Annotated in this window: 99 protein-coding genes and 1 pseudogene; 55 read left to right on the forward strand and 45 right to left on the reverse strand. The window is 70.6% G+C overall.

Translation table 11 applies throughout. From position 1 onward, the window contains the following. Nucleotides 1–145 precede the first annotated feature (145 nt). On the reverse strand, nt 146–454 hold the full coding sequence (locus tag ABZ880_RS44945) for a hypothetical protein (protein WP_361276325.1): 309 nt from the start codon (nt 452–454) through the stop codon (nt 146–148). Nucleotides 455–605: 151 nt separating this feature from the next. Between ABZ880_RS44945 and ABZ880_RS44950 the strand changes: the two genes are divergently transcribed. Together ABZ880_RS44950 and ABZ880_RS44955 are read left to right on the forward strand one after the other, a co-directional pair. After that, entirely contained in the window at nt 606–965 is a 360-nt protein-coding gene (locus ABZ880_RS44950) for an arsenate reductase family protein (protein WP_361276328.1), read from the forward strand. Between the two features lie 107 nt (nt 966–1,072). Further along, a complete protein-coding gene (locus ABZ880_RS44955) occupies nt 1,073–1,789 on the forward strand; it encodes a hypothetical protein (protein ID WP_361276330.1) in 717 nt (238 codons plus the stop codon). A gap of 3 nt (nt 1,790–1,792) precedes the next feature. Here the strand turns inward: ABZ880_RS44955 and ABZ880_RS44960 are convergent, their stop codons facing one another. Beyond that, nucleotides 1,793–2,659, reverse strand: a complete 867-nt coding sequence (locus tag ABZ880_RS44960) for an alpha/beta hydrolase (RefSeq protein WP_361276333.1) — start codon at nt 2,657–2,659, stop codon at nt 1,793–1,795. Between the two features lie 90 nt (nt 2,660–2,749). Between ABZ880_RS44960 and ABZ880_RS44965 the strand changes: the two genes are divergently transcribed. The 10 genes and pseudogenes from ABZ880_RS44965 (at nt 2,750) to ABZ880_RS45010 (ending at nt 12,427) form a co-directional block, all read left to right on the forward strand. Beyond that, nucleotides 2,750–3,178: a helix-turn-helix domain-containing protein gene (locus ABZ880_RS44965; RefSeq protein WP_361276594.1), complete on the forward strand. Its 429-nt coding sequence runs from the start codon at nt 2,750–2,752 to the stop codon at nt 3,176–3,178. Between the two features lie 299 nt (nt 3,179–3,477). Then, nucleotides 3,478–4,509, forward strand: coding sequence for a glutamine synthetase (gene glnII / locus ABZ880_RS44970; protein WP_361276336.1), 1,032 nt, complete (start codon nt 3,478–3,480; stop codon nt 4,507–4,509). 270 nt (nt 4,510–4,779) lie between these two features. Then, the gene (locus tag ABZ880_RS44975) at nt 4,780–6,408 is read left to right on the forward strand and encodes an IS200/IS605 family accessory protein TnpB-related protein (protein ID WP_361276338.1); all 1,629 of its coding nucleotides are present in this window, start codon (nt 4,780–4,782) and stop codon (nt 6,406–6,408) included. A gap of 6 nt (nt 6,409–6,414) precedes the next feature. Further along, nucleotides 6,415–6,636, forward strand: a pseudogene (locus ABZ880_RS44980) (hypothetical protein); the annotation flags it as partial. 88 nt (nt 6,637–6,724) lie between these two features. Next, entirely contained in the window at nt 6,725–6,847 is a 123-nt protein-coding gene (locus tag ABZ880_RS44985; RefSeq protein ID WP_099928360.1) for a hypothetical protein, read from the forward strand. A gap of 119 nt (nt 6,848–6,966) precedes the next feature. Beyond that, nucleotides 6,967–7,557 (forward strand): winged helix-turn-helix domain-containing protein, encoded by a 591-nt coding sequence (locus ABZ880_RS44990; RefSeq protein ID WP_361276342.1) that lies wholly within the window; start codon nt 6,967–6,969, stop codon nt 7,555–7,557. A 78-nt stretch (nt 7,558–7,635) separates the two neighbouring features. After that, nucleotides 7,636–8,628: an SDR family oxidoreductase gene (locus ABZ880_RS44995; RefSeq protein WP_361276345.1), complete on the forward strand. Its 993-nt coding sequence runs from the start codon at nt 7,636–7,638 to the stop codon at nt 8,626–8,628. A gap of 146 nt (nt 8,629–8,774) precedes the next feature. Further along, on the forward strand, nt 8,775–10,055 hold the full coding sequence (locus ABZ880_RS45000; protein WP_361276348.1) for a sensor domain-containing protein: 1,281 nt from the start codon (nt 8,775–8,777) through the stop codon (nt 10,053–10,055). After that, the gene (locus ABZ880_RS45005; protein ID WP_361276351.1) at nt 10,040–10,693 is read left to right on the forward strand and encodes a response regulator transcription factor; all 654 of its coding nucleotides are present in this window, start codon (nt 10,040–10,042) and stop codon (nt 10,691–10,693) included. Before ABZ880_RS45000 ends, ABZ880_RS45005 begins: the two co-directional genes overlap by 16 nt. Before the next feature lie 189 nt (nt 10,694–10,882). Continuing rightward, nucleotides 10,883–12,427: a DUF1996 domain-containing protein gene (locus tag ABZ880_RS45010; RefSeq protein WP_361276354.1), complete on the forward strand. Its 1,545-nt coding sequence runs from the start codon at nt 10,883–10,885 to the stop codon at nt 12,425–12,427. 77 nt (nt 12,428–12,504) lie between these two features. On the opposite strand, the gene ABZ880_RS45015 is transcribed toward ABZ880_RS45010, so the two are convergent. Beyond that, nucleotides 12,505–12,939 carry a hypothetical protein gene (locus ABZ880_RS45015; RefSeq protein WP_361276357.1) on the reverse strand — a complete coding sequence of 145 codons (435 nt, stop codon included), beginning with the start codon at nt 12,937–12,939 and terminating at the stop codon, nt 12,505–12,507. Nucleotides 12,940–13,118: 179 nt separating this feature from the next. On the opposite strand from ABZ880_RS45015, the gene ABZ880_RS45020 reads away from it, so the two are divergent. The 5 genes from ABZ880_RS45020 (at nt 13,119) to ABZ880_RS45040 (ending at nt 18,331) form a co-directional block, all read left to right on the forward strand. Continuing rightward, nucleotides 13,119–13,634: a tetratricopeptide repeat protein gene (locus ABZ880_RS45020; protein WP_361276360.1), complete on the forward strand. Its 516-nt coding sequence runs from the start codon at nt 13,119–13,121 to the stop codon at nt 13,632–13,634. Nucleotides 13,635–13,683: 49 nt separating this feature from the next. Beyond that, nucleotides 13,684–15,603 carry a hypothetical protein gene (locus ABZ880_RS45025; RefSeq protein WP_361276363.1) on the forward strand — a complete coding sequence of 640 codons (1,920 nt, stop codon included), beginning with the start codon at nt 13,684–13,686 and terminating at the stop codon, nt 15,601–15,603. Between the two features lie 99 nt (nt 15,604–15,702). Next, on the forward strand, nt 15,703–16,569 hold the full coding sequence (locus ABZ880_RS45030) for a metal-dependent hydrolase (RefSeq protein ID WP_361276366.1): 867 nt from the start codon (nt 15,703–15,705) through the stop codon (nt 16,567–16,569). Beyond that, nucleotides 16,569–17,585, forward strand: coding sequence for a PDR/VanB family oxidoreductase (locus tag ABZ880_RS45035; RefSeq protein ID WP_361276369.1), 1,017 nt, complete (start codon nt 16,569–16,571; stop codon nt 17,583–17,585). Before ABZ880_RS45030 ends, ABZ880_RS45035 begins: the two co-directional genes overlap by 1 nt. 56 nt (nt 17,586–17,641) lie before the next feature. Continuing rightward, nucleotides 17,642–18,331: a TetR/AcrR family transcriptional regulator gene (locus ABZ880_RS45040; protein WP_361276372.1), complete on the forward strand. Its 690-nt coding sequence runs from the start codon at nt 17,642–17,644 to the stop codon at nt 18,329–18,331. A gap of 6 nt (nt 18,332–18,337) precedes the next feature. On the opposite strand, the gene ABZ880_RS45045 is transcribed toward ABZ880_RS45040, so the two are convergent. From ABZ880_RS45045 to pulA, 3 genes are all read right to left on the reverse strand, one after another. Beyond that, nucleotides 18,338–18,697, reverse strand: coding sequence for an isomerase (locus ABZ880_RS45045; RefSeq protein WP_361276375.1), 360 nt, complete (start codon nt 18,695–18,697; stop codon nt 18,338–18,340). A 35-nt stretch (nt 18,698–18,732) separates the two neighbouring features. Next, nucleotides 18,733–20,364, reverse strand: coding sequence for a fused response regulator/phosphatase (locus ABZ880_RS45050; RefSeq protein ID WP_361276377.1), 1,632 nt, complete (start codon nt 20,362–20,364; stop codon nt 18,733–18,735). Nucleotides 20,365–20,456: 92 nt separating this feature from the next. Then, complete coding sequence (pulA, locus tag ABZ880_RS45055) at nt 20,457–25,868, reverse strand: pullulanase-type alpha-1,6-glucosidase (RefSeq protein WP_361276380.1); 5,412 nt, start codon at nt 25,866–25,868, stop codon at nt 20,457–20,459. Between the two features lie 199 nt (nt 25,869–26,067). Between pulA and ABZ880_RS45060 the strand changes: the two genes are divergently transcribed. Next, complete coding sequence (locus tag ABZ880_RS45060; protein WP_361276382.1) at nt 26,068–28,140, forward strand: carbohydrate-binding module family 20 domain-containing protein; 2,073 nt, start codon at nt 26,068–26,070, stop codon at nt 28,138–28,140. 117 nt (nt 28,141–28,257) lie between these two features. Here ABZ880_RS45060 and ABZ880_RS45065 read toward each other — a convergent pair whose 3' ends face one another. The 7 genes from ABZ880_RS45065 to ABZ880_RS45095 form a co-directional block, all read right to left on the reverse strand. Further along, complete coding sequence (locus ABZ880_RS45065) at nt 28,258–28,452, reverse strand: glycoside hydrolase family 30 beta sandwich domain-containing protein (RefSeq protein WP_361276386.1); 195 nt, start codon at nt 28,450–28,452, stop codon at nt 28,258–28,260. Nucleotides 28,453–28,559: 107 nt separating this feature from the next. Continuing rightward, nucleotides 28,560–29,855 (reverse strand): RNA-guided endonuclease TnpB family protein, encoded by a 1,296-nt coding sequence (locus ABZ880_RS45070; RefSeq protein ID WP_361276388.1) that lies wholly within the window; start codon nt 29,853–29,855, stop codon nt 28,560–28,562. A 294-nt stretch (nt 29,856–30,149) separates the two neighbouring features. Then, the gene (locus tag ABZ880_RS45075; RefSeq protein ID WP_361276391.1) at nt 30,150–31,523 is read right to left on the reverse strand and encodes an alpha-amylase family protein; all 1,374 of its coding nucleotides are present in this window, start codon (nt 31,521–31,523) and stop codon (nt 30,150–30,152) included. A gap of 155 nt (nt 31,524–31,678) precedes the next feature. Then, the gene (locus tag ABZ880_RS45080) at nt 31,679–33,355 is read right to left on the reverse strand and encodes a glycoside hydrolase family 13 protein (RefSeq protein WP_361276394.1); all 1,677 of its coding nucleotides are present in this window, start codon (nt 33,353–33,355) and stop codon (nt 31,679–31,681) included. A gap of 187 nt (nt 33,356–33,542) precedes the next feature. Continuing rightward, on the reverse strand, nt 33,543–34,454 hold the full coding sequence (locus tag ABZ880_RS45085; RefSeq protein ID WP_361276397.1) for an ABC transporter permease subunit: 912 nt from the start codon (nt 34,452–34,454) through the stop codon (nt 33,543–33,545). A 13-nt stretch (nt 34,455–34,467) separates the two neighbouring features. Continuing rightward, nucleotides 34,468–35,472: a sugar ABC transporter permease gene (locus ABZ880_RS45090; RefSeq protein ID WP_361276400.1), complete on the reverse strand. Its 1,005-nt coding sequence runs from the start codon at nt 35,470–35,472 to the stop codon at nt 34,468–34,470. Between the two features lie 109 nt (nt 35,473–35,581). Then, a complete protein-coding gene (locus ABZ880_RS45095) occupies nt 35,582–36,853 on the reverse strand; it encodes an extracellular solute-binding protein (RefSeq protein WP_361276403.1) in 1,272 nt (423 codons plus the stop codon). Between the two features lie 395 nt (nt 36,854–37,248). Between ABZ880_RS45095 and ABZ880_RS45100 the strand changes: the two genes are divergently transcribed. Both ABZ880_RS45100 and ABZ880_RS45105 read left to right on the forward strand, forming a co-directional pair. Continuing rightward, on the forward strand, nt 37,249–38,283 hold the full coding sequence (locus ABZ880_RS45100; protein WP_361276406.1) for a LacI family DNA-binding transcriptional regulator: 1,035 nt from the start codon (nt 37,249–37,251) through the stop codon (nt 38,281–38,283). 142 nt (nt 38,284–38,425) lie between these two features. Next, entirely contained in the window at nt 38,426–39,289 is an 864-nt protein-coding gene (locus ABZ880_RS45105; protein ID WP_361276409.1) for a phosphatase PAP2 family protein, read from the forward strand. Nucleotides 39,290–39,295: 6 nt separating this feature from the next. Here ABZ880_RS45105 and ABZ880_RS45110 read toward each other — a convergent pair whose 3' ends face one another. Both ABZ880_RS45110 and ABZ880_RS45115 read right to left on the reverse strand, forming a co-directional pair. Then, nucleotides 39,296–40,867 (reverse strand): amidohydrolase family protein, encoded by a 1,572-nt coding sequence (locus tag ABZ880_RS45110; RefSeq protein ID WP_361276411.1) that lies wholly within the window; start codon nt 40,865–40,867, stop codon nt 39,296–39,298. Between the two features lie 29 nt (nt 40,868–40,896). Next, nucleotides 40,897–42,357: an APC family permease gene (locus ABZ880_RS45115; RefSeq protein WP_361276415.1), complete on the reverse strand. Its 1,461-nt coding sequence runs from the start codon at nt 42,355–42,357 to the stop codon at nt 40,897–40,899. Between the two features lie 198 nt (nt 42,358–42,555). On the opposite strand from ABZ880_RS45115, the gene ABZ880_RS45120 reads away from it, so the two are divergent. Continuing rightward, nucleotides 42,556–43,161, forward strand: a complete 606-nt coding sequence (locus ABZ880_RS45120; protein ID WP_361276418.1) for a TetR/AcrR family transcriptional regulator C-terminal domain-containing protein — start codon at nt 42,556–42,558, stop codon at nt 43,159–43,161. A gap of 24 nt (nt 43,162–43,185) precedes the next feature. Here the strand turns inward: ABZ880_RS45120 and ABZ880_RS45125 are convergent, their stop codons facing one another. Further along, a complete protein-coding gene (locus ABZ880_RS45125) occupies nt 43,186–46,182 on the reverse strand; it encodes a bifunctional [glutamine synthetase] adenylyltransferase/[glutamine synthetase]-adenylyl-L-tyrosine phosphorylase (protein ID WP_361276420.1) in 2,997 nt (998 codons plus the stop codon). A gap of 616 nt (nt 46,183–46,798) precedes the next feature. Then, nucleotides 46,799–47,077, reverse strand: a complete 279-nt coding sequence (locus tag ABZ880_RS45130; RefSeq protein WP_361276422.1) for a hypothetical protein — start codon at nt 47,075–47,077, stop codon at nt 46,799–46,801. Nucleotides 47,078–47,426: 349 nt separating this feature from the next. On the opposite strand from ABZ880_RS45130, the gene ABZ880_RS45135 reads away from it, so the two are divergent. The 7 genes from ABZ880_RS45135 to ABZ880_RS45165 all read left to right on the forward strand — a co-directional run bounded on the left by ABZ880_RS45135 (nt 47,427) and on the right by ABZ880_RS45165 (nt 53,575). After that, nucleotides 47,427–48,167, forward strand: coding sequence for a LuxR C-terminal-related transcriptional regulator (locus ABZ880_RS45135; protein WP_361276424.1), 741 nt, complete (start codon nt 47,427–47,429; stop codon nt 48,165–48,167). Between the two features lie 111 nt (nt 48,168–48,278). After that, on the forward strand, nt 48,279–48,791 hold the full coding sequence (locus ABZ880_RS45140) for a pyridoxamine 5'-phosphate oxidase family protein (protein ID WP_361276426.1): 513 nt from the start codon (nt 48,279–48,281) through the stop codon (nt 48,789–48,791). A gap of 75 nt (nt 48,792–48,866) precedes the next feature. After that, nucleotides 48,867–49,307, forward strand: a complete 441-nt coding sequence (locus ABZ880_RS45145; protein WP_361276428.1) for a VOC family protein — start codon at nt 48,867–48,869, stop codon at nt 49,305–49,307. 141 nt (nt 49,308–49,448) lie between these two features. Next, a complete protein-coding gene (locus ABZ880_RS45150; protein WP_361276431.1) occupies nt 49,449–50,342 on the forward strand; it encodes an alkaline phosphatase family protein in 894 nt (297 codons plus the stop codon). A 1-nt stretch (nt 50,343) separates the two neighbouring features. After that, nucleotides 50,344–51,636 (forward strand): MFS transporter, encoded by a 1,293-nt coding sequence (locus ABZ880_RS45155; RefSeq protein WP_361276434.1) that lies wholly within the window; start codon nt 50,344–50,346, stop codon nt 51,634–51,636. Then, complete coding sequence (locus ABZ880_RS45160) at nt 51,633–52,655, forward strand: TolB-like translocation protein (protein WP_361276437.1); 1,023 nt, start codon at nt 51,633–51,635, stop codon at nt 52,653–52,655. The genes ABZ880_RS45155 and ABZ880_RS45160 overlap by 4 nt, the downstream gene beginning before the upstream one ends. 80 nt (nt 52,656–52,735) lie before the next feature. After that, nucleotides 52,736–53,575 carry a hypothetical protein gene (locus tag ABZ880_RS45165; RefSeq protein WP_361276440.1) on the forward strand — a complete coding sequence of 280 codons (840 nt, stop codon included), beginning with the start codon at nt 52,736–52,738 and terminating at the stop codon, nt 53,573–53,575. 9 nt (nt 53,576–53,584) lie between these two features. Here the strand turns inward: ABZ880_RS45165 and ABZ880_RS45170 are convergent, their stop codons facing one another. Continuing rightward, a complete protein-coding gene (locus ABZ880_RS45170) occupies nt 53,585–54,946 on the reverse strand; it encodes a glutamine synthetase family protein (RefSeq protein WP_361276442.1) in 1,362 nt (453 codons plus the stop codon). 327 nt (nt 54,947–55,273) lie between these two features. On the opposite strand from ABZ880_RS45170, the gene ABZ880_RS45175 reads away from it, so the two are divergent. Further along, nucleotides 55,274–56,464 (forward strand): globin domain-containing protein, encoded by a 1,191-nt coding sequence (locus ABZ880_RS45175; RefSeq protein WP_361276445.1) that lies wholly within the window; start codon nt 55,274–55,276, stop codon nt 56,462–56,464. Here ABZ880_RS45175 and ABZ880_RS45180 read toward each other — a convergent pair. After that, nucleotides 56,461–56,904, reverse strand: a complete 444-nt coding sequence (locus tag ABZ880_RS45180) for an Rrf2 family transcriptional regulator (protein ID WP_361276448.1) — start codon at nt 56,902–56,904, stop codon at nt 56,461–56,463. The two genes, ABZ880_RS45175 and ABZ880_RS45180, sit on opposite strands and share 4 nt — an antisense overlap. A 146-nt stretch (nt 56,905–57,050) precedes the next feature. Here ABZ880_RS45180 and ABZ880_RS45185 point away from each other — a divergent pair, with 146 nt between their 5' ends. From ABZ880_RS45185 to ABZ880_RS45200, 4 genes are all read left to right on the forward strand, one after another. Then, complete coding sequence (locus tag ABZ880_RS45185; protein ID WP_361276451.1) at nt 57,051–57,728, forward strand: DUF3105 domain-containing protein; 678 nt, start codon at nt 57,051–57,053, stop codon at nt 57,726–57,728. Between the two features lies 1 nt (nt 57,729). Then, nucleotides 57,730–58,356, forward strand: coding sequence for a DUF305 domain-containing protein (locus ABZ880_RS45190; protein WP_361276453.1), 627 nt, complete (start codon nt 57,730–57,732; stop codon nt 58,354–58,356). 225 nt (nt 58,357–58,581) lie between these two features. Continuing rightward, on the forward strand, nt 58,582–60,525 hold the full coding sequence (locus ABZ880_RS45195) for a S53 family peptidase (RefSeq protein WP_361276456.1): 1,944 nt from the start codon (nt 58,582–58,584) through the stop codon (nt 60,523–60,525). Nucleotides 60,526–60,651: 126 nt separating this feature from the next. Further along, nucleotides 60,652–62,688 (forward strand): NAD(+) synthase, encoded by a 2,037-nt coding sequence (locus ABZ880_RS45200; protein ID WP_361276459.1) that lies wholly within the window; start codon nt 60,652–60,654, stop codon nt 62,686–62,688. A gap of 317 nt (nt 62,689–63,005) precedes the next feature. On the opposite strand, the gene ABZ880_RS45205 is transcribed toward ABZ880_RS45200, so the two are convergent. The 4 genes from ABZ880_RS45205 to ABZ880_RS45220 form a co-directional block, all read right to left on the reverse strand. Beyond that, nucleotides 63,006–64,226, reverse strand: a complete 1,221-nt coding sequence (locus ABZ880_RS45205) for an MFS transporter (protein WP_361276462.1) — start codon at nt 64,224–64,226, stop codon at nt 63,006–63,008. Between the two features lie 98 nt (nt 64,227–64,324). Continuing rightward, nucleotides 64,325–65,374, reverse strand: coding sequence for an endonuclease/exonuclease/phosphatase family protein (locus ABZ880_RS45210; RefSeq protein WP_361276465.1), 1,050 nt, complete (start codon nt 65,372–65,374; stop codon nt 64,325–64,327). Nucleotides 65,375–65,570: 196 nt separating this feature from the next. Next, nucleotides 65,571–66,212 carry a TetR/AcrR family transcriptional regulator gene (locus tag ABZ880_RS45215; RefSeq protein ID WP_361276468.1) on the reverse strand — a complete coding sequence of 214 codons (642 nt, stop codon included), beginning with the start codon at nt 66,210–66,212 and terminating at the stop codon, nt 65,571–65,573. A 63-nt stretch (nt 66,213–66,275) separates the two neighbouring features. After that, nucleotides 66,276–67,865 (reverse strand): MFS transporter, encoded by a 1,590-nt coding sequence (locus tag ABZ880_RS45220; RefSeq protein WP_361276472.1) that lies wholly within the window; start codon nt 67,863–67,865, stop codon nt 66,276–66,278. Nucleotides 67,866–68,063: 198 nt separating this feature from the next. Between ABZ880_RS45220 and panB the strand changes: the two genes are divergently transcribed. From panB to ABZ880_RS45235, 3 genes are all read left to right on the forward strand, one after another. After that, the gene (gene panB, locus ABZ880_RS45225) at nt 68,064–68,939 is read left to right on the forward strand and encodes a 3-methyl-2-oxobutanoate hydroxymethyltransferase (RefSeq protein ID WP_361276475.1); all 876 of its coding nucleotides are present in this window, start codon (nt 68,064–68,066) and stop codon (nt 68,937–68,939) included. Between the two features lie 149 nt (nt 68,940–69,088). Then, a complete protein-coding gene (locus ABZ880_RS45230) occupies nt 69,089–70,114 on the forward strand; it encodes an ATP-binding cassette domain-containing protein (RefSeq protein WP_361276478.1) in 1,026 nt (341 codons plus the stop codon). Beyond that, nucleotides 70,111–70,926: an ABC transporter permease gene (locus ABZ880_RS45235; protein ID WP_361276481.1), complete on the forward strand. Its 816-nt coding sequence runs from the start codon at nt 70,111–70,113 to the stop codon at nt 70,924–70,926. The genes ABZ880_RS45230 and ABZ880_RS45235 overlap by 4 nt, the downstream gene beginning before the upstream one ends. 20 nt (nt 70,927–70,946) lie before the next feature. On the opposite strand, the gene ABZ880_RS45240 is transcribed toward ABZ880_RS45235, so the two are convergent. Both ABZ880_RS45240 and ABZ880_RS45245 read right to left on the reverse strand, forming a co-directional pair. After that, nucleotides 70,947–74,432, reverse strand: coding sequence for a BTAD domain-containing putative transcriptional regulator (locus tag ABZ880_RS45240; RefSeq protein WP_361276484.1), 3,486 nt, complete (start codon nt 74,430–74,432; stop codon nt 70,947–70,949). Nucleotides 74,433–74,658: 226 nt separating this feature from the next. Then, nucleotides 74,659–75,237 (reverse strand): DUF6578 domain-containing protein, encoded by a 579-nt coding sequence (locus tag ABZ880_RS45245; RefSeq protein ID WP_361276486.1) that lies wholly within the window; start codon nt 75,235–75,237, stop codon nt 74,659–74,661. 107 nt (nt 75,238–75,344) lie between these two features. Between ABZ880_RS45245 and ABZ880_RS45250 the strand changes: the two genes are divergently transcribed. Next, nucleotides 75,345–76,145, forward strand: coding sequence for a site-2 protease family protein (locus tag ABZ880_RS45250; RefSeq protein WP_361276488.1), 801 nt, complete (start codon nt 75,345–75,347; stop codon nt 76,143–76,145). On the opposite strand, the gene ABZ880_RS45255 is transcribed toward ABZ880_RS45250, so the two are convergent. The 3 genes from ABZ880_RS45255 to ABZ880_RS45265 are packed head-to-tail and all read right to left on the reverse strand — an operon-like array spanning nt 76,135 to nt 78,215. Further along, nucleotides 76,135–76,383, reverse strand: coding sequence for a hypothetical protein (locus ABZ880_RS45255; protein ID WP_361276491.1), 249 nt, complete (start codon nt 76,381–76,383; stop codon nt 76,135–76,137). The genes ABZ880_RS45250 and ABZ880_RS45255 overlap by 11 nt on opposite strands. A 4-nt stretch (nt 76,384–76,387) precedes the next feature. Beyond that, a complete protein-coding gene (gene npdG / locus ABZ880_RS45260; protein WP_361276494.1) occupies nt 76,388–77,104 on the reverse strand; it encodes an NADPH-dependent F420 reductase in 717 nt (238 codons plus the stop codon). Between the two features lie 37 nt (nt 77,105–77,141). Next, the gene (locus tag ABZ880_RS45265) at nt 77,142–78,215 is read right to left on the reverse strand and encodes a sialidase family protein (protein WP_361276496.1); all 1,074 of its coding nucleotides are present in this window, start codon (nt 78,213–78,215) and stop codon (nt 77,142–77,144) included. Between the two features lie 79 nt (nt 78,216–78,294). Here ABZ880_RS45265 and ABZ880_RS45270 point away from each other — a divergent pair, with 79 nt between their 5' ends. Both ABZ880_RS45270 and ABZ880_RS45275 read left to right on the forward strand, forming a co-directional pair. After that, a complete protein-coding gene (locus ABZ880_RS45270; protein WP_361276499.1) occupies nt 78,295–78,897 on the forward strand; it encodes a hypothetical protein in 603 nt (200 codons plus the stop codon). A 65-nt stretch (nt 78,898–78,962) separates the two neighbouring features. Further along, nucleotides 78,963–80,288, forward strand: a complete 1,326-nt coding sequence (locus ABZ880_RS45275) for an MFS transporter (protein ID WP_361276502.1) — start codon at nt 78,963–78,965, stop codon at nt 80,286–80,288. A gap of 1 nt (nt 80,289) precedes the next feature. On the opposite strand, the gene ABZ880_RS45280 is transcribed toward ABZ880_RS45275, so the two are convergent. Then, entirely contained in the window at nt 80,290–80,523 is a 234-nt protein-coding gene (locus ABZ880_RS45280) for a hypothetical protein (protein WP_361276505.1), read from the reverse strand. Between the two features lie 58 nt (nt 80,524–80,581). Between ABZ880_RS45280 and map the strand changes: the two genes are divergently transcribed. Both map and ABZ880_RS45290 read left to right on the forward strand, forming a co-directional pair. Beyond that, nucleotides 80,582–81,439 carry a type I methionyl aminopeptidase gene (gene map / locus ABZ880_RS45285; protein ID WP_361276508.1) on the forward strand — a complete coding sequence of 286 codons (858 nt, stop codon included), beginning with the start codon at nt 80,582–80,584 and terminating at the stop codon, nt 81,437–81,439. Nucleotides 81,440–81,594: 155 nt separating this feature from the next. After that, nucleotides 81,595–82,242, forward strand: a complete 648-nt coding sequence (locus ABZ880_RS45290; protein WP_361276511.1) for a biliverdin-producing heme oxygenase — start codon at nt 81,595–81,597, stop codon at nt 82,240–82,242. An 18-nt stretch (nt 82,243–82,260) separates the two neighbouring features. Here the strand turns inward: ABZ880_RS45290 and ABZ880_RS45295 are convergent, their stop codons facing one another. The 4 genes from ABZ880_RS45295 to ABZ880_RS45310 form a co-directional block, all read right to left on the reverse strand. Beyond that, nucleotides 82,261–82,917 carry a PhzF family phenazine biosynthesis protein gene (locus tag ABZ880_RS45295; RefSeq protein ID WP_361276514.1) on the reverse strand — a complete coding sequence of 219 codons (657 nt, stop codon included), beginning with the start codon at nt 82,915–82,917 and terminating at the stop codon, nt 82,261–82,263. After that, nucleotides 82,910–83,797, reverse strand: coding sequence for a hypothetical protein (locus tag ABZ880_RS45300; protein ID WP_361276517.1), 888 nt, complete (start codon nt 83,795–83,797; stop codon nt 82,910–82,912). Before ABZ880_RS45300 ends, ABZ880_RS45295 begins: the two co-directional genes overlap by 8 nt. 351 nt (nt 83,798–84,148) lie before the next feature. Then, nucleotides 84,149–85,594, reverse strand: coding sequence for an HtaA domain-containing protein (locus ABZ880_RS45305; protein WP_361276520.1), 1,446 nt, complete (start codon nt 85,592–85,594; stop codon nt 84,149–84,151). Nucleotides 85,595–85,654: 60 nt separating this feature from the next. Next, nucleotides 85,655–87,055 carry an HtaA domain-containing protein gene (locus ABZ880_RS45310; protein WP_361276523.1) on the reverse strand — a complete coding sequence of 467 codons (1,401 nt, stop codon included), beginning with the start codon at nt 87,053–87,055 and terminating at the stop codon, nt 85,655–85,657. 102 nt (nt 87,056–87,157) lie between these two features. Between ABZ880_RS45310 and ABZ880_RS45315 the strand changes: the two genes are divergently transcribed. The 7 genes from ABZ880_RS45315 (at nt 87,158) to ABZ880_RS45345 (ending at nt 94,673) form a co-directional block, all read left to right on the forward strand. Beyond that, a complete protein-coding gene (locus ABZ880_RS45315; RefSeq protein ID WP_361276526.1) occupies nt 87,158–88,171 on the forward strand; it encodes an ABC transporter substrate-binding protein in 1,014 nt (337 codons plus the stop codon). Further along, complete coding sequence (locus tag ABZ880_RS45320; protein WP_361276528.1) at nt 88,168–89,250, forward strand: iron ABC transporter permease; 1,083 nt, start codon at nt 88,168–88,170, stop codon at nt 89,248–89,250. The genes ABZ880_RS45315 and ABZ880_RS45320 overlap by 4 nt, the downstream gene beginning before the upstream one ends. Nucleotides 89,251–89,396: 146 nt before the next feature. Further along, nucleotides 89,397–90,215: a heme ABC transporter ATP-binding protein gene (locus ABZ880_RS45325; RefSeq protein WP_361276531.1), complete on the forward strand. Its 819-nt coding sequence runs from the start codon at nt 89,397–89,399 to the stop codon at nt 90,213–90,215. A gap of 189 nt (nt 90,216–90,404) precedes the next feature. Further along, nucleotides 90,405–91,544 carry an iron uptake system protein EfeO gene (efeO, locus tag ABZ880_RS45330; RefSeq protein ID WP_361276533.1) on the forward strand — a complete coding sequence of 380 codons (1,140 nt, stop codon included), beginning with the start codon at nt 90,405–90,407 and terminating at the stop codon, nt 91,542–91,544. An 11-nt stretch (nt 91,545–91,555) separates the two neighbouring features. Then, a complete protein-coding gene (efeB, locus tag ABZ880_RS45335) occupies nt 91,556–92,836 on the forward strand; it encodes an iron uptake transporter deferrochelatase/peroxidase subunit (protein WP_361276536.1) in 1,281 nt (426 codons plus the stop codon). A gap of 3 nt (nt 92,837–92,839) precedes the next feature. Then, nucleotides 92,840–93,712: an iron uptake transporter permease EfeU gene (gene efeU / locus ABZ880_RS45340; protein WP_361276539.1), complete on the forward strand. Its 873-nt coding sequence runs from the start codon at nt 92,840–92,842 to the stop codon at nt 93,710–93,712. Further along, nucleotides 93,672–94,673, forward strand: coding sequence for a hypothetical protein (locus ABZ880_RS45345; RefSeq protein WP_361276542.1), 1,002 nt, complete (start codon nt 93,672–93,674; stop codon nt 94,671–94,673). Before efeU ends, ABZ880_RS45345 begins: the two co-directional genes overlap by 41 nt. Before the next feature lie 7 nt (nt 94,674–94,680). On the opposite strand, the gene ABZ880_RS45350 is transcribed toward ABZ880_RS45345, so the two are convergent. From ABZ880_RS45350 to ABZ880_RS45370, 5 genes are all read right to left on the reverse strand, one after another. After that, nucleotides 94,681–95,418, reverse strand: a complete 738-nt coding sequence (locus tag ABZ880_RS45350) for a bifunctional DNA primase/polymerase (RefSeq protein ID WP_361276544.1) — start codon at nt 95,416–95,418, stop codon at nt 94,681–94,683. 38 nt (nt 95,419–95,456) lie between these two features. Continuing rightward, on the reverse strand, nt 95,457–96,137 hold the full coding sequence (locus tag ABZ880_RS45355) for a TetR/AcrR family transcriptional regulator (RefSeq protein WP_361276546.1): 681 nt from the start codon (nt 96,135–96,137) through the stop codon (nt 95,457–95,459). Between the two features lie 25 nt (nt 96,138–96,162). Beyond that, the gene (locus tag ABZ880_RS45360; RefSeq protein WP_361276548.1) at nt 96,163–97,158 is read right to left on the reverse strand and encodes a small ribosomal subunit Rsm22 family protein; all 996 of its coding nucleotides are present in this window, start codon (nt 97,156–97,158) and stop codon (nt 96,163–96,165) included. Between the two features lie 382 nt (nt 97,159–97,540). After that, on the reverse strand, nt 97,541–98,731 hold the full coding sequence (locus ABZ880_RS45365) for a serine hydrolase domain-containing protein (protein WP_361276551.1): 1,191 nt from the start codon (nt 98,729–98,731) through the stop codon (nt 97,541–97,543). Next, on the reverse strand, nt 98,683–99,981 hold the full coding sequence (locus ABZ880_RS45370; protein WP_361276554.1) for a multidrug effflux MFS transporter: 1,299 nt from the start codon (nt 99,979–99,981) through the stop codon (nt 98,683–98,685). Before ABZ880_RS45370 ends, ABZ880_RS45365 begins: the two co-directional genes overlap by 49 nt. 116 nt (nt 99,982–100,097) lie before the next feature. Here ABZ880_RS45370 and ABZ880_RS45375 point away from each other — a divergent pair, with 116 nt between their 5' ends. Further along, nucleotides 100,098–101,144 carry a Gfo/Idh/MocA family oxidoreductase gene (locus ABZ880_RS45375; RefSeq protein WP_361276557.1) on the forward strand — a complete coding sequence of 349 codons (1,047 nt, stop codon included), beginning with the start codon at nt 100,098–100,100 and terminating at the stop codon, nt 101,142–101,144. Here the strand turns inward: ABZ880_RS45375 and ABZ880_RS45380 are convergent. Continuing rightward, complete coding sequence (locus ABZ880_RS45380; protein WP_361276559.1) at nt 101,131–102,774, reverse strand: alkaline phosphatase D family protein; 1,644 nt, start codon at nt 102,772–102,774, stop codon at nt 101,131–101,133. The two genes, ABZ880_RS45375 and ABZ880_RS45380, sit on opposite strands and share 14 nt — an antisense overlap. Nucleotides 102,775–102,905: 131 nt before the next feature. Between ABZ880_RS45380 and ABZ880_RS45385 the strand changes: the two genes are divergently transcribed. Then, the gene (locus ABZ880_RS45385) at nt 102,906–103,676 is read left to right on the forward strand and encodes an SDR family oxidoreductase (RefSeq protein WP_361276562.1); all 771 of its coding nucleotides are present in this window, start codon (nt 102,906–102,908) and stop codon (nt 103,674–103,676) included. Nucleotides 103,677–103,916: 240 nt separating this feature from the next. Here ABZ880_RS45385 and ABZ880_RS45390 read toward each other — a convergent pair whose 3' ends face one another. Beyond that, nucleotides 103,917–105,065 carry a serine hydrolase gene (locus tag ABZ880_RS45390; RefSeq protein WP_361276565.1) on the reverse strand — a complete coding sequence of 383 codons (1,149 nt, stop codon included), beginning with the start codon at nt 105,063–105,065 and terminating at the stop codon, nt 103,917–103,919. A gap of 200 nt (nt 105,066–105,265) precedes the next feature. Between ABZ880_RS45390 and ABZ880_RS45395 the strand changes: the two genes are divergently transcribed. Then, nucleotides 105,266–106,735, forward strand: coding sequence for an ABC transporter permease (locus ABZ880_RS45395; protein WP_361276568.1), 1,470 nt, complete (start codon nt 105,266–105,268; stop codon nt 106,733–106,735). Nucleotides 106,736–106,815: 80 nt separating this feature from the next. Further along, on the forward strand, nt 106,816–107,532 hold the full coding sequence (locus ABZ880_RS45400) for an ABC transporter ATP-binding protein (protein WP_361276571.1): 717 nt from the start codon (nt 106,816–106,818) through the stop codon (nt 107,530–107,532). 28 nt (nt 107,533–107,560) lie between these two features. Here ABZ880_RS45400 and ABZ880_RS45405 read toward each other — a convergent pair whose 3' ends face one another. Together ABZ880_RS45405 and ABZ880_RS45410 are read right to left on the reverse strand one after the other, a co-directional pair. Beyond that, nucleotides 107,561–108,541 (reverse strand): aldo/keto reductase, encoded by a 981-nt coding sequence (locus ABZ880_RS45405; RefSeq protein ID WP_361276574.1) that lies wholly within the window; start codon nt 108,539–108,541, stop codon nt 107,561–107,563. A 45-nt stretch (nt 108,542–108,586) separates the two neighbouring features. Beyond that, nucleotides 108,587–108,913, reverse strand: coding sequence for a nuclear transport factor 2 family protein (locus ABZ880_RS45410; RefSeq protein WP_361276577.1), 327 nt, complete (start codon nt 108,911–108,913; stop codon nt 108,587–108,589). Between the two features lie 131 nt (nt 108,914–109,044). Here ABZ880_RS45410 and ABZ880_RS45415 point away from each other — a divergent pair, with 131 nt between their 5' ends. Together ABZ880_RS45415 and ABZ880_RS45420 are read left to right on the forward strand one after the other, a co-directional pair. After that, nucleotides 109,045–109,623, forward strand: a complete 579-nt coding sequence (locus ABZ880_RS45415; RefSeq protein WP_361276580.1) for a DoxX family membrane protein — start codon at nt 109,045–109,047, stop codon at nt 109,621–109,623. Nucleotides 109,624–109,762: 139 nt separating this feature from the next. Then, the gene (locus tag ABZ880_RS45420; RefSeq protein ID WP_361276582.1) at nt 109,763–110,146 is read left to right on the forward strand and encodes a MazG-like family protein; all 384 of its coding nucleotides are present in this window, start codon (nt 109,763–109,765) and stop codon (nt 110,144–110,146) included. On the opposite strand, the gene ABZ880_RS45425 is transcribed toward ABZ880_RS45420, so the two are convergent. After that, a complete protein-coding gene (locus tag ABZ880_RS45425) occupies nt 110,127–110,528 on the reverse strand; it encodes a DUF2867 domain-containing protein (protein ID WP_361276585.1) in 402 nt (133 codons plus the stop codon). The genes ABZ880_RS45420 and ABZ880_RS45425 overlap by 20 nt on opposite strands. Nucleotides 110,529–110,573: 45 nt before the next feature. Between ABZ880_RS45425 and ABZ880_RS45430 the strand changes: the two genes are divergently transcribed. Next, nucleotides 110,574–111,182, forward strand: a complete 609-nt coding sequence (locus tag ABZ880_RS45430) for a TetR/AcrR family transcriptional regulator (protein ID WP_361276587.1) — start codon at nt 110,574–110,576, stop codon at nt 111,180–111,182. A 4-nt stretch (nt 111,183–111,186) separates the two neighbouring features. Here the strand turns inward: ABZ880_RS45430 and ABZ880_RS45435 are convergent, their stop codons facing one another. Together ABZ880_RS45435 and ABZ880_RS45440 are read right to left on the reverse strand one after the other, a co-directional pair. Continuing rightward, nucleotides 111,187–111,954: a LuxR C-terminal-related transcriptional regulator gene (locus ABZ880_RS45435; protein ID WP_361276590.1), complete on the reverse strand. Its 768-nt coding sequence runs from the start codon at nt 111,952–111,954 to the stop codon at nt 111,187–111,189. A gap of 67 nt (nt 111,955–112,021) precedes the next feature. Continuing rightward, the coding region (locus ABZ880_RS45440) for a biotin/lipoyl-containing protein (RefSeq protein WP_361276592.1) at nt 112,022–112,624 on the reverse strand (603 nt) is incomplete at its 5' end.

Consider the following 112,624-nt stretch of genomic DNA (forward strand, 5'->3'; position numbering starts at 1 on the left):
CCCTCGTAGCGGAGCTACTAGGGCTTTTGACCGGTGCGGCGAGAGGGCGTGCCGGGCGTCGCGACGCCGCGGAGATCCATCAGAAGAGCCCTAGCAGTTGGAGCGCGCCGGGTACCCCACACGCAGGGGGTACCCGGCGCCACGCTCACCGCGTGTACCGCATCAGCGCCCGCACCATGTGGCACGTCGTGTCCGACGGCGGGTGTACGCCGATCACTTCGGCCGTGGTCCGTATCGTCTCGTTGCGGGCCTGGTTCGGCATGTACACCCCCGAGTCGAGCAGCGCGATGGCGAGCCGCATCGCCTTGAGGCGGCGGTTGTGGCTGACATACCACTCGCGCGGCCGGCCCGGCGGCAGCGGACGCTTCTCCACGGGGTCGTACGGCAGGTCGAGCAGGACGGGGTGCTTGGCGGTGGACTGGGTCGGCTTCGGCTTCAGTGCGGCAGCGGGCACAGGCATCCTCCTGTCGCGGTGAGGGCGTTGGAACGGGGGCTTCGGCAACCCCCCAACACCCTCGAACACTTCTTCTAGTGTACTGCCCGGCACTGACAATCGCCCCTGGCCACAAGGCCCTTCGGGGACTCCCAGGGGTACCGTGGGCCCCATGGAGATCTGGATCAACCCCGCCTGCTCGAAGTGCCGCAGCGCCATCAGCCTGCTCGACGCCGAGGGCGCCGACTACACCGTCCGCCGCTACCTGGAGGACGTGCCGACCGAGGACGAGATCAGGGCCGTACTCGACCGTCTCGGTCTCGAGCCGTGGGACATCACGCGCACCCAGGAGGCGGCGGCGAAGGAGCTCGGCCTCAAGGAGTGGGCACGGGACGAGAGTTCGCGCGACCGGTGGATCAAGGCGCTGTCCGAACACCCCAAGCTGATCCAGCGCCCGATCATCACGGCGGACGACGGCACGGCGGTGGTCGGACGGTCGGAGGAGGCCGTGCGGGATGCCCTCTCCCGTTAACACCCGTGTGACGTACGTTACTTCAGCGACTTCTGCAACCGCTGAGTAACCTCGTTCGGTATCTCGTACATAGCGGCGTACGCTCCCCTACCTCTCAGGAGGCGCGCATGTCGCGTAGGAGAAGTCTCGGTACGAAGAAGAAGATCGCGCTGCTGGTGAGCGCGGCGGCGGTGGCGGGAGGCGGGGCCTTCGTCATGGCGAGCACCTCGAACGCCGCGCAGAGTCCGGGGCCCAAGACCCTGTCCGCCGCGGACTCGAACGTGTGCCAGGGGCTCGCCACCGCCCTCGGCAACAACCAGAAGTTCATCGACGGGCAGAAGGCGAATCCGGACGCCCAGTCCGCGGCCCGGATCGCCAACCGCGAGGCCGTCATCGCCCAGATCAAGGTCCAGCAGAAGGCGTCCGGTTGCGCCGTTGGGGAGTCGGCTCAGGACTCCCAGGCGACGCAGCCGGCGCAGAACGGGGCCGGACAGCAGGCGGGCGGTGCGCAGCAGTCCGCGCAGCCCTCGCAGACGGCCTCGGCCGGAGGCGCGGCGGGAAACGCGAACGGGAACGCCGGTGGCGCTGCCGCCTCGGGGCAGCAGGTGTGCAACGGCTCCACCGTCACACTCTCCGGCGAGGGCGGCGCACCTGCCGCCTCCAGCAACCAGTTCCCGGTGGGGACGACGCTGAAGGTCACCAACCTGGACAACAACAAGTCCACGACGGTGAAGGTGACTTCGGTCTCCGGCAGCTGCGCCCTGCTCAACAACGCGGCCTTCGAACAGGTCCGGGAGCCCGGCAAGTTCCTCATCCGCCGTGCGCTGATCGAGAAGGTGGGGTGAGACTCAAGGACTCAGGAACTCCGTGAGGCGGCGGGCCAGTTCGGGGGGTGCGGCCTGCGGCAGCGCGTGGTGTGAGACGTCGGGGACCACGTCCACCTCCGTGCGCGGCAGCAGCGCACCCGCTCGTGCCGCCACCTCGTACGTGTCATGTGTCCTGCTGTTCCCGGCCAGGAGCAGCAGGACCGGCATGTTCAGCCCGCGCAGTGCGTCCGGCGCCGGGCGCGGACCGGTCACCGGCTTCGACACGGAGGGGAAGCCGGCGGCCGCCTCCTGCAGGCGGAGCCAGTCGGGGTCGAGGGGGGCTCCCCCGCTCTCCCACTCCAGGAAGGCACGGACGCGGTGCGGCGCGGGCCGCAGCAGCATCGGCAGGGCGTGCAGGAGATACGCCGGCCGGTAGCCGGCGAAGCACTGGGTGGGGTCCAGCAGGAAAAGACGGCGTACGCGCGCGCGTGCCCGCAGCGCGTGGTGCAGGGCGATCCAGGCGCCGTACGAGTGCCCGCCCAGGTCCGTCTCCGCAAGGCCGAGGTCGTCGAGGACCGCGTCCAGCCAGACCACCAGGTCGGCGACCGTACGGGGGTGACGGTCGCCGGCCTCGGTACTGCGGCCCGGGGCGCCGATCAGGTCGACGGCGAAGACGCGGTGGGTTCGGGCGAGTTCGGCCGCTTGGGCGTACCAGGACGCGGAGGTGGCTCCTCCGCCGCCGGGCAGGAGGACGACCGGGGGGCCGTGGAGCGGACCGCAGGCGTTGACGTGCGTCGCGCCGAAGGGCGTCGGCACGGTCACGGCCTCGCGCTCGGCGGGCCACCTGGCCATGACCTTGTCGTACGCGGCCAGGAAGCCGTCCATGTCGTAGGAGCTACGCGCACTCACCGGAACCTCCTCTATTATCTCGCTGAGCGAGATACTTGTTGAGCGAGATAATAGGCGGAGGCCGATGTGCGCAGCCCCCAGGGGCCCGAGATGGAGGTCGTGCACCTGCTCCGTGCGGTGACCGTCGAACTCGGCCTGCACAGCGCCCGGTTCGCGAACCGCAACGGCATGCACCCCACCGACGTACGCGCTCTGATCGCCCTCATGGACGCCTCGCGCGCGGGCGAGGAGATGACGGCCGGGCGGCTCGGGGCGGTGCTCGGGCTGAACTCGGCCGGGACCACGGCGCTGGTGGACCGGCTGGAGCGGGCCGGGCATGTGCGGCGGGTGCGCGGGGAGGCGGACCGGCGGCGGGTCGTGATCGAGGTGGACGAGAAGGCGGTCGAGCTCGGGTGGGCCTTTTTCGGGCCGTTGATCGGGCGCTCCGTGGAGCTGCTGCGGGGGTACGACGAGCGCGAACTGGCCGCGATCAAGGGGTTCCTGGAGGGAGTGCGGGAGGCGGCCGCCGAGGAGGGGTGAGCGGCCAGCGCCGGAGCACGGCTCGCTCATTCCCATCGCATACGAGCCGTCGTACGCCCGTCCCGTCTGCGCCTGCGAACGGCCATCCGCGGGTGTCTCCCTGTCGACTTGCTGTCCCCTGCCCGCCCTCACAGCGTGAATCGCGCCACACCAACGCCAGGTAACACGGGGTTCACATTTGAGCAATCGACGGGAAATCGCCTGTTGACAGGCTCGCGAGCAACAAGAGCGGCGCCCCAGTGCCGCAGCGCCGCAGCACCCGCAAGTGCGATCAGACACACCCCCGAAGGAAGTGGCTCGTGACCTTCAAGGCTGAGTACATCTGGATCGACGGCACCCAGCCGACGGCCAAGCTCCGTTCCAAGACGAAGATCATCGCGGGCGAGCCCGCCGGTCTGGACGCGCTGCCGATCTGGGGCTTCGACGGCTCCTCCACGAACCAGGCCGAGGGCCACTCCTCCGACCGTGTCCTCAAGCCGGTTGCGGTCTTCCCGGACCCGATCCGCGGCGGCAACGACATCCTCGTCATGACCGAGGTCCTGAACATCGACTACACGCCGCACGAGTCCAACACCCGTGCCGCACTGACCGAGGTCGCCGAGAAGTTCGCCGCGCAGGAGCCGATCTTCGGCATCGAGCAGGAGTACACGTTCTTCAAGGACGGCTACCCGCTGGGCTTCCCCAAGGGCGGCTTCCCGGCCCCGCAGGGCGGCTACTACTGCGGCGTCGGCGCGGACGAGATCTTCGGCCGTGACGTCGTCGAGGCGCACCTGGACAACTGCCTCAAGGCGGGTCTGGGCATCTCCGGCATCAACGCCGAGGTCATGCCCGGCCAGTGGGAGTTCCAGGTCGGCCCGCTGGCCCCGCTCGAGGTCGCGGACCAGCTGTGGGTGGCCCGCTGGCTGCTCTACCGCACCGCCGAGGACTTCGGCATCTCCGCCACCCTGGACCCGAAGCCGGTCAAGGGCGACTGGAACGGCGCCGGTGCGCACACCAACTTCTCCACCAAGGCGATGCGCGAGGGCTACGACGCGATCATCACCGCGTGCGAGTCGCTCGGTGAGGGCTCCAAGCCGCTCGACCACGTCAAGAACTACGGCGCCGGCATCGACGACCGTCTGACCGGTCTGCACGAGACCGCCCCGTGGAACGAGTACTCCTACGGTGTCTCCAACCGTGGCGCCTCGGTCCGTATCCCGTGGCAGGTCGAGGTGGACGGCAAGGGCTACATCGAGGACCGCCGTCCGAACGCCAACGTGGACCCGTACCTGGTGACGCGCCTGATCGTCGACACCTGCTGCTCCGCGCTGGAGAAGGCCGGCCAGGTCTGATCCGACTCGGCTTCCCGGAAGGGGCGTTCACCGTTCGCGGTGGGCGCCCCTTTCGCGTGGTGCCAGGGGCGTTGTCAGTGGGGCGCGCGAGGGTTGGGAACTGTTGCCCGCTGACTGTGTACGAGTGTGCTCTGGCATGCCTGAGTGAGTGTCTCGACCACGGAACTTGCGAGCCCCGTATGGAGACTGGTGTTCTTCCGTCGAATGCGTGACCTTGGCGGGCGTTGGTCGTTGGGCGTGTGGGAAAGCGCTTCGAGGTCGGGGGACGGGGTGGGTGGACTGCAGGAGTTGGCGGCGTCGTTCGTGGTGCCCGGCCCGTCCGGGGTGGCGATCCGCGACCGGCTGAAGGGTCTGACGGGCGAGGACGAGAAGGTGCTGCGGCTGGTTGGTGATCTCCTCAGCACGCTCGCCTCCCGTGACCTGAGGGCGCGGTGCGCGGCCGGACTGGAGCACGACAGCGAACGGTGGGCCGAGCGCAAGCGCACCCTCACTGAGCAGTCCTCCTCACGCTGGGCCGGGTCGATCACGAAGGCCACCCACGATCAGTGGGCGCTGGCCCGGCGCGGCCAGCTCGCCCACATCCACAGCCTGCAGGCCGGGATCGCGACGATCACGCACCGACTGTCCCGGCCCGTGGGCGAGAAGGGCACCAAGCAGGCGCCGGGCGGCTACCACAGCCGGCAGGAGTGGTTCACCAAGTCCCGCCGCCTGCACGTGCTCGAAGACCGGCTCCAGGAAGCCCGGGCACACCGGGAGGCCGGCATCGTGCACGTGGTCCGCGGCGGGAAACAGCTGCTGAACACCCGACACCATCTGCAGACCGCCGGGCTGGTCCAGGAGCAATGGCGTGCCCGGTGGGAGGCCGGGCGGCGGTTCCTGCAGGCGGACGGCGAGGCGGGCAAGCGGTTCGGCAACGAGACCATCCGCGTCACTCCCGACGGCGAGGTCTCCCTCAGGCTGCCGGCGCCGATGGTGCGCCTGGCCAACGCGCCGCACGGCCGCTACGTGCTCACCGCCCGGGTGAGCTTCCCGCACCGGGGCGAGCAGTGGCGCGACCGCGTCAGCGCCAACCGGGCCGTCGCCTACCGCATCCATGAAGACCCCGTGCGGGGCCGCTGGTATCTGACCGCGTCGTGGACGATGGCGCCGGTGCAGAGCGTGCCGCTGGAGGCGGTCCGCGCGGGCGGCCTGGTCGGCGTGGACACCAACGCCGACCACTTGGCCGCCTGGCGCCTGGACACCCACGGCAACCCCGTCGGCCAGCCGCTGCGGTTCGGCTATGACCTGTCCGGCACCGCCGCCCACCGCGACGCCCAGGTCAGGCACGCGCTGATCCGCCTGCTGCACTGGGCGAAACGCCACCACCTCGCGGTCGCGGTCGAAGACCTCGACTTCCAAGCGGAGAAAACCCGCGAGAAGCACGGCCGCAAGAAGCGCTTCCGCAAACTCATCTCCGGCCTGCCCACGTCCAGGCTGCGCGCCCGGCTGGTGTCCATGGCGGCCGAGCTCGGCATCCCCGTCGTCGCCGTCGACCCCGCCTACACCAGCAAGTGGGGCGCCCAGCACTGGCAGAAACCCCTCACTGGTAACAACCGCAAGACCTCTCGCCACGACGCTGCCGCCGTGGCGATCGGCAGGCGCGCCCTGGGGCACCCGATCCGGCGACGGACGGCACCGCCCCGTACCCACCGGAGCGATGGGTACGGGCATCGGACCGTCCAGGCCGTACCGGTGGCCCCGGGGCGTGAGGGAAACCGCCCCCGCCTCCCCGGACCACGGACACGATCCGTGCCGCCCGGCTGCGGAGCGAACGCGGTGGACCAGAACGCCCAACACCGCTCGGGGCGTTCGGCTGAGCATGGGTCCTGGGAGCAGGACTCACTCCCGCTCAGCCTCTAGGAACGGTTCGTCTTCTTCCACCACCAGGGCACCCGCAGCGCGGCAGAAGGCCACGGACTGACCCTCTACTACGGCGGGTTCGACGAGTCGGCCGATACCACCACCGCCGTCGGACACTCCGTCGTCGCCGCGCTCGCCTCCGCGGGGCTGTCCGCGATGTGGGACGGCAATCCGGACAAGGCGATCGAGGTCACGCCCCTGAGCTGGCGCAAACGCCTGGTGGGGTGATGTACGCAACGCCGGGTTCGCATCAAAGTTGCGTCCAAGCAGTGAGAGGAGGGTCCTGTTGCGGGCAGGTGTCTGCTTCAATGGGCGCATGGCCAGCTTCCAGAACCACACCGCGACGGGTCGCCACGACCTCGAGCCGTTCTGGCCTTCCCGTCAGCACCACGACTTCGACCGGGTGTGTTGCCGCGCGATGAACGCGCCGGCCCTCTAACGCCGTACACCCCGGCCTTCGGCCAGCGCGAAACGACGTACGTCCCTCGACGAGCCCGACCACGAATCGCGGCCGTCGTCCTCCCAGACGAACTTCTCGCGCGAAAGAGCTGACCTCTCATGGCGACCACTCGTTCTTTCTCCACCGCCACCCTCACCACCGCCCCGTCCCAGAACGCCGGCGCACGGCACCGACTGCGCGCCGTCGACCGGGACGAGGTCGTCGACGTCGCGGACTTCCTGCCGCCGGGTGCGACCTGGCTGCCGGCTCCGCAGCACACCCTGCCCACCCTGCCGGGCCAGCCGCCGATGATCGGCTACCTGGTGCTCGTGCCGGCCGACCAGCAGCCGCCGTTCCTGCCGGTGGCGGTGCCCGACCGCATCGACACCGGCGCCGACACCCTGGCCGACGGTGCCGACCCGCTCGTCCGCATCGACTCCGTGCAGCGCACCGCCGAGGTGGACGGCCGTGAACTCGACCTCACCTACCTGGAGTTCGAGCTGCTCGCCCACCTCGTGGCGCACCCGCACCGGGTGCACACCCGCGACCAGCTGGTCACCACGGTGTGGGGCTACGGCCATGTGGGCGACGGCCGCACCGTCGACGTCCACATCGCCCGGCTGCGCCGCAAGCTGGGCACCGAGCACCGCAACACCATCCAGACGGTACGGCGGGTCGGGTACAAGTACGCGCCGCCGACCGGCCGTTGAGCCCTCCCCCACGGCCGATCCTCTGCTGACGGCAGATTGCCGTTCCGTCCCGCGGGCCGACCGGGCAGAGTCACCGGCATGAGACTTCTGGTGCTGGGTGGTACGGAGTTCGCGGGACGGGCCGTCGTCGAGGCGGCCCTCGGGCGCGGCTGGGACGTGACCGTCTTCAACCGAGGACGGCACGAACTTCCCTCCGGTGTGCGGGCGTTGCAGGGTGACCGCACCGCGCCCGACGGGCTCGCCGCCCTCGCGGAGGGCACCTGGGACGTCGTCGTCGACACCTGGTCGTCGGCGCCCCGGGCGGTGCACGCGTCGGCGCGGCTGCTGCGGGGCCGCGCCGGGCGGTACATCTATGTGTCGAGCCGCTCGGTGTACGCGTGGGCGCCGCCCGCCGGGCACACCGAGGACGCGCAGCTGGTCGAGGGCGCCGAACCCGACGCCGACAACACCGACTACGCGCGCGACAAGCGGGGCGCCGAGATCGCCGCGGTCGACGCCTTCGGCGCGGACCGCTCCCTTCTCGTACGGGCCGGGCTGATCCTCGGCCCGTACGAGAACGTCGGACGGCTGCCGTGGTGGCTGGGCCGGATCGCGCGCGGCGGGCCCGTGCTGGCGCCGGGGCCGCGGGATCTTCCGCTGCAGTACATCGACGTGCGGGACATGGCCGAGTGGATTCTCGGCGCGGCGGAGCGGGAGCTGAGCGGGCCGTTCAACATGACCGGCCCCCAAGGGCACGCCACGATGGGCGAGTTGCTCGAGGCGTGTGTGCGGGCCACGGGTGCGACGGCCGAACTGCGCTGGACGGAGCCGGAGGTGATCCTCGACGCGGGGATCCAGCCGTGGACGCAGTTGCCGGTGTGGGTGCCGCCGGGCAGCGACATGCACGACGCGCTGCACGCCTCGGACGTCTCGCGGGCGGTGGCGACGGGGCTTGTCTGTCGTCCTGTGGAGGAGACGGTTTCCGACACCTGGGCATGGCTGCAGGGCATCGGCGGGACGGCACCGCAGCGGCCGGACCGGACGGTCAAGGGACTGGATCCGGTGGTGGAGGCGAAGGTGTTGGGGTTGTGATCTGGCTGCGGGCCGGTGGGGGCTGGTCGCGCAGTTCTCCGCGTCCCTGAAAGGGCGCTGCAGCCCCCGGGGTGTATCTGGCACCACCCTCTGGCACGGGGGCTCAGCCCCGTGACCCCCCGTGCCCGCTCGGCCAGACTGCTGCCATGAACACCAACACGAAGAACGGCTCTCTTTCCACGAGGGCCCGGGCCGTCGCGCTGGCGGCGGGGCGGGGGTTCGTGCTGGCCCTGGTGAGTCTTCCCGGAGCACTGCTCGGCTTCACGTTGTCCCTCGTGTCCATCGCGCTCGTCCCGATCGGCGTCGGGCTGGTGACGACGCCGTGGGTGTTGACGGGGGTGCGGGCGTTCGCCGACTGGCGGCGGGTGCTCGCGGCCGAGTGGGCCGGGGTGCGGATCCCGTCGGCGTACCGGCCGATAGCGGGGGACGCCAAGCCCTGGACGCGGACGTACGCGATGCTGCGCGACCCGGCGACCTGGCGGGATCTGCGGTGGCTGCAGGTGGACATGACGGCGGGGTACATCACCGCGCTGCTGCCGGCGGTGCTGCTCTTCTACCCGCTGGAGGGGTTCGCGGTCGCGGCCGGGCTGTGGCGGCCGCTGTCGGAGTTCGGCGGGTACTGGTACGGCTTCGTGCACGTCACCGACCAGGCCTCCGCGCTCGGCGCCGGTGTCCTGGCCGCCGCGCTCCTCGCTCTGGCCTTTCCCCTCGCGCCGCGTCTGCTGGCCGCCCACTTCCGGCTCACCAAGGCCGTGCTCGGCGCCAGCCAGGGCGAACTGGCCGAGCGGGTGCGGGTGTTGACCGAGACCCGGCGGGACGCCGTCGACACCTCCGCCGCCGAACTGCGCCGTATCGAGCGGGATCTGCACGACGGGGCGCAGGCGCGGCTGGTGGCCATGGGCATGGACCTGGGCACCATCGAGATGCTCCTCGACAAGGACCCCGCGAAGGCCAAGCAGTTGCTCGCGCAGACCCGGCAGTCCTCGGTGGACGCGCTCGCCGAGCTGCGCGACCTGGTGCGCGGCATCCACCCGCCGGTGCTGGCCGAACGCGGACTCGGCGACGCGGTAAGGGCCTTGTCGCTGCGGATGCCGCTGCCCACCGAGGTGAACGTGGAGCTGGCGGGCCGGGCGGACGCGCCGGTCGAGTCGGCCGCGTACTTCGCGATCAGCGAGGTGCTCACCAACGCGGTCAAGCACTCCGGCGCCGACCGCATCTGGATCGACCTGCACCACGTGGAAGAGGGTGCCGGGATGCTGCGCGTCACCGTCACCGACAACGGCAGGGGCGGCGCGGTGATCGGGGCCGGTTCGGGCCTGGCCGGGGTCGAGCGGCGACTGGGTACATTCGACGGCGTCCTGGCCGTCAGCAGCCCCGCGGGCGGTCCCACCATGGTCACCATGGAGATCCCTTGCGCGTTGTCCTAGCCGAAGACCTCTTCCTGCTGCGCGACGGCCTGGTCCGGCTGCTGGAGGCCCACGACTTCGAGATCGCCGCGGCGGTCGAGTCCGGCCCCGAGCTCACCCGGGCGCTGGCCGAGCTGGAGCCGGACGTCGCCGTGGTCGACGTACGCCTGCCGCCGACGCACACCGACGAGGGGCTGCAGTGCGCGCTGCAGGCCCGCCGGGACAGACCCGGGCTTCCCGTGCTGGTGCTCTCGCAGCACGTGGAGCAGCTGTACGCGCGCGAGCTGCTCGCCGACGGCAGCGGCGGGGTGGGGTATCTGCTGAAGGACCGGGTGTTCGACGCGGAGCAGTTCGTGGACGCCGTACGAAGGGTGGCGGCGGGCGGTACGGCCATGGACCCGCAGGTGATCCAGCAGCTGCTGTCCCGGCGGGCCGCCGACGACCGGCCGCTGGGGCGGCTGACACCCCGTGAGCTGGAGGTCATGGAGCTGATGGCGCAGGGGCGCTCCAATGCGGCGATCGCCGCTCAGTTGGTGGTGACAGAACGGGCGATCGCCAAGCACACCTCCAACATCTTCGCCAAACTGGACCTGGAGGTGTCGGACGACGACAATCGTCGCGTTCTGGCCGTCCTCGCGTATCTGGACCAGGGACGGTAAGCGCTTGTTGATTTTCCGTAACCTCCGCTGCTCAGGCGGCTGTTGAGGCCTGTCGGCCGAGTAATCCTCTGATTTGTTTGTGGGGCTGCTGAACACCCCTGGGACCGCGTCCGTATGAGATGGAGCCGCTTCACTCCTGTCGGGCGCCTCGATGCCCCGCCAAGCCCGCAAGGAAGTCAGAGGAGTTCCATGGGACGCAACACACGAAAACGCCGTACGCCGCTGGCCACCAAGGCCATAGCCGCATCGGCGGCCCTAGCGCTCGGTGGGGGCGGGCTGATCTGGGCGAACTTCTACGCCTCGGCGCACGAGTCGAACAACTCGGGGCAGAACCAGACCAAGGCCGCCACCGGTCAGGTGGCCACGATCGCCTGCCCGGATGTCCAGCAGAAGCTGACGAACGTGCCCGAGAAGGCCCGTCAGGGCGTGGCGACGGAGCTGGCGAACCTCGACAAGCAGATCACCGAGGCCTACGCCCGGCTCGCCTCCACGCGCCAGGCGCAGACGCAGGACGCCAACTTCGTGCAGAACGCGATCGTCGGCCCCCTCAAGGAGAAGCGGTCCGCGACCCTCGACCGGATCCGGATCGACATCCAGCGAGTGGGCGGCCAGGTCGACGCGGCCGGGCTGAGCGCGCTCGCCGCCTGTACGACGCAGGCCGCCAACCAGACCAACGCCGGTGGCCAGAACAACCAGAACGGCGGCCAGCAGCAGAACGGCGGTCAGCAGCAGGGCGGCCAGAACAACGGCGGCCAGGCCTCTGCCAGCCCGAGCGCCGGCGCCGGCGCCGGTCAGAACGTCGGCGGTCAGGCCGGCAACGGCCCCGTTGCGGCCGACTTCGTGGACATCACGAAGGTCGCCGCCAACGTCCAGGCCAAGCCGCAGGCCTCCGGCAACGCCTCGAAGGGCACGTTCACCACCAGGTGCGGTGTGAACGCGAACAAGAACCACAACACCGACAACGTGATCGTGGCGCCCGGCGTGACCAACGGCGCGCACCACCTGCACGACTACGTCGGCAACTCGAAGGTCGACGCGTTCGCCACCAACAACACGCTGATCGCGAACCAGACCACCTGCCAGAACCAGAGCGACCTGTCGGCGTACTACTGGCCGGTCGTCCGTATCCAGGACGGCACGCAGGACTTCGACCAGAACGCTGACGGCGGCGGCAAGGAAGGCAACGTCGGCAAGATCCTGACGCCGGTCCAGGCGCAGATCAAGTACGTCGGCAACCCGCAGAGCAAGGTCGTCGCGATGCCGCAGTTCCTGCGCATCATCACCGGTGACGCCAAGACCACCACCAACGGTCTGGCGAACGCCAACGCGCACTGGAGCTGCACCGGCTTCGAGAACAAGGTCCAGCTGACGACGCAGTACCCGATCTGCCCGCAGGGCAGCAACGTGGTGCGCACGTTCGCCTTCCAGTCCTGCTGGGACGGTCAGAACATCGACAGCGCCAACCACCGCACGCACGTGGCCTTCGCCGACCCGGCGAGCGGCGCCTGCGGGAACGGCTTCAAGGCCATCCCGCAGCTGACGATGCGCCTCGTGTACAAGATCACCCCGCCGACCCTGCAGAACGGCCAGGTGAAGAACGCCTACGCGGTGGACGGCTTCCCGGAGCAGCTCCACAAGGCGGCCACGGACCACGACGACTTCATCGCGGTCTTCAAGAACAACCTGGCGAACAAGATCGCCAACTGTGTCAACAGCGGTCAGAAGTGCCAGTGACACACCACTAGGAAAGCGGGCGGTGGGAATCTCCCACCGCCCGCTTTTCGTATGTGCCGCGGTAAGTGCCGCGAAGGTCAGCCGCTGTGCGAGGAGCCGTGGGAAGAACCACCGTGCTCGCTGTGGTTGGTGCCGATCTCCTCCTCGCCGCCCAGCGTGCGCTGCAGCGCCTTGACGACCTTGTCCTCGCCGACGGCGACCCACTTGCGGCCGACGAGGTAGAAGCCGCCGTAGTCCTTCGCGTCGTTGATCCACTCGCGCTGGCCGCGGTCGGTGGCGAAGGTGGCGAAGACGTACTTGCCGTCGGAGGTCTTGCAGATGGCCTGGCGGACCTCGTCGGAGTCGATCTGCATGTCCGGCTTGCACTTCACCTTGGCCGCCAGGCTCTCCAGACTGCCGGTGGCGGTGGCGGGGATCTTGGCGGCCGCGTCACTGTCTCCGGATCCACAGCCCGCCAGCGCCAGTACGGCCGCGGCGCCGGCCACGGCGAGCATCGGTCGGGTCAACCTCATCTGTTCCTCCGGGTCGCTGTTTCTGGCCGGGCCTGCCTCGCCTGCAGATTCCCGTCGTCCGCCCAGAGGGCAGGCGGGGATTTGCCGGCCAGGCCCGAGGGCCCGTCCCCTTCGATACGGCTGTGAACTCCGGCATGCTCAAAAATACGGCCGTGACCCGTGCACGTGTGTGCGAAGGTATGGCCGTGAACCAAGACTGGGAAGATCGCGTGACCGCCGCCTGGGCCACTCTCGACGAGTTTCCGGAAGAGGAGGCGGGCGATTTCCGAGCCGTGATCGACGCACTCGTCGCCGAGCTGCCGGACGGCAGTCCGCTCGGCCCCTTCGAGCAGGCCAGTGCCTGGGACTCGACGGGTCACTCGGACCAGGCGGTTCCGCTGTACCGGGAGGCGCTGGCGCGCGGGCTGAGCGAGGCCAGTCAGTACAAGGGCCGCAGGGCCAAGATCCAGCTGTCCAGTTCACTCAGGAACACCGGGCAGGCCGAGGAGGGCGTCAAGCTGCTGACGCCCGAACTGGACGCACCGTCCGACGAGTTGGACGACGCGGTACGGGCCTGTCTGGCGCTGTGCCTGTCCAGCCTCGGCCGCGACCGCGAGGGCCTCTCCCTCGTCCTCGGCGCCCTGGCACCCCATCTGCCGCGCTATCAGCGGTCGATGGCGAACTACGCGCGGGCGCTGGTCGAACCCGAGGCGTAATTCACCCGGGTGGCGGTGACCAACCAACGATTCGCTCGTTCTGCTGAACGTGCAGTCACAGGATGTCGCCCCGAGCCCCGCGCCCTCCCCCGCCGACCCGGTCGTCGACGTCGAGCAGGCCGAGGCCGCGCTCGTCGAGCACTACCCGCGGCTGGTCCGGCTCGCCTACCTGGTGCTTCCGCCGGGCCTCGGCCGCAACCGGCGGGTGGTGACCGCACACTCCCTCACCCAGCGCGCCCTGCCCAGGGGCCGCGCCCAGGCTCCTGTGATCCCGGCCCAGTCGACGGGCCGGGACGGCGATCCCGGGTATGCCTTCGTCCGTCTCCAGGTGCTGCGCACGGCGCTGGAGGCGGGCCTGCCGCTGAGGCGGGCGGCGTGGCCCAGGCGGTCGCAACTGCCGCCGCTGCTGCCCCAGGTGTGGGGCCTGCGCCTCTTCCCGCGCTCGGGCGGCGCCGACGAACTCGCCCTCGACCAGCACCTGTCCGCCCTGTCGGGCCCCGCCCGCGCCGCCTACGTCCTGCGCGGCCTGGAGAAGCTCCCCGACTCCGACGTACGCCAAGTGCTGACCGCCGCGGGCTGCGAGGACCCGGACGAGGCGCTCACCGAGGCCGACGCCGTACCCGCGAAGTACGCCCTGCTCGACTCCCCCGAGTTCGACCCCTGCTCGCTGCAGGCGCGGCCCACCGATCTGATGCGGCGCAGACAGCACACCAGGGCCGCGCTCGCCGCCGCCGCGGCGCTCGCGGTGTGCGGGGCGCTGCTCGGTCTGCCCGGTGACGGCTGGGGCCCGGACGGCGCGGCCGCTCCCGCGTACGCGCAGAACCCGGCCGCCGAGGCCGCTCTCGACCCCGCCAGGCTGACCCGGGTGGCCGCCACCGCCTGGGAGGCGGCCACCCGCACCGACTTCTCCGTCTGGCCCGCCCGCGGCGGCCTCACCGGCGACACCGCGCTGCTGCGCCGCGCCCTCGCCGTCTGGGCCCGCCCCGGCGAGCGCGTCCAGGTCTCCGCGACCCCCGGCACCCCCTCCGGCGGTCCCGCCGGCCCGCCCCAGCTCCTGTACGCCGGGACCGTCGACGGCGCGCACGTCGTGCTCCTCTACGACGGTCTGCGCATCGCCCGGTACGCCGAGCCGACGGACGGCACCAAGGGCGCCGCCCTCGACTTCGCGCGGGTCGACGGCGCGGGCCGGGCCGAGGCGAGCGCGGTGGTGCTGGGCCGGGCCGACGGCAACGTCCGCTATCTGACGGCGCCCTGGGTGACCAGGGCCGCCGAGCGGGACCTGCTCAAGCCGGGCGCCGGCGCGATGGACCTGCACCTCTCCCACGGTGTCACCGCGCCGCTGGCCAGCCCGGCGGCGCAGACCGGCCCCTGCACGTCCTGGAACGCGCTGCAGCTGACGGACGCCACCGGTACGCGTCTGATGACCGACCTCGGCGAGCTCGTCCCCGCCCGTCTCACCACCGGACGGCCCGGCTCGGCGCGCGAGGCCTCCGGCGCCGAGGCGCTGCACACCTGGTCGCCGTACGCCTGCTCGCTGGCCTCGATGCGCTCGGCGGGCGTGCGCGGGGTGAACGCGTGGGCGTACGCCCGCCAGCCGCTGCCCGACGCGAGCGGTTCGGCGGACTGGGTGTGCACGCGGGCCGAGACCTGGCGGGGCGGCGGGACGCGGGTGCTGGCCGAGTTCCGCACGCCGGGCGGGACGTACGGGGCGGTCGCGGCGAAGGCCGAGAGCGTGCCGGCGTGCGGGGCGAAGGATCCGCATGTGCTGGCCGGGGTGCTGTGGAAGTCGGAGGCGGGCAACTGGTACCTGCTTGCGGCCGGCAGCAGGGGGACCGCGTCGATCGGTGCGACGGGCGGGGCGAGCGCCGATGCCGAGGGCGGCCTGCTGGCCGTGCAGGCCAAGCAGGGGACGCGGGCCCAGCTGACGGGCACGCTGGACGACGGCCGAGTGATCAGCGGGCTGCACTGACATCGGCAGTTCGCCGACCCCCACCGCTTGCTGACACTGGCGTCAACAAGTCGCCGCACAAGGGTTTCCCTGGGACCTACCCGTCAGTACATTGACGCCATGTCTAACACGCCGCTCAAGGCCCGGAAGGTGTCCTTCTCCTGGGAGGACACCCCGCTGCACTGGGTGCCCGGGGACCCGTTCACCACGCACACCATCAATGTGCTGCATCTGCTGCTGCCCGCCGGTGAGCGGTGGTTCGTGCACGTCTACAAGCAGGTGCTGCCGCACATCCGGGACGAGCGGCTGCGCGAGGACGTCATCGGGTTCATCGGCCAGGAGGCGATGCACTCGCAGGCCCACGACGAGGTCCTGCCGCACCTGAAGGAGCTCGGCCTCGATCCGACGCCGTACACCGCGCAGGTCGACTGGCTCTTCGAGAAGCTGCTGGGCGACCGTACGCTGCCGCCGGGCCGGGCGCGCAGGTGGTGGCTGATGGAGCGGGTAGCGATCATCGCGGCGATCGAGCACTACACCGCCTTCCTCGGCGACTGGGTGCTGAACGCCGAGGAGTTGGACCGGCGCGGCGCCGACCCGACCATGCTGGACCTGCTGCGCTGGCACGGCGCCGAGGAGGTCGAGCACCGGTCCGTCGCCTTCGACCTGTTCATGCACGTCGACGGCGGCTACCGGCGGCGGGTGCGCACCTGGGCCACGGCGTTCGCTGCGCTGGTGTTCCTGTGGCAGCGCGGGGCCCGCTTCTTCATGGAGAACGACCCGACGCTGACCGAAGGCCGGGCGAGCTTCAAGGACTTCTATGTGCGCGGCAGGCGGGGCACGCTGCCGGCGACCGGGGACATGCTCAGGTCCATTCCGCGCTATCTCAGCCGGGACTACCACCCCTCCCAGGAGGGCTGCACCGAGCAGGCCGTCGCCTACCTCGCCTCCTCCCCCGCCGCCGTCGCCGCGGAAAAGAGGGCCGCCTGATGCCGAAGCTGCGTACCGTCGCCGTCCTCGCCGGGGCCGCATTCCTCACCCGGCGCGCGCTGCGCCGCCGTGTGCAGGCCTCGCCGCTGTGGCCGATGCCGGCGCTGGACCCGCCGGTCTCCGGCCGGCCCCGGTCGCGGGCGCTGCGGCTGCTGGTCGCCTCGCACGAGACCGTCGCCCAGGGTGTTGTACAACTGCGCCTGGAAGGACGGGACTTGCCGCGCTGGGAGCCCGGTGCTCATCTCGACCTCGTGCTTCCGTCGGGGGTCGTGCGGCAGTACTCGCTGTGCGGGGACCCGGCGGACGGCTCGGCGTACACGGTCGCCACCCGGCTCGTCGAGGACGGGCGGGGCGGCTCCCGCGAGGTGCATGAGCGGGTGCAGGAAGGGATGGAACTGGAGGTGCGGGGGCCGCGCAATCGGTTCCCGCTCGTCGAGGCCCGGTCGTACGTCTTCATCGCGGGGGGAATCGGAATCACGCCGATTCTCCCCATGCTGCGGGCGCTTGGGGACGGTGTGGAGTGGCGGCTGCTGTACTGCGGGCGGTCGCGGGAGTCGATGCCGTTCCTGGAGGAGGTCGAGAAGCTCGGCCGACATCGCGTCACCGTGGTCACCGGGGCGCCGGATCTCGACGTGCTGGACGTGTCCGAGGAAGCCGCCGTCTACTGCTGCGGGCCGGAAGGGCTCATGGCGGCCGCACAGGAGCGGTTCCCGCAGGTGCACCTCGAACGATTCACGCCCCGTGCCGCTCACGGCACCGCCTTCGAGGTCGAACTCCGGCGCAGCGCACGGACGTTGACCGTGCCGGCCGACTCGACCGTGCTGGCCGCCGTGCGCGCCGAACTGCCGGGCACCGCCTACTCCTGCGAGCAGGGTTTCTGCGGAACCTGCCAACAGCGGGTCCTGGAGGGCGAGGTGGAGCACCGGGACGAGCTGCTGACGGACGCCGAGCGTGCCGATTCGATGTTGATCTGTGTCTCGCGGGCGCGAAGTGAGCGACTTGTGCTGGATATGTGAACACCCTTGGCCGGTCCGGCCCGTTCGGGGCCGGATCCGATCGGTAAGGTGTTCGCATGACTACCGGGGTACGCCGCAGAATGGGAGTCGACGAGCGGCGGCAGCAGTTGATCGGCGTCGCGCTCGAACTGTTCAGCCAACGCTCGCCGGACGACGTCTCCATCGACGAGATAGCGTCCGCCGCGGGCATCTCCCGCCCGCTGGTCTACCACTACTTCCCCGGCAAACTCAGCCTGTACGAGGCCGCGTTGAGGCGTGCCGCGCAGGATCTCGCGGGTCGCTTCGACGAGCCGCAGGAGGGTCCGCTCGGCGACCGGCTGCGCCGGGTGATGCGCCGCTTCTTCGACTTCGTCGACGACCACGGGCCCGGCTTCGCGGCGCTGATGCGCGGCGGCCCGGCGGTCGGCTCCTCGGCGACCAACGCGCTCATCGACTCCGTACGGCAGGCCGCGTACGAGCAGATCCTGTCGCATCTGGGCATCGAGGATCCGCCCGCGCGACTGGAACTGGTCGTACGCTCCTGGATCTCGCTCGCCGAGTCGACCGCGCTGATCTGGCTGGACGGCCGGCGCATCCCGCGCGCCGAACTGGAGTCCCAGCTGGTGCACGACTTCGCCGCGCTGGCCGCCGTGAGTGCCGCCTACGACGAGGAGATGGGTGCGCTGCTGCGCCGCATGCTCAAGCACGAGCCGCCGGACGGGCCCTTCGCGGACCTGGTGACCCGGCTGATCGCACTCGCCTCGTAGGACTGTCTAGCGCTCGAACTTCCGGTACGACGGGTCGAGGTCGCGCACCTCGGCGGAGGCGTGCAGGACCGTGGGGCCGTCGTCCTCCACGTGCTTCTTCAGCAGCTCGAGGACGGTTTCGGTCAGCTTCGCCTTCGTCTCCTCGGTGCGGCCGGCGAGCAGTCCGATCATGACGTGGACGACGGCGTGACCGAAGTCCCCGGGGTCCTCGTAGCCGAACGCGGTGACCTCGGACGCGCGGAACTGCGTCTTGCAGGCCTCCGGCTTGGCGGCCGCGATCTCGACGAGCGCGGTGTGCAGGTCGTGGGCGAAGGCCTCCCGGTCGAAGCTGATCGTCTTCGAGTGGTCGACGGTGATCTGCGGCATGGGCACTCCTGTTCTACGGCAGCGACAGGATCACCCTAGTTGCCCTCGTTCCTCAGCTGCAGGGCGAGCATCGCGATGTCGTCCTCGCGGTCGTGGCCGAAGCAGGCCAGGAGGGTGTCGCACAGGGCGTCCAGGCCGGGCAGGGCGCCGACGGCCGCCGAGCGGAGGTGTTCCATCGAGACCGTCAGGTCCGTGCCGCGGGTCTCGATCAGGCCGTCGGTGACCATGAGGAGCCGGTCGGTGGGCTCGAGGAACAGCTCGGTGGGCGGCGGGTGCGGCAGGCCGAGGCCGAGCAGCGGGCCGTCGGCCTTGGCGTACTCGGCGTCGCCGGTGCCGCGCAGGATCAGCGGCGGGATGTGACCGGCGTTGGCGATCCGGGTGCGCCCGGTCGCGGGGTCGATCAGGACGAGACAGACGGTGGCCGTGACCTCGGCGTGGTAGTGCTGCAGCATCCGGTCGAGGCGCTCGGCGAGCGCGGCCGGGTCGCTCTCCTCGACGCAGTAGGCGCGCAGCGCGTGCCGGATCTCGACCATGACGGTGGCCGCCTCCAGCGAGTGCCCGACCACGTCGCCGACCGCGGTGAGCACACCCTCGCCGGTGCGCAGCGCCGCGTAGAAGTCGCCGCCGATCTCGGTGTCCTGGGACGCGGGCACGTACCGGACCACCACGTCGATGCCCGGCAGCTCGGGCAGCCGGTGCGGCTGGGGCAGGAAGCTGTGCTGCAGGGTGAGGGCGACGTGCCGCTCGACCTGGTACATGAGCAGTGGTTCGGCGGTGAGCGCGGTGGCCTGGGCGAGCTGGGCCACCAGGGCCTCGTCCTCGGGGTTGACCCTGCGCATCCCGCGGGTGGGCGTGGCCAGGCACACCGGGGCCTTGCCGTCCTGGGTGAGGACCATCGCCAGCCGGGCGTCGTGCTGCACGCCGGGCCGGAAGAACCCGGCGGGCCACAGCGGCGCCGGCACCGTGGTGATCTGCACGCCGGCCTGCCCGCGGGTCAGGCGCCGCAGCAGCGCGCCCACCGCCCGGTGCGCGCCCCCGTCCGGCAGGGCGAGGGAGGTGCGGTCCCGGGACAGGCCCCGGTAGAGCTCGTCGTCCGGGCCGAGGACGAAGACGGCGGCGGGGCCGCCGGTCAGCCGCGAGGTGCCGTCGGCGGCGGCATCGGCGAGTTCCTGCAGGGAGCGCGCCGACTGGATGGTGACGATGGCCTGCGACAGCAGCGTCAGCCGCCGTACCAGCGCCTGGTCGTCGGCGCGCAGCCGGGCGTTGCACACCGCGGAACGGACCACCGCCTCGATCTCCTCGGGCTCGGCGGGCACCGTCATATAGGTCTCGGCGCCCGCGTCCAGCCCCTGGCAGCGGTCGCCCGGGGGCACGGCGGCCGCCGAGAAGTGCACGACGGGCAGGCCCGCCATGTGCGGGCGCTCCTTGAGCCGGCGGCACAGTTCGAAGCCGCTCATGTCCGGCAGGTCGACGTCGACGAGGGCCACGTCGGGCAGCATGCCCTTGCGCAGCCGTACGTCGAGTTCGACGAGCGCCTCGTTGCCGCTGGCGACCGGTACGACCTGGTGTCCGGCGCGGCGCAGCACGGTGCCCATGGCGTACCTGCTGGCCGCCACGTCGTCGACGACCAGCACGGTCGTGTCTGTCAGCTTGCCGCCCACGTCCATCTTCCAGCTCTCGGCCGACGCCGGTTCCCTTGGACAACACCGGTGGGGCAGACCTCGGTTCCGAGGTCTGCCCCACCAAAGGTATGCCCGTATCAGTAGATCCGGGAGAATATCGCAACAGTGCGCCCCGGAACGGCGAACGTGCCCGATTCCCGCTCATAGGAAGACGTCTTGACGATAGGGTCCGCGCCCGCCGACTGCACCGGGTGCAGCCGGTAGCCGGTTCCGGCGAGGGCGCCGATCCGCTGCTCCTGCTTCTGCGGGGTGGCGTTGAAGACGACGACGAGGTCACCGAGTTCCATGGTGATCACGCCGGGCGTCTCGTCCTTCCCGGACAGCGGGAAGGAGAGCTTCGACTGCACCTGGTCGGCCGTGCCGAGCGAGAAGACGCTGTCCGTCGTTCGGATCTTCAGGAGATCCTGGTACGCGGCCGAGGCGCCCTGGATCTGCGAGCAGCCCACCTTCACCGTGCTCAACAGGGGCTTCGCGTACGACCACTTGGACTCGTTGTCGGCCGCCATCGGCAGTCCGCGGCCGAAGCCGTTGCCGTCCGTGCAGGTCCAGTGGATCGCGTTGAACCAGTCGCCGCTGTCGAAGGAGTTGCGGTCCAGGGACTTGGAGCGGAGCAGGTCGGTGCCGGCCTGGGAGAGCGCCGGGCCCTGCGAGAGGGTGGCCGTCGCCATCGCCAGGACCTGCATCCGGGCCCGGTCGGCGGCGGAGGTGTCCTTGGGCAGCTTGTAGGTGAGGGCGTCGAACAGCGACTCGTTGTCGTGCGCGTCGACGTAGGCGAGGGCGTCGCCGGGTGCGTCCGCGTATCCGGCGGGCTGCCCGTTGTAGTCGACACCGGCGCCGGTGACCTCCTTGCCGTCGGTGTCGGTGAAGCGGTACTTGGCGAGGTTGCCGGACAGACCGACCTTGATGAGGTCCTGGTAGTGCAGGAGCCGGGCCTTCTGTTCGGCCGAAGTGCCGTTGGCGGTCGAGGAGTTGGGGTCGGTGTACAGGCCGGAGGCGAAGCCCTGGACGCCGGGGTCGGAGTCGAAGGGGCTGCCGCCGCGCACGGCGTCGCGGGCCCGGTCGGAGAAGGTGGCGATGCCGGTTCCGGCCATGTTCTTCTGCGTGGCCTGCACGAAGCGTGCGTCGTCGGCGACCTCGCCGAAGTTCCAGCCCTCCCCGTACATGATGATCTTCTTGCCGTCGACGCCGTCCTTCGCGAGGGTCAGTGCGTCGAGGGCCTTGCGGACGGCGAGGATGTTGGCCTTGGGCTGGTGTCCCATGAGGTCGAAGCGGAAGCCGTCGACCTTGTACTCCTTGGCCCAGGTGACCACGGAGTCGACGACCAGCTTGCCCATCATCGCGTTCTCGGTGGCCGTGTTGGCGCAGCAGGTGCTGTTGGCGACCGAGCCGTCCGCGAGCAGCCGCTGGTAGTAGCCGGGCACGACCTTGTCGAGGACGCTGGTGTCCGCCTGCCCGGCGGCTGCCGTGTGGTTGTAGACGACGTCCATGACGACCCGCAGGCCGTCCTCGTTCAGCGACTTGACCATCCTGCGGAACTCGACGGTACGGCCGGTGCCGTCCGGGTCGGTCGCGTAGGAGCCCTCGGGGACCGTGTAGTGGTACGGGTCGTAGCCCCAGTTGTAGGCGTCCTTCGCGGCGATCTTCCCGACGCACTCCTGCTGCTTGTCGGAATCCGCCGGGTAGGAGGCGAGGTCGCAGTCGGTGGTCGCCTGGTCCGCCTTCTTCTCGGGGATGGTGGCGATGTCGAACGCGGGCAGCAGATGGACGTACGACGTGCCGGACTCGGCGAGCGCACGCAGGTGCTTCGAGCCGTCGCTGCCCTTGTCGGTGAAGGCGAGGTAGGTGCCGCGGTGCGCGGCGGGGGTGCTCTTGTCCTCGACCGAGAAGTCCCGGACGTGCAGCTCCTGGATCTGCGCGTCCTTCAGCGGTACGGCCTTGGGCTTGGCGTAGCCCGACCAGCCGCTGGGGGCAAGGGACTTGTCGTTGAGGTCGACGACGAGACTGCGCTCGGAGTTCGCGGTGAGGGCGACCGAGTAGGGGTCGGTGACCTTGTTGGTGACGACCTTGCGGACGCTCGGCGCCCACACCTTGACGACGTACCGGTAGGGCTTGTTCTTCCAGGATCCGGGGCCGGTGACGGACCAGACGCCGGTGGCGTCGTTCCGGTGCATCGGCTTCACGGCATCGTCGAGTTCGAGCGACACGCTCTGCGCCGTGGGCGCCCAAACGGCCAGTGTGGGACGGCCGTTGTGGAACGTGGGGCCGAGTGCGGACTTGGTGGCGTCGGCGTACAGGTCGTCGAGCACGCCCGCGATCTGCACGCCGGTCGCCGCCAACACGGCCCCGTTCGCGGCTCGTTGGGAGGCGACGAGCTGGCCGTCGAGGGCCTCGCGCACACGGTCACGGTCGCGCGGGTCGACGGACCAGGCCGTGTAGTCCTTCAGATAGGGGAACTTGGCCTTCTGGGCGTCGGTGAGCGTCGCCTTGTCCAGCCGCAGCCAGCGCTCGTCGTCGCTGGTGAGCGTCCCGTCCTTCACGGCGATCGAGCCGTCGTGGGAGTAGAGCAGCTGGGTGGAGGCGGCGGCGTCGGAGCCGTTCCAGGCGACGGTGTCGCGGTCGATCCAGATCGCCTTGGAGGTGGTCAGGTCGAGCGCGGCGGCCGAGCCCGCGGGCTGGGGCAGCAGGTACTTCTCCTGGCCGTTCAACAGCCACACCTCGTAGCCGTCGGCCTTGAGATCGAGCGACTGGTCGGCCGGCAGGTCCTTCTCGTCGCCCTTGTGGATGATGTAGCTGAGGCTGGTGGCACCGTCGCCCAGCGGCACCTCGAAGACCGCGCCATAGGCGTCAGTCTTCACCGGCTTCAGCGGGTTCGACCAGTCGGTGGGGTTCGCGGCACCGGTCCAGACGTGCAGTCCCCAGCCGTCGTAGTTCCCGTCGGCACGGTGGTAGTGGATGACCGCCTTGGCCTTGTCCTGCGCCGGGTAGTCGGGCCGCGTGGTCTGTACGGCGTCCTTGCCCTGCTCGATCCAGACCTCGCCGGTCTTGGTGACGTCGATGGTGCGGTCGGCGGAGACGTCCTTGTTGCCGTCCTTGTCGACGACCAGGAAGCCGACGCTGGAGGCGCCCGGCTTCAGCTTGACGTAGGCGAAGGCGCCGTAGGCGTCACGGCCGGTGAAGGGGTGCCCGGCCGGCCAGGTGGTGGACTCGCCGTCGGCGAGGTCGCCCCAGGCGTACAGGCCCCACTTGTCGTAGTCGCCGTCGGTGCGCTTGTAGTGGACGATCGCGTAGTCGCGGGAGGAGGCGGTGGGGATCTCCTCGGCGGGCGGGGTGCCGGTGGTGCTCTGCGCGGTCGCGCTCGACGTGCGTCCGGCGGAGTCGATGACAACTGCCTTGTAGCGCAGGGCGGTTCCTGACGGCACGTCCTTGCCGATGGCCTGCGTGACCTTGTACGGGGCGTGGTCGGCGGAGCCGAGCGTCTTCCACTTGCCGCCTCCGACCTGGGCGGCGAAGACGACGCGGTTGAGCTGACCGCCGTCGACGTCGGCCGACAGCTCGACCGTGCCGGTGGCTCCCGCGTCGGGGGCCTTGAGGGTGAGCGTCGGTGCGGTGGCCGGCTTGGCGAGCCTGCCGGCCGCCTTGAGGACGACGGCGGACCCGGCCGGGACGGTGAGCGTGACCTTCTTGTCGGCGTCGGAGGTGACGTCGGCCGAAGTGCCGTAGATCCCGCGGAACTTCATGTTCGCGGAGCCGGTCGCGAAGGTGGCGGTCTTGTCGTCGCCGGCGTTGTTGAAGGCGACGACGTACTCCTGGCCGGTCTTGGCGTCGGTGCGCGAGAAGGCGTAGACGCCGGAGCCGTCGGCCGCGTACCGCTGCGTCTGCACCCCGTCCGTCAGGGCCGGGTTGTCCTTGCGCAGCTTGCCGAGAGCGGCGATCTGCTTGTAGAGCGGGGCAGTTGTGTCGTACGAGTCGCCGGCGTGCGTGCGGTCGGTGCCGATCTCGTCGTCGTCGAGGTAGTCGGCGACCTTCGAGGCGAACATCGTCTGGCGGGCGTCCTTGTCGCCGCCGGAGCCGGTGAAGCCCTGCTCGTCACCGTAGTAGACGACCGGGTTGCCGCGGCTGAGGAACATCAGCTCGTTGGCGAGTTCGTCCTTGGCCAGCAGCTCGGCGTCCGTGGCCTTGGGGTTGTCCTGCTTCAGGAAGTACCCGATGCGGCCCATGTCGTGGTTGCCGGTGAAGGTGACCTGCTCGTAGGCGTTGGCCTTGTCGGTCGTGTACTTGTAGTCGTCGCCGAAGACCGAGGCCAGCTTCTGTGCGCTGCCGCCCTGGGAGGCGTAGGTGCGGGCGGCGTCCTGGAAGGGGAAGTCGAGGGTGGCGTCGAGGCGGCCCTGGGTGACGTACGGCGAGGTGATGGACGTGTCTGCGGAGTAGACCTCGCCGAACATGAAGAAGTTCTTGCGCCCCTGCTTGGCCGCGTACGCGTCGAGGGCGGTCGCCCACTGGGTCCAGAAGTCCATGTCGACGTGTTTCACGGTGTCGATCCGGAAGCCGTCGATGCCGAAGTCGCGCACCCAGCGCTCGTAGATCTTCTGCATGCCGGTGACGACCTCGGGACGCTCGGTCCACAGGTCGTCCAGGCCGCCGAAGTCGCCGTAGGTGGAGTTCTCACCGGCGAAGGTGGAGTCGCCGCGGTTGTGGTACATCGTCGGGTCGTTGAGCCAGGCGGGGACCTTGGCGTTCTTGTCCGCGGCGGCGACGGTCGGGGTGCGCGGGAAGGAGTCGGCGTCGACGGCCGGGAACTTCTTGCCGCCGTCCGCGTAGTCCGCGTCGTCGAAGGGCTGCCCGTCCTTGGTCAGATACGGGAAGGCGCCCTTGGAGAGGTAGTCGTAGGACTTCTCCTCGTAGTCGACGACATCGGCGGTGTGGTTGGTGATGACGTCGAAGAAGACCTTCATGCCCTTGGCGTGCGCCTTGGAGATGAGGGTCTCGAGGTCCTTGTTCGTCCCGAAGTGCGGGTCGACCTGGGTGAAGTCCGTGATCCAGTAACCGTGGTAGCCGGCCGAGGCGTTGCTCCCCGTCCCCTGCACGGGACGGTTCTTGAAGATCGGGGCCATCCAGATGGCGGTGGTGCCCAGGCCCTTGATGTAGTCGAGCTTCTTCGTCAGGCCCTTGAGGTCGCCGCCCTGGTAGAAGCCCTTGTCGGTGGGGTCGTAGCCGGTGGACAGGCGTGAACCCGTCAGTCCGCCCTTGTCGTTGGCGGTGTCGCCGTTGGCGAAACGGTCCGGCATGACGAAGTAGAACTGATCGCGGGTGTCGTCGTGCCGCGCGGGCGCGGCGGCGAGTGTCGCGTCGGAGGGCGGCGCGGGCGGGGTGTCCGCGTGGGCCGCGAGCGGCTGCACGAGGGCTGCGGCGAGCGCGGCGACGGTGACGGCCGCGACCCGTCTGGCATGGGCGGTTCGGCGCGTCCGGGGCGCCGGCCATCTCGGTATCACAGGCGGGAACTCCTTGCGATTACGGCTCTCTGGGTCCGACCCCGCGCGACCGTATCGCTAACGCAAGGTTTACAGCAAGAGACTTGAAACTCATAGCAAGAACTTTCACGAGCAACCTTGACGCGCCTCCCCAACGGCCCCACTCTCACCACTGGTTGAGCACTGGTTGAAACCCAAACACCTTTCATCGGAGCCGCACATGATCAGACACCGACCCCCGGGTGCCCTCCGGCGCACGGCCGGCGCCGTGGCCGCCGGGGCATTGGCGCTCGCGGGCGCCGTGGCGCTGCCCGTCACCTCCGCGCACGCGGACACCACCGCCAAGGGCGATGTCATAGCCAACCTGTGGGAGTGGAACTGGGACTCCATCGCCTCTGAGTGCACCAATGTGCTGGGCCCGGCAGGCTACGGCGCCGTGCAGGTGGCGCCCCCCGCCGAGTCCCTCAAGCAGTCGTCGTACTACTGGTGGGACGTCTACCAGCCGTACTCCTACGACCTGAACAGCCGCTTCGGTACGGCGGCGAAGTTCGCGTCGATGATCACCAGCTGCCACAACGCTGGCGTCAAGGTCTACACGGACGCGGTGATCAACCACACCGCCGCGCAGACCGGCACCGGCTACAACGGCACGACGGTCACCAACAAGTACGACACCCCGGAGTGGGACCGCGCCGACTACCACGACTCGTCCTCCTGCCCCACCTCCGACCTGACCATCCAGGACTACTCGAACCTCACCCAGGTCCAGAACTGCGAACTCCTCGGCCTGCCCGACCTGAAGACCGGCTCGGACACGGTACGCGCGGGTATCGCGAACTTCCTGAACTCCCAACTCGCCCTCGGCGTGGACGGCTTCCGGGTCGACGCGGCCAAGCACATCCCCGAGACCGACCTCGCGGCGATCGAGTCGAAGCTGACGAACACGACGTCCGGGACGGCGCCGTACGTCTTCCAGGAGATCTACCCCGGCTCGACCCCGCAGCCGTCGGACTACTACTCCTCCGGCGACGTCCTCGACTTCACGTACGCGAGCAAGATGAAGTCGGCGTTCCAGGGGAACGTGAGCGACCTGGAGTCCCTGTCGTCGTCCGGCATCCTGCCGGCCGCCAACTCGGTGTCCTTCGTGACCAACCACGACACCGAACGCAACGGCCTGCACATGTCCTACAAGGACGGCGACACCTACAAGCTCGCCAACCTCTTCCAGCTCGCCTACAAGTGGGCGACGCCGACGGTCTACGCCAGCTGGGAGTGGACCCAGAGCGACCAGGCCCCGCCGAACTCCTCCGGCTTCGTGACGAACACGGACTGCTCCAGCGGCTCGTGGTACTGCCTGGACCGCGACACGGCGGTCGTCGGCATGGTGGCCTGGCACAACGCGGTCGACACGGCGGCGGTCTCCAACTGGCAGACCAAGTCGTCGAGCGTGATCGGCTTCGGGCGCTCGGGCGCGGGCTTCTTCGCGCTCAACAACGGCTCCTCGTCGGCGACTTACACCTTCACGACGGGCATGGCCGACGGCACGTACAGCAACGTGATCGACGGCGGCACTACGAAGGTCACCGTCTCCGGCGGCAGCGCGTCGATCACCATCCCGGCGAAGGGCGCGGTCGCCTTCTACAACTCGTCGTACACCTGCACGGTGGGCTGCGACGACACGGGCGGCGGCTCGTCCGGCTCGACGGTGAGCGCGACCTTCAACGAGTACGCGTCCACGACGAGCGGCACGAACGTGTACGTCGTCGGCTCGATCTCGGCGCTGGGCAGCTGGGACACGTCGAAGGCGATCCAGCTTTCGTCGTCCGGTTACCCGATCTGGTCGGGCGAGGTGAGCGTGCCGATCAACACGTCGTTCACCTACAAGTACGTCAAGAAGGACTCGTCCGGAAATGTCACCTGGGAGTCCAACGCCAACAGGTCGGCGACAACGACCACTTCGGCGATCTCCCTGAACAACTCCTGGAACGTGGCGAACGCGGACGCCACCGACGTCACCTTCAACGAATACGCGACGACCGACTGGGGCACCAACGTCTACGTCGTGGGCTCGATCGCCTCCCTCGGCTCCTGGAACACGAGCGACGCGATCCCGCTGTCGTCGGAGTCGTATCCGACGTGGAGCAAGGTGGTGATCGTCCCGAAGAGTACGGCCTTCACGTACAAGTACATCAAGAAGGACAGCTCCGGGAACGTGACCTGGGAGTCCGGGACGAACCGCTCGTACGCGACGGGCAGTTCGTCCGGATACTCAACGAGTGACACCTGGAAGTGAGCCGGCCCTATCGCCTGACCGTGTAGGTGACCAGAGACCGAGCCGGAGCCGTGGCGGTCAGCGAACCCCCGCCGACCGCCACGACCGGCTGTTGCGCCGTGCTGTGCGCGCCGCCCGTCAGATACGGGGCGCCGTCCCGTTGGTGATCCCCTTGTTCTGCAAGCTGAAGGTCACCGGGTTGGCGCTGGTGGACGCGTTGAGCGCTACGACGGTTACCGTGTCGTCAGGGTTGCGGAACGCGGACAGCTTGAGGTTCGAGTCACCCGTCGTGGTGCCGTGCGGGTGACGCCGGGGCGGATGAAGCGGCTGCAATTGGCCATCGCCCACAGGCGCTTGGAGACGTGGAAATCGTCGCCGTCCATCTGGGTCAGGCCTCGGGTCGCGATCGTCGAGGCGCCGTACCAGTACACTTGACGTCCTCACCCACGTGCCCGTGGGCAATTCCCGCCTGCCCCGCCGCGTGCAGCAACGGGACTTCGGGTGGGTTCCTGCTTCAGCGAGCGCTGCCTCGACATGCGAGGTCTGACGTGCTCTCCACAGGCGTTTTGGCGCTCCGCCTCATGCCGCATCTCAGCAACACGTTTCCGTCCAGCGGCGCGTAAGTTGGCTTCGGCGTTCTCGTCGCGGTCGTGCCGGGTTCCGCATTCCTTGCAGGTCCATACGCGAACGTACAGCTGCTCGCGGCCCTTGGGACCGGTAAGGCACCCGCACCCGGGATGGGAGCACAGCTGAGTGGAGGGGAACCACCGGTCGATCCTGACGAAGGTCCGTCCGTACCTGGCGCACTTGGCCTCCAAGGTGCGGACAAACCTGCCGAGGGATTGGTCATGGACGCTCTTACCGAGCCTGCCTCCGCGGGTGGCCATGCCCTTCACGTTCAGGTCCTCCACATAGACCGCTTGGCTCTCGCGGACAATGCGGGTTGTCTCCTGCTCGATGAAGTCGCGTCGCCGGTCAGCGATGCGGGCGTGGATCTTCGCGACGGTCTGCTTGGCCTTGCGTCGGTTGTTTGATCCTTTCTGCTTACGGGACACGGCCCGCTGAGCTCTTCTGAGCTTGCGCTCCTCGCGACGGAAAAACCTCGGGGAAGCGATCTTCCGGCCGCGCAGCACGGCATAGCAGGCCAGGCCCAGGTCGATCCCGGTGTCTGTCTCCTCCACGTCCAGCTCGGGCAGTGGCTTGTCCTCCACCTCCACCACGAACGAGGCGAAATACCGGCCGGCAGGATCCTTGATGATCGTCAACGACGACGGTGGTCCGGGCAGCTCGCGTGACCAGCGCACCTCGAGGTCGCCGATCTTCGGCAGCCGCAGCCTTCCGCTCTTCGTGATGGACCAACGGGCGTTCGCGGTGAACCGGATCGACTGTCGTGCGGTCTTCTTCTTCGCCTTCGGCGGCCCCGTCTTCGGGCCCTTGCGGGTGCCGTTCCTCGAAGCGAAGAAGTTGTTGTACGCGGTCTCCAGATCACGCAGCGACTGCTGGAGCACGACGGCGGACACCTCGCCGAGCCACGCCCGTTCCGGAGTCTTCTTAGCCTCGGTGATGACCTGCTTCGACAGCTCAGCCGCCGTCGGGCGCAGCAGTCCCTGCGCATAGGCATCACGACGGAGTCGAAGGGCGTCGTTCCACACGACGCGGGCACACCCGAACGCCCTCGCCAGAATGCCTCGCTGAGAAGCGCTCGGGTACACACGAACGTTGTACCGGAGCTTCATGTCGATCACCGTATGAGCCCGCGATCCGCCCCTAGCCCCAAAGATCACATCCAACCGAAACTGTGCACTCCATGAGCAAACGCGTTCGCAAACCTTGCGATCACACGACGGTTCGAATCCTCACGCCGCCTGGTTCCCTACCCCGCGCTCATACCGTCCCAGCAGGGGGAACCTTCTCGTTCTTTGCATACAGTCGCCCCTCGGAGTAACCGTGGGGCGACTTATTGAATGGCAGGAGGGAAAGACGGACAGCGTTCCGTAACCGTCAATCCCTCACGCACCGCAACAGACGACTTAGCAGCTCGACTTGCCCGCGTAGATCGCGAGCGCCGTATTGGAGCCGAGGGTGGCCGTGAACTGACCCAAACTGTTCACCGTCACGCTCGTGTTGTTCTGAACGTTGCAGTACGTCCCCGCGGGCAGCGAGGTCTGGTACGTCCGGCTCAGGCTGCTCGACTCGTGGTTGATGGCCACGTAGCCCTTGCTGCCGCGGCCGAAGCCGATGGCGTCGCCCCCGTTGTCCCACCAGTTGGTCACCGCCTCGCCGCGCGTGGCGTTGCGGAAGGCGACCATGCGGATGATCTCCGGCCAGGCGTGCTGGCACTTCCAGCCGTCCTGCCAACAGGCGGTCACGGAGCCGTTGTTGGGCGGTCCGGCGTCCGAGTCGGACCATTCGTAGCCGGAGTTGATGTCCGGGGCGCCGTAGGGGTAGGCGAGCATGAAGACGTTGGCGAGGGTGTAGTTCGCCCCGTCCTTGTAGTTGAGGGTGGAGCCGTTGCGCTCGGTGTCGTGGTTGTCGACGAAGACGCCGGCGACCGAGCTGCTCATGTAGCCCCAGCCCTCGCCGTAGTTCTTCAGGTAGGCGAGGTTCTCGTTGTTGAAGACGCGCTTGAGGTCGTAGGCGTAGCGGAACTCCTGGACGTCGCCGTTGCCCGTGTACTCGGTGGGCTGGACGGCCTCTCCGCTGCCGTAGATGACCTCCTGCTTCCAGTACACCGACGGGTTGCTCAGCCGGGACTTGATGTTGGCGAGGTCGGCGGTGTCGATGTGCTTGGCCGCGTCGATGCGGAAGCCGTCGACGCCGAGGGTGAGCAGGTCGTTCATGTACCCGGCGATGGTCTTGCGGACGTAGTCCTCGCCCGTGTCGAGGTCGGCGAGGCCGACCAGTTCGCAGTGCTGGACGTTCCAGCGGTCGCTGTAGTTGTTGACCAGGGACGTGCAGTCGTCGAAGTCGTAGGAGGAGTACAGGCCCGGGTAGTTGTACTTCGTGTACGACGATCCGCCGGTTCCGGTGCCGCTGCCCGCGGACATGTGGTTGACGACCGTGTCGACGACGACCTTCACTCCGGCCGCGTGGCAGGTGTTCACCATGTTCTGGAAGGCCGTACGGTCGCCGAGCCGGCCCGCGATCTTGTAGCTCACCGGCTGGTACGAGGTCCACCACTGCGAGCCCTGTATGTGCTCGGCGGGTGGGCTGACCTGGACGTAGCCGTAGCCGGCGGGGCCGAGGGTGTTGGTGCACTCCTTGGCGACGGAGGCGAAGTTCCACTCGAAGAGGACGGCGGTGACGTCCTTGGTGCCGGGCGGGGAGGCGTGCGCGAGGGTCGGGTTCATGACAAGGGCGGCGGCCGCGAGGGCGACGGTGGCCGAGAGGGTTCTGCGTGCCATGTGGGGGCTCCTTCACCGTTGAAGGCTCTTGCTGCAATCTTTCAGCAAACTTGCGGTGACGGAGATGTTAAAGGCCCGCTGCCTGAAAAGGCAGCGGGCCGTGTGAAGTTGATGCAAGAACTTTCAGAGACGCCGTCAGACGCCGGGCAGTCGGGTCAGGCGGTCGTGAACCACACCGTCGTGTCCGCCGGCACCTTCGCCTCGCCCTCCGCCTCGGTCACCTCGCCGCTCGTGAGCAGGACGCGCCCGTACGCCGGAGTCGTCACCGACTCGCCGCTGGTGTTCGCGACGCACACGAACTCCCCGCGGCGGAAGGCGAGTACGCCCTCGGGGGCGCGCAGCCACTCCACGGAGTCGCCCGCGCCGAGGTCGGGCTGTTCGCGGCGGACGGCGAGCGCGGCGCGGTACAGCTCGAGGGTCGAGCCGGGCACGCCGGTCTGCGCCTCGATGCTCAGCTCGCCCCAGCCTTCGGGCTGCGGGAGCCAGCTGCCGCCGTCGCCGAAGCCGTACGAGGATCCCGTCCGGGTCCACGGGATCGGGACCCGGCAGCCGTCGCGGAAGCCGTCCTGGCCGGCGCCGCGGAAGTACGCGGGGTCCTGGCGGACCTCGTCCGCGAGGTCGACGACGTCGGGGAGGCCGAGTTCCTCGCCCTGGTAGACGTACGCCGAGCCGGGCAGCGCCAGCATCAGGAGGGTGGCGGCGCGGGCCCGGCGCAGGCCCAGTGCGCGGTCGCCGGCCAGGCGGATCTGGGTGCCGAGGCCGGGTGCGTTGGCGAAGCGGGTGGCGTGGCGGGTGACGTCGTGGTTGGAGAGGACCCAGGTGGCGGGGGCGCCGACCGGGCGCATCGCGTCCAGGGTGCGGTCGACGACCTTGCGGAGCTCCTTCGCGTCCCAATCGGTCGACAGGTACTGGAAGTTGAAGGCCTGGTGGAGCTCGTCGGGGCGGACGTAGTTGGCGGTGCGCTCGACCGTGGGCGTCCATGCCTCGGCGACGAAGATGCGCTCGCCGGGGTACTCGTCGAGGATCAGCCGCCACTGGCGGTAGATCTCGTGCACGCCGTCCTGGTCGAAGAACGGCATGACATCGTTGCCCAGGAGCTTGAGTTGCTCGTGGGAGCCGAGGTCGGGCAGGCCCTCCGCCTTGACCAGGCCGTGGGCGACGTCGATGCGGAAGCCGTCGACGCCCATGTCGAGCCAGAAGCGCAGGATGGAGCGGAACTCGTCGCCGACGGCGGGGTGTTCCCAGTTGAGGTCGGGCTGCTCGGGGGCGAAGAGGTGCAGGTACCACTCCCCCGGTGTGCCGTCGGGTTCGGTCACCCGTGTCCACGCCGGGCCGCCGAAGATCGACTCCCAGTCGTTGGGCGGGAGTTCGCCGTGCTCACCCTTGCCGGGGCGGAAGTGGTAGCGGTCGCGCAGGGGCGAGCCGGGGCCTTCGCGCAGTGCCCGCTTGAACCACTCGTGCTGGTCGGAGGAGTGGTTGGGGACCAGGTCGACGATGATCCTCAGGCCGAGTTCGCGGGCGTCGCGGATCAGTGCGTCGGCGTCCAGGAGGTTGCCGAACATGGGGTCCACGGCCCGGTAGTCGGCGACGTCGTAGCCGGCGTCGGCCTGCGGGGAGGCGTAGAAGGGGCTGAGCCACACGGCGTCCACGCCGAGGTCGCGCAGGTAGGGGAGTCGGGAGCGTACGCCTTCCAGGTCGCCCATGCCGTCGCCGTTGCTGTCGGCGAAGCTGCGCGGATAGACCTGGTAGATCACCGCGTCCCGCCACCAGTCGCTGCGCTTGGCTTTGGCGGAGTTCGGTGCCGGGGCGATGGCGGAGTGCTGCTGGCTCATGGCGTCCTTGGTGCGTACGGGGTCATGGGGTCAGGTGTGCGTGTGTGCTGCTGCGGTGATGACGAGACGGCCGCGGTGAAAGCGGGGTCGGATGGACACCGCGACCGCCTCGGGTTTTGGTGCGGCGCCGTCGTGGCTGGTCGCGCAGTTCCCCGCGCCCCTTACGGGGCGCTGCAGAACCGGCGTTCTAGCCCTTGGTTCCGCCCGCGGTGAGGCCGGTCACCAGGTTCTTCTGCACGAGGTAGAAGAACGCGGAGACGGGTATCGCGATCAGCACCGCGGTGGCGGCCATCAGGTTGCGCTGGGCGTCGTGCTCGCTGACGAAGGTCTGCAGACCGACGGCGAAGGTGTACTTGGTGTCGGACAGCATGAACGTCGACGCGAAGGCGACCTCGCCGAAGGCGGTGAGGAAGCTGTAGAACGCGGCGACCGCCAGGCCCGGCTTGGCGAGCGGGAGGATCAGTCGCGCGAACGTGCCGAAGGGGGTCAGCCCGTCGACGCGTCCCGCCTCGTCGATCTCGAACGGGATCGTGTCGAAGTAGCCCTTCAGCAGCCAGGCGCAGTAGGGCACCGCGGTCGAGCAGTAGACGAGGACGAGTCCAAGGTAGCTGTCGATGAGCTGCAGGTCCGAGAGGATCTGGTACATCGGCACCATGAGTACGGCTACCGGGAACATCTGGGTGACCAGTAGCACCCACATGAACTTCTTGTAGCCCGGGAAGCGCATGCGGGAGACCGCGTAGCCGGTCGTCGCGGCGATCAGTACGCCGATGACGGTGGTGCCGAGCGAGACGATGAGGGAGCTCTTCAGCCAGTCGAAGAACTCCGTGTGCTGCAGCACGAAGGAGTAGTTGGAGAACGACATCTTGCCCCAGATGCCGCCGGGGTGGAGGTAGTCGTCCTTGTCCGGGCCGAGGGACAGATAGATCAGCCAGGCCACCGGGAAGAAGGCGATCAGGCTCGCGACGATCAGGATGCCGTGCGAGGTGAGGGAGGCGGCGAGGCCGCGCTGTCCGCGCCGGCGCACGTTGCGGGGCGCGGTGGCCGCGGAGTCCTGGCCGGTCACCGCGCTGGAGGTCTCGACAGTGGTCGTACTCATGGGGGCTCCTGCCTCAGATCGCGAGCTGCTGCTCATTGCGGTTCAGCCAGCGGCGGTAGAAGGAGGTGAAGACGATCAGGATGGCCAACAGCAGCATGCCGTAGGCGGCCGACTGCGCGAAGTCGCGCGGTTGCTGTCCGAAGCCGAGGTAGTAGGCCCAGGTGACCAGGATCTGGGCGTCCGCGGCGGTGTTGCCGAACAGCAGGAAGATGACGGCGAACTGGTTGAAGGTCCAGATGATGCCGAGCAGTACGACGGTGGAGCTGACGGACCTCAGGCCCGGCAGGGTGACGTAGCGGAAGCGCTGCCAGGCGGTGGCGCCGTCCATCTCGGCGGCCTCGTAGAGGGAGGCGTCGATGGACTGCAGTCCGCCGAGCAGCGAGACCATCATGAACGGCACACCGCACCAGGTGTTGACCATGATGGCGGCGAACCGTTGCCAGAAGGTGCTCTCCAGCCAGTCCGGCTGCGGCAGATGGAGCGCGTCCAGGGCGATGTTGATGATGCCGCCGTCGGCGAGCATGAAGCGCCAGCCGAAGACGGTGACGAAGGTCGGCACGGCCCACGGCAGGATCAGGATCAGCCGGTACGCGGTCCGGCCGCGCAGCTTCTGGTTGAGCAGCAGGGCGAGGCCGAGTCCGATCGTGTAGTGCAGGGCGACGCACAGTGCCGTCCAGACGATCGTCCAGATGAAGTGGGACCAGAAGCGGTCGTAGGCCGTCGGGCCGAACAGGATGTCCTTGTAGTTGTCGAGCCCGATGAACTTGTAGGTGGCGTCGATGTGGTTGACGCCGATCGTGCGCGCGGTGTTGAGGCTGTTGGCGTCGGTGAGGGTGAGGTAGAGGCCGTACACCAGGGGGTACAGCACGAGGACGCCGAGCACGACGATCACGGGGGCGATCATCGCGTACGCGTACCAGTACTTCTGGTAGCTGTTCTTGAGGCGCCCGCCCAACCCGGGCCGTGGCGCGCGGTCACCGCGGCGTTTGCCGGTGGCGCGGTCGATGGCGACTGTCATGTTCGACACCTTCTGGAAGTTCTACGGCACTGGGAAGTGGCTGGGCGCAGGCCGGTGGCCGCCGGAACGCTCCCCCCATGATCAGAGCGTTCCGACGGCCACTGGGGGCTTACTTGCTGAAGTCAGGCACGAGCTTGGCGATGGCCAGTTCGACGTTGCTCAGGCCCTTGTCGAGGGACTCCTTGCCGCCGGCGATCTTCGGCAGCTCGGTGTCCAGCGGGCCCCACAGGGAGCTGTACTCGGGCAGCGCCGGGCGCGGCTGGGCGGCGGAGAGGACGCCCTGGTAGCCGGCGATGCCCGGGTCGGCCTTGACCTCGGCGGTGTAGGCGTCCTCGCGGGTCGGCAGCGTGGAGTTCTTCAGGGCGATCTCCGTCTGGGACTTCGCGGAGGTCATGAAGTTGACGAACTTCAGCGCGGCCGTCTGGTGGGCCTTGTCGGAGCCGGCGTAGACCGACAGGTTGTGGCCGCCGGTCGGGGCGCCGGCCTTGCCGGTGGAGCCGGCCGGGACGGTGGCGATGCCGAGGTTGGACTTGTCCTTGAAGGCGGAGCCCTTGTAGAAGTTCGTGATCTCCCAGGGGCCCTGGATGATCGAGGCGACCTTGCCGTTGACGAACGCGTCCTGGATGTGGGCGTAGGCGTCGGCGGTGGTGTCGGCCTTGTGCAGGCCCTGTCCCTTGAACATGCTCAGCCAGGTGCCGTAGGCCTTCTGGGCCTCGGGCGAGTTCACGGTGATCTTCTTGGCGGCGGCGTCGACGGTGTCGGTGCCCTCGCCGTAGAGGAAGGTCTGCGCGTAGTAGGCCTGGGTGGAGCCCCAGTAGCCGTAGACCTTGGCCTTGGAGTCGACCTTGGCGGCGGCGGCCCTCAGCTCGTCCCAGGTCTTGGGGGCCTCGGTGATGCCGGCCTTCTTGAAGAGGGCCTTGTTGTAGACGAGGGCGAGGGTGTCGGTGACCAGCGGGGCGCCGTAGGTCTTGCCGTCGTACTGGGCCTGCTTGATCAGGCTGGACTGGAACTTGCTCTGGTCCTTGAGGGCCTCGGTGCCGTCCAGCGGCAGGAAGTAGCCCTTCTTGGCGAAGGCGGGGGTCCAGCCGACCTCGGAACGCAGCACGTCCGGGGCGCCCTTGGAGCCGGCGGCGGTGTCGAACTTGTTCTGCGCCTGGTCGAAGGGGACGTTGACGTACTTGACCTTGATGTCCTTGTTGGCGGCCTCGAACTGCTTGACCAGGGCCTTGTACGTCGGCGCCTCATTGGTGGCGTTGGAGGTGTCCCACCAGGTGATGGTGACCGGACCGTCGGCCTTGTCGCCGCTGTCGCTTCCGCCGCAGGCCGTCGCCGCGAGGGCGAAAGACGCCACCAGCGCGGTGGCCGCTATGCCACGCCGCATGAGTTCTCCTTGAGGGTGAAAGCCCGTGTGGTGCAGGTGCGGCCCCGTCTGCCGCTCCCGCCGACTTGCCGACTGCGCCGTTGCGGCCGCCGGGCGACGTGAACGTAACAGCGATGTAAGCGGGTGCGAAAGTCCTTGCAGCAAAAAATTGCAAGACGAGCCGAGAGTTACCCGCCCGTGACCTCTCCTCGACCCCCGCGCAACCCCGTATTGAAGAGGGTGAGCGGGCAGAGGGATGCTTGTGCAAGACTCTGCAAGCTCTTGCCGTATACGTCGGCGCCGACAGAACACGAGGGACCGTGATGACGCAGCAACCCGCACGGGGCCGTGCAACCGCTCGCACCCGGCGCCCGATTGGTGTGCAAAGTGACAGTCGGCCGGTACAGTCCACCCCTGTGACCACACGGCTTGCCGACATCGCTGCTCAGGCGGGCGTGAGCGAAGCGACCGTCAGCCGCGTCCTCAACGGGAAGCCCGGCGTCGCCGCCACCACCCGCCAGTCCGTACTGGCCGCCCTCGACGTCCTCGGCTACGAGCGTCCGGTGCGGCTGCGGCAGCGCAGCGAGGGCCTGGTGGGCCTGATAACCCCGGAGTTGGAGAACCCGATATTCCCGGCCCTGGCCCAGGTGATCGGCCAGGCGCTGACCAGGCAGGGCTACACCCCGGTGCTGGCCACCCAGACCCCGGGCGGTTCCACGGAGGACGAGCTGACGGAGATGCTCGTCGACCGCGGGGTCGCCGGCATCATCTACGTCTCCGGGCTGCACGCCGACACCACCGCCGACATGGAGCGCTACGAGCGGCTGCGCGCGCAGGGCGTGCCGTATGTGCTGGTGGACGGCTTCTCGCCGAAGGTGCAGGCGCCGTTCATCTCCCCCGACGACCGCGCGGCGATGACCCTGGCGGTGACGCACCTGGTGTCGCTGGGGCACAAGCGGATCGGTCTGGCGCTCGGCCCGAAGCGGTTCGTGCCGGTGCAGCGCAAGATCGAGGGCTTCGTGCGCGCGATGCAGGACCAGCTGGGCCTGAGCGCGGAGACCATCGAGACGGAGCTCGTCCAGCACTCCCTCTACACCCTGGAGGGCGGCCAGGCCGCCGCCCACGCGCTGATCGACCGCGACTGTACGGCGGTGGTGTGCGCGAGCGACATGATGGCGCTGGGTGCGATACGGGCGGCCCGGCAGATCGGTCTCGAAGTCCCGCGGGAGATCTCGGTGGTGGGCTTCGACGACTCCCCCTTGATCGCCTTCACGGATCCGCCGCTGACCACGATCCGCAAGCCGGTGCCGGCGATGGGGCAGGCTGCGGTGCGTACGTTGCTGGAGGAGATCGGCGGAACGCCTGCGCCGCACAGTGAGTTCGTGTTCATGCCGGAGCTGGTGGTGCGTGGTTCGACGGCTTCGGCGCCTGGGGACCGGACGCGTCCGTAAGTCGTCCGCAGGGCGGAGAATTCGTAGTTTTGTGCAGTGCGCTGGGAGTAGACGGTGACGTCTTGGCGTTGTAGGAAATGCGAGGCGAACCCGACCGAGGGATGATCGGTCGGGGAAGGCATTTCTGGCAGACTTTGTGCCCATGGGTGACGCGACCGTGACCAGTCTGGAAGACCGTGAGCAGACGGCCGTTCCGGACTCCACTGCGGCCGAGAAGCGACCGGAATTCCTGCGCAGGCTGCGCACCCCGCGCCGACCCCGTCTCTGGTTCGAGATCCTTCTGATCGCGGTGAGTTACTGGACGTACTCACTCATCCGCAACGCGGTCCCGGAGCAGCGCGGCCAGGCGCTGCGCAACGCCGACTGGATCTGGAAGAGCGAGCACCAACTGGGCATCGCCTTCGAGGAGTCCGTCAACCACGCGGTGAACTCGGTGTCTTGGCTCATCGTCGGCATGAACTACTACTACGCGACGCTGCACTTCGTGATCACGCTGGGCGTGCTGGTCTGGCTGTTCCGCAGCCACCCCGGACGCTACGCGGCGACCCGCCTGGTCCTGTTCGCCACCACCGGTGTGGCCCTGGTCGGTTACTACCTGTATCCGCTCGCTCCCCCGCGCCTGATGAACGGCAGCCGCTTCATCGACACGGTCATGGTCCACCAGACCTGGGGTTCGATGGCCTCGGGCGACCTGAAGCACATGTCGAACCAGTACGCCGCGATGCCGTCCATGCACATCGGCTGGTCGCTGTGGTGCGGCCTGACGATCTTCGCGCTGGCCAAGGTGCCGTGGGTGCGGGTGCTGGGGCTGATGTACCCGGCGGCCACCCTGATCGTCATCGTCGCCACGGCCAACCACTTCTGGCTGGACGCGGTGGGCGGCATCGTGTGCCTGACGTTCGGGTTCACGGTGGCCCGGGTCTGGTACGGGCGCCTGCCCTACGCCCTGCCGCAGATGGTGCCGGCAAGAAAGGCCGACGCTCCCCTGCTGCCCACGAAGGCCTGACCTCCCTCACTCCCCGCGGTGCACCACACACCCGCCGGTCACCGTCAGCCGCACCGGCGCCTGCGCCAGTTCGTCCGCCGGGGCCCTGACCGGATCCAGCGCGAGAGCCGTCAGGTCGGCCCGGTGTCCCACGGCGATGCGGCCCGCCACCTCGGCCTCCCCCGCCGCCCGTGCCGCGTGCGTCGTGCAGCCCTCCAGGGCCTCCAGGCCCGTCAGGCCCGCCCTCGCCGACGCCGCCCCTCGCGGTGCGCGGGCCGTCGCGAGCACGGCCCGTACGTCGTAGTGGGCGATCGGCCAGTCCGAGCCCAGGGCGACCGTGGCGCCGGCGTCGCGCAGGTCCCGTAGCCGCCAGGCGTGGCCGGCGCGGGCGGTGCCGAGGCGGCGGGACCACTCGTCCGTGCCGTCGGCCCGGGTGTAGGCGGTGTGCGGCGGCTGCATCGAGGCGGCCACGCCCAGCTCCGCGAACCGCGGCAGGAGCTCGTCCGGGGCGGTCTCGATGTGCTCGACGCGGTGCCGGTCGCGGCCGCTCGGGCCGAGCCCGGCCACCACGTCCAGCACGTGCCGTACCGCCGCGTCCCCGATGGCGTGCGTGGCGGTGCGGACGCCGGCCGCGTGCAGGTGCCGTACGGCAGCCCCGTATGCCTCGGCATCCGGCCAGAACGCCTCGGTGCCCTGGCCGTGGCAGTCGGCGTGCTCCAGCCAGGCCGTGCCGCCCTCCACGGTGCCGTCCATGAAGAACTTGACCCCGCCGACCTGCCAGTGCCGGCCGCCTCGGCCCTGCGCCGCGATCAGCTCCTTCAGGCCCGCCTCGTCCACGCCCGGCATGCACCACGGCGCGAACCGCAGCCGCACCGGCAGCACCGTCTCGCGGGCGACGGAGTCGACCAGCTCCGCATCCCCCGCGTCCATGACGTGCGCCCCGGTCAGGCCGGTCGCCGCCATCGCCGAGAGCAGTTCGACGAGGCGGGTGCGGCGGGCCGCGTAGGACGGGCGGGGCATGACCTCCGCCAGCAGGTCCATGGCCGCGTGCTCGACGAGGTGCCCGGTCGGCCGCCCCTCGCCGTCGCAGACCACCTGCGAGCGCTGGGCGAAGGACCGCGGTCCCGTCACGCCCGCCGCAGCGAGCGCGGCGCCGGTCGCGAGGGCCGAGTGGCCGTCGTAGAGGCGGAGGAAGGCGGGTGCTCCGGCGAGTACGTCCTCGACGAGGGCGCGGTCGATCGGGCGGCCCTCGAAGGCGTTGTGGTCGAGGCCGTGGCCGATGACCCATCCGTCGATGCGTGCGGCGGCGGCGAGAGCGGCCTTCAGGCCCGCCAGGTCCGTCACCCCCGACAGATCGACTCCGGTCGCCATGTCCAGCCCCCACACCGGGTGGCTGTGCGCGTCCACCAGCCCGGGCACGAGGTGCGCCCCCTCCAGCGCCACGACCTCGATGCCCGGCCCCCGCCATGCGCGTACGTCGCCCTCGTCGCCGACCGCCGCGATCACCCCGTCGCGTACGGCGACGGCGGTGGCGTGCGGCCGGGCGGGGTCGAGGGTGCGGACCTCGGCGCCGGTGAGGATCAGGTCGGGGGTGGGCATGAGCGGGTGAACTCCCTTGTTCTGTGGGGTTATTCGGCGGGTTCGGCGGCGAAGTCGGCGTACACCTGCGGCCGTTCGCGGCGCAGCCACCACGCAAGGCCCAGGCCCACGACGAAGACGGCGGGCGCCGTGCCGATCAGGACGGTGTTGACGGTGGTCGAGGCGCCGGTGAACAGGTCGATGTGGGTGATGACGAGCCCTATCGCCGTCGCGAGCAGCACTGCGGCGGCGATCGGCGCGGCGACCGTGCGCAGGGTGCCCTCCTGGTGGCTCACCTTTCTGAAGTAGCAGGGAACGGCGATCGCGGCGAGCAGCTGGAGCGCGAACAGGCCGATCATTCCGGGGGTGTTGACCCACAGGAGCAGCTGTTGGTACGGGTCGGCACCGGCCGCCCAGAAGGCGAGGACGACGACCGCACCGAGGGCGGTCTGGGCGATTCCGGCGACGTACGGGGAGCGGTGGCGCGGGTGGATGCGGCCCAGCGCCTTCGGCAGCACGCCCTCCTCGGCGAGGGCGAGGGCGTACCGGTTGATCGCGTTGTGGAAGGCGAGGAGGGAGGCGATGACGCTGGTGACGATGAAGATGTGCATCAGGTCGGCCGCCCAGCCGCCGACGTAGGTGGTGATGGCGGAGAAGAAGAGACCGCCGGGGTCCTTGGCGGCGGCCGCGATCACCTCCTGGTTGCCGAAGGCCTGGATGACGATCCAGACGATGAAGGCGTAGAAGAGGCCGAGGAAGCCGATGGCCACGTAGGTGGCGCGCGGCACGGTGCGCTCGGGGTTGCGGGCCTCGCGGCGGTAGATGACCGTCGACTCGAAGCCGGTGAACGCGGCGAAGGCGAAGGCCAGGACGACCGCCGTACCGGACACGAACACGTTGCCCGGCGCGAAGGAGGCGCCCGACAGTCCGTGCGCACCGCCCTTGACCAGCACGCCGCCCGCCAGCAGGACCAGGATGCCGGTCTCGGCGGCGAGCAGGACGCCGAGGAGTTTGGCGCCGAAGTCGATGGAGCGGTAGCCGCCGTAGCCGATGAGGAGGAGGCCGACGAGGGAGATCGGCAGCCAGGGGACGTCGGCGGAGAAGAGGGAGTGCAGGGTGTCCTTGGTGGCGCTGGCGAGCAGGCCGTAGACGCCGATCTCCATGCCGTTGTAGCCGATGAGGGCGAGCAGGGCGGCGCCGATGCCGACGGGGCGGCCCAGGCCGCGGGTGATGTACGCGTAGAACGCGCCGCCGCTTTTCACATGGCGGCTCATGGTGGTGAAGCCGACGGCGAAGACGGCGAGGGTGATGCCGGCGATGAGGTAGCCGGCCGGGGCGCCGATGCCGCCGAGCAGGATCGCGAGCGGGGCGACGCCGGCCATGACGGTGAGCGGGGCGGCGGCGGACACCACGAAGAAGGCGATGTCGGCGGTGCCGAGGGAGCCGGAGCGGAGGGTCGCGGTGCCGGGCGGCGTGCTCTCCTCGGAGGCATCGGGGGTGGTGACGGACATGGGCGAAGCCCTTCGAGCGCGGCGGACGGGGAGGATTCCGGGCGTGCGGGATGGCCGGCGTTCCCGGAACACGTGGTCGTGTCGGAGCACGTCGTGGTGTCCGGGCCCGTAAATCTAAAGGCTTTCGGTTTCGGCAATGTAGCCTCCTCCTGGGCATCCGGGAAGCCCCATCTCGCATCTTCAGGGGAGACCACACGCATGGGACGGCCGCGCACACCGCTCCTCGACCGTGAGCGCATCACGGCGACGGCGCTGCAACTCGTCGACGAGCAGGGCGACTTCAGCGTGCCGCAGATCGCGAAGCGGCTCGGGGCGCAGACCGGCTCGGTGTATCACCATGTGGACGGCCGGGACGGGATCGTGGAGCTGCTGCGGGAGCGGGTCGCCGACGCGATCGACCCCGGGACGCTGGACCTGACCCCGTGGGACACCGCCCTGGAGGCCTGGGCCCGCTCCTACCGCGCCGCGTTCGCCGCCCACCCGAGGGCGATCCCGCTGCTGATGACGTCACCCGTACGAGCGCCGGGGGTGCTGCAGCAGTACGAGCGGGCGGTGACGCTGTTGCTGGACGCGGGCTTCGCACCGGGGGATGTGATGCCGCTGATCACCGCGCTGGAGAACCTGGTGCTGGGCTCGGCCCTCGACCTCGCGGCCCCCGAGACCATGTGGGAACTGACGGAGGAGGCCCCGACACCGCGCCTGGCGGAGGCGCTGGCGACGGTGGGCGAGGGGCGGGCGGACCGGGCGTTCGAGGTGGGGTTGGCAGGGTTGCTGAAGCATGCGCGATCTCTTCGCCAGGCGTGACGCTCTCGAGGCTCTCCGGGGTGCCTACGCCCCGTAGAACAGCGCCTCCACCACGGCCCGTGCCCTTCGCGTCGTACGGCGATAGGCGTCCAGCATGTCGCCGACGTGCCCGTCCGCGTAGCCCAGGTACCGCCCCACCGCGGCCAGTTCGCGTCCGCCCGAGGGGAACGTGTCGCCGGCCCGGCCGCGCACCAGCATCACGGCGTTGCGCACGCGTGTGGCCAGTACCCATGCCTCGTCGAGGATGGCCGCGTCCTCGCCCGAGATCAGCTCGGCCGCGCGTGCCGCCGCCAGGGCCTCCCGGGTGCGGGTCGTGCGCAGGCCCGGTTCGGCCCAGCCGTGCTGCAACTGCAGCAGCTGCACGGTCCATTCGACGTCCGACAGGCCGCCGGGGCCGAGCTTGGTGTGCAGCTTGGGGTCGGCGCCGCGCGGCAGCCGCTCGGACTCCATGCGCGCCTTCAGACGCCGGATCTCTCGTACGGCGTCGTCGCCGAGCCCCTCCGCCGGGTAGCGCAGCGGTGCGATCAGCTCGATGAAACGGCCGCCCAAGTCCTCGTCGCCGGCGACCTGTTCGGCCCGCAGCAGTGCCTGTGACTCCCAGACCAGGGACCAGCGGCGGTAGTAGGCCTCGTAGGAGTTGAGGGTGCGGACCAGCGGGCCGGACTTGCCCTCCGGGCGCAGGTCGGCGTCGATCAGCAGGGGCGGGTCCGCGCTGGGGATCTGCAGCAGCCGGCGCATCTCGGAGACGACCTTGTTGGCCGCCTCGGAGGCCTCGCGCTCGTCCACGCCCTCCCACGGCTCGTGCACGAACAGGACGTCCGCGTCGGAGCCGTAGCCCAGCTCGTGTCCGCCGAAGCGGCCCATGCCGATGACCGCGAACCGGGTCGGCAGCCTGTCGCCCCAGCCCTCCCGCACCACCGCGCGCAGGGTGCCCGCGAGGGTGGCCGCCGTCAGGTCGGAGACCGCGCCACCGACGCGCTCCACCAGCGCGCCCTGGTCGGCCTCGGCGGGCTGGGTCTCGGTGCCGTAGGAGCCGACGATGTCGGCGGCGGCCGTACGGAACAGCTCGCGGCGGCGGACGCCGCGGGCGGCGGTGACCGCCTGCTGGGCGTTCTCGGCGCGGCCGACGGCGGCCAGGATCTCCTGCTCCAGGTGGGCGCGGCCGCGCGGTTCGAGTCCGCCGCCGTCGCCGTCGCCGAGCAGGGCCACCGCCTCCGGGGCGCGCATCAGCAGGTCGGGGGCGAGGCGGCCGGCGGACAGCACGCGCGCGAGGTTCTCGGCGGCGGCGCCCTCGTCCCGCAGCAGCCGCAGATACCAAGGGGTCTTGCCCAGCGCGTCCGAGACCTTGCGGAAGTTGAGCAGTCCGGCGTCCGGGTCGGCGGAGTCGGCGAACCAGCCGAGCAGGACGGGCAGCAGGGTGCGTTGGATGGCGGCCTTGCGGGTGACGCCGGAGGCCAGGGCCTCCAGGTGGCGCAGGGCGGCGGCCGGGTCGCCGTAGCCGAGCGCGACCAGTCGCTCGCGGGCCGCCTCGGGGCTCAACCGGGCCTCGCCGGGGGCGAGTTGGGCGACCGCGTCGAGCAGTGGGCGGTAGAAGAGCTTCTCGTGCAGCCGGCGTACGACACCGGCGTGCCGCTTCCACTCGCGGTTGAGCTCGGCGACCGGGTCGACGCGCAGGCCCAGGGAGCGGCCGATGCGGCGCTGGTCGGCCTCGTCCTCCGGTACGAGATGGGTGCGCCTCAGCCGGAAGAGCTGGATGCGGTGCTCCATGGAGCGCAGGAAGCGGTAGGCCTCGTCGAGCTGGGAGGCGTCCGCGCGGCCGATGTAGCCGCCGTGGGCGAGGGCCTGCAGGGCGTCGAGCGTGGTGCCGCTGCGCAGGGACGCATCCACCCGGCCGTGCACCAACTGCAGCAGCTGTACGGCGAATTCAACGTCTCTGAGGCCGCCGGGGCCGAGTTTGAGCTGGCGGTCGATCTCGGCGGCGGGGATGTTCTCGACGACCCGGCGGCGCATCTTCTGGACGTCGACGACGAAGTTCTCGCGCTCGGCGGCCTTCCAGACGAGGGGTTCGAGTGCGGTGACGTACTCCTCGCCGAGCTCGATGTCGCCGGCCACCGGTCGGGCCTTGAGCAGGGCCTGGAACTCCCAGGTCTTGGCCCAGCGCTGGTAGTAGGCGAGGTGGCTGGAGAGGGTGCGCACCAGCGGGCCGTTCCTGCCCTCGGGGCGCAGATTGGCGTCGACGGGCCAGATCGACCCCTCGACCGTGGTCTCCGAGCAGATCCGCATCATGTGCGAGGCGAGCCTGGTGGCGGACCTGAGGGCCTTGCCTTCGTCGGCTCCGTCGACGGCCTCCCCCACGAAGATGACGTCGACGTCGGAGACGTAGTTGAGCTCATGGCCGCCGCACTTGCCCATCGCGATGACCGCGAGCCGGCACAGCGCGGCGTCGTCGGGGGCGGCGGTGCGGGCGATGGCGAGTGCGGCGCGCAGGGTGGCGGTGGCGAGGTCGGCGAGCTCGGCGGCGGTCTCGGCGACGTCGGTGGTGCCGCACACGTCACGGGCGGCGATGGACAGCAGGCAGCGGCGATAGGCGACGCGGAGCGAGACGGGATCGGTGGCCTCGGCCAGCCCCCGCTCGAACTCCTCCACCCCCGGATGCAGATCCCGCGGCTCGTACGTGACCAGCGCCTCCCAGTCCCGGGGATGCCGGGAGAGGTGGTCGGCGAGCGCGGCGGAGGCGCCGAGGACACCGAGCAGCCGATCGCGCAGCGGCTTGGCCGCTATCAATGTGTCGAGCAGCTCGCGTCGGGCAGTGGGCCCGGGCTGGGCCTCGAGCAGCCGCACCAGACCGTGCAGCGCGAGGTCCGGGTCGGCGGTCGCGCCCAGCGCGTCGAGCAGCACCGGGTCGTTGCGCACCGGCATGAGCTCGGCACTGTCCAGCAGCCGCTCGGCGGCCGACGGATCGATGAAGCCGTGCCGCAGCAGCCGCGTGAAGGTACTGCTCCTGCGCCCCGGCGCCGTCATCCCGGCCTCCCGTCGGATCAAGGTCGTACTGGCCACGAGCCTAACCGCAGACACTGACAGAAGCGCTGGGGCGGGGCGCGGGTTTCGGGGGCTGGGCGGGGTGGGGGTGCCATGGCGGACGGCGCGGGGTTCGGTGGACGGGCGGCGGGGCAGTGGGCGGGCGATGTGCAGGTTGCGGTGGGCGGGCGGTGCAGGGGGCGGGGAACGGGCGATCGTGGGCGGTGCAGGGCGTGGACGGCGTGGGGGTTGCGGTGGGGATGTGAAGCGGGTGGTTCGGTGGGCGATCACGCGTTGCGGCGGCGAGCGCCGCGACGGTGGATGCCTGGGCGGCCACCGCCACCATGGGCGAATTCAGCAGTCCACCCTCGGGGGTGGTTTGGCGGGCGCCCGCCACTGTGCGCGGATTCAGCAGGCGACCGGCCGGGGTGGTTGGGCGGGGGCAATGACGCCTGGAGGGCGGCAAGCACCAAGACGGTGGGTGCTTCGGCAGCCACCGCCACCGCAGGCGCGCTCGGCGGCCAACCGGCCCGGGAGCCCGGTGGGCACTGACGCCTTGGGCACGGCGAGCACCGGGACGACGCGCCGTGCCAGTGGGACAGCGCCGCGCTCGGCCGTCTCAACGGGCGACGACCACCGTGGCCGGGCGGGACGGGTCCAGCAGGGCCCGTTCGCCGGGGCCAGGGACTGAGGACGTATCGGCCGGCGGCGGTAGTGCGGCCGTTGCGGTCGGGTGGGTGGCGAGGGGGATCAGGACCTGGTGGACCGTGCCGGGGCGGCCGCTGTCGGGGCGGGAGGTGTACTGGATGGCGAGGCACAGGGCGCTCAGTCGGGCGAGGGTTTTCGGGACCGTCGAACCCGGCTCGATGGACGGGAGGGTCGCGCGGCGGGCCGTCATGGCGGCGTCGTCGGAACGGGGGCACGCGCGCGTGCCCGGTGGTCGAACGGGCTGGCCGGACCGGCCCCCGTACGGTCCGGACAGCGTCAGGTGGGTGCCATCGCCGGCGGCCGTGTTCGTGGCGTCGACGCGGATCGTGTCGCGGCGCAGCCACTGCAGCGGGGCACCGTCCAGGTCGGCCCGTACCCACCTGATCGGTCGCCGAAGCGACCCGCCACTACCCGTCCCCGTCGACAGTGCACGCCCCGGGCCGCCCCCGCCCATTCGGCATTTGGCGAATCCCGGACCCCGCCGGCGGCCGCGGCGTAGCGTCGTGAGAGGGCCCGAATCGGCGTACCGGGAGGTCGAGATGACCCCACCCTTCACGACGGCCGAGGCTCATCTGCGGCGCATGGCGGAGGTCCTGGACGAGGCCCGCCACGACCCCTCCGAGGACGTGCCGCCGATGTCCCTGCTGTACGGCCTGCAGCGGCTCGTGCCCTGTGCCTGCGTGAGCTTCTCGGAGCTGGACATCCCGGCCAGGATCGGCTTCAACGAGCGCGAGACGCCGTGCGACGAGGACGAGGCCCCGATGGAGGCGTACTGGCGCTGGCGCCACCAGCACCTGCAGTGCGAGCAGGTCTCGCGGCCGCACGACAGTCCCGAGACCACGCAGATGGCGGACTTCCTGTCCGTGCGCGAGCTGCGCGGTCTGCCGATCTACACCGAGTTCCTGCGCCCGTTCCCCACCATCGCCGGCGTCGCCCTGCCCACCGCCCCGGGCCGCACCCGCGTCTTCCAGCTCTTCCGCGCGGACACGAAACCGTTCACCGACCACGAGATGACCACGCTGCGCCTCATGGCGCCCCACCTGTACGAGATCTACCGGGAGGGCGCCCGACGGCGCCGGCCCCCGGTCCGCCTCACCCACCGCGAACTCGACGTCCTGCGCTGCGTGGCCCGCGGCCTGAGCACTCCGGAGATCGCCGAACAGCTCGTCGTCGCCCCCAGCACCGTCCGCAAGCACCTGGAGAACGCCTTCGAGCGCCTGGGCGTCTCCAGCCGTACGGCCGCGGTGGCCCGGGTGTTCCCGGACGCGGAGGCGATCTGACCGGCCGACCGATGAGTTCGCGCGGCCGCCGGGGTCCCTTCTTCATACGGCTTCATTCGTCTTCGTACGACTTCACATTCGTACGTCTTCATACGGTGAGGAGGACGGCCCATGGTGGACACCATCCCGCAGACCCGTCTGGACCCCCGCTACAGCGACGCCCGGGCCACCGCGACCGACTGGTCCGAGGCCGAGGCACGGCTCGCGGAGGCAGAGCTGTTCTGGATCTCGACGGTGCGGCCCGACGGGCGGCCCCATGTGACCCCGCTGCCGGCGGTCTGGTCGGCCGGCGCGCTGCATTTCTGCACGGGGCCCGAGGAGCGCAAGGCGAAGAACCTCGCGGCCAACGCGCAGGTCGCGCTGACGACCGGCAGCAACACCTGGGACAAGGGCTACGACCTGGTCGTGGAGGGCGAGGCGGTGCGCGTGACCGACGAGGACAGGCTGCGCGAGCTGGCCGCCGCATGGGAGGCGAAGTACGGCAGCTTCTGGCACTTCGAGGTGCGGGACGGGGCCTTCCAGCACGGCTCCGGGGCCGCGTTCGTTTTCTCGGTGGCGCCACGCACCGTTTTCGGCTTCGGTAAGGGGGAGCCGTTCAGCCAGACCCGATGGCGATTCACCTGACGCACGACCGACGTACGACTGACGCACGACGACGCACGACGACGCATGACCGACGTACGACGAAGGAGTCGTTCCATGGACATGACCCTCGAAGTGATCCTGCTGCCGGTCTCCGACGTGGACCGGGCCAAGGAGTTCTACCGGGACAAGGTCGGCTTCCACGTGGACCTGGACGGCGAGGTGATGGAGGGGGTGCGGATCGTGCAGCTGACCCCGCCCGGGTCGGGCTGTTCGATCGCCCTCGTCGACGGGCTCCAGGTACCGACGGGCACCCCGCAGCCGGGCTCGTACCACGGCATGCAGCTGTGCGTGACGGACGCCAAGGCGGCGTACGACGAGCTGACCGCCCGCGGCCTCGACATCAGCGAGCCGCAGCAGTTCGCACCGCAGGACGGGGCCACGTTCATGTACTTCAAGGACCCGGACGGCAACGGCTGGGCGATCCAGGAGTACCGCAAGCGGGCCACCCAGCCCCTGCACCAGCTGCTGACCGAACTGGCCGCACAGCAGGGGTAGTTCATCCGGCAGCGGTTGATCCGGCAGTAGTTCATCCGCTCTTCATCCGGCCGGTTGGATGAGGTGAGGCGGGGGCATCTTGACGTGTGCATGCTCTGTCCGCACCGCCGCCCCCGTCTCTCCCCCACACCGGAGGTTGAAGTGTCCGGCAGCCCTGCCAGTTCGACGTATCGCCGCGGCCGCGCCGCGATCGCATCCGCGCTCGCCTTCACGGCGGCGGCCGTCGGTCTGTGGACCGGTCTCGGCGGCTCCTCGTCCGCCGCGGCCGGCGTGCCGACCCCGGACCACGTCGTCGTCGTGGTCTTCGAGAACCACGCCTACAGCCAGGTCATCGGCTCCTCCGGCGCCCCCTACATCAACTCGCTGAAGACCGGCGGCGCCGGCCTCAGCCAGTCGTACGCCGAGACCCACCCGAGCCAGCCCAACTACTTCGCGCTGTTCTCCGGCTCCACCCAGGGCATCACGGACGACAGCTGCTACACCCCGGGCTTCTCCTCGGCCGCCAACCTCGCCTCGGAACTGATCGCCGCGGGCCGCACCTGGGCCAGCTACAACGAGACCCTGCCCAGCCAGGGCTCCACGACGTGCAGCAGCGGCAACTACGCGCGCAAGCACAACCCGTGGTTCGGCTTCAGCAACGTACCGACGTCGACCGCCAAGACCTTCGCGCAGTTCCCGACCGACTACTCCACCCTCCCGGACGTGTCCTTCGTCGTCCCCAACCTGTGCAGCGACATGCACGACTGCTCGGTGTCGACCGGTGACACCTGGCTGAAGAACAACCTCGGCGCGTACGCCACCTGGGCAAAGACCCACAACAGCCTCCTCGTCGTCACCTTCGACGAGGACAACCGCCTCTCCGGCAACCGCATCCCGACGGTCCTGTACGGCCAGCCGGTGACGGCCGGGGCGACCAGCTCGACCACGTACAACCACTACGACCTGCTGCGCACCCTGGAGGACTCGCAGGGCCTGACGTCCCACGCGGGCAACGCGGCCTCCGCCGACGACATCACGGGGATCTGGGCCTCCTGACATGTACGTAGCGGACAGCCGCGCGAGCACACCGGATGCGCCGGCGTCCGCGGAAGGCACCGCCCGGCGGGGTGCCGCCGGGCGGTACCGCACCGCGGTCGCCCCCACGGTCCTCGCGCTCGGCACGGTCAGCCTGATCACCGACGTGTCGTCCGAGATGGTGACCGCGGTGCTCCCCCTGTACCTGGTGGCGGGCCTCGGCCTGTCCCCGCTGGGCTTCGGGCTGCTGGACGGCGTCTACAACGGCTTCTCGGCGCTCGTGCGCCTGGCCGGCGGCCACCTCGCCGACCGCGGCGGCGGCCGCCACAAGTGGGTGGCGGGACTGGGCTACGGCATCTCGGCGCTCTGCAAGCCCCTGTTGCTGCTGGCCCATTCGCTCACCCCCATCGGTCTGGTCCTGGCCGCCGACCGCACCGGCAAGGGCCTGCGCACGGCCCCGCGCGACGCACTGATCTCGCTGTCGTCCACACCTCAGACGCGCGGCCGGGCCTTCGGTGTGCACCGCGCGATGGACACGGCGGGCGCGCTGCTCGGCCCGCTGGTGGCGTTCTGGATCCTGCGGGCGACGGTGGACGGCTACGACGCGGTGTTCACGGTGAGTTTCTGCGTGGCGGTGCTCGGGGTGCTGGTCCTGGTGCTGTTCGTACCGGGTTCGTCCTCGGCACCGGCCATCGAGCAGGCCGTACGCCCCACCCTGCGAGCCGCGCCGGCGTTGCTCCGCCGCCGGGACCTGCGCCGCATCACGACCTGCGCCCTCCTCCTCGGTCTCGCGACGGTCAGCGACTCCTTCGTCTACCTCCTCCTCCAGCGCCGCCTCGGCGTCCCCGACCGCTGGTTCGCGCTGCTCCCGCTGGGCACGGCGGCGGCGTTCCTGCTGCTGGCGGTGCCGCTGGGGCGGCTCGCGGACCGCGTGGGCCGGTGGCGGGTCTTCCTGGCGGGCCACGGCTCGCTGCTGCTGGCGTACGTCCTCCTCCTCACCTCCTGGCACGGGGCGGCGCTGCCGTACGCGGTCCTCGCCCTGCACGGCGGCTTCTACGCGGCCACGGACGGGGTGCTGATGGCGGCGGCCTCGGAGTGCGTGCCGGAGGAGCTGCGCTCGTCGGGACTGGCCGTCGTACAGACCGGGCAGGCCCTGAGCCGTTTCGCCTGCTCGCTCCTGTTCGGCGCGGCATGGACCCTGTGGGGCGACCGTACGGCGCTGCTGGCGTCGACGGCGGCGCTGGCGCTGTGCGCGGCCGTGTCCCTGGCCTTCCTGCGCCCCGCCGCTTCGGCGAACGCGGAGGCCGCCGCATGACCGTACGCAACCGCATCCTGATCCTCCTGGCGGCCGTGACCGCCCTCGCGGCGGTCGCCGTGGCGTCGGTCCTGCACGCGTCGGCGCGCGCGGAACGCAGGGACCAGACCCAGCCGGGCGGCCCGAGGGTCACATCCGGCACGGTCACCCTCACGACCCCCGGCCGCATGGTCTTCCGCAACATGGCCTGGGGCCCGCACCGCGACGAACTGACGACCGTCCCGGCGTCGGACCCGGCGGGCCCGCGAACCGCGTCGGGCCTCAAGTGCCTGCGTTTCTACGCCGCTTCGGGTACGGGGGTGTGTCTGCAGGCGGTGCACGGCGCGGTCTCGGACACGTACCGCGCGGCCGTACTCGACGCACACCTTCACGTGAGGGCCCGCTACGACGTCCCCGGCATCCCCTCTCGCGCCCGCGTCTCGCCCACCGGCCACTTCGCCGCCTGGACGGCGTTCGTCGGGGGCGACTCCTACGCGGGCACGAACTTCTCGACCCGGGCGGCGATCGTGGACGTACGGACGGGCAAGCTGATCCCCTCCTTGGAGGCGTTCCGGATAGTGAAGGACGGTCACGACTACCGCGCGGCGGACGTGAACTTCTGGGGCGTGACCTTCGCGCCGGACGACCGCACGTTCTACGCGACGCTGGCGACGAGGGGGAAGACGTACCTGGTCCGCGGCGACCTGCGCGCGCACACCGTCACCACGCTCCACCCGAACGTGGAGTGCCCGTCCCTCTCCCCCGACGGCACCCGCATCGCCTACAAGAAGCGTGTCCAGGGCCTGCCGAAGGACGCCCCGTGGCACCTGTACGTCCTCGACCTGCGAACGATGCGCGAGACCCCGCTCGCCGAGCCCCGAAGCGTCGACGACCAGGCGGTCTGGCGCGACGACGACACCTTGGTCTACGCCCTGCCGGGGGACTACGGGGCGGATCTGTACAGGGTTGCGGCGGACGGTACGGGGATGGCGCGGCGGATCAGTACGGCGGCGGTGTCGCCGGCTTACGTCGGCCGATAGTCGCGCTTACCGGGCGTTGCGTACGGCGATAGCTTCGTCGTACCCGGCATTCGGGCGGAACGCGACAGGGAGGGCACAGCATGACAGAAGGCGTATCCGGTCAGGTGGCGGAAGCCGAACTCGAGCGCTGGCTCTCCGAACTGTCGTCGGCCCTGCGCGCACCACAGGACCCGAATGTCGACCAGGCCGCCCATCTGCACCACTCGCTGTGCGGCATCCTGGCGGCATTGGGCGGCCAACCGTATCCGTCCTTCAAGTCCCGTCCCCGGGCGGACGTGGTCGCGTTGCCGCCCGACGCCGAGAAACGCTTGGTGAGCTGTGGGAAGGAAGTGGAGGCGGCACTGCGCGGCGTGCTCAGCGAGGCAGCGAACCGGACGAGCATGCGCGAGGCCGACGACGTCTTCGACTCCCTCTTCACGGTCGCCGGGTACGTGTCGCTGATGCACGCCGACCCGGACGCCTATGTGGCCACGGCGATCCGCGAGTCGGTGCCGGAGAGCTCGAGCGCGACGGCCAAGGTGGCCACCGCCCTGATGGCCGCGTACATCTCACCGCCGCTCATCGGTTGGACGAACGAACTGACCAAGATGCTGGGCCAGGCAGTGGCCGCGGGGCGCGCGAAGTCGTTGGCCGCGGCCCTGAACCACGCCGTGGAGCGGGCCGACGCCCTGCTCGCCGAACTCGACCGCGCGCAGCCCGACCTCGAACCCTGGGACCTGTCGCCAGACGCATCGACTACTGCACCGGTGCTCGTCGACTTGCCCCCGCACCGAACCGTCGACCCGGACGAACCGGCATTCGAATCCGTCCTCCCCGACCTGGCCCCGCCCCGCGACTCCAATGACATCGATCTCGGCGACCTCCGTCTGCCTCCGATTCCCCGCCGGAAGCGGGGAATCGGAGGCATCGGGGGTATCTGAGAACGTCGCCTACAGCACCGGCAGATTCTTCCGCAGCTCGAACGCCGTGACCTCCGAGCGGTACTCCTCCCACTCCTGCCGCTTGTTGCGGAGGAAGAAGTCGAAGACGTGCTCGCCCAGGGTCTCGGCGACCAGGTCGCTGCGTTCCATCAGGGTCAGGGCCTCGCCGAGGTTCTGCGGGAGCGGTTCGATGCCCATCGCGCGGCGCTCGGCGTCCGAGAGGGCCCAGACGTCGTCCTCGGCGCCCGGCGGGAGCTCGTAGCCCTCCTCGATGCCCTTGAGGCCGGCGGCGAGGAGGACGGCGTAGGCCAGGTACGGGTTGGCGCCGGAGTCGAGGGAGCGGACCTCGACCCGCGCGGAGCCGGTCTTGCCGGGCTTGTACATCGGGACGCGGACCAGGGCCGAGCGGTTGTTGTGGCCCCAGCAGATGTAGGAGGGGGCCTCGCCGCCGGCGCCGGCCGTGCGCTCCGAGCCGCCCCAGATGCGCTTGTAGGAGTTCACCCACTGGTTGGTGACCGCCGCGATCTCCGCCGCGTGCCTGAGCAGGCCCGCGATGAAGGAGCGGCCGACCTTGGAGAGCTGGTACTCCGAGCCGGACTCGTAGAAGGCGTTGCGGTCGCCCTCGAAGAGGGAGAGGTGCGTGTGCATGCCGCTGCCCGGGTGCTCCGAGAACGGCTTCGGCATGAACGTCGCCTGCACGCCCTGCTCCAGCGCCACCTGCTTCATGACCAGGCGGAACGTCATGATGTTGTCCGCCGTGGACAGCGCGTCGGCGTAGCGGAGGTCGATCTCCTGCTGGCCGGGGGCGCCCTCGTGGTGGGAGAACTCGACCGAGATGCCCATCGACTCCAGCATGGTGATCGCCTGGCGGCGGAAGTCCATGCCGATGTTCTGCGGGGTGTGGTCGAAGTAGCCGGAGTTGTCGGCCGGGGTCGGGCGCGTGCCGTCGAGCGGGCGGTCCTTCAGCAGGAAGAACTCGATCTCGGGGTGCGTGTAGAACGTGAAGCCCAGGTCGGAGCCGCGGGTCAGGGCGCGCTTGAGGACGTAGCGCGGGTCGGCGAAGGACGGGGAGCCGTCCGGCATGAGGATGTCGCAGAACATCCGCGCCGTGCCGGGGGCCTCCGCGCGCCAGGGCAGGATCTGGAACGTCGACGGGTCCGGCTTGGCGATCATGTCGGACTCGTATACGCGGGCGAAGCCCTCGATCGCGGAGCCGTCGAAGCCGATGCCCTCGTCGAAGGCCTGTTCCAGCTCGGCCGGGGCCACGGCGACGGACTTGAGGAAGCCCAGCACGTCCGTGAACCACAGGCGTACGAACCGGATGTCGCGCTCCTCCAGGGTCCGGAGCACGAACTCCTGCTGCTTGTCCATCTAGCTTCCCCATCCTTGCTGGTCAGGCCGCCTGTCTCCATGTCCCGCAGGAGGCGGTCGGGCACCTGAGCATCACACCACAACAGCATTTCATGCGCGTTGCGCACCTTGATCGCAGTGGCGACCTCGGGCCGAACGCCTCATGTACGCCGGGTGTACGGCTCTGCCGCCCATATTGCCTGCTCGGACCGACATCCGTAATGCCCGGCCCCGCAAGACCGTGCCGTCCGGCCCCGCAGGACCGTGAGCGACACCACTCCACTTTAATTTGCATCTCAGATGCAAGTTTAAATAGCGTGCCGATCAGCCGAGCCACGAGGAGCCCCGATGCTGTCCGAGCCGTCCGCCGCCACTGTCCGCGCCACCCTCCCCGCCGTCGGGGCCGCCCTCGGCGAGATCACCGAGCGCTTCTACGCCGGACTGTTCGCCGCCCGCCCCGAGCTGCTGCGCGACCTCTTCAACCGCGGCAACCAGGCCGCCGGCACCCAGCGCCGGGCCCTGGCGGGTTCGATCGCCGCGTTCGCCACGCATCTGCTGGAGCACCCGGAGCGGCGGCCGGACGCGATGCTGACCCGCATCGCCCACAAGCACGCCTCCCTGGGCGTCACGCCCGAGCAGTACGCGCTCGTCCACGAGCACCTCTTCGCCGCCATCGCCGACGTCCTCGGCGAGGCCGTCACGCCCGAGGTCGCGGCCGCCTGGGACGAGGTCTACTGGCTGATGGCGAACGCCCTGGTGGCCATCGAGAAGCGGCTGTACGAGGAGGCGGGCGAGCCCGGCTGGCGGCGCTGGGAAGTCGTCGAGCGGGTCACCGAGACCGCGGACGTGACGACCTTCCGACTGCGCCCGGTCGACGGCGGGCCGGTGGCCGACTTCCGCGCGGGACAGTACGTCTCCGTACGGGTCGAACTGCCGGACGGCGCGCGGCAGATACGGCAGTACAGCCTCTCCGGGGCGCCCGACACGGACGTACGGCAGATCAGCGTGAAGCGGGTTGCCGGGGACGCCGCGTCGCCCGACGGCGAGGTCTCCGCTCACCTCCACGCGCGCGTGCGCGAGGGCAGCGTCCTCGAGCTGTCCGCCCCGTACGGCGATCTCGTCCTGGACGCCGACGACGACACCCCTCTCCTGCTCGCCTCCGGCGGCATCGGCGTGACCCCGATGGTCGCCATGCTGGCGCACCTCGCGGACGCCGGTCACCGCGCCCCGGTCACCGTCGTGCACGCCGACCGCTCCCCCGTCGACCACGCCCTGCGCACCGACCAGGAGGCGTACGCGGGCAAGCTCGCGGATGCCGGCGTGCACCTCTGGTACGAGCGGGACGTCCCGGCCGGTGCCCACGCGGGCCTCGTCGACCTCGCGCGCGTACCCGTCGCGTCCGGCACGCGCGCGTACCTGTGCGGTCCGCTCCCCTTCATGCGCGCGGCGCGGACCCAGCTGATCGAGCAGGGTGTGGCCCCGGCCGACATGCACTACGAGGTGTTCGGGCCGGACCTCTGGCTGGCCCAGCAGGGCTAGGAAGCCGACCGGCCGATCTGCAGGAGCAGCGGGCCGGTGGGGTCGGCGACCATGTCGCCCACCGTCAACGGGTCCAGTGAGGCGAAGAACGCCTCCTGGGCCCGGCGCAGGGCGCCGCGCAGGCGGCACGCGGAGTTCAGGGGGCAGGGGGTGGTGCCCTCGCCCTCGCAGTCGACCACGTCGCCGTCGCCCTCGAAGGTGCGCACGACGGCGCCGACGGATGCCGTACGCCCCTTGTCGGTGAGTGAGAGGCCGCCGCCGCGGCCGCGGCGGGCATCGAGAAGGCCCAGGTGCTGGAGTTCGGCGACGACCTTCGCCGCGTGGGTGTAGGGCACGTCCATGTCCGCCGCGACCTCGCGGGTCGTCGGGCTGGTCCCCTCGGCCACGGCGAGCCGCATGAGGACCCTCAGGGCCAGGTCGGTGGAGCGCAGCAGCCGCATACCGGCAGCCTAGATAATGCGCATCTGTGCTTCAAATTATGGATTGGCCGAGCCCGCCCTTCGAAAGCGCATACGTCCCCCATTACGATCAGCGGGCCCGACCCACCCGCACCACTCACCCCCCCCATTCCCCAGAAGGACACTCCATGGGTTCCGCCAAGTCGAAGAGCAGCAGCACGGCACGCAAGGCGCGAATAGAAGAGATGCGGCGCGCCGAGCAGGCCCGGGAGCGGCGCAACCGGATCGTGACGATCGCCGCGAGCGTGGTTGTCGTCGCCGGTCTGGTCGTGGGCGGCGTCTTCGTCGTGAAGTCGCAGGACGACAAGAAGGACGACACGGCGAGCGGCGCCAAGGGCTCCTCCGGGGACTCCGGCCACTTCACCACCGGCAAGGACGGCGTGCGGACCTGGACGGGCAAGCTGGACCGCAACCACGTCGAGGGCACCGTCAACTACCCCATGCACCCGCCGGTCGGCGGCAACCACAACCAGGTGTGGGCCACCTGCAACGGCACCGTCTACACGAAGGCACTCAAGGACGAGAACGCCGTGCACTCCCTCGAGCACGGTGCGGTCTGGGTGACGTACACCAGCAAGGCCGGCAAGTCCGACGTGAGCACGCTGGCGGCGAAGGTGAAGCAGACGCCGTACACGCTGATGAGCCCGTACGAGAGCCAGACCTCGCCGATCGAACTGTCGGCATGGGGGCACCAGTTGGGCGTGCAGAGCGCCAGTGACCCGAAGGTCGCCAAGTTCCTCGCGACGTACGTCCAGGGCAAGCAGACTCCCGAGCCGGGCGCCTCGTGCACCGGCGGGACGATGTGACGTGAAGAAGCACATCGGCTGGATCGCCGGGACTGCCGCCGCGGTGCTCGTGGCGGCGGGCGCGATCACCTACGCGGTCGCGGAGGACGGGGGCTCCGGCGCGAAGACGCCGTCCGCCGACTCCGCGGACGCCGGCTTCGCGCGGGACATGGCCGTGCACCACCAGCAGGCCGTCGAGATGTCGTACATCGTGCGCGACCGCACGAAGAACGCCGACGTGCGGCGGCTTGCATACGACATCGCACAGACGCAGGCCAACCAGCGCGGCATGCTGCTGGGCTGGCTGGACCTGTGGGAACTGCCGAAGGTGTCCGCGGACCCGCCGATGACCTGGATGGGCATGGGCGACATGGCCTCCGGCAAGGACGGCGCGCTGATGCCCGGCATGGCGACCAACACCGAGATGACGAAACTCGGCACGCTCAGCGGCAGGCAGGCCGAAATCTTCTACCTCCAGCTCATGACGGACCATCACAAGGGCGGCATCCACATGGCCGAGGGCTGTGTCGCCAAATGCCAGGTCGGCGTGGAGAAAAGTCTCGCGCAGGGCATGGTCGACGCGCAGACCTCGGAGATCAAACTGATGGCGGACATGCTCAAGGAGCGTGGCGCGAAAGCGCGTTCCTAGCAGCTCCCGTAACACCGCCGTAAGAACGAAAGCCTCAAATCACCCCTCCTGACGGTTCCTTGGGCTTCTCTTGGCTTCCGATTTCCCCTGGCATGAACGGTTCATCGAAAGAGTGGCCCCCATCGCTTGATCCAATGCCCGCGCCTCCGCCGCGGAGCGGGATGTCTACGCGGATCACAGCGACGACCGACCACACATGCGAAGAACCGCATCGCAGGGGGTTCCATGAGATCCAACCGCGCCAAACTGCGCGCCGTGAGCATGGCAGCAACACTGCCCATGGTCGCCGGTGCGCTGGCGCTCGGCATACCCGCGGCGCACGCCGCGGACAACCCGGGCCGGGACGCGCTCGCGGGCACCAAGCCCGCGTGGGCGACGGCCAAGGCGGACAAGGGCGCGACCTCGAACAGCGCCAACGTCTCCGCCCGGGTCTACCTCGCCGGCAAGGACGCCGACGGCCTCGCCGCCTACGCGAAGGCCGTGTCCGACCCGAGCTCTGCCTCGTACGGCAAGTACCTGAGCGCCAAGAAGGCCGCGGCGCGCTTCGGCGCGACCAAGGCCCAGGTGGCCGCGGTCAAGTCGTGGCTGACGTCCGCGGGCCTGAAGGTCACCGGCGTCACGCAGCACTACGTCTCCGTCACCGGTGACGTGGCCGCCGCCGAGAAGGCGTTCGGCACCCAGCTGCACAACTACACCAAGGGCTCGAAGACCTACCGCGCGCCGTCGAAGACGGCCTCGGCACCCGAGAGCCTGAACGGCGCCGTCCTGACCGTCACCGGCCTGGACAACGCGCCGCACAAGGCCACCCACAGCGACCAGCTGCCGGGTCCGGCCACCGTGTTCAAGAACTCCGGGCCGTTCTCCTCGTACTACGGCTCGAACATCGCGAGCACGCTGCCCGACGCGTACGGCTCGAAGATCCCGTACGCCGTGCAGGGTTACACCGGCAAGCAGCTGCGGGCCGCCTACGGCGCCGGCAGCTACACGGGCAAGGGTGTGCGCGTCGCCATCACGGACGCGTTCGCCTCGCCGACCATTGCCTTCGACGCGCAGACCTACGCGTCCAAGCACGGCGACGCCGCGTGGAAGACCGGGCAGCTGCACCAGGTGCTGCCCAAGAACTACAAGTACACCGGTGCCGACGAGTGCGACGCCTCCGGCTGGTACGGCGAGGAGACCCTCGACGTCGAGGCCGTGCACGCGGTCGCGCCGAACGCGGACGTCACGTACGTGGGCGCCGCGTCCTGCATGGACGACGACCTGCTGGACTCGCTCAGCAAGATCGTCGACAACCACCTGGCCGACATCGTCTCCAACTCCTGGGGCGACATCGAGGCCAACCAGACGCCGGACCTCGCGGCCGCCTACGACCAGGTCTTCCAGTTCGGCGCGGTCGAGGGCATCGGCTTCTACTTCTCCTCCGGTGACAACGGCGACGAGGTCGCCAACACCGGTACGAAGCAGGTCGACACCCCGGCCAACTCGGCGTGGGTGACGGCGGTCGGCGGTACCTCCCTCGCCGTCGGCAAGGGCGACAAGTACCTGTGGGAGACCGGCTGGGGCACCCAGAAGGCCCTGCTGTCCGCGGACGGCAAGAGCTGGACCGGGTTCCCGGGCGCGTTCACCTCGGGTGCGGGCGGCGGCACCAGCAAGACGGTCGCCGAGCCCTTCTACCAGAAGGGTGTCGTCCCGGACGCGCTCGCCAAGGCCAACAACGCCGCGGGCAACCGTGTCGTGCCGGACATCTCGGCGATCGCCGACCCCAACACCGGTTTCAAGGTCGGCCAGACGCAGACCTTCCCGGACGGGTCGGAGCAGTACAGCGAGTACCGCATCGGCGGCACCTCGCTCGCCGCTCCGGTGATCGCGGCCGTGCAGGCCCTGGCCCAGGAGGCGCGCGGCGGCAAGGCGATCGGTTTCGCCAACCCGTCGATCTACTCCAAGTTCGGGTCGAAGGTCTACCACGACGTCACGGACAACCCGACGGGCTCCGGCCTGGCGGTCGCCCGCGTCGACTTCGTGAACGGCTATGACGCCTCCGGCGGTCTGGCCACCTCGGTCCGCAGCCTGGGCAAGGACAGCTCGCTGAAGGCCGTGAAGGGCTACGACGACGTCACCGGCGTGGGCACGCCCGCGAACGGCTACGTCGAGTCGTACGTCAAGCACTGAGGCACCGCCGGCAACGGCAATCTGAGGGGGCGCGGGGTGTGTTCACCCCGCGCCCCTTCGCCATGCGTGGCGTGGCCCACGCCCCCGCACCACCCATCGCGTCGCTCTGACGATTACACTGTGCGCGTGCCTGCCTTGAACTTCTGGTCGATCTATCAGCACGGCTTCGCACGCGTCGCCGCATGTACGGGTCACACCGTCATCGCGGACCCGCACGCCAACGCCGAATCGGTCCTGCGTCACGCCCGCCGGTGCGCCGAGGAGGGGGTCGCCGTCGCCGTCTTCCCGGAGATGGTGCTGTGCGGCTACTCCATCGAGGACCTGCTGCTGCAGGACGCGGTGCTCGACCAGGTCGAGGAGGCGCTGTCGGAGGTGGTGGCCGGGTCGGCGGACCTGCTGCCGGTGCTGGTCGTCGGAGCCCCGCTGCGCCACCGCCACCGGGTCTACAACTGCGCGGTGATCGTGCACCGCGGCCGGATCCTCGGTGTCGTGCCCAAGTCGTATCCGCCGAACTACCGGGAGTTCTACGAGCGTCGGCAGATCGCGGACGGCGCCGACGAGCGCGGCGGTTCGATCCGGGTCGGCGGCGAGGCAGTGCCGTTCGGTGTGGATCTGCTGTTCGCGGCGGACGACGTTCCCGGGCTGGTGCTGCACGCGGAGATCTGCGAGGACATGTGGGTGCCGGTGCCGCCCAGCGCGGAGGCGGCCCTCGCCGGTGCGAGCCTGCTCGTCAACCTCTCCGGCAGCCCGATCACCGTCGGGCGGGCCGAGGACCGCAAGCTGCTGTGCCGCTCGGCGTCCGCCCGCTGCCTCGCCGCGTACGTCTACGCGGCGGCCGGCCTGGGCGAGTCGACGACCGATCTGTCCTGGGACGGGCAGGCCATGGTCTACGAGAACGGTGTGCTGCTGGCCGAGACCGAGCGGTTCCCGCTGGGCGACGAGTACGCGGTGGCCGACGTGGACCTCGACCTGCTGCGGCAGGAGCGGCAGCGGATGGGCACGTTCGACGACAACCGGCGTACGCACCGGGCGCGGACGAGTGACTTCCGCACACTCTCCTTCGAGCTCGATCCGCCGCTGACCGATCTGGGGTTGCGTCGTCGGCTGGAGCGCTTCCCGTTCGTGCCGGCGGACGCCGAGCGTCTCGCCCTGGACTGCTACGAGGCGTACAACATCCAGGTCGCGGGGCTTCAGCAGCGGCTGGCGTCGATCGGCGGGCCGAAGGTGGTCATCGGGGTCTCCGGCGGGCTGGACTCGACGCATGCGCTGATCGTCGCCGCGCGGGCGATGGACCGGGCGGGGCGGCCGCGCAGCGACATCCTGGCGTGGACGCTGCCCGGGTTCGCCACGAGCGACCACACGAAGGACAACGCGCATGCGCTGATGCGTTCGCTGGGTGTGACCGCGGCCGAGCTGGACATCACGCCGACGGCGCGGCTGATGCTGCAGGAGATGGGGCATCCGTTCGCGTCCGGCGAGCCGGTGTACGACGTCACCTTCGAGAACGTGCAGGCGGGTCTGCGCACCGACTATCTGTTCCGGCTGGCCAACCAGCGCGGCGGCATCGTGCTCGGCACCGGTGATCTGTCGGAGCTGGCGCTGGGCTGGTCCACGTACGGCGTGGGCGACCAGATGAGCCACTACAACGTCAACTCGGGTGTCCCGAAGACGCTGATCCAGCATCTGATCCGGTGGGTCATCAGCAGCGGGCAGTTCGACGAGGAGACCGGGAAGATCCTCGCGGCGATCCTCGACACCGAGATCAGTCCGGAGCTGGTGCCGGGCGAGGAGATGCAGTCGACCGAGTCGAAGATCGGGCCGTACGCGCTGCACGACTTCACGCTGTTCCAGGTGCTGCGGTACGGGTTCCGGCCGTCGAAGATCGCGTTCCTGGCGTGGCATGCGTGGCACGACGCGGACGACGGTGCGTGGCCGCCCGGCTTCCCCGAGGCCAAGCGGGTGGCGTACGACCTGGCCGAGATCCGGCAGTGGCTGGAGGTCTTCTGCCGCCGCTTCTTCGCGTTCGCGCAGTTCAAGCGGTCGGCGATGCCGAATGGGCCGAAGGTGTCGGCCGGGGGTTCGCTGTCGCCTCGCGGTGACTGGCGGGCGCCGTCGGACAGTTCGGCGACGGCTTGGCTGCGCGAGCTGGCCCGCTTCGACTAGTCCGTCCGGTGCGGCTGGGGGTGCGCGTCCCTGGGGGCTGCGCCCCCAGACCCCCATCGGCCCAAGGGCCTCGTCCTCAAACGCCGGACGGGCTGAATTGTGCGGACCGGCGACGAAAGACTCGCCCCCGGCGGGTGGGTGGGCGTTTGGGATGGCTGCGCCTCGTCCTCTACGCCGGACCGGCCAGAGATGCGCAACCGACGCCGCGAATTCGCCCCCGCCGGGCGGGGACTTGGCACGGCAACTGTTCATCCTCGGACGCCGGACGGGCTGAGTGCGCCGACCGGCGCCGAGGAGTGCCGCCCCCGCTGAGTGCGTCAGCGGTACAGCGTCTCCGAGGTCTGAGGGACGTGTACCGCGACCAGGCGTTCCCGGGTGGGCTGTGGAGCGACCCGCCCCCGGTCCACCGCATACGCAACCCCCGCGACGCCCAGTCCGAGCACGGCCAGGGCCGCGCCCGCCAGCGCCGGGGACGTCACGCCGAAGCCGGCCGCCAATGCCAGGCCACCGATCCACGCTCCGCCGGCGTTCGCCAGGTTGAAGGCCGCCTGGTTGGCCGAGGAGGCCAGGGACGGGGCCGCGGACGCCTTCTCCATGACCATCAGCTGGAGCGGGGAGCCGGTGATGAAGGCCGCCGCGCCGAGCAGGATCACCGCCAGGGCCGCGGTCCACTGCGTCGACATCAGCAGCGGGAAGAGGCCGAGTACCGCCACCAGGGACGCCAGGCCGCCGAACAGCGTCCCGCGCATCGCGTGGTCCGCCAGGCGGCCGCCCGCCAGGTTGCCGATCGTCGCGCCGACGCCGAACAGGGCGAGCAGCAGTGTGACGCTCGCGTCGGCGTAGCCCGCCGCGTCCGTGAGCATCGGCGTGATGTAGCTGTACGCGGCGAACAGCGCGCCGAACCCGGCGACCGTCGTGCCGAGGGCCAGCCAGACCGGGAGCGAGCGAAGCGCGGCCAGTTCGCCCCGCAGCCCCACCGCCGGTGCCTGCGCGTGGTCGTGCGGGATCAGCAGGGCCAGCGAGGCGATCGCCGCCAGCCCGATCGCGCTGACGCCCAGGAACGTGGCCCGCCACCCCAGGTGCTGCCCCATGAGCGTGGCGACCGGGACGCCCGCGACGTTGGCGATCGTCAGGCCGAGGAACATCAGCGAGACGGAGCGGGCCTTGCGGGCCGGCGCCACCATGTTCGTCGCGACGACGGCGCCCACGCCGAAGAAGGCGCCGTGCGGCAGACCGCTCAGGAAGCGGGCGGCCAGGAGGGAGTCGTAGCCCGGGGCGAAGGCCGAGAGGGCGTTGCCCGCCACGAACAGTCCCATCAGGCCGATCAGGACCGTGCGGCGGGACAGCCGCGCGGTGACCGCGGCCAGCAGCGGGGCGCCGATCACCACGCCCAGCGCGTACGCCGAGACCAGGTGACCGGCGGTGGGGATGGAGACGTTCAGGTCGTTCGCGACGTCGGGCAGCAAGCCCATCATCACGAACTCGGTCGTACCGATCCCGAATGCGCCGACGGCCAGAGCGAGCAGGGCCAGAGGCATGGAAGGGCCTGTTCCTTTCGGAGTTCAGAGGGGTTCGTGTTCCGCAAGTGTATGTTCACTCGCGGAACAAAGCCTCTCAGGCCCACTATTCCTGGGGGTTACGAGCTGGTGTCGAGGTTCACACGGGCCGCGATCGGCAGGTGGTCGCTGCCGGTCCGGGGCAGTGTCCACGAGCTCACCGGCTCGACGCCCTGGACCATGATCTGGTCGATGCGCGCCATCGGGAACGAGGCCGGCCAGCTGAACCCGAAGCCGCTGCCCGCCGCGCCCTGCGTGGAGCGCATCTGGGCGGTGACGGCGTTGAGCGAGCGGTCGTTCATGGTGCCGTTCAGGTCGCCGAGCAGGATCTTCCTGGGCAGCGTCTCGTCGGCGATGGCCTCACCGAGCGCGTTGGCGCTCTTGTCGCGCTGCCGGGCGGTGAACCCGGCCTCCAGCTTCACCCGTACCGAGGGCATGTGGGCGACGTAGACCGCGATCTGCCCCTCGGGCGTGGTCACGGTGGCGCGCATGGCGCGGGTCCAGCCCAGCTTGATGTCGACGGCCCTCACGCCGGTCATCGGGTACTTGCTCCACAGCCCGACGGTGCCCTGCACCGAGTGGTACTTGTACGTCGACGCCAGCGCCTTCTCGTAGACCGGCACCGCCGACGCGGTCAGCTCCTCCAGGGCCAGCACGTCCGCTCCGGAGGCGGCCACGTCGCGGGCGGTGGCGGACGGGTCGGGGTTGTCGGCGTTGACGTTGTGCGTGGCGACGGTCAGGTCGCCGCCGCTGCCGGTCTTGTCGGTGAGCAGGCCGCCGAAGAGGTTCAGCCATACGGCGACCGGGAGGATCAGGGCGATGAGCGCCGTCGCCGACCTGCGCACCAGCGCGAGCAGCAGCAGGAGCGGGATCAGCAGCCCCAGCCAGGGCAGGAAGGTCTCGGTGAGGCTGCCCAGGTTGCCGATGCGGTTCGGGATCCGCGAGTGCAGCAGCATGACCAGGGCGAGGATCACCGCGAGGGCGGCGAGGACGATGCCGCGGCGCCAGATTCTCGGGTCACCGCGCCATCCGGCGACCAGGCGGTTCATCAGGCGCCGGAACCGGGCTCCCCGGCGCTCGGGCCCCGAGCCTCCGTTGTCCGTCTCCGTCATGTACGCCTGCTGCGCCATACCGCGTCGCCTCACTGCCTGCCGTGCACACCGTTCGTCCCCCGTGTCCTGAGACTCTTAAGACCCTAGGGGATGATCGGTTCCGATCCTGCCGTCGCATGACGGCCGTACGGGCACGAGGACGAACAAGTCGGTCGCGCGAGTTCCGTCCCCGCGTGCCGAAAGCGCCCTCTGTGACGAAACCCGCACATGCACGCTACGTGGTCGGCGAGCTGACGGGCCGTAGTCCTTCGAGGAGGGTGTCCACGATCCGTTCCGACAGTCCCTCGGAGAGGTCGGACTCCACGTCGGCCTGGGGGCGCATGACGGTGCGCAGCAGCATCGGGCCGACGACCAGGTCGTTGACCAGCTCGATGTCGACGTCCTCGCGCAGTTCGCCGTTCTGCTGCCCGCGGCGCAGGATCTCGATCTGCATGGTGCGCCGCGGCCGGACGACGGAGGCGTGGTAGGCCGCCCAGATCTTGGGGCTGCTCTTCATCTGGGCGAACACGTTGTGCAGGAGCACCGAGGTGCGCGTCATGACGCCGCGCTGGCGCAGCTGTTCCAGGACGGCCACGAGGTCGTCGCGCATGGAGGTGCCGGGGAGTTGGGGGTCCGGGGGCTCGGCGGCGCGTACGACGTCGACGAAGAGCTCCTCCTTGCCGCTCCAGCGGCGGTAGATGGTGGCCTTGCCGACGCCGGCGGTGCGGGCGATGCGCTCGATGGAGAGTTCGGCGAGCGGGACGCCGTCCTCCAGGAGCTTCATCACGCCCTCGATGACGGCGCGTTCGACCGCCTCGCTGCGGGGGCGCCCCCGCGCGGGCACCCCGGAAGCGGCTGGGCTGTCGGCGAGGCTCACTTCTGCGTCCCTTCCTCGTACTTCAGCGATTCTCCCCGGTGCCACCGGGCACCGCGGAAGGCGTTATTCCGTCGCGGTCACCAACTCCTGCTTCTCCTCGCCCTCCTGACGGGCCGGCGGCTTGCCCGGCAGGAACACGGCCACGACCACCGCACCGACGACCGCCACGGCCGAGCCCCACAGCGCGGTGATGTGCATCGCGTGCAGGAAGGCGTCGTTGGCCGGATCGACCAGTCCCCTGCCCTGCGGGCCGAGCTTCGCGGCGACGCCGAGCGTGGCCTCGATGGACTCGCCCGCGGTGTCGCGCAGGCCGGCGGGCAGCGCGCCGAGCTTGCCCTCGACGCCGTTGCGGTAGGCGGTGGACAGCACGGAGCCGAGGACCGCGATGCCCAGGGCGCCGCCGACCTGGCGGAAGGTGTTGCTGAGCGCGGAGGCGGAGCCGGCCTTCTCGCGGGGCAGGGACTGCATGATGACGACGCTGGTCGGCGTCATGATGTGCGCCATGCCGGTGCCCATGAGGAAGAAGATGACCTCGAGGAGCCAGATCGGGGTGTCCGCCTGGAAGGTGGCGAACGCGGCCAGCGTCGCGGCGATGACGACCATGCCGGCCGTGGTCGTGGCCCGGTTGCCGAAGCGGTCGACGACCAGCCGGGCACGCGGCGCGAAGATCATCTGGGCGGCGGCCAGCGGCAGCATCAGCAGACCGGACTGCAGCGGGGAGTATCCGCGCACGCTCTGGGTGTAGAAGACGGAGAAGAAGGTCACGCCCATGAGCGCGAAGAAGACCAGCGCGATGGCGGCCATGGCGGCCGAGAAGACCTTGTTGCGGAAGTAGGTGACGTCCAGGGACGGGTGGTCGCTGCGCTTCTCGAAGACGACGAACGCGGCGAGGACGACGAGTCCGGCAAGGATCGTCGACAGCACCTTGGCGTCCGTGAAGTCGGCGAGCTCGCCGCCCTTGATGATGCCGTAGACCAGCAGGACCAGGCCCACGACGGACAGGACGACGCCGACGGGGTCGAGGCGGCCGGGCCGCGGGTCGCGGGAGTCGGGGACCAGCCACAGCATCAGCGCGAGGGCGAGGAGCACGATCGGCACGTTGATGAGGAAGACGGAACCCCACCAGAAGTGGTCGAGGAGCACACCGCCGGTGATCGGGCCGATGGCGATGGCGAGGCCGACGCCGCCGGCCCAGATGCCGATGGCCTTAGGCTGTTCCTCGCGCTCGAAGACGTTCATGAGGACCGCGAGGGTCGCGGGCATGACGAAGGCGGCGCCGAGGGCCATGAGCGCACGGAAGGCGATGAGCTCGGTCGGCGAGCCGGACTCGGCCGCGAGCGCGGAGCCGATGCCGAACACGACGAGACCGCCGAGCAGCACCTTCTTGCGCCCCACGCGGTCGCCGATGAGACCCGCGGTGAACAGCAGTCCCGCGAAGACGAGGGTGTAGGCGTTGATCGCCCACTCCAGCTCGCTCTGCGTGGCGCCCAGGCCGGTCGGCTTCGGGGTCGAGATCGTCTTGATGGCGACGTTCAGGATCGAGTTGTCGAGCACCACGATCAGCAGGCTCAGCATCAGGACGCCGAGGATCGCCCAGCGGCGCCGGTGCACGGCTTCGGGCACCCGGGTGGCAGCGACGGATGGAGTGGTCATGCGGACCAGGCTAGGCAATTCCGATACGAGACGGTGCCGTATCGTAAATGTTTTTACCCAGCCCTTACGTCCGCCCTCGACACGTGCCTCCTCGACGTGACGGAGGTCCCCTTGGCTCCCCTGGCACGAAGTGCCACCATGGGGGGTGATCCGGGGACACCGTCAGGGTGCCTCGAGATGACTGAAGGAGCCGGTGCAATGACGCAGCTTTCGGCTGCCCAGACTGCTGGGAACAGGCCCTCCGACGGCAGCAAGGCGCTGTACGGGGGCAAGGGCACACGCCGCATCACCGTCCGCGACATCGCTCTCGCCAAGGAACGCGGCGAGAAGTGGCCCATGCTCACCGCCTACGACGCGATGACCGCGTCCGTCTTCGACGAGGCCGGCATCCCGGTGATCCTCGTCGGCGACTCGGCGGGCAACTGCCACCTCGGGTACGAGACGACCGTGCCCGTCACCATGGACGAGATGACCATGCTGTCGGCCGCGGTGGTGCGCGGCACGCAGCGCTCCCTGATCGTCGGCGACCTCCCCTTCGGCTCCTACCAGGAGGGCCCGGTGCAGGCGCTGCGCTCGGCGACCCGGCTGGTCAAGGACGCCGGCGTGGGCGCGGTCAAGCTGGAGGGCGGCGAGCGCTCGCACGAGCAGATCCGGCTGCTGGTGGAGTCCGGCATCCCGGTCATGGCCCACATCGGGCTCACCCCGCAGTCCGTCAACGCCATGGGCTACCGCGTCCAGGGGCGTGGCGAGGAGGCGGCCCAGCAGCTGCTGCGGGACGCGAAGGCCGTGCAGGACGCGGGCGCGTTCGCGGTGGTGCTGGAGCTGGTGCCGGCGGAGCTGGCGGCCGAGGTGACGCGGGTGCTGCACATTCCGACCGTGGGCATCGGCGCCGGTCCGGAGACGGACGCGCAGGTGCTGGTGTGGACCGACATGCTGGGCCTGACCGGCGGCCGCGTACCGAAGTTCGTCAAGAAGTACGCCAACCTGCGTGAGGTCATGGGCAACGCGGTCAAGGAGTTCGCGGAGGACGTCGTCGGCGGTACGTTCCCGTCGGAGGAGAACTCCGTCCACTAGAGCCATCGCGGCACAGAGGCAGCCCGCCGATCTTCCCCCGTCGGCGGGCTGCTGTTTTGACCGGCGGTTTCCTGGGATGTCGGCAGGCTGTAGGCGGCTGTCGGTGCTCTGTCGGTCGTTTGTCGGTGAGGGCTGACACCGTTCTCGGCATGACGCGAATCGACAAGAACCCCAGCGGCGGCAACACCGCCGTCACCGTGCGGGGGCTGGTCAAGCACTACGGCGAGACCAAGGCGCTGGACGGCGTCGACCTGGACGTGCGCGAGGGCACCGTGATGGGTGTGCTCGGGCCGAACGGCGCCGGCAAGACCACCCTCGTGCGCATCCTGTCCACCCTGCTCGCCCCCGACTCGGGCCAGGCCACCGTCGCCGGCTACGACGTCCTGCGCCAGCCCCGGCAGCTGCGCCGGGTGATAGGCCTCACCGGGCAGTACGCCTCCGTGGACGAGAAGCTCCCCGGCTGGGAGAACCTCTACATGATCGGGCGGCTGCTCGACCTGCCCCGCAAGGAGGCACGCGCGCGCGCCGACGAGCTGCTGGAGCGCTTCTCCCTCACCGAAGCCGCCAGGCGGCCGGCGAGCACCTACTCCGGCGGTATGCGGCGGCGGCTCGACCTGGCCGCCTCGATGATCGGACGGCCCGAGGTGCTCTTCCTCGACGAGCCGACCACCGGGCTCGACCCGCGCACCCGCAACGAGGTGTGGGCCGAGGTCAAGCGGATGGTCGGCGAGGGCGTCACCGTGCTGCTCACCACCCAGTACATGGAGGAGGCCGAGCAGCTCGCCTCCGAACTGACCGTCGTCGACCGCGGCCACGTCATCGCGGGCGGCGCCATCGACGCGCTGAAGGCCAAGGTGGGCGGCCGGGCGCTGCGGGTGAAGCCCGCCGATCCGCTGCAGCTGCGCCCGCTCGCTGCCGCCCTCGACGAGCTCGGCATCACCGGGCTCGCCACCACCACCGTCGACGCCGAGCGCGGCGACGTGCTCGTCCCGATCCTCAGCGACGAACAGCTCACCGCGGTCACCGGCGCCGTCGTCGCGCACGGCATCACGATCGCCTCGATCACCACCGAACTGCCCAGCCTGGACGAGGTGTTCCTGTCCCTCACCGGCCACCGCGCCAGTGCCCCGCAGGACGCCGTGCCCACCGACACCCTCGAGGAGGTCGCCGCATGAGCGCCGCCACCGCCACCGTGAACACCGCCGACGCCCACATCCCGCTGCGCGGCCATCTCCGCCACACCGGCGCGCTGATCCGCCGCAACCTGCTGTGGATCCGGCAGGACCCGGAGTCGATGTTCGACGCCGTGCTGTTCCCGGTGATCTTCACGCTGCTGTTCGTGTACGTCTTCGGCGGCTCCATCGGGCAGTCGCTGGGCGGCGGGCAGCAGGCATACGTGCAGTACGTCATCCCCGGGCTGCTGGCCATGATGGGGATGAACATGGCCCAGGGCGTGGGCACCGGGTTCAACACGGACTTCAACTCCGGGGTCATGGACCGCTTCCGGTCCCTGCCGATCGGACGCGGCTCGGTGCTGATCGCCAAGATCGTGGTCGAGCTGATGCGGATGCTCGTCGCGTGCGTGATCCTCATGGTGGTGGCCGTGCTGGTGGGCTTCGACATCACCCACTGGCCGGGGCTGTTCGCGGCCGTGGGCCTGGCCACCCTGTTCGGCTCGGCGCTGATGTGGGTGTTCCTCACCCTCGGCGTGACGATGAAGAGCGCGCAGTCGGTGCAGGCGATGGGCTTCCTGGTGCTGATGCCGCTGCAGTTCGGCTCGTCCATCTTCGCCCCGACCGACTCGATGCCGGGCTGGCTGCAGAACTTCACCGACTACAACCCGCTGTCCTCGCTCGCCGACGCGGCGCGCGGACTGATGGTGGGCGGTCCGATCGCCCACGGGCTGTGGGTGACGCTGGCCTGGTCCGTGGGGCTCACGGCGGTGATGGCGCCGGTCGCGATCCACAAGTTCCGTACCAAGAGCTGAAGTTCACGGTCGGTTCCGCGTCAGACCAGGGCGGTGGCCTCCTCCGGGGAGAGGCCACCGCCCTCCGCGTACGCCGCCTCGTAGGCCTCGTCGCCGAGCACGGCGCGCGTGTGCCGCTCGGCCCGGTCGTACGCCTCGCGCTCCATGGACGTCGCCGTATGGCGCGGCGGGAGCGCCGCCTTGGCGGCCGCGAGGCACCGGGCGCCGTCCCCGGCCCGGCGGCCACCGTCGGTCTCGGCGAGATCGATCGCGGCGATGGCCAGGTACAGGGGGCGCATGTGCGGGGCCATGGCCTCGGCGAGCGGGTCGGCGGAGCGCTGCAGGGCCTGCCGGACCTTCTCCAGGGAGAGCGCGTAGTCGCCGGCGATCGCCTCCACCCAGGCCTCGGCGCCGAGAATGAACGCGTCGAAGATCACGAAGTAGGCGATCTTGAACTCCTCGCGCAGCAGCCGCAGTTGCTCGCGCGCCTCGTCGGTCCGACCGGTCAGGGCGAGGCAGCCCGCGAGGAACATCCGGGCGGCGGGCATGGCTTCGTTGTGCGCACCGAGCGGCGTCTCGACCACCTCGCGCAGGATCCGCTCGCCCCGCTCACCCTCGCCCGCCTCGATCAGCACACTGCCGAGCCGGGCACCCAGCACCGCCACCTGGGCGCGGGCGCCGAGCCGTTCGGCGCGTTCGATGGCCGCCTCGTAGTCGGTGGCGGCCAGTGCGTACTCACCGACCCGTTCGCGGGCTTCGCCGCGCGCCGACAGCGCCTCGGCGGTGCCCCACAGGTCGTCGATGCGCCGGTAGATGTCCAGCGACTCGTCGGCGTCGCGCCGCGCGTCGCCCGCCCAGTCGCTGCGGTTGGCCAGGAGGTTGGCGCGCATCTGGAGGGTGGCGGCGAGCTCCCACTCCATGCCGGGCGTGGCCCGGCAGGTGGCGACGGAGGCATCGAGGATCTGGGGCAGCCGCTGCACGCTGCCGGTGAGCATCACGGCGTAGAACCAGAGCATGCCGGGGGTACGGCAGGTCTGCGGGAGGCCGGGTTCGTAGACCTCGGTGATCAGGCGCAGTTTCTCCTTCGCCTGCGGGGACTCCCAGGCCTCCAACTCGGTGTCCATGCAGGCGAGATGGGCGAGATGGACGCCGCGGCGGGCCTCGGCGAGGAGTTCGCCGGTCAGCGGGGGCGGGACGTCGGTGCAGCGCTGCCAGACCGGGGCGGCGCGCCGCACGGGGGCGGCGAAGGGGTCCGGGCCGAGGGCCATGACCTCGACGCACCAGTTGCGGGCCTCGATACGGATGTCGCGCATCTGCCAGTACCAGGCGAGCGACAGGATGAGACACAGACCCTCCTGCTCGTCCCGCTCGCTGACGGCGTGGCGCAGGGCGGTGCGCAGGTTCTCGTACTCGCGCTCCAGCACTTCGATGGCGGCGAGTTGCTCGGGGCCGCGGAGCAACGGGTCGGTGGTGCGGGCGAGTTCGCGGTAGTACGTCAGGTGGGCGCGCTGTGTCTCGGCCCGTCGCCCGGTCTGCGCCAGCCGCTCGCCGGCGTACTCGGCGACGGTCTCCAGCAGCCGGTAGCGCATGCCGCCGTCACCCGAAGGGGCGGCCACGACAAGGGACTTGTCGACCAGCGAGCCCAGCGCCTCCAGGGCGAGGGGGCCGCAGACGGCCTCGGCGGCGGCGAGGTCGCAGCCGCCGGCGAAGACGGACAGGCGCCGCAGGACGTCCCGCTCCTCCTCGTCCAGCAGGTCCCAGGACCAGTCGACGACCGCGCGCAGGGTCTGCTGGCGGGGCAGGACGGTACGGCTGCCGGAGGTCAGCAGGCGGAAGCGGTCGTCGAGCCGGTCGGCGATCTGGCGGGGCGTCAGCATCCTCAGCCGGGCGGCGGCGAGCTCGATGGCCAGGGGCAGTCCGTCGAGCCGCCGGCAGATCTCGGCGCAGGCGTCGGGGTCGTCCTCGACCCTGAACCCGGGACGGGCGGCGGCCCCGCGATCGGTGAGCAGCCGCAGTGCGACCGGCTCGGGCAGCGGCTCCACGGGCCGCAGCAACTCCCCCGGTACGCCGAGGGGTTCACGACTGGTGGCCAGCACGGTCAGCTCGGGACACCGCTCCAGCAGCTCCTCCACCAGCCGCGCGGCGGCATCGACGACGTGCTCGCAGTTGTCGAGGACGATCAGCATCCGCCGCCGGCCGCAGTGCTCGGCCAGCCGCTCGACGGGATCGTCGTGCCGGTCGGCCCCGGCCGCCCGCATGGCCTCCGCGCCGGCGCCGTACATCACGGTCTCGCGGGCGCCGACGGCGGTCAGCACGGCCTCCGGTACGGCGTCCGGGTGGTCGACGGGCGCGAGTTCGGCCAGCCACACCCCGTCCCGCGCCGCGTCCCGCACGGTCTCGGCGGCCTCCTGCGACAGCCGCGTCTTGCCGGCCCCGCCGGGCCCGAGCAACGTGACCAGCCGGGCCGCCGCGAGGTCCCCGCGGATGGCCTCGATGTCGGACTCCCGGCCGACGAAGGAGGTGAGGCGGGCGCGGAGGTTGCCGGGGGCTTGCGCGCCGTCCGCCCCGGAGACGGTCGCGGTGTGCGGGTGGGCGCCGGGGGCGGGCTCCGCGCCCGACGGATCGGCGCCGGCCGCGCCGTTCGATCCGCCCGGACGCTCGGCGAGGTGCTGCGCGCCATCCGGCCCGCCGCCCTGCACCGTGCGCCACCCGCGGCCCTCCACGGGCGCGCCGTGCCCGCCCCCGTTGCCGCCCGTCGGCGCACCGGCCGCGGCCCCGCCGTCGTGCCCACCCCGGTCCTCCGGTCGGAGCAACTCCCCGTACAGGGACCGCAGTTCGGGCCCCGGGTCCGCACCCAGCCGGTCCGCGAGCAGTTGTCGTACGTCCTCGAAGGCGGCCAGTGCCTCCGCCGTGCGGCCCGCGTCGCGCAGGGCACGCAGGCGCAGGGTCTGCAGCGGCTCGTCGAGGGGGTGGGTGTCGCACAGGGCGGTCAGTTCCGGGAGGGACTGCTCGGCGTGGCCCAGGGCAAGGGCGGCACTGTGGCGGGCGCGCAGCGCGTCGAGGCGGCGGGTCTCCCAGCGGGCGGCCTCGCCGGTGCGGTCGGGGAGGTCGGCGAGGGCCGGGCCGCGCCACAGGGCGAGCGCGTCGTCGAGGACCACGGCCGCCTTGGCGGGGTCGCCGTCGGCCAGCGCGCGCGTGCCCTCGCCGGTCAGCCGCTCGAAACGGTGCAGGTCGACGTCGTCGAGGGCGGCGGTGAGGCGGTAGCCGCCGTCGACGGAGGCGACCGCGTCCGCGCCCAGCGCCCTGCGCAGCCGGCCGATCAGCGCCTGCAGGGCGCCCGGGGCGTCGGCGGGCGGGTCGCCGTGCCACACCTCGTCGACCAGGAGGCCGGCGGGCACGGTACGGCCGGTCCGCAGCGCGAGCACGGTGAGCAGGGCACGCAGTCGCGCCCCGCCGACCGGAACGGGGGTGCCGTCGGGGCGGAGCGCCTGGGTGGTGCCGAGGATGCGATAGCGCACGGGGTCCATTGTCTCCGGTCGGATCGGGGCCGGTCACGGGGTTCGGGTCAGCGGGGTGGCGCGGGCGGGGAGGGGGTGCGGCGGGGGCGGGAGAAGGGGGCTGCTGCGGAGGGACGAGCAGAGGGCCCCGGCGAGTTGGGCAGCGCCGGAGCGGCACGGGCGTGGCCGAGCCCCGGTGCGGCGGGTTCAGGGGGCCGACAGCAGGAGGGAACCGGCAGAAGTCGGCGGGCACTGCTCAGTCGGCCGCCGGCGTCCTCGGGGCCTTCGCCCGGTCCCCCCACACATCCAGCGTCACCAGCACCCCCGCCTCCACGGCCCGGCGTCCCATCCTGTCGGACCCACCGTCGCCGAACCACTCGGGGCACTCCTGCACCGACCGCAGCCGCCGCGCCCCACCTCCGCGCACCGGCTCCCACGACCGTGACCCCGGTGTCGTCTCGGCGTACTGCTGGGTCACCGCCCGCACCGCCCGTACCCGGCCGCGCGCCTCGGGCCACTCGCCCCCGTGCGTCTCCACCGCGAGGAGGCCGACCAGGCGGATCCCGTCGTCCGGTCCGACGTCGGCGCCCGACTCGCCGCCCAGCGCCACCGTGAGTCCGCTCTCGTCCCTGAGGACCCGCACCGATGCGTCCGCGTCGCCCGGCAGATCCCCCACCGGTCCCACGATCTTGGAGAGTTCCTCGTACCAGCCGCCGCCGAGCACCTCGTCCGCGTCCGTGAACAGCAGCTGCCGGCTCACCTCGTCCCCCACCTTGAACGGCGTACCGCAGCACTCCATCTGCCAGCCCCCGTAGAACACCTGCCAAAGCCCCATGTCCCCTACCTTCCACGGAACCAGGGACCGGCCGCGAGACGTTTTCCCCGTACGCCCGGTACCGTCGGGCCGTCCCACCGCGCGCACGTACCAGTCCAGGGAGTCCCATGACCACCGCCACCACCAGCCGCAGCGAACGGCGGATCAGCCCCGTCTTCGTCGGGATCCTGGCCGTCACCGCGGTCACGGGCTGGGCCACCTGGACCGGGTTCGCCGAACAGCCCGGCGTGGCCGTGTTCCTGTTCGTGACGGCGGCCTGGATCGTGTCCCTGTGCCTGCACGAGTACGCACACGCGCGGACCGCCCTGCACAGCGGCGACATCAGCGTCGGCTCGAAGGGCTATCTCACCCTCAACCCGCTGAAGTACACGCACGCGCTGCTGAGCATCGTGCTCCCGGTGCTCTTCGTGATCATGGGCGGGATCGGTCTGCCCGGCGGTGCGGTGTTCATCGAGCGCGGGCGGATCCGGGGCCGCTGGCGGCACAGTCTGATCTCGGCGGCGGGCCCGCTGACGAATGTCCTGTTCGCAGCGGTGTGCACGGCTCCGTTCTGGCTGCACGCGCTGGACGGTGTGCCGCGGGACTTCCAGTTCGCGCTGGCCTTCCTCGCCCTGCTCCAGGTCACGGCCGCCATCCTGAACTTCCTGCCGGTGCCCGGCCTGGACGGCTACGGCGTCATCGAGCCCTGGCTGTCGTACAAGATCAAGCGCCAGGTGGAGCCCTTCGCGCCGTTCGGCCTGCTGTTCGTGTTCGCGCTGCTGTGGGTGCCGTCGATCAACAGCGCGTTCTTCGACGTGATCGACTCGATCCTGCGGAGTCTGGGGATCGGCGACTTCTCCACGTACTGCGGTCAGGAGCTCTACCGCTTCTGGCAGGGCACGAACGAGTTCTGCTCGGTCAGCCCGTGACGGAGTCCCGCTGCCGGGCGGCCCGGCCCCGCTTGAGGTAGTACCAGCACATGTTGCTGGACAGCCCCGCCAGCAGCACCCACACGATCCCCAGCCAGCTGCCCTGCGCGAAGGAGACCACGGCCGCGGCCACGGCGAGCAGGCAGACGATCAGGGCATAGAGACCAAGGCGGGGCATTTCTGTCGACTCCTGTCGGGGGACACTGCGGGACTGCTTGTGCCGACCAGTGTCCCCCATGCGCTCAGACGTCGGTGACGCGGAGCCCGGCGTGCGCCTTGTACCGGCGGTTCACCGAGATCAGGTTGGCGACCAGGGATTCGACCTGGTGGGCGTTGCGCAGCCGGCCGGCGAAGATGCCGCGCATGCCGGGGATGCGTCCGGCGAGCGCCTGCACCATCTCGACGTCGGCCCGCTCCTCGCCCAGCACCATCACATCGGTGTCGATCTCGTCGATCTCGGGGTCCTGCAGCAGCACCGCCGACAGGTGGTGGAAGGCGGCGGTGACCCGCGAGTCGGGAAGCAGGGCGGCGGCCTGCTCGGCGGCGCTGCCCTCCTCCGGCTTGATCGCGTACGCGCCCTTCTTGTCGAAGCCGAGCGGGTTGACGCAGTCGACGACGAGCTTGCCGGTCAGCTCCTCGCGCAGGGACTCGATGGTCTTGCCGTGCCCGTCCCAGGGCACGGCCACGATCACGATGTCGCTGCGGCGCGCGCACTCGGCGTTGTCGGCGCCCTCGACGCCGTGCCCGAGCTCGTCCGCGGCGGCCTGCGCACGCTCCGCCGCACGCGAGCCGATGATCACCTTCTGGCCGGCCTTGGCCAGCCGGTAGGCGAGGCCCTTGCCCTGCGGCCCGGTCCCGCCGAGGACGCCGACGACGAGCCCGGAGACGTCGGGCAGGTCCCAGGGGTCCTTGGCGGGGGCCTTCGCGGGGGTCTGTGCAGCACTGTCGGTAGAGGTCATGGGCCGACTTTACGTCCGCCCCGGCGACCCCAGACGGTCAGGTGAGCCGCGTCACGGGCACCCGCCGGAAGACGATGCGCTCGTACGCCCCGAAGTCCCCGGTCTCGTAGAGGAGTCCGACCGTCGAGGCGTCGATCCGCACCAGGTCGGAGTAGGCGGCGGGCAGGCCGTCGACCGTGTGGACCGGGCGCCAGGTCCTGCCGCTGTCGGTGGAGGCGCGGATGGTCATCAGGGCGCGGGCGGAGGCGTAGGCGGGGCCGGAGAAGAGCAGCACGTCCGGGTCGCGGAGCTGGAGGAGGCTGCCCTCGCAGACGGGGCCGTCGAGGCCGGCCTGCGGGCGGAAGGGGGTGTGCAGGGTCTTTCCGCCGTCCTCGGAGTGGGCGTCGGCGCGGTTGCCGGGGGACGTGGAGTCGTTGCGGGTGTTGAAGTAGACGTGGCCGTCGGGGAGTTCGGCGGCGGTGGTCTCGTTGGCGTTGATGTAGCCGTCGGGGTTCTCGTCGACGTAGCCGATGGACCAGGTCGCGCCGCGGTCGTCGCTGAGCAGGCAGTGGCCGCTGTTGTACTGGGCCTCGGTGCCGATGTCGGTGCCGGTGGGCGCGGGTGAGTGGTTGGCGGGGACGACGATCCGGCCGGTGCTCAGCTGGATCGCGTGGCCGGGCGTGGTGGCGTACCAGCGCCAGCCCGCCTTCTTCACCGACTTGGTGATCTCGGCCGGGTCCGACCAGGTGGCCCCGTCGTCGTCGCTGTGCTGCACCCACACGCGGCGCCCGTCGGCGTCCTTGACCTTGCCCTGCCGGATCGCGGCCTCCGAGGCGGAGGCGGCGTTGCGGACGTGGACCAGGAGGATGCGGCCGGTGTCGAGGACGACGGGCGCGGGGTTGCCGGCGAGGTGGGTGCCGTTGTTCGCGGCGACCTGGAGCGGGCCCCAGGTGTGGCCGCCGTCGGTGGAGCGCTTGAGCACGATGTCGATGTGCCCGTGGTCGCTCGCCGACTTGACCCGTCCTTCGCAGAAGGCGAGGAGGGTGCCCTTGGCGGTGACGACCACCGCCGGGATGCGGTAACTGGCGTATCCCTCACGGCCGGCACGGAAGGGAACGGTTGCTTCTGTCATCCGCGCACTGTCCCCAGGTCGGGCGAATTCGTGGTGAACGCCGGGTCACGGGTGCCCGATTGGTGCAGGATGCGGGCGCATGGACGCCGTACGTGTCGCGTTGCTGCGTGAAGTGCTCGCCGGGACCGAGTGGTTGGGGGCCACCCGGCGGTTCGCCGGGGCGCTGCGCGGGTCGGTGGTGGCGCACGGCGGCGGGCTGCTGCTGGTGGGCACGCCGGACTACGAGCCGTGGCATCTGGCGGCCCATCTGGTGGACGAGGCCGCGTGGTCGGGGACGCCGGAGCTGGCGCCGACTCTTGTACGGCACGAGGCGCGCGCGTCGGATCCGGCGCATCTGGCGGTCGGGCTGGGGCGGTTGGCCGCCGCCCGGCGGGGCGAGACGCTGGTGGTGGTGTCGCCGGGTGGGCCGGACGTGCCGCTGCTGGAGCGGGTGCACGACGCGCGGCGGGCCGGGGCGAGGGTGCTGGCGCTGGGCCCCGGCGAGGGCGAGCTCGTCTCCATGGCGCACGAGTCGCTGACCGTGCCGGAGGGTTCCGAGCTGGACCTGGACACGGTGCAGCACCTGGTCAGCGCGGCGGCCGGGGAGAACGCGCTGCCGGAGCCGAGGGGCCGGCGCCGGCTGCGGGACCGCCTGTCGCGGCTGGCGGACCAGCTGACGGCGCCGCCGCCGGCCCGCTGGTGACCTTCCGGCCGGCCCGCGGAAAAGCGGTTGCCCACGGCAGCCACCCCGGCCGACCATGACCTTTCGTGACCGATGACGCCCCCGCAGACGCCGCCCCCTCCCGCCTGCGCGCCCTCCTCCCGGGTCTGGCGCCCTGGCGGGCCTCCGCCGACTTCCGGCGGCTGTGGGTGTCGGGGACGATCTCCAACTTCGGGAGCTTTCTGACGTTCGTCGCGCTGCCGGTGCAGCTGAAGGAACTCACCGGGTCCGCGGCGGCGGTCGGCGCGATCGGGGCCGTGGAACTGCTGCCGCTGGTGGTGTTCGGGCTGTACGGCGGTGCGCTGGCCGACGCCCTGGACAAGCGCAAGCTGATCGTGTGGACGGAGGCGGGACAAGGCCTGCTGTCCGCCGTACTGCTGCTCAACGCCCTGCTGCCGAGCCCGGCCGTCTGGCCGCTGTACGTCGTCGCGGCCCTGTCCTCCGCGCTGGTCTCCGTCCAGCGCCCGGCCCTCGACTCCCTCTTCCCGCGCATCGTGGCCCACGAGCACCTGCCGGCCGCGGCCTCCCTCAACTCCCTGCGCTGGACGGTCGGCGGTGTGGCGGGCCCGGCGGTGGCGGGCGTGGTCGTGGCGTACGCGGGGCTCGGCTGGGCGTACGGCGCGGACCTGCTGACCTTCGTCGTCTCGGTCGTCCTGGTCGTCCGCATCGCCGCGTCCCCCGCCGCGCACGAGGCCGCGAAGCCGTCCCTCAGGGCGATCGCGGAGGGCGCCCGGTACGCCTGGGACCGCAAGGAACTCCTCGGCACCTACGCCGTGGACCTCGCGGCGATGTTCCTGGCGATGCCGCTCGCCGTACTCCCCTTCCTCGCCGACGAGTTGGACGCGAACTGGTCCCTGGGCCTGATGTACGCGGCCGTCCCCTTCGGCTCCCTGCTGATCAGCCTGACCAGCGGCTGGACCTCACGGGTGCACCGGCACGGGCGGATGGTCGTCGTGTCGGCGGCCCTGTGGGGCCTGGCGATCGCGGCGGCCGGCGTCGTCGCAAACGTATGGCTGGTGCTGCTGTTCCTGACCGTGGCCGGCGGCTGCGACATGGTCAGCGGGATCTTCCGCGGGGCCATGTGGAACCAGACGATCCCGGACGAGCTGCGCGGCCGGCTCGCCGGGATCGAGCTGCTGTCGTACTCGGTGGGCCCGACCGTGGGCCAGGTCCGCTCGGGCGGTTTCGCCGCATGGTGGGGCGTACGGGCGTCGGTCTGGTCCGGCGGCCTGCTGTGCGCGGGCGCGGTGGGCCTCCTCGCCCTCTGCCTGCCGAGGCTGATGACGTACGACGTCCGCACCAACGAGCACGCGGTGCGGCTGCGCGACCGACGAACGGCAGCGACAGCCGCACCGGCCCAGGCTCAGGCCTGACTCAGTCGTCGTCGGTGCCGCTGCCGGCCGGGGTGTCGTGCCACTTCGGGTCGTTCTCCCACTCGAGGTTGCGCTCGCGGGCCGTCGCCATCGCGTGCTCGGCCTCCTGCCGGGAGGCGTACGGCCCGAAGCGGTCCTTGGCGGGGCACTCCGGACCCTCCTCGACCTTCTTGTGCTCCAGGCAGTAGTACCACTCGCCCGGCTTGCCGACCGTGCGCTTCTTGAACAGGGCCATGACCAGCTCCTCTCGCCTACGACATGTTCCCCCACCCCGGCTCGTTAGACTCGCTGGCATGTCTGGCCAGTCGCTGCTCGTACCAGGGGAGCTGTCCCCCACCCGTTCCGTGCCCGGAAACATCCGCCGTCCCGAGTACGTCGGCAAGCCCGCGCCGAAGCCGTACACCGGACCGGAGGTGCAGACGCCCGAGACGATCGAGGCGATGCGTGTCGCCGGCCGGATCGCCGCGCGGGCGATGGCGGAGGCCGCGAAGCTGATCGCGCCCGGGGTCACCACCGACGAACTGGACAAGGTGGCGCACGAGTACATGTGCGACCACGGCGCCTACCCGTCCACGCTCGGCTACCGCGGCTTTCCCAAGTCCCTGTGCACCTCGCTCAACGAGGTGATCTGCCACGGCATTCCGGACTCCACGGTGCTGCGCGACGGCGACATCATCAACCTCGACGTGACGGCGTACATCGGCGGAGTGCACGGCGACAACAACGCGACGTACCTGGTCGGAGAGGTCGACGAGGAGAGCCGTCTGCTGGTGGAACGCACCCGTGAATCCCTCACCCGCGCGATCAAGGCGGTCAGGCCGGGCCGCCAGATCAACATCATCGGCCGGGTCATCGAGTCGTACGCCAAGCGCTTCGGCTACGGCGTGGTCCGCGACTTCACGGGTCACGGCATCAACTCGTCCTTCCACTCGGGCCTGATCATCCCGCACTACGACAGTCCGCACGCGACGACGGTCATGCAGCCCGGGATGACGTTCACGATCGAGCCGATGCTGACGCTCGGGACGTACGAGTACGACATGTGGGACGACGGCTGGACGGTCGTCACCAAGGACCGGAGGCGGACGGCCCAGTTCGAGCACACGCTGGTGGTGACGGAGACGGGGGCGGAGATTCTCACGCTGCCCTAGCGATCCACCTCGCCGTATCGATCTTCGAGACCCGCCCTCCTGCCGGGGCGGGTCTTTTCTTGTACGCTTTTACCGACAGAGTGTCGGCAACTTTACCGACGAAGGGTCGGGAAGGCTGTTGACTTAGGTAAGCCTTACCTTAGAGGATAGGCCGCATGGAGCCCTTCTCTTCAGTCATCCGCACCGCTTCCCACGAGCAGCATATGGAGGCGGAGACCTCGACGTTCATGAGCGACCTGCTGGGCGGGCGGCTGGGCGTGCAGGCGTACGCGCGCTACACCGAGCAGCTGTGGTTCGTCTACGAGGCGCTGGAGGCCGGGGCCGAGCGGCTGGCGTCCGACCCGGTGACCGGGCCCTTCATCCGCCCGGAGCTGTTCCGGCTGGCGGCGCTGGAGCGGGACCTGGCGCATCTGCGGGGCGCCGGCTGGCGGGCCGGACTGTCCGCGCTCCCGGAGACGAAGGCGTACGCGGCCCGGGTGCGGGAGTGCGCCGAGCAGTGGCCCGGCGGCTACATCGCCCACCACTACACGCGCTACCTCGGCGACCTCTCCGGTGGCCAGATCATCCGCGGCAAGGCGGAGAAGACGTGGGGCTTCGAGCGCAAGGGCGACGGAGTCCGCTTCTACGTCTTCGAGGGGATCACCAACCCGGCCGCGTTCAAGAGGGGCTACCGCGAACTCCTCGACGACGTCCGCGCGGACGACCTGGAGAAGCAGCGCATCGTGACGGAGTGCAAGCGTGCCTTCGCACTCAACTCGGCGGTGTTCCGCGCACTGGGCGAGGAGTTCCCGCTGAGCGCATGACGTGCCGGTACCTGGTGATCAGCGCTCCGGCTGGCGCTCCAGATAGACACGGCCACCGATCTCGACCCAGCCGTACGGCTGCGGAGCGGTGAGGATCTGGGAGCCCGCGCCCTGTGTGATGTTGAGCGCCCGGCCGAGCTGTTCCGTGAGCAGCAGGGCGGCCGCGCCGGTCGCCTCGTCCTCGTCGATGCCGTCGTCGCGGCCGGGGAAGCCGCGGGCGCGGACACGGCCGGCGGGCTCGTCCTCCCAGGCCCAGGCGTAGATCCACTCGCCCTTCGGCGGCACGGGCAGGTCGTCGACCTCGGCGGCCGTGGCGTACTGGCGCAAGGTACGCGGCGGCGCCCACTCCGCGCGCGCCTCGATCCAGCTGAACTCCCCGTCCTGACGGGCACCGACGACGCCGGCGGGCGTCACCAGCTCCTCCACGTCGAGCAGCCAGGCCGCGCCGACGCAGGGGTAGCCGGCGAAGGGCAGGCGCACGGAGGGGGTGTAGATGTCGATGACGCCGCGCTCGGGGTCGTCGACGAACACGGTCTCACTGAAGCCGAGCTTCGCGGCGAAGGCCTGGCGCTCCGCCCGGTCGAACATCACCGAGCCCTCGCGGACGACGCCGAGTTCGTTGCCGTAGCCGCCGTTGGGGGCGCAGAAGACGCGGAGCACGTCGTAGTCAGTCACGGGGGCATTCAAACATCGCTCGGGCTGCCAGGTCGTCCCAGGTGGCGGGGCCGCCGGGGAGGGGCCAGGAGTCGGTGTGCGCCTCCTCGTAGGCCAGCCACGACATGACATCGGCGTATCCCTGTTCCAGGGCGGCGCGTTGGCGTTCGAGGTCGGCGTGCGCGGGACGTGCCGCCAGCCGAGCCATGCGCTGCTCGTGCGACTCGGTGATCTCGCCGGCGGTCTCCCGCCACCTCTCGTCGTCCTGCACACGAACAAGCACGACACAGGGCGGAACGGAGCCCTCCGCGAGCGCGGCCACCGCCCGGTCGTGACCGTCGAGGAGAAGCCAGCCGTCCAGGAAGGACACCCACCACAGCAGTACGGGCGCGAGCGTGCCCTCACGCGCATGCTTGCGGTACGCCTTCACACGCGGGGCATCGGGCGCCGAGAGCGGACGCAGGGGAAGGACACCGTGCCAGCCACCACCACAGAGCAGTTCGAGCCGACCGTCCGGCCACCCGCGCACAAAGTCCTCGGTCCAGATCCCCGGCGCGAAAACGCTCCGCTCGGTGAGCTGCCAGCGTCCGTCGTGCAGCGGACCGCCCCCGCTCTCCTCCAGCCACCGTGCATACCGGTGCGGCCAGTTGCCGCAGGCGCGATCCACATCGGAGCGAAGGGGCGGCAGCGGCGAGCAATAGCCGTCCAAACGCCGCGCATGCAGGTCCCGGCAACAGCCGTCACCGTCCAGCCGGCCCAGCATCAACGGCCGTTTCCCCTGCCGCAGCAGCCGCCGCCCGCCATCCGCCGTCTCGAAGCGCAACGGCGGCGGACCGCCCCGCCCCGACACGGCCAGCACCAGCCCGCTCCCTGGCAGCGCTTCCCTGGTCGCCCTCTTCACGGGCACCAGTCTCCGGGACGGAGGACCGCCCCGGAAACGGATTACTGCGCCGCCGCGGGAGCGCTCCGCTGAGAGTGCCACTCCAGGCCGCCGGGCGCCTGCGGGCCCGTAGTGGCTGGTCGCGCAGTTCCCCGCGCCCCTTGGGTGGCTGCAGTCGCCCACGGCGGGAAGGGGACGTGCCGGGGGGTGTCCGCCCGCAGCGGCGGGCGTCCGCCACCGAGCACAGCCTCACAGGACGGCAACCGCCCGACCGAGGACGGACACCCCCCGGCGCGGCCCCGACCCCCAACGCACCGGCAGGCGCTAGGCGCACCCCCACCGAAGCCGCACAGGCGCCGCAGGCATCCCGCCTCAGCGCGACTCCGCCGCACGCCGCCGGCGCACTGCGAACACGACTCCGGCCCCCGCCGCCACAGTGACCCCGGCCGCCGTGCCCAGCGCCGTCACCGGCGTCTCCGAGCCGGTCGAAGCCAGAGCGCCCGAGACGCCGCCTGTCGTGGAGCCGGTGGCACCCGTGGAGTCACCCGCCGTCCCCGACTCGCCGTCACCGGACGGGAGTTGGGCGTCTTCGGTCACCGCCACCGACAGGTCCGCGGGGTCGAGTTCGGCACCCGCCTGGTAGTAGCCGCTGAAGGCCTTCGCGCCGGCCTCGGTCAACGTCGCGGTGACGCCGTCCGCGGTGATGACGCCGTCCGTCGCGGTCAGGTCGGACGACTTCGCCTTCAATTCGGCCAGGACCACGTCCTCCGACTTCTCACCGAGGCTCGTGACGTCCGCGGTCAGTGCGCCGGAGCCGCCGTCGAGCGTCGCCTTAAGGTCGGCGAGGGTGAGGTCGAGGCCGTAACTGCCGTTCTCCTCGTGGCCCTTGAAGTTCACGGCGCCCTCGAATGAGGCCGAGAGGGTGTCGGCGTCGGTGTCGTACGTCCCCGTCGCACCGGTGAAGGTGAAGGGCCCGTTGCCGGACGCCTGGGTCGCACCGTCCGACACCGTGATCTTCCCGTTGGCGACCCCGCCCACGACATACGTACGGAAGGACTCCTTCACCCCCCAGCCGAGCCGCCCGTCGACGATGTCACCGTTCGTCACGGCGTCGCTCCCGGAGGCGGAAGGCGCCGGGCTCGCACTGTCGGACGGCGAGGACGACGCAGACGGGGACGCACTGTCCGACGGCGACGGCGACGCACTCGGCGTCGGGGACGCAGACGTCGACGCGGACGGGCTCGGCGACGGAGAGGATGCCGTCTTCTGGACCACCGTCAGCGGGTCACCCGCCGCCCCCTCATAACTCGCGCTGCCGAAGACATCCGCGGCCTCCTTCGTCAACGTGGTCGCCATGTCCGTCATCGCACGCGTGACGGTGACATCGGCGAGCGGCACGTCGTCCGTCGTCGCCCCGTTCCTCGTCACGTCGGCCGTGATCTCGGCGTCCGCACTGTCGAACTTCACGTCGGACAGGGCGAGTTCGAACCCGTGCAGCTTGGACTCGATCTTCAGACTGCCCTTGAACGCAAGGTCCACGGTGTGCGCGGTGGAGTCATAGGAGCCGGCACCCTCCACGAAGGTGAAGACCCCGTTGCCCGCGGCCTGCACCGCACCGTCCGCAGGCGTGAAGCTCCCCTCCGCCATCCCGGTGACATACGTGCGGTACGACTGCTTGATCCCCCACGTCAACTCGTACCCGAAGAGCGGTACTTCGGCCGCCGAGGCGGTGGTGGCGGCCAGCGCGGTCGCGCCAAGAGCCGCGGACGTGGCCACCGCGGCGGCGAGAGCGATCGTACGGCGTCGTCTGACGGGCATGGAATCTCCTTGGTCAGGTCAGTCAGGAAGCCCGCCAACTGGCGAGCACAGTAGGGGCGTTCAGTCCTCGTCCGGAGCGGACGGCTCGACAGCGAGACGGGTACGCCGGGCGCGCACGACCACGTAGGCCGCCGCCACCAGCACCAGGGAGCCGGCCGCGAGCCCGACGGGCAGGACCGGGAAGCCCTCCCCGCCGTTCGTACCGCTGGCGACGGGCTGCGCGGACGCCCGTTTCGGCGTCGCGCTCGCCGCGGGTGTACTGCCCAGGTCGGGGAGGGCGGGAAGTACGGCGTCCTCGCTGAGGGCGACGGCAAGGGACACCGGATCCATCTCCGTGCCCGCCCGGTACATCCCGCCGAAGGCCTTCGCCCCGTCGGCGGTGAGCTTCGCGGCCGCCTCGCTCACCGTCGCAAGCCCGCCCCTCGCCTTCAGCCCCTTCGCCGCGAAGGTGACCAGCGAGACCTTCTTGCCGCTGAAGTCAGGGCTCACCACATCGGCGTACAGCGTGCCCGTCCCGTCCTCAACAGCGACCCGCACAGCGCTCAGCTTCAGATCGAGACCGTGCGCCCCGACGAAACGAACCGCGCCCTCGAAGGAGGCATCGAGTTCGCCACCCCTGTACGTCCCTTCTCCGCCGGGAAAGCGGAAGAGGGCGCCACCGTCCTCGGCCCCCGAGGTCAGGCTCCACTCGCCCTTGGCGATGTCCCCGGTGACGTACTCCCGAAAGGTGCGGCGCACCCCCCAGTCCACGACGCCGTCGGCGAGTCGCCCGCCCGAAGTCCCCTCCCCCTCGGCCGGCTTGGAGACCGTGGGCGAACGAGACGGCTTCGGAGACGCCTTCGCCGCCGGTACGTCCGCCTCGAGGCTCACCGGATCCAACGCCGTCCCGGATGTGTAGTACCCGGCGAAGGACTTGGCGCCCTGAGCGGTGAGGGTGGCGGGCAGGTTGTTGAGGACGACCGCGCTGCCGCCGCCCTTCATGTCGATGCCGCCGAGGGAGAGGGAGGCGAAGGGCACCTGAGTGGACGTCGTGACCGTCCCGGTGCCCTTCGCCTTGCTGGTGACGTCCAGGTAGAGCGTCCCCGTGGCCCCGGAGATGCGCACGGTCGGCCGGCTGAGGGTGAGGTCGAGTTGGTATGCCCCGCCCTCGGTCCGGTGGCCGACGAAGTGGACGCCGCCGGAGTAGCGGGCACGGAAGGCACCCGTGCCGCCGTCGTAGGTCCCGGCCGCCGAGTGGAAGCGGAAGGTGCTGGCACCGACCGTGGCGGCACCCCCGGTCAGGGAGTAACTCCCTTTCGCGATGGGCCCGGTGACATAGCTCTGGAACGAGGACTTGATGCCCCAGTCGAGCCGCCCGCCCTGGACCGTGCGGCTCGCGGCTTGTGCGGGGCCGGCCGGGAGCAGGGCTCCCAGGACCGCGGTGCACAACACGGTGACCAGGGCACGAAGGCGCGCGGGCATGAAGGGTCCTCCGGAGACGACAGCCGGTAGCGAATGAAGGTAAGGCTAACCTAAGCTCCATTCGACGGATGCGTACAGAGGATCGAGAGAAACGGGTGGTCCGTGCCACGCTTGCGCACACAACTGGGGCGAGCACTGGTGTCCGTGCTCGCCCTGACCCTGACCGCGACCGGATGCGCAGGCTCCAGCCAGGCCACGGCGTCCGCTTCCCCGAAGGCCACCGCGACCAACCGCGTGGAGCCGCTGACCGACACCCCGGAGCCCCGGCTCCCCGTCACCGTCACCTCCTCCGACGGCAGGAAGGTCACCGTCCGCGGAGCGCACCGCATCGTCCCCCTCTCGGGCAGCCTCAGCGAGATCGTGTTCACGCTCAGGCTCGGTGACCGGGTCGTCGCCCGCGACATCACCGCCACCTTCCAGCAGGCTGCGAAGCTCCCCGTCGTCACCCGGGGCCATGACGTCTCCGCGGAGAGCGTGCTCTCCCTGAAGCCCGACCTCGTGCTCGCCGAGACCACCACCGGACCGGAAGAGGCCATGGACCAGATCCGCGCGGCGGGCGTCCCGGTCCTGGTCGTCGACCCGGCGCAGGGCCTGAGCGACGTGGGACCGCGCATCCAGACGGTCGCGCACGCCCTCGGCGTACCGGCGGCAGGAAGGCAACTCACACAGCGCTCCGAAGCCCGAATAGCCGCCGCACGCAAGGCAGTTCCGCACAGCTCCGCGAAACCGCGCGTGGCGTTCCTCTACCTCCGCGGCTCCGCCTCCGTCTACCTCATCGGCGGCAGGGGCTCGGGCGCGACCTCGCTCATCGAGGCGGCGGGGGCGGTGGACGCCGGGGCCGCCTCGGGCCTGAAGAAGGACTTCACGGCCATCACCAGCGAGGCCCTGGTGAAGGCGGCGCCCGACGCGATCCTCGTCATGACCAAGGGGCTCGAGTCGGTCGGCGGCGTCGACGGCCTGGTGAAGATCCCCGGCGTCGCGCAGACCCCGGCCGGCCTGGACCGGCGGGTCGTCTCGGTCGAGGACGGGGTGCTGCTCAACTACGGGCCACGGACGGACCAGGTGCTGAAGTCGGTGGTGGAGCAGCTGTACGGCACGGGGAGCGGCGCCGAATGACCGTACTGGAGAAGGCGGTTGAGGAGACACCGCCCGCGGTCACCAAGCGACGGCACACCACCGCCCGGCTGCTGAGCGCCGGCCTGGTGGCGGCCCTGCTCACCATGATCCCGGTGGCGGCCTCGCTCGGCGCCTACCCCGTCCCGGTCGCCGACGTCCTGGCCTCCGCGCTGCACCATCTGGGCCTCGGCGGAAGGCAGTTGGACCGGGTCGCCGAGTCGGTTCTGTGGAACGTGCGTTTCCCGCGGGTCGTGCTCGCGCTGCTCGTGGGAGCCTCGCTCGGCTGTGCGGGCGCGTTGATGCAGGGCGTGTTCGGCAATCCGCTCGCCGAGCCGGGGGTCATCGGCGTCTCCTCGGGGGCGGCGGTGGGGGCGGTCGCGGCGATCGCGTTCGGGCTGAACTTCCTCGGCACGTGGACGGTTTCGGCCTTCGCGTTCGCCTCCGGCCTCGCCACGGTCCTGCTCGTCTACGCCATGTCGCGCTCCGGCGGCCGTACGGAGGTGGTGACGCTGATCCTGACCGGGATCGCGGTGAACGCCTTCGCGGGGGCGCTGATCGGCCTGTTCCTGTTCTTCGCGGACACGGCGGCGGTCAACCAGATCACCTTCTGGCAGCTCGGGTCCCTGTCGCAGGCGACCTGGCCGAAGGTGCTGGCGGTCCTGCCGTGCGCGGCGGCCGGCCTCGGCCTCGCGCCGCTGCACGCCCGCCGCCTGGACCTGCTGTCGCTGGGCGAACGGCCCGCGCGGCACCTGGGCGTGGAGGTGGAGCGCCTCAGGATCGCCCTGATCCTGGTGATCGCCCTCCTGACGGCGGCGGCGGTGAGCGTCTCCGGCACGATCGGCTTCGTGGGCCTGGTCGTACCGCACCTGCTGCGGATGGCCGCGGGCCCGGGCCACCGCTTCCTGATCCCGGCCAGCGCGCTGCTGGGTGCGCTGGTGCTCCTGGCGGCAGACCTGACGGCGCGCACGGTGGCGGCCCCCGCGGAACTCCCCCTGGGTGTCCTGACGGCACTGCTGGGCAGCCCGTTCTTCTTCTGGCTGTTGCGCAGGACGCGGCGCTCGCAAGGCGGTTGGGCCTAGGGGGGCGTCGGTTGTATTTCGTCTGCGGGTGCGTGGGGGCTTGTCGCGCTCACGCGGCGGAGCCGCACATCGACACAGCCCCGCGCCCCTTGGGGCGTTGGTCATCCCGTTCGCTGTCTCAGCCCTCCACCTCAAGGACGCCTCCCATGAGACTCCTCCGTCCCCTTCCGACGCCACCCGCCCCCGCCACACCCGGAGACGTCCTCGCCGAAGCCGAGTCGCTCCTTGTCCGCCTCGGCGACCGGACCGTCCTTCACGACGTCGACGTACAAGCCCGCTCCGGCGAACTCCTCGCCCTCGTCGGTCCCAACGGCGCCGGCAAGTCCACGCTGCTGGCCGCCCTCGCCGCCGACCTCCCGCCCGCCGCAGGTGTCGTGCGCATTCACGGCCGGCCGGCGAACGAGTGGTCCGCGCCCGAACTCGCCCTGCGCCGCGCCGTGCTCCCCCAGTCGGCCGCCCTGTCCTTCCCCTTCAGCGTCGAGGAGGTCGTCCGCATGGGCCGCGCACCGCACGCCGCCTCCCCCGCCGAGGACGACCGGGTCGTCGCAGAGGCCATGGCCGCCACCGACGTCACCGCCTTCGCCGCCCGCCCCTTCTGCGCGCTCAGCGGTGGCGAGCGGGCCAGGGTCGCGCTCGCGCGGGTGCTCGCGCAGCGTGCGCCCCTGCTGCTGCTCGACGAGCCGACGGCCGCGCTCGATGTGAGGCATCAGGAGTCGGTGCTGCGGCTGTGCCGGGACAGGGCGCGTCAAGGGGACGCCGTGGTGGTCGTGTTGCACGATCTCGCGCTCGCCGCCGCCTATGCGCACTGGGTCGCGATTCTGTGCGCCGGTCGTGTCGCGGCCGACGGGCCGCCGAGCGAGGTGTTCGGCGAGCGCCTCCTCTCCGAGGTCTACGACCAGCCGATCGAGGTGCTGCCGCATCCCCGCACCGGCGCCCTTCTGATCACCCCCGAGCGAAATCCTTGAATTTCCTTTGACCATTCCTTGGGGTGCGTTTTTGGCCACCGTGATCGGCCCGTGCTCATACACCGTCCATGAGAGCTGAATCACCGCATGGGTGGGTATCACGCAGGCAAGCCTTAGATAAGTTAGGCGAGCCTCACCATCCCTGTGTGAGGCTCGACACGCGATTTTTCGCCAGCCTCAGGAGCCTGCATGCGAGCCGCCAGACTCACCGTCGTCACCGCCGTCGCCACCGCGGCGGCCCTGACCGCCGTCACTGGCTGCACCGAGAAGAGCAAGGGCGACGGCGATGCCGCGATCAAGGTGACGGCCGCCGACTCCAAGTGCGACACCTCCACCAAGTCGGTGCCGGCCGGCCAGGTCACCCTGAACATCGAGAACAAGGGCTCCAAGGCGACCGAGGTGGAGATCCTCTTCCCGGACGACCGGATCGTGTCGGAGAAGGAGAACATCGGGCCGGGCACCAAGTACACGCTGACGGCCGAGGTGAAGGCGGGCTCGTACGAGATCGCCTGCCGCCCGGGCATGAAGGGCCACGGCGTGCGCCAGAAGCTGACGGTGTCCGGCTCCGGCGCGGTCGCCAAGCGCAACCCCAAGCTGGACAAGGCCGTCGCCGACTACCGCGAGTACGCGCAGGAGCAGGCCGACGCGACGCTGCCGAAGGTGGAGGTCTTCGCCAAGGCGATCAAGGCCGGCGACCTCGAGGCCGCCAAGGACGCCTACGCCCCCTCCCGCGTCGGCTGGGAGCGCACCGAGCCGATCGCCGAGTCCTTCGGTGACATCGACCCGAAGACCGACACCCGCGCGGACGGCCTGGAGAAGGGCCAGAAGTGGACCGGCTGGCACGCGCTGGAAAAGGCGCTGTGGCAGGACAAGAAGATCGGCGCGGAGCAGAAGACCCTCGCCGACCAGCTGGTCACCGACCTCAAGGACTGGCAGGAGCGGGTCGGCAAGGCCGAGATCACCCCGACCTCCATGGCCAACGGCGCCAAGGAGCTCCTCGACGAGGTCGCCACCGGCAAGGTCACCGGTGAGGAGGACCGCTACTCGCACACCGACCTGAGCGACTTCAAGGCCAACGTCGAGGGCGCGCAGAAGGCGTACGAGCTGCTCAAGCCGGTCGCGCAGACCAACGACAAGGCGCTGACCACCGAGCTCGACAAGCAGTTCGCGGCGCTGGACACCACGCTCGACAAGTACCGCACCGACAAGACTTCGGACGGCTTCGTCGCGTACGACAAGGTCACCGAGGAACAGCGCAAGGAGCTCTCGGACGCGGTGAACGCGCTCGCGGAGCCGCTGTCCAAGCTCGCCGCCGCCGTCGTGAAGTAGGGGACAACACCATGACGGACACCCAGGAAGCCGCCGCCTCCGCGGAAGACGCCACCTCCAAGGCCCCCTCCCGGCGTTCACTGATCGGCTGGGGCGGTGCGGGGCTCGCGCTCGGTGCCGCCGCGGCCGGCGGTGCGGTCGCGATGAGCCGCGTCGGCAACGACGTGGACCCGGCCGGCGCCGACATGGGCGCCGCGGTCGCCTTCCACGGCGCCAACCAGGCCGGCATCGCCACGCCGGTGCAGGACAGGCTGCACTTCGCCGCGTTCGACGTGCAGACCGACGACCGCGCCGCGTTCGTGCAGATGCTGAAGGACTGGACGGCGGCCGCGCGCCGGATGACCGCCGGGAAGGCGGTCGGCGAGGGCGCCTACGGCGGTCTGGCCGAGGCCCCGCCGGACGACACCGGTGAGGCGCTGGGCCTGAAGCCCTCGCGGCTGACGCTGACGATCGGCTTCGGTCCGTCGCTGTTCGAGAAGTTCGGGCTGGCGGATCAGCGGCCCGAGGCGCTGGTGGACCTGCCGCAGTTTCCCGGCGAGAACCTCGACAAGAACCGCACCGGCGGCGATCTGTGCATCCAGGCCTGCGCGGACGACCCGCAGGTCGCCGTGCACGCGATCCGCAATCTGGCCCGCATCGGCTTCGGCACCGTCAACATCCGCTGGTCGCAGCTCGGCTTCGGCAAGACCTCCTCGACGACGCCGGACGCGCAGACCCCGCGCAACCTGATGGGCTTCAAGGACGGCACCCGCAACATCGCGGGCACCGAGACGGACCGGCTGAAGAAGTTCGTGTGGGTGGGCGAGAAGGACGGGCCGGACTGGATGGCCGGCGGCTCCTACCTGGTCGCCCGGCGCATCCGGATGCACATCGAGCCCTGGGACCGCACCTCGCTGCAGGAGCAGGAGGACATCTTCGGCCGGGACAAGGGCGAGGGCGCGCCGGTCGGCAAGGCCAAGGAGCACGACAAGCCGTTCCTGAAGGCGATGAAGCCGGACGCGCACGTGCGCCTCGCGCACCCCGACTCCAACAACGGAATCACCATCCTGCGCCGCGGCTACTCCTTCACCGACGGCACCGACGGCCTCGGCCGGCTGGACGCGGGCCTGTTCTTCCTCGCCTACCAGCGCGACGTGCGCAAGGGGTTCATCCCGCTGCAGCGCAACCTGTCGGCGAAGGACGCCCTCAACGAATACATCCAGCACGTGGGTTCGGCGCTCTTCGCCGTTCCGCCCGGCGTCCGCGACAAGGACGACTGGTGGGGCAGCACGCTGTTCTCCAAGGAGGCGTGAGCCGTGTTCTCCAACTACCTGATCGGTCTGCGCGAGGGCCTGGAAGCCAGCCTGGTCGTCTGCATCCTGATCGCCTACCTGGTCAAGACGGGCCGCCGGGACGCCATCCGGCCCATCTGGATCGGCATCTCCATCGCCGTCCTGATCGCGATGGGCTTCGGCTGCGTCCTCGAATTCGGCTCCCAGGAGCTGACGTTCCAGGCCCAGGAGGCGCTCGGCGGTTCGCTGTCGATCGTCGCGGTGGGCCTGGTGACCTGGATGGTCTTCTGGATGCGGCGCACCGCCCGGCATCTGAAGTCCGAGCTGCACGGCAAGCTGGACGCGGCCCTGCAGATGGGCACGGGCGCGCTGGTCGCCACCGCCTTCCTCGCCGTGGGCCGGGAGGGTCTGGAGACCGCCCTGTTCGTGTGGGCGTCGGTGCACGCGGCCAGCGACGGCACCCCGCGCCCGCTGATCGGCGTGGCCCTGGGCCTGGCGACGGCGGTCTTCCTGGGCTGGCTGTTCTACCGCGGCGCCCTGAAGATCAACCTGGCGAAGTTCTTCACCTGGACCGGCGCCATGCTGGTCGTGGTCGCGGCGGGCGTGCTGGCGTACGGCTTCCACGATCTGCAGGAGGCCGACTGGCTGCCCGGTCTGACGAACCTGGCCTTCGACATCAGCAACACCATCGATCCCTCCAGCTGGTACGGCACGCTGCTCAAGGGCGTGTTCAACTTCCAGCCGGACCCGACCGTCCTCCAGGTCACGGTGTGGCTGCTGTACTTGATCCCGACGCTCGCGCTGTTCTTCGCCCCGGTAGGGTTCGCCTCCGGGAAGGGGAAGGTGAAGGCACCTGATGAGCAGGGATCGCGGCCCTCGAAGGCTCCGCAGGCTTGACCGGCGCGTACTGATTGCGGCCTCGGCGACCGCTTTGTCGTTGACGGCGAGCGGTTGTGTGGTGGTGCACGGGGAGCGCGAGGTGCTCCCCTCCGCCACCCGCGCCGAGGCCGCCAAGGCGCTCCAGGCGTTCACGACCGCGTACAACAAGGCGGACAAGGCCTACGACAGTTCGCTCGACGCCGAGCACACCACCGGCGCCCTGGGTGACATCGACGCGGCCCGGCTGAAGGCCGGTCATGCCAACAACCCGGACGGCAACCCGGGTTACACGCCGATGAAGTTCTCCGACGTGAAGTACACGATCCCCAAGAAGGCCGGCTGGCCACGGTGGTTCGTCGCCGACGCGGCCGGCAACAAGGGCGGCTCCGCGCGCTGGGTGATGGTGTTCCTGCGGGGCGGTCTGGGCGAGCCGTGGCAGGTGTCGTACCTGACGCTGATGGCGGCCGGTCAGGTGCCCAAGTTCAAGACGGACAAGGACGGTTGGGCCGAGACGGTCGACGTGAACGCGGCCGACCTCGCCGTCGAACCCGCCGACCTGAGCAAGGACTACGCGACGTATCTGAAGAGCGGCCAGGGCGCCTTCGCGGACGGCCCGCACACCAACGGCTGGCGGGCGAAGCGCACCAAGAGCGCCAAGCAGCCGGGGCGGGTCACGCAGTACCTCGACGAGCCGCTGACGAGCGGGGACTACGCGCCGCTGGCGCTGCGGGCGGCGGACGGCGGGGCGGTGGTGTTCTTCACGACGCGCTACTACGCGAAGGAGACGGCCTACACCGGCACTTCGCTGCCCGCGCCCACCGACGCGGTGCGCGCCCTGACCAAGGGCGAGGTCAAGCAGTCGCTCACCATGGAGCTGATGTCCAACCAGGTGGCCCTGGACCCGGCGAAGGGCTCGGGCGACGGCAAGGTGTCGGTCCTGTCCCGGCTGGAGGGCCTGACCTCCGCGCAGGGCTCCTAGGAAATCCTCAGTGGCGCAGGGGCCAGGCCGCGCTCGCGTGGTCGGCCCCCTCGCCGGCGTAGCGGGCGCAGGCGTCGGTGAGGATCTCCAGCAGGCTCAGCGGGTCGGGCAGCGCGTGTTCGAGGCCGCGTACCCAGTGCACGGACCGGCCGTCGTCGCCCGGCAGCCGGGCGGGCGGGACCAGGACGTACGACCCGCGGCAGTGCCAGCGCAGTCCGGGATGCTCATCCGCCGTCTCGGGGTGGCAGTCCAGCTCGCACGGCCACCACTCGTCCTCGTCCTCGGGGGTGCCGCGGGTGAGGGTGAAGAACAGCAGCCGGCCGTCGTCGCTCTCGGCGACCGGGCCGACCTCGATGCCGGAGCCCAGCAGCCGCTCCAGGGCCTGCCGGCCCGCCTCCAGCGGCAGGTCCAGGACGTCGTGGACCATGCCGGTCGCGGTGATGAAGTTGGCCTGCGGCTGGTGGCGCACCCAGCGCTCGATCTGCGCGCGGTCCGTCGTGGACTGGGTCTGCCAGGCGAACGACACCGGGTGCCGGGCGGGGGTGGGACAGCCCACGCGGTCGCAGGAGCAGCGGTAGCCGGGGGCGGGATGGGCGGCGGGGGCGAGCGGCAGGCCCGCTCCGGCGGCGGCGAGCAGCAGGCTCTCACGACCGCCGTCGCCGGCGGCCTCCTTGGGGCGGCGGCCTCGCAGCCACTGGGAGAGCTTGCCCTGCCGGCCGGTGCGACCGCCGTACTCCGCGCTCATCTATCCCCTCGCCTCGCTGTCGTGCGGAACAGCATGCCCTATGGTCCCACCGATCCGTGCTCCGGGGTGCCGGAAGGGACATCCGGAATACGCGGGGCCAGACCGTGCAGCGCGTAGTCGACGAGGGTGTCGGTGTACTCGTAGGTGATCGGGCCGGTGTGCTGGAGCCAGCGCTGGGCGAGCGGGGAGACCCACAGTTCCAGGGCGATGCGCGGGTCGACGTCCCGGCGGACCTGGCCGGCCCGCTGCGCGGCGCGCACGCGGTCGACGTACAGCTGCAGCGAGGGTTCGAGGAGCTTGGCCACGAAGGTGCGGCCCAGCTGCTCGTCGACCACGCCCTCGGCGGCCAGGGCGCGGGAGGGGGCCTCGAAGCGGGGGTCCCCCAGCTGGTCGACGGTGAGGCGCAGTACCGCCTTGAGGTCGGCGGCGAGGTCGCCGGTGTCCGGGATGGCGAACTCGTACTCCGGGCCCGCGTCCCGGGACGCCTGCTCGCTCAGGTCGAGGAAGGCCTCCAGCAGGACGTCCGCCTTGGATCCCCACCACCGGTAGATGGTCTGCTTGCCGACGCCGGCCCGTGCGGCGATGCCCTCGATGGTCGTCTTCGGGTAGCCGACCTCTCCGACCAGCGCGAGGGCCGCGTCGTAGATCGCGCGACGGGACTTCTCGCTGCGGCGGGTGGCGTCCGGGGCCGGTTTGCCGGGGGCGGGCTTCTTGACCATGGTGCGACGGTATCGGTTCGCGGTTCTACGACTTGGGGGTGTACGGCGGCCAGGGGTCGCCCCAGTCGGCGTCCCGGGCCGCCTTGTACAGATCGCCGTGGCGTTTGGTGACCGTGGTGCGGCGCAGTTGTTCGTCCCTCTCGCACAGGTCCAGGAGCACCTGGCCCTTGCGGATCTGAGGCTTGCGCACGACGCGGGAGGCGGCCGGGGCGACCGGGAGGCGGGCGGCGGCGACGTAGCTGAACTTCTCGTCCTCGTAGGGCAGGGAGCCGCCCTTGACCTGGCGGTGCAGGGAGGAGCGGCTGACCCTCGTCGAGAAGTGGCACCAGTCCTCGCCGGGGACGATCGGGCAGCCGGCGCTGTGCGGGCAGGGTGCGGCGACGTGGAAACCGGCGGCGATCAGGCGGTCGCGGGCCTCGATGACGCGGGCGTATCCGGCGGGGGTGCCGGCCTCGACGATCACGACGGCCTGGGCGGCGGCCGCGGCGGCGTCGACGAGGGCGGTGCGGTCGGGCTCGGTCAGTTCGTTGAGGACGTAGGAGACGGTGACCAGGTCGGTGGGGTCGAGGGTGAGCGCGGTCCCGATCCGGGCGCGCCGCCAACTGGCCTGGCGCAGGGCCGGGTTGGCGGCGGCGAGCTCCTTGCCGAGGGCGAGGGCGGGTTCGGCCCAGTCGAGCACGGTGACGCTGCGCTCGCCGGGCCAGGTGGCGGTGACGGCCCAGGTCGCGGCGCCGGTGCCACCGCCGACGTCGGTGTGACTGGCGGGGGTGAAGTCCGGCACGGCATCGGCGAACGCCTCCAGCGCCGAGCGCACCGCCTCGAAGGTCGCGGGCATCCGGTACGCGGCGTAGGCGGCGACGTCGGCCTTGTCGCGGAGGATGGGCGCGTCGGTGGGGGTGGCCCCGCGATAGCTGGCGATGAGCCGCTCGACGGCTTGCGCGGCCCGCTTGGGCGGGAGGCCGTCGAGGAGGGTGGCGAGGGTGGTGCGGAGGGTTTCCGCGGGGGGTACGGGGGCGGTCACCCGGCGATTCTAGGGCGGCCGGTGGGGGTGGTGGCCTCGGAGGTTCTCGCCCCCGCCGCGCCTACCCGTCCCATCCCCAGGGGCGCTGCCCCTTCGCCCCCGCCTGGGGCTGCGGCCCCCGGGACCCCCGCGGGGCTCCGCCCCTGCACCCCGGACCGCCCCCTGGACCCCAGCGGGGCTCCGCCCCTGCACCTCGGACCGCCCCCTGGACCCCTCCCCTGGACCCCTCCCCGGGGCTCCGCCCCGGACCCCGTTCGGCCCGAAGGGCCTCGTCCTCAAACGCCGGACGGGCTGGGTACGGCAAGCGCCGGACGAGCTGGCTACAGCGGGCCCGCCCGGTAGAGGCGCCCCCCGGCGGGTGAAGGAAGGTCGAGCCTCGTCCTCAGACTCCCCCCGACGGGCTGGGGTACACCGCCCTTGCCAGACGCGTGGCCGCCGCTGCCCTCGGTCCGCTGTTTGCCGGCCGGCGTCTCGGATGGACCGTGTTCGCCAGCAGCACCAGGAACGTGTCCGTCGATGGGTCCAGTACCAGTGACGTGCCCGTGAAGCCCGTGTGGCCTGCGGCTCCTCGGCCTGCGAGTTCGCCCATGAACCAGGGCTGGTCCACGGCGAAGCCCAGGCCCGGTGGGGTCAGCAGGAGTTCCACGAAGTCGGCGCCGAGGATGCGGGCGGGGCCGTGGGAGCCGCCGGCGAGCAGGGTGCGGCAGAAGACCGCCAGGTCTCGGCCCGTGGAGAAGAGGCCCGCGTGGCCTGCGATGCCGCCGAGGGCCCAGGCGTTCTCGTCGTGGACGACGCCCCGCAGCATGCCCCGGTCCACCTTGGCCCACGGGCGCCGCTGGTCCTCCGTGGCCGCCGCGCCGGGGCAGGGGCCGAAGTCGGTGGACAGCATGCCCAGCGGCCGGGTGATCCCGTCGTGGATCAGAACGTCCAGGGTGCGGCCGGTGATGCGTTCCAGGACGTGCTGGAGCAGGAGGAAGTTGAGGTCGGAGTAGGTGTAGGTGCCGGGCACGCCCACCGGCGCCTCCGCCCGCAGCTTCGCCAGCCGCTCGGTGTCGTCGGCGCAGTCGTAGAGCGGGAGTTCGGGTCGCAGGCCCGAGGTGTGGGTGAGCAGCTCCCGTACGGTGATGCCGTGCCGGGCCGCGGCGCGGAACTCGGGAACGTACGCCCCGACCCGCGCGTCGATGCCGAGCGTGCCGCGCTCGATCTGCTGCACGGCGGCGACCGCGGTGAACAGTTTGGTGAGGGACGCCAGGTCGAAGGGGGTGTTGATCGTCACCGGGACGCGGGACCCGGCGGGCAGTTCGACTCCGCGGTCGGTCTCGGCGTCGTAGGCGGAGTACCGCACGGCCCAGCCCGCCGCCGCCTCGACGGCGATCACCGGGCCGCGCCCGGCGACCACGACGGTGCCGGCCGCCCAGGGGTTTTCGCCGGTGGTCAGGTCGTGGACCTCCTGGACGAGGTGACGGAGTTCCTCGGGGTCGAGCCCCGCCCGTTCCGGGGTGTCGCTGCGCAGTTTCGGCGCGCTCAGCTCCCTGCTCCCTCCGCACTCGCACGCATGTTCCAGGGACGGCACATTCCCACAAAACAGCCCAGCGCTACCAGTGCTGCCGCCAGTTGGACGACGGCCATCGGCACGGCGGTGTGCTCGCCGGCGATCCCGACGAGCGGGGAGGCGACGGCGCCGATGAGGAAGGAGGACGTGCCGAGCAGCGCGGACGCGGAGCCGGCGGCGTGCTTGGTGCGCATCAGGGCGAGGGCCTGGGCGTTGGGCAGGGTGATGCCCATGGCCGACATCAGGACGAACAGGGCGGCGGCGACGGGTGCGAGCCCGACCTCGCCGAGGATGCCGGCGGACATGAGGAGGAGGGCGGTCGCGGCGGCGATGACGATCGTCAGGCCGATCCCCATCACCTTTTCCAGGCTCACCCGTCCGACCAGCACCTTGCCGTTGATCTGGCCGACGATGACCAGCCCGACCGAGTTCAGGCCGAACAGCAGGCTGAAGGTCTGCGGGGAGGCGCCGTAGATCTCCTGGATGACGAAGGGCGAGGCCGAGATGTAGGCGAACAGCGCGGCGAAGGCGAAGCCGCCCGCGAGCATGAAGCCGGTGAAGGGCAGGTCGGCGAGGAGGCGGCGCATCGAGTGCAGGGCCTCGCCGACTCCCCCGCCGTGCCGTTCGGACGGCGGGAGGGTTTCCGGCAGCTTCGCCCACACGCACCCGGTCAGCAGCAGGCCGACGACCGTGAGGACGGCGAACACGCCCCGCCAGTCCGTCACCCGCAGGATCTGCCCGCCGATCAGCGGCGCGACGATCGGGGCGACCCCGCCGATCAGCATGAGGGTGGAGAAGAAGCGGGCCATCGCCACGCCGTCGTACAGGTCGCGCACCACGGCCCGGGCGATGACGATTCCCGCCGCGCCCGCCAGGCCCTGCGCGAGCCGGAAGGCGACCAGCAGCTCGACGGTGGGCGCGAACGCGCACAGGGCGGTGGAGACGACGTAGGCGACGAGGCCGATCAGCAGCGGGCGCCGGCGGCCCCAGCGGTCGCTCATCGGGCCGGCCACCAGCTGGCCGAGGGCCATGCCGAGCAGACAGGCGGTGAGCGTCAGCTGGACGGTGGCCGCGGGGGCGTGCAGGGAGTCGGTGACCTCCGGGAGCGAGGGGAGGTACATGTCCATCGCGAGCGGGGGCGTGGCGGTCAGGCCGGCGAGGATGAGCGTGACGACGAGTCCGGTGCGGCGCGCAGCAGCGCCGGCGGCCGGTTCCGCTTTCGGCCCGGCCGCCTGCTGTATGTGCGATGTCGGCGCGCCCTGCTCGGGCATGTGCCCCTCCCTTTGCGAGTACTGCACGATCCCGGGGGACACCTCCGGCCCCCGGCCACCTATGCTCTCAGCTCGTACACAGTGCCGAATGTCACAGCAGCGAGGGTGGGGCCGGGATGGCGGCGGAGAGCGTGCGGTGGGGGATCCTCGCGACGGGTGGGATCGCCGCCGCGTTCACGGCGGATCTGGTGGATCTGCCCGATGCCGAGGTCGTCGCGGTGGCCTCGCGCAGCGAGGCGTCGGCGAAGGCGTTCGCGGAGCGGTTCGGGATCGAGCGGGCGTACGGCGAGTGGGGTGCGCTCGCCGAGGACGCGGACGTCGATGTGGTGTATGTCGCCACCCCGCACTCGGCGCACCGGGCGGCCGCGGGGCTGTGCCTGGAGGCCGGGCGGAACGTGCTGTGCGAGAAGGCGTTCACGCTGAACGCGCGCGAGGCGGCGGAGCTCATCGCGCTGGCGCGGGGGCGCGGGAGCTTCCTGATGGAAGCGATGTGGATGTACTGCAATCCGCTGGTGCGGCGGCTGAAGGAGCTGGTCGACGGCGGGGCGATCGGTGAGGTGCGCCATGTGCAGGCCGACTTCGGGCTGGCGGGGCCCTTCCCGCCCGCTCACCGGCTGCGGGATCCGGCGCAGGGCGGGGGCGCGCTGCTCGACCTCGGCGTCTACCCGGTCTCCTTCGCCCACCTCCTGCTGGGCGAACCCTCGGACATCGTGGCGAGAGCAGCGCTCTCCGACGAGGGCGTCGATCTCCAGACAGGTGCACTGCTCTCCTGGGAGAGCGGCGCTCTCGCTTCGGTGCACTGCTCCATCGTCGGCGGTACGGCGACCGCCGCCTCCGTCACCGGCTCGCAGGGCCGCATCGACATCCCGTACGGCTTCTTCTTCCCGGACCGCTTCGTGCTGCACCGCGACGGCCGTGACCCGCAGGAGTTCGCGGCCGACCCGGCCGACGGCCCCCGCAACAGCCTCCGGCACGAGGCCAGGGAGGTGATGCGCGCCCTGCGGGCCGGGGAGAGCGAGTCCCCGCTGGTGCCGCTGGAGGGCACGCTGGCGGTGATGCGGACGCTCGACGCGATACGGGAGCGCATCGGCGTCCGCTACCCGGCGGAGACCCTCGGCGAGGACCGGGGCGAGGGTCTGGGCGAGGTCGTCACGTCGGCTTGAGGCCCTGCTCGCCGATCTCCGTCACGAAGGAGGCGGCCGTCTCGACCGGCGCGCCCTGCCGGGTCACGTACGGCACCGTCTTGAAGTCGGCCCGGGCCTGGGTCTCCCCCAGGGTGATCTTCGCGTAGCCGCGTCGGCCGTCGTAGAACTTCAGGTGCGGGTTGGCGGTCATGTAGGTGTTCCAGTTGGCGGGCGTCTTCGTGCCGTCCTGGCCGCTGACGATGGACGTGGCCACGATCTCGGTGCCGAGTGTGCGCGAGTCGGGGTCGTCGAAGTCGTCCTTGATGTCGAAGGCGTATCCGACGTGCACGTCGCCGCTGAGCACCATCAGGTTCTCGATGCCGGCCGCCTTGGCGCCGTCCAGGATCCGGCGGCGTGAGGCGGGGTAGCCGTCCCAGGCGTCCATGGAGACCTGGGCGACGGCGTTGAGGTCCATGCGCCGCTGGGAGAAGCAGACCTGCTGCGGTACGACGTTCCACAGCGCCTTGGAGTTGCGCCAGCCGTCGAGCAGCCACTTCTCCTGGGCCTGGCCGGTGATGGTGCGGCTGGGGTCGTCGGACTCCGGGCCGGGGATGTGCCTGCCGTCGCCGTAGGCCTGGTCGGAGCGGTACTGGCGGGTGTCGAGGATGTCGAACTGGGCGCGCAGCCCCCAGTGCAGGCGCCGGTAGAGCTGCATGTCCGAGCCGACCGGCAGTTGCGGCATGCGCAGGGGCTGGTTCTCCCAGTAGGCGCGGTAGGCGGCGGCGCGGCGCAGCAGGAACTGGTCCGGCGGCATGCCGTTGTCGGAGACGGCGTCGGCGTAGTTGTTCGCGGTCTCGTGGTCGTCGAAGGTGACGACGAAGGGGTGCGCGGCGTGCACGGCCCGCAGGTCGGGGTCGGTCTTGTAGAGGGCGTAGCGCAGCCGGTAGTCCTCCAGCGTCATGGTCTCGTGGCCGAAGGCGGAGGAGAGCGCGTGGTCGGTGTACTTGCGGGCGCCGCCGGCCGCGTCGATGGCGTACTCGTAGATGTAGTCGCCGAGGTGGAAGACCAGGTCGACGTCGTCCTGGGCGAGGTGGCGGTGGGCGGTGAAGTGGCCGTCCTCGTAGGCCTGGCAGGAGACGGCGGCGAAGGAGAGCGCGGGGGCGGCGCTGTCGGCGGCGGGCGCGGTGCGGGTGCGGCCGGTCTCGCTGATCCAGCTGCCGGTGCGGAAGCGGTAGTAGTAGACGCGGCCGGGTTCGAGGCCTTGGGCTTCGACGTGCACGGTGTGGTGGAACTCGGGGTGTGCGGTGGTGGTGCCCTTGGCGGCGAGGGCGGAGAACGCCTCGTCCTTGGCCATTTCCCAGTCCACGTCGACGCGTTGTGCGGGCATTCCGCCGTCGGGCTGGTAGGGGGCGGGCGCGAGGCGTGTCCACAGCACCACCGAATTGGGCAGCGGATCGCCCGAGGCGACGCCGAGGGTGAAGGGGAACTCGGCGATGCGTGCCGCGTCGAGCGGGGTGGCGGCCGCCGCGCCGACCGTGGGCAGGTCGATGGCGAAGGCGAGCGCGACGGTCGCGGCCGTCAGGCTGAGCATGCGGCGGCGGCCGATGTGGCGGGCGGCGGCACGGAGTTCGGGTGCGTGCCACCGGGACCGAGCTGTTGTGATTGTCATTCTGTCCTCCCGTCACAGTTCAGGGAGGAGGCGTGCGACTGGCCGGAGTCGACACGCGTTTGTCGGGTGCACTGCACCCGGATGGCGGACGGGTCGTCCCACCTGGCAGACGCTCACCTACGCTGCGGCGCATGGATGCCATGCAGACAAAGGTGCAGTCGAGGATCGCGGTGGTGACCGGGGCCGGCTCCGGGATCGGCCGGGCGGTCGCCGTGGAGCTGCTGCGCGCGGGCTGGTCGGTGGCGCTGGCGGGGCGGCGGCCCGGGACGTTGGAGGAGACGGCGGCGCTGGTGCCCGAGGGTGCCTCGCTCGCCGTGCGCACCGATGTCTCGCAGCCGGCGGACGTGGCCGCGCTGTTCGCCGCCGCGGTCGGGCGGTTCGGGCGGGTGGACCTGCTGTTCAACAACGCGGGGACGTTCGGTCCTGGCGGGGTGCCGGTGGAGGAGCTGCCGTACGAGGCGTGGCGGCATGTGGTGGACACCAACCTCAACGGGGCGTTCTTGTGCGCGCAGGCGGCGTACCGGCAGATGAAGGAGCAGGATCCGCAGGGCGGACGCATCATCAACAACGGGTCGATTTCAGCACATACGCCCCGGCCGCTGTCCGTCGCCTACACGGCGACCAAGCACGCGCTGACCGGGCTGACCAAGTCGCTGTCGCTGGACGGGCGGGCGTACGACATCGCGGTCGGGCAGATCGACATCGGCAACGCGGCGACCGACATGACCGCACGGATGCAGACCGGGGCGCTGCAGGCCAACGGCGAGATCGCGGCCGAGCCCGTGATGGACGTCGCCGACGTGGCGCGCACGGTGCGGCACATGGCCGAGCTGCCGCTGGCGGCAAACGTGCAGTTCGCGACGGTGCTCGCCACCGCGATGCCGTACGTCGGCCGCGGCTGAGCCCGGAACACGGGCCGTCAACGCGTCAACTTGCACAAACGGAATGCACCCATCCGCTCCATTGCGGCCGGTCTCGGGCCTATGCTCAAATCATCTTCACCAGAGCTTCACAGTTGGAGCACCGGTGTTCCGCGGTCCAAACCGAGGGGGGATGCGGCAGCCGTTCCAGGCATCGAGTGGGGGTGGATCTCGCGTGGGACCGCGAGGTACGCACCGGTGCCCGGAACGGCTGCCGCCACGTCATGTCCGGCCCTTGCCGCCCGCCTCCGCGGCCGCCGCCCGCCGTCGGCGCAGCGCCCACGCGCCGCCCGCCAGCAGGGCGACCGTGCCGGCCGCGCCCTCCAGCAGCCGCCAGGTCGAGGGGGTCTCGTCCGCCGCTCCCGGGGCGCCGGCCGCCGCCTGGGCCGCCTTCCCGGTGGGCTTCACCTTCGTCCCGCCCTCGCTGAGCGGCTCGACCAGCGTGCCCACCGCCTCGGCCGAGCCGGCCCGATCGAAGCCCCAGTCGAGCAGCGCGGCCGTCTCCTCGTAGACGGCGTTGTAGCCGCTCTTGGGGTGCATCACGGTGACCAGCAGGGTCCGGCCGCCGCGGGTGGCCGCGCCGGTGAAGGTGTTGCCGGCGTGGCTGGTGTAGCCGTTCTTGACGCCGATCAGCCCGTCGTACGTCTTCACGCCCCATGCGCCCGTGAGCAGGCGGTCGGTGTTCTGGATCTGGAAGGTCTTCTTGCCGCCGGCCGGGAAGTTCGCGGTCTTCAGGTGGCAGTACTCGCGGAAGTCGGCGTTCTTCAGGCCGTGCCGGGCGAAGAGGGTGAGGTCGTAGGCGGAGGACAGCTGGCCCTTGTGGTCGAAGCCGTCGGGGCTGACCACATGGGTGTCCAGGGCCTGCAGGTCCTCGGCCTTGGCCTGCATCTGGGCGACCGTCTTGGCCACTCCCCCGTTCATGTGGGCGAGCACGTGCACCGCGTCGTTGCCGGAGCGCAGGAAGACGCCCTGCCACAACTGCTCGACGGTGTAGGTGATCCCGGGCTTGACGCCGACCAGGCTGGAGCCGGCCGGGATGTCGGCCAGGTCGGCGTCGGTCACCTGATAGCGCTCGGTGCGGTCGAACCTCTTCAGGACCGTGTCGGCGAACAGCATCTTCAGCGTGGACGCGGGCGCGAGCCGCTTGTGCGCGTTGTAGGAGGCGAGTACCTCTCCACTGTCGCAGTCGGCCACGAGCCAGGCGGCGGCGGTGAGCTTTTTGGGCAGCCCTGTGCCCTGAATTCCGTCATGGGCAAGGCGCGCCCCGCCGACGACGGTCGAGGCGTGCGCAGGGGTCGCCGCGGCAAGCGGAATCGCGGCGGCGGCAAGCCCCAGAGCGGCACGCCGGGAGAGCGGAGAGGAACCGTGCATCCCGGGAACTTAACACCCATCCAACAGGGGTTTCCTGGCAGTACGCCCTCTACGGCATAGGAATTGGCTGTCTTACGGAATTCTGACCCGGGACCTCACTTTCTCAGCTCTGACACATCCTTTACTCAGTCCGACTCAAAGGTTTCTCCCTAGCTTGTGGCAGCGCCCACAGCGGGCGCCAAGAACCTTCGAGGAACGGGATGTTTGGCATCTATCTCAAGCGCGAGCTGGGCCGCAGAAAGAAGGCGGCCCTGGTCATCGCACTGGGTCTGGCGCTCGGAATCGCGCTGGTCATCACCGTCAACTCGGTGTCGGCCGGTATGACACAGGCTCAGGACAAGGTCCTCAAGTCGCTCTACGGCCTCGGCACCGACATGACCGTGACCAAGGCGCAGTCGGCTCCCAAGGCGGGCAGCTCACAGGGCCCGAACTTCAAGTTCGACGCCAAGTCGAGCAGCAAGACCACGCAGAGCTCGGACCGGGTGATGACGCAGGGCGGTCAGGCCCTGTCGTCCGCGCTGGTCACCAAGGTCGCCGCGCAGAAGGGCGTGGCGGACGCGGTCGGCGCGATCACCCTGAACGTGACCAAGGTCGACGGCTCCTTCACCCAGGGCAAGGCGAAGTCCTCGACGTCCGGCTCGGGATCCGGCTCCCAGCAGGGCGGCCCCGGCGGCAGCAGCAGCGGCGGCGGTCAGCCGCAGGTGCAGGGCGGCGGCGCCTCCTTCAACGTCAACTCCTACTCGGTGGCCGGCATCGACGTCACCGACCAGGCGCTCGGCCCGCTGGCCACGTCGAAGATCACCTCCGGCAAGACGTTCACGGCCTCGCAGACCAACGCGAAGGTCGCCGTGATCAGCAAGTCGTACGCCAAGTCGAAGAAGTACAAGGTCGGTTCGACCTTCAAGATCAACGGCACCAAGTTCACCGTCATCGGCATCGCGACGCCCGACAGCAGCGAGTCCACCACCGACGTGTTCGTGCCGCTGAAGCGGGCGCAGACGCTGGGCGACTCCAAGAACAAGGTCACCACGATCTACGTCAAGGCGACCGACTCCAAGCAGATCGCCACCGTCAAGAAGACGATCCAGAGCAACATCTCCGGTACGACGGTCACCACCTCCGCCGACCTCGCCTCCACCGTGTCCGGCTCGCTGTCCACCGCCTCCAACCTGGCGACCAGCGTCGGCAAGTGGCTGTCGATCGCGGTGCTGGCCGCCGCGTTCCTGGTGGCGGCGCTGCTGACCTCCTCCGCGGTCTCCCGCCGGGTGCGCGAGTTCGGCACGCTGAAGGCGCTGGGCTGGCCCAGCCGCAACGTGACCCGGCAGGTCGTCGGCGAGTCCATGGTCAACGGTCTGCTCGGCGGTGCCCTCGGCATCGGCCTGGGCCTCGCGGCCGCCTACACGGTCACCGCGATCAGCCCGAAGCTCACCGCGCAGCTCGGCAACAGCGGTGGCGGCGGGATGGGCGGCGGCCCCGGTGGCGGCATGGGCGGCCCCGGCCAGCAGTCCGCCTCCAACACCATGGAGATCGCCCTGTCCGCCCCGGTCTCCCTGACCACCATCGCGCTCGCGGTGGGCCTGGCGGTCACCGGCGGTCTGATCGCCGGCGCGATGGGCGGCTGGCGCGCCTCGCGGATGCGCCCGGCCGACGCCCTGCGCAGCGTCTCGTAACACCCCCCTGAGCTGGGGCGCCGCCTCCGACATCCCCCCGGGAGGCGGCGCCCCGCCCCCTACCTTCCTGTGGAGCACCCATGTACAGACTCACCGGCGTCACCAAGCGCTACACGCGGGGCAAGGAGACGGTGGAGGCGCTGCGCGGCATCGACCTCGCCATCGAGGACGGCGACCAGCTCGTCATCCAGGGCCCGACGGGCGGCGGCAAGTCCACCCTGCTGCAGATGATCGGCGGCCTGGACCGTCCCTCCGAGGGCAGCGTCGAGCTGGACGGCGTCGACCTCGCGCGGATCAGCGAGGCCAAGCTGACCCGGCTGCGCGCCGAGAAGATCGGCATCATCTTCCAGGCGTTCAACCTCATCCCGACACTGACCGCGCAGGAGAACGTCGAGACGGCCCTGGTCCCGCTCGGCGTGAAGCCCGCCGAACGCCGCGAGCGCGCGGCCGAGGCGCTGCGCTCGGTCGGCCTGGGCGAGCGCCTCTCGCACGTCCCGACCGAGCTGTCCGGCGGCCAGCAGCAGCGCGTCGCCATCGCCCGCGCGCTGGTCAAGAAGCCGAAGGTGCTGCTCGCCGACGAGCCCACCGGCAACCTCGACGAGGGCACCCGCGACGACATCATGGCCCTGCTGGAGGGCCTGTGGCGCGAGCACGGCCTGACCTTCGTCATCGTCACCCACGACTCGTCCATCGCCCGCCGGGCTCCGCGCCTGGCGACCATCAAGGCGGGGCAACTGACGCTGACCGAGCAGCAGCCTTCCGGCCTGCAGGCCTACGACAGCCAGGTCGCCCACTGACCGCGGTCCGCGGGCCCGAGGGGGCCGTTCACCGCCCGAGCAGCCGGTCGATCTCGGCCATCTGCCCGGCGGTGAGCGGCCCCTTCGCGATCGCGCCGGCGTTCTGCTCGGCCTGCGCGACCGAACGGAAGCCGGGAATCGGGACGGTGCGCGCACTGCGCGCCCACAGCCAGGCCAGGGCGCCCTGGGCGAGCGTACGGCCGCCGCTGGTGAGGATCTCCCGGAGCGCGTCGATCCGGGCGACCCAGTCCTCGTCCGCCCCGGAGCCCTCGCTGAAGCCCTGCAGCCAGGCCGGCGGCCTGCTGCGGATGTCGCCCGCCTCCAGGGCGCCTTGCCGCTTGCCCGCCAGCAACCCCATGGCCAGCGGGCTGCGGTTGATGCTGGCGAGATCCGCCTCGTCGCACAGCGCGAACATGTCGGGCGCGTCCTGCAGCACATTGGCCGCGTGCTGTACGGCCGCGCAGTGCTCCCCCTCCGCGAACACGGCGGCGCGGGCCGGGTCGTCGGTGCTCCAGGCGTAGGCGCGGATGAGCCCCTCCGCCACGAACTCCTCGCACACGTCCCGGAGTTGGGCGGCCCGCTCGGGCTCGGCGTCGGAGATGTGCAGCTGGTAGAGGTCGACGTAGTCGGTGTCCAGCCGCTTCAGCGACGCGGTCAGCGCGCGGCGGGCGTGCGCCGGGGAGTCGTCGCGGCCGGTGAGGGTGCGGGTCTCCTCGTCGAAGACGTTGCCCCACTTGGTGGCTACGACGACGTCGGCGCGGCGCTTGCCCAGCGCCCGGCCGAGGATGCGCTCGCTGTGTCCGGTGCCGTAGGTGTCGGCGGTGTCGAAGAAGCTCACGCCGAGGTCGAGGGCGCGCCGGATCGCCCGTACGGACTCCTCGTCGTCGACCTTGCCCCAGCCCAGCGGCTGGCCTTCCGTGTTCTGCCACTCACCGCCGATGGCCCAGCAGCCGAAGCCGAGAGCGCTTACTGCGATGCCGCTGCGACCGAGGGTCCTGTTCGTCTCCATACCGCCGGACACTAGGAGTTGGAGTGCACCCTAGGGCAAGGGTTTTCACGCCTGTCCGGTCTCGAAGCGGGTGATGCGGCCGTCGTCGTCGACCGTGAAGCTCCAGCGGGTGCGCATCTCGCCCCAGGCGTCGTTGCGGTAGTGGGCGACGAGGGCGCGGCCGCCCTGGGACTCGTTGTCGACGTCCAGGTGGCCGTTGGAGAGGAAGATCTCCCGGTCGATCCATTCGGTGAGATCGCGGTCGGAGCCGTCGTCCGACATGGTCGCGTCGTCCGAGAGCAGGGACAGGAACGCCTCGCGGTCGTGGGCGTTGACGGCGGCGACGAATGCGCGGACTGCCGGGTCGCTGAGTTTGGCGGGCTGAATCGTCATGGCAGCCAGACTCACACCGCCCGCAGGGCGCCGCCACCCGAACGGCTGCGCGGATCGGTCCGCCGGGTGTGAGGGGTGGGACGGTGGAAACGCGGAGGGGGTCGTTCCTGCTTCCTGTTCAAGGAGTCACCGTGAGTTCTTACGACCGACGTGATCTGGGCCTGCTGCTGCTCCGGGTGGGTACCGGCGGTGTGCTGGCCGCGCATGGCGCTCAGAAACTGCTCGGCTGGTTCGGCGGGCACGGCATCGAGGGGACCGGCCAGTTCATGGAGTCCGTCGGCTACTCGCCGGGCCGGGCGAGCGCCACGGCGGCGGGCCTTGCGGAGGCCGGCGGCGGCACGCTGCTGGCGCTGGGCCTGGCGACCCCGGCGGCGGGTGCGGCGGCGGCCGGCGCGATGGCGGGCGCGTCCGCGGTGCACGCCCCGAACGGCTTCTTCAACATGGAGGGCGGCTACGAGTACGCGGCGACCCTGGGCCTGGCCGCCACCGGCCTCGCCATCGCGGGCCCCGGCCGCCTCTCCCTCGACCACGCCCTCGGCCATGTCTTCGACCGGGGCTGGATGGTCCCGGCGGCGCTGGGGGCGACGGCGGCGGTCACCGCGCTGGTCGTGGGAGCGCGCAACAAGAGGGTGCACAAGCCGGAGAAGGACGAGGCGGCGGACGAGTTCAGCTCGCAGGAGGCGCTGTTCGGGGAGGGACCGGCGTCGTAGGAGCCGCGTTCGGCAAGGGACCGGCGTCGCAGGAGCCGCGTTCGGCAAGGGACCGGTGTCGCAGGAGCCGCGTTCGGCAAGGGACCGGTGTCGCAGGAGCCGCTGTTCGAGGGGTGACCGGCGTGGGCAGGCTGGGCCCATGACTGATCAGCCCACCGCCCCCGCCGGCAGCGACTCCCCCGAACTCTGGTCCTGCGTCGACGCCCTGTGGACCTGGCTGGACGGCAACCGTCCGCACGGCGGCCGCGAGGGCCTGCTTCTGCGCATGCTGAAGCTGTCGGAGGAGGTCGGCGAGGTCGCCGAGGCGGTGATCGGCGCGACCGGGCAGAACCCGCGCAAGGGCGTCACCCATACCTGGGAGGACGTCCAGGGCGAGCTCTGCGACGTCGTGATCACCGCGCTGGTGGCCCTGCGCACGCTGACGCCGGACACCCGCCAGGTCTTCGCGCGGCATCTGGCGCGGGTGACGGAACGGTCGCTGGGAACAACCGCACCGGGTTCCGCTACACCGGGTTCCGTGTAGCGAGAGCGAGCCGGCGGTGGGTGCGGACCATCATGGCGCGGGCCATGAAGGGGTGCACCCGCTTGACCACGCCCCAATACAGCCTGGACTGCCAGGCGTTGGTCTTCACCGAGCTGCACAGGGTCACGTGCTTGTCGTCGACGACGATCGAGGCCCAGGCGTCGAGACCGGCCGTGCTCACGTTCATCAGGGCCTCGCCGTCCTGCTTGGCGGCGATCGGGAAGGCGTCGCGCAGGATGCCCGTCCAGGCCGCCGGGTCGCGCGGCATGCCGGGCAGCAGCTCCATCGCGTACGCGTCCTGGTAGTCGGGCCGGTCCACGGCTGTCCTGATCAGCCGGGCGCCTTCGGGAAACCGCACCGCTACGGGCTTGTCCTTGAGCATCGCATGCCTCCATACGCTGGCGTATGGTCAACCATACGGTACCGTATGGTCATGGTGCAACGGCAGCAGACGGAGCAGGGGCGGCGGTCCGGAAAGGCCAGGCTCAGCGCCCGCGACTGGGCGGACGCCGCGCTCGCCGCCATCGGCGAGGGCGGCGGCCTCGCGGCGGTGGCGGTCGAGCCGCTCGCCGCCCGCCTCGGCGCGACGAAGGGCAGCTTCTACTGGCACTTCGGCAACCGCGAGGCGCTGATCGAGGCCGCCCTCGCCCGCTGGGTGGAGGCGAACACCGACGAGATCATCGCGGCGGTGGAGACCGAGCCGGATGCGGAGAAGCGCCTGCGCAGGCTGTTCACCGCGGTCACCAAGCCGGCCGCCACCGATCCGCTGGAGGTCTCGCTGCTCGCCAGCACCGACCACCCCCAGGTCGCCGCCGCGCTGCGCCAGGTCACCGAGCGCCGGATCGGCTACCTGGCCGGGCTCTTCGGCGAGCTGGGCTTCGCCGAGGCGGAGGCGCGACGGCGCGCGCTCATGGCGTACAGCTTCTATCTGGGACACACCCAGCTCGGCCACGCCGCGCCGTCCGTACTGCCCTCCCCCGAGGAGTTCCCGGCGTATCTGGAGGCGACGATGGATGCGCTCCTCAGACCCGCCTAGCCGCTCATGCCGCCTTGGCCTCCGGAGTGAGCAGACCCAGTTCGACGGCCTGTACACCGGCCTGGAAGCGGGACACGGCCCCCAACTCCTGCATCAGCTCGGCGACATGACGGCGATACGTGCGCACGGACAGGCCCAGGCTCTGGGCCGCCGCCTCGTCGGTGCTCCCCGCGGTGAGGCAGCTCAGCACCTGGCGGGCGATCTCGGTACGGCCGCGCGGGCTCACCCTGCGATAGCTCTGCGCGGGCGTCGCCGTCGACCAGGCACCGGTGAACAGCGTGTCCAGCGCGCGCAGCACCATCGGCACGCGGATGGTCACCGCCTGCGAGCCCGCCCCGCCGAACTCGGCCCGCATCAGCGCCATCCGCTCGTCCACGATCAGTACTTCCTGGTGCTGGTGCGCCGCGATCCTGACGTCGAACGCGGCCCGTGCCGGCAAGGGCGTCAGATGGCGTCGCACATTGCGGTCGTCGAGGATCCCCGGTCCTCCGAGCACGCGGACCCCGACTCCGGCGGCGGAGATCTCGCGCAGCATGTCGAGCAGTCCGCTCAGCGCCTCCGACATGGTCACCCGGCACGGCAGCGCCAGCGACACGGAGCGTCGTGCGGTGGAGATCAGGCGCTCGGCGGTGCGCCTGATCCGTGCGTTGCTGGGATCGGACACCACGGTCAGGGCGCCCTGGCCGGCGCCCGCCCGGTGCCTGGTCTTGGACACCGCGTCCTCGACCAGCGCCCGCATCTGGAGCAACGTCTGCTCCAGTTCGTCCCCCATGTTCAGCCTTCCTGATCAGTTCTGGTCAGTGCGTGTGGCGGTCGGTTCTTGTGGTCAGTTCTTGTGGTCAGTCCTTGATTTCGCAGATCGTGGCGCCGGAGGTGACAGCGGCGCCTGCCTCGGCGGAAAGCCCCTTGACGGTGCCGGACTTGTGGGCGTTCAGAGGCTGTTCCATCTTCATTGCCTCGAGTACGACGACCAGGTCCCCCTCTTCGACCTGCTGGCCGTCCTCGACGGCGACCTTGACGATCGTGCCCTGCATCGGCGAGGCGAGGACATCGCCCGAGGCGGCCGGGCCGGACTTCTTCGCCGTACGGCGCTTGGGTTTCCCATCCGTCGCCGATCCTGTGATCGCTCCGACGCGGGAGGCGGGGATCGACACCTCGAGCCGCCTGCCGCCGACCTCGACGACGACGGTCTCCCGGCCCGGCTCCTCCTGCTCGGTCTCGCCGGGAGTGGGAGCAGCGAAGGGCGGGATGTCGTTGACGAACTCGGTCTCGATCCAGCGGGTGTGGACCGTGAAGGGTTCGGCGGTGAAGGCGGGGTCGGCAACTGCCTTGCGGTGGAAGGGGATCGCGGTGGCCATGCCCTCGACGGTGAACTCGTCGAGCGCCCGGGCGGCCCGTTCCAGGGCCTCCTTGCGGGTACGGCCCGTCACGATCAGCTTGGC

The organism is Streptomyces sp. NPDC047043 (assembly GCF_040644055.1).
Lineage (GTDB): Bacteria > Actinomycetota > Actinomycetes > Streptomycetales > Streptomycetaceae > Streptomyces.

What these genes read in the sequence shown, in the direction of transcription:
- ABZ880_RS44950 (WP_361276328.1), top strand. Translation starts at nt 606, where the DNA reads ATGGAGATCTGGATCAACCCCGCCTGCTCGAAGTGCCGCAGCGCCATC.
- ABZ880_RS44955 (WP_361276330.1), top strand. Translation starts at nt 1,073, where the DNA reads ATGTCGCGTAGGAGAAGTCTCGGTACGAAGAAGAAGATCGCGCTGCTG.
- ABZ880_RS44965 (WP_361276594.1), top strand. Translation starts at nt 2,750, where the DNA reads ATGGAGGTCGTGCACCTGCTCCGTGCGGTGACCGTCGAACTCGGCCTG.
- ABZ880_RS44985 (WP_099928360.1), top strand. Translation starts at nt 6,725, where the DNA reads ATGGCCAGCTTCCAGAACCACACCGCGACGGGTCGCCACGACCTCGAG.
- ABZ880_RS44990 (WP_361276342.1), top strand. Translation starts at nt 6,967, where the DNA reads ATGGCGACCACTCGTTCTTTCTCCACCGCCACCCTCACCACCGCCCCG.
- ABZ880_RS44995 (WP_361276345.1), top strand. Translation starts at nt 7,636, where the DNA reads ATGAGACTTCTGGTGCTGGGTGGTACGGAGTTCGCGGGACGGGCCGTC.
- ABZ880_RS45000 (WP_361276348.1), top strand. Translation starts at nt 8,775, where the DNA reads ATGAACACCAACACGAAGAACGGCTCTCTTTCCACGAGGGCCCGGGCC.
- ABZ880_RS45010 (WP_361276354.1), top strand. Translation starts at nt 10,883, where the DNA reads ATGGGACGCAACACACGAAAACGCCGTACGCCGCTGGCCACCAAGGCC.
- ABZ880_RS45015 (WP_361276357.1), bottom strand. Translation starts at nt 12,939, where the DNA reads ATGAGGTTGACCCGACCGATGCTCGCCGTGGCCGGCGCCGCGGCCGTA.
- ABZ880_RS45020 (WP_361276360.1), top strand. Translation starts at nt 13,119, where the DNA reads ATGGCCGTGAACCAAGACTGGGAAGATCGCGTGACCGCCGCCTGGGCC.
- ABZ880_RS45030 (WP_361276366.1), top strand. Translation starts at nt 15,703, where the DNA reads ATGTCTAACACGCCGCTCAAGGCCCGGAAGGTGTCCTTCTCCTGGGAG.
- ABZ880_RS45035 (WP_361276369.1), top strand. Translation starts at nt 16,569, where the DNA reads ATGCCGAAGCTGCGTACCGTCGCCGTCCTCGCCGGGGCCGCATTCCTC.
- ABZ880_RS45040 (WP_361276372.1), top strand. Translation starts at nt 17,642, where the DNA reads ATGACTACCGGGGTACGCCGCAGAATGGGAGTCGACGAGCGGCGGCAG.
- ABZ880_RS45045 (WP_361276375.1), bottom strand. Translation starts at nt 18,697, where the DNA reads ATGCCGCAGATCACCGTCGACCACTCGAAGACGATCAGCTTCGACCGG.
- ABZ880_RS45050 (WP_361276377.1), bottom strand. Translation starts at nt 20,364, where the DNA reads ATGGACGTGGGCGGCAAGCTGACAGACACGACCGTGCTGGTCGTCGAC.
- ABZ880_RS45060 (WP_361276382.1), top strand. Translation starts at nt 26,068, where the DNA reads ATGATCAGACACCGACCCCCGGGTGCCCTCCGGCGCACGGCCGGCGCC.
- ABZ880_RS45070 (WP_361276388.1), bottom strand. Translation starts at nt 29,855, where the DNA reads ATGAAGCTCCGGTACAACGTTCGTGTGTACCCGAGCGCTTCTCAGCGA.
- ABZ880_RS45075 (WP_361276391.1), bottom strand. Translation starts at nt 31,523, where the DNA reads ATGGCACGCAGAACCCTCTCGGCCACCGTCGCCCTCGCGGCCGCCGCC.
- ABZ880_RS45080 (WP_361276394.1), bottom strand. Translation starts at nt 33,355, where the DNA reads ATGAGCCAGCAGCACTCCGCCATCGCCCCGGCACCGAACTCCGCCAAA.
- ABZ880_RS45085 (WP_361276397.1), bottom strand. Translation starts at nt 34,454, where the DNA reads ATGAGTACGACCACTGTCGAGACCTCCAGCGCGGTGACCGGCCAGGAC.
- ABZ880_RS45090 (WP_361276400.1), bottom strand. Translation starts at nt 35,472, where the DNA reads ATGACAGTCGCCATCGACCGCGCCACCGGCAAACGCCGCGGTGACCGC.
- ABZ880_RS45095 (WP_361276403.1), bottom strand. Translation starts at nt 36,853, where the DNA reads ATGCGGCGTGGCATAGCGGCCACCGCGCTGGTGGCGTCTTTCGCCCTC.
- ABZ880_RS45105 (WP_361276409.1), top strand. Translation starts at nt 38,426, where the DNA reads ATGGGTGACGCGACCGTGACCAGTCTGGAAGACCGTGAGCAGACGGCC.
- ABZ880_RS45110 (WP_361276411.1), bottom strand. Translation starts at nt 40,867, where the DNA reads ATGCCCACCCCCGACCTGATCCTCACCGGCGCCGAGGTCCGCACCCTC.
- ABZ880_RS45115 (WP_361276415.1), bottom strand. Translation starts at nt 42,357, where the DNA reads ATGTCCGTCACCACCCCCGATGCCTCCGAGGAGAGCACGCCGCCCGGC.
- ABZ880_RS45120 (WP_361276418.1), top strand. Translation starts at nt 42,556, where the DNA reads ATGGGACGGCCGCGCACACCGCTCCTCGACCGTGAGCGCATCACGGCG.
- ABZ880_RS45125 (WP_361276420.1), bottom strand. Translation starts at nt 46,182, where the DNA reads ATGACGGCGCCGGGGCGCAGGAGCAGTACCTTCACGCGGCTGCTGCGG.
- ABZ880_RS45130 (WP_361276422.1), bottom strand. Translation starts at nt 47,077, where the DNA reads ATGACGGCCCGCCGCGCGACCCTCCCGTCCATCGAGCCGGGTTCGACG.
- ABZ880_RS45135 (WP_361276424.1), top strand. Translation starts at nt 47,427, where the DNA reads ATGACCCCACCCTTCACGACGGCCGAGGCTCATCTGCGGCGCATGGCG.
- ABZ880_RS45140 (WP_361276426.1), top strand. Translation starts at nt 48,279, where the DNA reads ATGGTGGACACCATCCCGCAGACCCGTCTGGACCCCCGCTACAGCGAC.
- ABZ880_RS45145 (WP_361276428.1), top strand. Translation starts at nt 48,867, where the DNA reads ATGGACATGACCCTCGAAGTGATCCTGCTGCCGGTCTCCGACGTGGAC.
- ABZ880_RS45155 (WP_361276434.1), top strand. Translation starts at nt 50,344, where the DNA reads ATGTACGTAGCGGACAGCCGCGCGAGCACACCGGATGCGCCGGCGTCC.
- ABZ880_RS45160 (WP_361276437.1), top strand. Translation starts at nt 51,633, where the DNA reads ATGACCGTACGCAACCGCATCCTGATCCTCCTGGCGGCCGTGACCGCC.
- ABZ880_RS45165 (WP_361276440.1), top strand. Translation starts at nt 52,736, where the DNA reads ATGACAGAAGGCGTATCCGGTCAGGTGGCGGAAGCCGAACTCGAGCGC.
- ABZ880_RS45170 (WP_361276442.1), bottom strand. Translation starts at nt 54,946, where the DNA reads ATGGACAAGCAGCAGGAGTTCGTGCTCCGGACCCTGGAGGAGCGCGAC.
- ABZ880_RS45175 (WP_361276445.1), top strand. Translation starts at nt 55,274, where the DNA reads ATGCTGTCCGAGCCGTCCGCCGCCACTGTCCGCGCCACCCTCCCCGCC.
- ABZ880_RS45180 (WP_361276448.1), bottom strand. Translation starts at nt 56,904, where the DNA reads ATGCGGCTGCTGCGCTCCACCGACCTGGCCCTGAGGGTCCTCATGCGG.
- ABZ880_RS45185 (WP_361276451.1), top strand. Translation starts at nt 57,051, where the DNA reads ATGGGTTCCGCCAAGTCGAAGAGCAGCAGCACGGCACGCAAGGCGCGA.
- ABZ880_RS45195 (WP_361276456.1), top strand. Translation starts at nt 58,582, where the DNA reads ATGAGATCCAACCGCGCCAAACTGCGCGCCGTGAGCATGGCAGCAACA.
- ABZ880_RS45205 (WP_361276462.1), bottom strand. Translation starts at nt 64,226, where the DNA reads ATGCCTCTGGCCCTGCTCGCTCTGGCCGTCGGCGCATTCGGGATCGGT.
- ABZ880_RS45210 (WP_361276465.1), bottom strand. Translation starts at nt 65,374, where the DNA reads ATGGCGCAGCAGGCGTACATGACGGAGACGGACAACGGAGGCTCGGGG.
- ABZ880_RS45220 (WP_361276472.1), bottom strand. Translation starts at nt 67,865, where the DNA reads ATGACCACTCCATCCGTCGCTGCCACCCGGGTGCCCGAAGCCGTGCAC.
- panB (WP_361276475.1), top strand. Translation starts at nt 68,064, where the DNA reads ATGACGCAGCTTTCGGCTGCCCAGACTGCTGGGAACAGGCCCTCCGAC.
- ABZ880_RS45230 (WP_361276478.1), top strand. Translation starts at nt 69,089, where the DNA reads ATGACGCGAATCGACAAGAACCCCAGCGGCGGCAACACCGCCGTCACC.
- ABZ880_RS45235 (WP_361276481.1), top strand. Translation starts at nt 70,111, where the DNA reads ATGAGCGCCGCCACCGCCACCGTGAACACCGCCGACGCCCACATCCCG.
- ABZ880_RS45240 (WP_361276484.1), bottom strand. Translation starts at nt 74,432, where the DNA reads ATGGACCCCGTGCGCTATCGCATCCTCGGCACCACCCAGGCGCTCCGC.
- ABZ880_RS45245 (WP_361276486.1), bottom strand. Translation starts at nt 75,237, where the DNA reads ATGGGGCTTTGGCAGGTGTTCTACGGGGGCTGGCAGATGGAGTGCTGC.
- ABZ880_RS45250 (WP_361276488.1), top strand. Translation starts at nt 75,345, where the DNA reads ATGACCACCGCCACCACCAGCCGCAGCGAACGGCGGATCAGCCCCGTC.
- ABZ880_RS45255 (WP_361276491.1), bottom strand. Translation starts at nt 76,383, where the DNA reads ATGGGGGACACTGGTCGGCACAAGCAGTCCCGCAGTGTCCCCCGACAG.
- npdG (WP_361276494.1), bottom strand. Translation starts at nt 77,104, where the DNA reads ATGACCTCTACCGACAGTGCTGCACAGACCCCCGCGAAGGCCCCCGCC.
- ABZ880_RS45265 (WP_361276496.1), bottom strand. Translation starts at nt 78,215, where the DNA reads ATGACAGAAGCAACCGTTCCCTTCCGTGCCGGCCGTGAGGGATACGCC.
- ABZ880_RS45270 (WP_361276499.1), top strand. Translation starts at nt 78,295, where the DNA reads ATGGACGCCGTACGTGTCGCGTTGCTGCGTGAAGTGCTCGCCGGGACC.
- ABZ880_RS45280 (WP_361276505.1), bottom strand. Translation starts at nt 80,523, where the DNA reads ATGGCCCTGTTCAAGAAGCGCACGGTCGGCAAGCCGGGCGAGTGGTAC.
- map (WP_361276508.1), top strand. Translation starts at nt 80,582, where the DNA reads ATGTCTGGCCAGTCGCTGCTCGTACCAGGGGAGCTGTCCCCCACCCGT.
- ABZ880_RS45290 (WP_361276511.1), top strand. Translation starts at nt 81,595, where the DNA reads ATGGAGCCCTTCTCTTCAGTCATCCGCACCGCTTCCCACGAGCAGCAT.
- ABZ880_RS45305 (WP_361276520.1), bottom strand. Translation starts at nt 85,594, where the DNA reads ATGCCCGTCAGACGACGCCGTACGATCGCTCTCGCCGCCGCGGTGGCC.
- ABZ880_RS45310 (WP_361276523.1), bottom strand. Translation starts at nt 87,055, where the DNA reads ATGCCCGCGCGCCTTCGTGCCCTGGTCACCGTGTTGTGCACCGCGGTC.
- ABZ880_RS45320 (WP_361276528.1), top strand. Translation starts at nt 88,168, where the DNA reads ATGACCGTACTGGAGAAGGCGGTTGAGGAGACACCGCCCGCGGTCACC.
- ABZ880_RS45325 (WP_361276531.1), top strand. Translation starts at nt 89,397, where the DNA reads ATGAGACTCCTCCGTCCCCTTCCGACGCCACCCGCCCCCGCCACACCC.
- efeO (WP_361276533.1), top strand. Translation starts at nt 90,405, where the DNA reads ATGCGAGCCGCCAGACTCACCGTCGTCACCGCCGTCGCCACCGCGGCG.
- efeB (WP_361276536.1), top strand. Translation starts at nt 91,556, where the DNA reads ATGACGGACACCCAGGAAGCCGCCGCCTCCGCGGAAGACGCCACCTCC.
- ABZ880_RS45345 (WP_361276542.1), top strand. Translation starts at nt 93,672, where the DNA reads ATGAGCAGGGATCGCGGCCCTCGAAGGCTCCGCAGGCTTGACCGGCGC.
- ABZ880_RS45350 (WP_361276544.1), bottom strand. Translation starts at nt 95,418, where the DNA reads ATGAGCGCGGAGTACGGCGGTCGCACCGGCCGGCAGGGCAAGCTCTCC.
- ABZ880_RS45355 (WP_361276546.1), bottom strand. Translation starts at nt 96,137, where the DNA reads ATGGTCAAGAAGCCCGCCCCCGGCAAACCGGCCCCGGACGCCACCCGC.
- ABZ880_RS45370 (WP_361276554.1), bottom strand. Translation starts at nt 99,981, where the DNA reads ATGCCCGAGCAGGGCGCGCCGACATCGCACATACAGCAGGCGGCCGGG.
- ABZ880_RS45375 (WP_361276557.1), top strand. Translation starts at nt 100,098, where the DNA reads ATGGCGGCGGAGAGCGTGCGGTGGGGGATCCTCGCGACGGGTGGGATC.
- ABZ880_RS45380 (WP_361276559.1), bottom strand. Translation starts at nt 102,774, where the DNA reads ATGACAATCACAACAGCTCGGTCCCGGTGGCACGCACCCGAACTCCGT.
- ABZ880_RS45385 (WP_361276562.1), top strand. Translation starts at nt 102,906, where the DNA reads ATGGATGCCATGCAGACAAAGGTGCAGTCGAGGATCGCGGTGGTGACC.
- ABZ880_RS45390 (WP_361276565.1), bottom strand. Translation starts at nt 105,065, where the DNA reads ATGCACGGTTCCTCTCCGCTCTCCCGGCGTGCCGCTCTGGGGCTTGCC.
- ABZ880_RS45395 (WP_361276568.1), top strand. Translation starts at nt 105,266, where the DNA reads ATGTTTGGCATCTATCTCAAGCGCGAGCTGGGCCGCAGAAAGAAGGCG.
- ABZ880_RS45400 (WP_361276571.1), top strand. Translation starts at nt 106,816, where the DNA reads ATGTACAGACTCACCGGCGTCACCAAGCGCTACACGCGGGGCAAGGAG.
- ABZ880_RS45405 (WP_361276574.1), bottom strand. Translation starts at nt 108,541, where the DNA reads ATGGAGACGAACAGGACCCTCGGTCGCAGCGGCATCGCAGTAAGCGCT.
- ABZ880_RS45410 (WP_361276577.1), bottom strand. Translation starts at nt 108,913, where the DNA reads ATGACGATTCAGCCCGCCAAACTCAGCGACCCGGCAGTCCGCGCATTC.
- ABZ880_RS45420 (WP_361276582.1), top strand. Translation starts at nt 109,763, where the DNA reads ATGACTGATCAGCCCACCGCCCCCGCCGGCAGCGACTCCCCCGAACTC.
- ABZ880_RS45425 (WP_361276585.1), bottom strand. Translation starts at nt 110,528, where the DNA reads ATGCTCAAGGACAAGCCCGTAGCGGTGCGGTTTCCCGAAGGCGCCCGG.
- ABZ880_RS45430 (WP_361276587.1), top strand. Translation starts at nt 110,574, where the DNA reads ATGGTCATGGTGCAACGGCAGCAGACGGAGCAGGGGCGGCGGTCCGGA.
- ABZ880_RS45435 (WP_361276590.1), bottom strand. Translation starts at nt 111,954, where the DNA reads ATGGGGGACGAACTGGAGCAGACGTTGCTCCAGATGCGGGCGCTGGTC.